Origin of the sequence: Siccibacter colletis (genome assembly GCF_000696575.1) — a bacterium.
Lineage (GTDB): Bacteria > Pseudomonadota > Gammaproteobacteria > Enterobacterales > Enterobacteriaceae > Siccibacter > Siccibacter colletis.
The window spans coordinates 1-111,833 of sequence record NZ_JMSQ01000026.1; the positions used below are offsets into that span (position 1 = coordinate 1).

Consider the following 111,833-nt stretch of genomic DNA (forward strand, 5'->3'; position numbering starts at 1 on the left):
GAAGGTGTTTTGGTGTTGGATTTGAGAGATTTTCAGCTTGAGACGGATTAAAGCTTATGGCCGCGAGGCGGTAAGCGAACAGAATTTGCCTGGCGGCTGTAGCGCGGTGGTCCCACCTGACCCCATGCCGAACTCAGAAGTGAAACGCCGTAGCGCCGATGGTAGTGTGGGGTCTCCCCATGCGAGAGTAGGGAACTGCCAGGCATTAAATTAACATACCTGACCAGAACTTCAGGGCAGTTCACTACTCGACAGAGAGTAGGACAAAAGCGAAGCTTTTGAACGTTGCGCAGCAACGGCCCGAAGGGTGAATCGCACAGCGATTCATAAACTGCCAGGCATCAAATTAGCAGTAAACCGGAGTGACATCCGGTGCAGTGACGAAATTCGGTGGAGCGGTAGTTCAGTTGGTTAGAATACCTGCCTGTCACGCAGGGGGTCGCGGGTTCGAGCCCCGTCCGTTCCGCCACTTTTTGATAAGCCCTGAGCGTATGCTCAGGGCTTTTTCTTTTTTCTATGCTTCAACTCACCCCCTTATATCCTCATATTCCCTTCTTTTATTGCGCTTAGCGCAAAACTCTTCTCAAATTATGCCTCTTTATCACCATAACCAGACGGGTGACAATCGTTTCAAGAACAGCGTAAACGAAAAGAAGAGGTAGTAATGACAGTTCCTGAATTTGGTCTTGGGACCTTCCGCCTGCAAGAGGATGTGGTTATCGCATCTGTAAAAAATGCACTCGAAATGGGCTATCGCGCAATCGACACCGCACAGATTTATGGCAATGAAGCAGAGATAGGGCAGGCCATCAAAGAGAGTGGCGTGGCGCGTAACGATCTCTTTATCACCACCAAAATCTGGACCGAAAATCTCAGCAAAGAGAAATTAATTCCAAGCCTTAAAGAGAGCCTGGAAAAATTGCGTACCGATTATGTCGATCTGACGCTGATCCACTGGCCATCGCCGGGCGATGTCGTACCGGTTGAAGAGTATATGCAGGCGCTACTGGAAGCAAAACAGCAGGGCTTAACTCGCGAAATTGGCATTTCTAATTTCACGATCGATCTGATGACGCACGCAATCAATGCCGTAGGCGTAGAGAATATCGCAACCAACCAGATTGAGTTATCTCCCTACCTGCAAAACCGTAAAGTTACAGAGTGGGCGAGGGCGCACGGCATTCATATCACATCCTATATGACACTGGCGTATGGGAAGGCACTTAAAGATGACGTGATTATCCGCATTGCGGAAAAACACAATGCTACTCCCGCGCAGGTTATCCTGGCATGGGCGCTGGCGATGGGGTATGCCGTCATTCCTTCCTCAACCAAACGTGAGAACCTGGCAAGCAATCTTAACGCGACGACTCTCAAGCTGGACGCTAGAGATATGGCATCGATTGACGTGCTGGATTGTAACGATCGCCTGGTCAGCCCGGAGGGACTGGCTCCCGCCTGGGATTAACCCTCCTCTTTATGCCCATCCTCTGTTACAGCCCCGTCCGGGGCTGTTTCACATGTTCACTCATAAAATCGATTAATGCCCGGATCCGCGTACTCACTGCTCGATCGCTGTAGTAGACCGCGCTGAAAGGCATCTCCACCGGCAAACGTTGCTCGGCCAGAAGTTCAACCAGCGCGCCGCTGGCAATCTCCCGATCGATCATATAATCCGACAAACAGGCAATGCCATTTCCCGTTATGCAGAGTTGTTTCAGCGTTTCGCCGCTGTTAGACGATAACCCGACGTCCACTTCCAGCAACTGCCCATCCGCCTGAGCGACAGGCCAGCGGTTAAGCGATACCGGCTCGGTAAAACCGAGGCACAGATGATCGTTAAGCTCTTCCACGCTGGCAGGCGTTCCGTGGCGCGCAAGATAATCCGGAGAGGCGATGATCTTTCGATAACTGGTGAACAGCGGCCGCGCACGCAGGCTGGAGTCAGTCAACGTTCCCGCCCGGATTGCGACATCAACTTTACGCTCGATCAGATTAATAAAGGTTTCGGAGGACACCAGCGACAGCGTCATCTCCGGGTAGCGCTCGCGAAACGGCCTGATAAGCGGCATGAGAAAATGCAGCACCACGGGCGTTGCGGCATCAATGCGCAGCAAACCTCGCGGTGTCTGACGCGACTCCATCAGTTCATTCTCAGCGGCCGCCATCTCCTGCAGAACGTGCTGTACCCGTCGGAAATAGCGATGTCCTTCTTCGGTAAGGCTGAGCTGCCGCGTGGTGCGGTTTAGCAGGCTGACGCCAAGCTTCATCTCCAGCTTTTTTACCGTCCTGCTCACTGCCGAGTTGGCCTGACCGAGTTGTTCGGCGGCCCGGCTGAAACTACCGCTCTCTACCACAGCGACAAACACGGTCAGCTCTTCGGAACTCGCTTTCATTGTTGCTCCTCAGGCAAAATTCTATTGAGACTTTGAATATTTTTGTTATTTAAGCACGGTAGCATACTGAGCGCCATCAAATGCAACCTGTATGGAGTACATTATGCCGCTGGCATTACTGGCGCTGACGATCAGCGCTTTCGCAATTGGCACCACCGAATTTGTTATTGTTGGGCTGGTGCCGACTATCGCAGAGCAGATGGGAATATCGTTACCCTCTGCCGGCTTACTGGTATCGATTTATGCGCTGGGTGTCGCCATTGGCGCACCGGTTCTGACGGCGCTGACTGCGAGGCTTCCCCGTAAGCAACTGCTGATCCTGCTGATGGCGCTGTTCACCGCCGGGAATCTGCTGGCCTGGCTGGCGCCGGGCTATAACACCCTGGTGGTGGCGCGTCTGCTGACCGGCCTGGCACATGGCGTATTCTTCTCGATTGGTTCGACGATTGCCACCGGTCTGGTCGCCCGCGAGAAAGCCGCGTCGGCCATCGCGATCATGTTCGGTGGGCTGACTGTCGCACTGGTCACCGGCGTGCCGCTGGGAACCTTTATCGGCCAGCATTTTGGCTGGCGGGAAACCTTCCTCGCGGTCGCGGGACTCGGCGTCATTGCGCTTATCGCCAGTATGCTTCTCATCCCGAAAGCGATTCCGATGCAGCCAGTGGCGGGCCTGAAAGCGCAATTAAGCGTACTGACGCATCCGCGCCTGCTGATGATCTATGCTATTACCGCGCTGGGCTATGGCGGCGTATTCACCGCCTTTACCTTCCTGGCACCCATGATGCAAAGCCTGGCTGGCTTCTCGCCATCAGCCGTAAGCTTTATTCTTCTTGGCTATGGTGTGGCCGTCGCGATCGGCAATATCTGGGGCGGCAAGCTGGCAGACAAACAGGGTGCGATTCCTGCCCTGACGCTGATTTTCGCCGCACTTGCCGTATTGCTGCTGATCTTCCAGTTCACGGTCAGTATTCACTACGCCGCACTGGTCACGGTGCTGGTAATGGGCATTTTCGCGTTTGGCAATGTGCCGGGTCTTCAGGTGTATGTGGTGCAGAAGGCGGGAGAGTACGCGCCGGGTGCGGTTGACGTCGCCTCTGGTCTGAATATCGCAGCCTTTAACGTCGGCATTGCGCTCGGCTCAATCGTTGGCGGTCAGACGGTCGAACATTATGGCCTCGCCAGCACGCCCTGGATCGGCGCAGTTATCGTCGCGGTCGCACTGATTCTGACGATTATTAGCGGCCGTCTCGATAAGAAAAACGCGTCTGTAGCGCAGTGGAAGCAGGCGTAGCTGCCTGGCTGCTTGCTAAAACAAACCATAACGTCGTTGAAAGTGTGAGCTAAAATCCCTATAACTGAGGAACCGCCTGATTTCCCGGGCGGTTCATGTTACAGAGGTTTGAAGCCAAACGTGCGAAAAACGACTTATGCCATGCGCTACATTGCCGGACTGCCAGCGGAGAGGATTCTGCCGCCGGGCTCATTCGCGAGTATTGGCAAGGCGTTACCCGCCGGTGCGCCACTCCCGGGCCCTGATGTGCTTCGGGTACTGGTGTGGAATATCTTTAAGCAGCAGCGAGCTGAATGGCTGTCGGTGCTGCAAAACTTCGGCAAAGATGCGCATCTGGTGCTGCTCCAGGAAGCGCAAACCACGCCCGAGCTGGTGCAGTTTGCTACCTCAAACTACCTTGCCGCCGATCAGGTTCCCGCGTTTGTTCTGCCGCAGCACCCTTCCGGGGTGATGACCCTTGCTGCTGCGCACCCGGTGTACTGCTGCCCGCTGCGCGAGCGCGAACCTATTCTTCGCCTGTCCAAATCAGCACTGGTTACGGTTTATCCGCTGCCCGATGGCCGCATGCTGATGGTTGTGAATATTCACGCCGTCAATTTCAGCCTCGGCGTGGACGTCTACAGCAAGCAGCTACTGCCGATTGGCGATCAGATTGCGCATCACAATGGTCCGGTGATCATGGCGGGAGATTTTAATGCCTGGAGCCGACCGCGCATGAACGCGCTGTTCCGCTTTACGCGCGATATGTCACTGCGCCAGGTGCGGTTTACCGATGACAATCGCCGACGGGCCTTTGGCCGTCCGCTAGATTTTGTCTTCTATCGCGGTCTTAACGTCAGCGAAGCCTCGGTGCTGGTCACCCGCGCCTCCGATCACAATCCACTACTCGTCGAATTCAGTCCCGGCAAACCTGAGAAATAAAGGTAAGTCAGGTCTGCCGTAGGGCAGATCTGACGCTGCCCTATTTTTCTCAGCTGCAAGGACACCATCATGACAACGCACTCCCATCAGCATCACGTCGACAACCAGTTCGGAGAGCAGGCGCAGGCTTATCTCACCAGTCAGGTCCACGCCAACGGTAACGATCTTGAGCGTCTGAAGGAAAAACTCGCGGCATGGCCAACCGCACAGCTGCTGGATATTGGCTGTGGGGCAGGGCATGCCAGTTTTGCCGCGGCCGGGCTGGTGGCGCACGTCACGGCTTACGATCTTTCAGCGCGGATGCTTGATGTGGTTAGCAATACAGCGCGCGAGCGTAATATTGCTAATCTCGATACCCGCCAGGGCGTGGCCGAACAGTTGCCGTTCGACGATAACAGTATGGACGTGGTAATAAGCCGCTATTCAGCGCACCACTGGCAGGATCCCGGTATGGCGCTGCGGGAAGTGCGTCGCATCCTGAAGCCAGGCGGTCATGTGATATTTATGGATATCCTGTCGCCGGGGCAGGCGGTGCTGGATATCTGGCTGCAGACCGTGGAAGCGCTGCGGGATACCTCGCACGTGCGGAATTATGCCAGCGGTGAGTGGCTGTCGATGTTTACCAGCGCGGGACTGGCGGTACAGGGCATTACTACCGACCGTCTGCGGCTGGAATTCGCCTCGTGGATTGCACGTATGCGCACGCCTGCTGTGATGGCAGAGGCGATTAGGGCCTATCAGGAAAGTGCGGCGGATGAGGTGAAGCGCTATTTCGCGCTGGAAGATGACGGTTCGTTTTGCAGCGATATCATTATGATTGAAGCCATAAAGTACGCATAAAAAGAAAAAGGCACCGGGGGAAGTCGGTGCCTTTTTTGTTCTGTCAGGAATCAGGTCGGCTGTCGTTTTTCACAAACAGCGTGATCTGATCGCCCGGTTGCAGTTTGTCTGTTCCCGTGTTCCAGCGCATCACGTCTTTGATATTGACGCCGTGTCGTTTTGCGATGCTCGAAAGCGAATCGCCTTTACGGACGCGGTACGTGATGCTGTCGTCGTTCTTCGCCAGGCGCCCTGCGCTGCTGGTATTGCTACCAACGTTTAACGTCTGGCCGATTTTCAGGCTTGCGCCTTTCAAACCATTCCAGCGTCGCAGTTCGGCCGTGGTCACGTTTAAACGTGACGCAATGCCTGAAAGCGTATCGCCGGAGCGAACGGTGTAGGCACGGCTGCCGGTATCATCGTTATTCGCGAGAATAGCCGGTTGAACAGCTTCAATTTCGTTAGCGGCCAGCGAGCTTCGCAGCTGCGCGGCGTGCTTACGAGGAACCATAACGTACTGCGGACCGCTTGCGCCCAACGTAGCGCCTTTAACGCCTGCGTTGAAGGTTTTCAGTTTTTTCACTGAAATCCCGGCCATCTCTGCCAGCTGCTCCATCTCTACCGGATTACTGACCGGAACGCGCGCCAGTGCACGGCTCTCATCAGTGGTCGGCAAGCTTACGCCGTAACGCTCGCTGTTTTTGAGAATGTCGCTTAATGCCAGCATTTTCGGTACGTATATTTTGGTTTCCAGCGGCAGTGAGAGCGACCAAAAGTCTGTGGGTTTACCACGCGCTTTATTCGCTTTCATTGCCTTCATAACCCGACCTTCACCACTGTTATAGGCGGCAACGGTGAGTAACCAGTCGCCGTCAAACATGCGGTTAAGACGCTGCATCATATCCAGTGCCGCGGTGGTGGAAGCCACTACGTCACGACGCGCATCATAGCTGCGGGTCTGCTTCAAACCATAATTGCGCCCTGTGCTCGGTATGATCTGCCAGATGCCTGCGGCATTGGCGCCAGACGTCGCGTGCGGGTCAAAAGCGCTCTCCACTATGGGTAGTAGTACCAGTTCCATGGGCATGTTACGTTTCTTAACTTGCCCTGCTATCCAGTACATATACGGCTCTGCCCGTAATGTTACATCGTGGAGATAGCTCTTATTTTTTAAATACTTCTGCTTCTGTTCGCGAATCCGGGCATTTTCCGGAATTCCCATCTTTAGCTCGTCGCCAATGAAAGCCCACAAGTTTTGATCGTCTGCCAGAGTGGACGCGTTGTCCATCCAGAAGCCGTTTCGGCTTGCCAGCTTTCCTGCTTCCCCTTGACCAGCCGCAGAAAGGCTCTGTGCGTGCTGTTGGACATTACCATCGCGCTGTTGCGCCTGGCACCCAACAAGCAAGACAGAGGCGAGTAAAATCGCTTTTGCCTTCATGTGTGTGTCAATAGTTGCTTAAAAGACGAGCGATGATAACTGCGATGTTTCGCGAACACAAGTATGAATTCAGAAGTTATCTTTCTTTGCCCGTAACCAGCCGAAAACATGCTCAGGTTGTTGCAAAGATGTTTCTGCGTTAATTTTGTTAATTAATACATAATCTTGCGTTCTGAGGAACAGATTAATTTTGCGCTCGGTTTTTAATAAAGTGGGCAGCGTAATTTGATTTTTTGCCCGTAACTCCTTCACTTCTCGGTAATATTGGGAAATTGCTTCATCCTCAGGAAGAATATGCGCCGCAAACTTAAGATTACTTAATGTATATTCGTGCGCGCAGCAGACTAACGTCTCTTCCGGTAACGCATTTAATTTCTCGAATGACTGGTACATCTGCTCTGGCGTGCCTTCAAACAGTCGGCCACAGCCACCGGAAAACATCGTATCGCCACAGAAAAGATAAGGCGCGCTAAAAAAACAGATATGTCCTAAAGTGTGGCCCGGGGTGGCGATAACGCGAAAGTTGTGATCTAAAACTGAAACGTTATCTCCTTCCGCAACGATTATCTTCGCCCCTTTCTCCCGGGTCTCTTCCGGCCCATACACCGCCAGGCCTGGGTAACGAGCCAGCAGCTCCGGTACGCCGCCGGTGTGATCGTTATGATGGTGCGTCAGCAGAATCGCTTCCGGCTGCCAGCCGTTTTGCGCAATAGCAGCCAGTACCGGTGCCGCTTCGCCGGGATCGACGATCAGGCAGCGGCCAGCGTCGTCGTTCAGTACCCAGATGTAGTTGTCCTGTAAAGCGGGAATGCTGGTAAGATTCATAAAACACCTCTCAAGCGTTAGGGAAGGTAGTAATGAAAACGGCAAGGATACCTCAAAAACTGACGTCTCCATCCCGCTGGGATGAGCTGCCGGCTGGCGAGCACTATCGCCTGGCGCTGGAAAACCAGCTTCAGCCCTGGCTGGCGAAAATGTATGGTTTTCATCTGCTTAAAATCGGCAATATGAGCGCGGAAATCAATACCGAGGCCTGCGCCATTTCGCACCAGGTGAATGTGTCCCTCGGCGGCGATCCGCATCAGGTGATTGCCGATCCGCTCCAGTTGCCTTTCGCCGCGAAGTCGGTGGATGCCTGCCTGCTGGCCCATACGCTACCGTGGTGCCACGACCCGCACGCGCTGTTGCGTGAAGCTGACCGGGTGTTGATTGATGACGGCTGGATCGTCCTGAGCGGTTTTAACCCACTGAGCCTGGTCGGGATGACGAAGCTGGTGCCGTTCAAACGTAAGCGACCACCCTATAATAGCCGCATGTTTACCATGATGCGCCAGCTGGACTGGCTGGCGCTGCTGAACTTTGAAGTGTTATATCACGGGCGTTTCCAGGTGTTGCCCTGGACCCGGCAGGGCGGGCGTCTGTTGAGTACGCATCTGCCCGCGCTGGGGTGTATGCAGCTTATTGTGGCGCGCAAGCGCACCATTCCGCTGACGCTTAACCCGATGAAAGCCCGCAAAGCCAAAGCCTCGCTGCGCCAGACGGTGGGTGCGACGCGGCAGTATCGAAAACCTTAACTCTCCTGCGGGAGGTAGCCTGTGTCTTCCTGCGTGGGATTTTCCGCCGCGCTGCGTGCCAGCACATCGCAGCGTTCGTTCTCCGGGTGACCGGCATGGCCTTTTACCCACTCCCACTGGATTTTATGCTGGCTCAGGGCGGCATCAAGACGCTGCCAGAGATCGACATTTTTTACCGGCTTTTTATCGGCCGTTTTCCAGCCGCGTTTTTTCCAGTTATGGATCCACTGGGTGATCCCCTGGCGCACGTACTGGCTGTCGGTGCTCAGCACCACGTCGCAGTGCTCGCGTAGCCCCTCCAGCGCCACGATGGCCGCCATCAGCTCCATGCGGTTGTTGGTGGTCAACCGGTAACCGGCGCTGAACTCTTTTTCATGTTGTTTGTAGCGAAGAATTGCACCGTAGCCGCCCGGTCCTGGGTTGCCGAGGCAGGAGCCATCGGTGAAAATTTCTACCTGTTTGCGCATCTCTGGTAGACTTCCTGTGATTAAAACGCCAAGTCTGACATAAACGAAGCCCATGAGCACAGCAATTACACGACAGATCGTCCTCGATACCGAAACCACCGGTATGAACCAGATCGGTGTCCACTATGAAGGGCACCGGATTATTGAAATTGGCGCGGTAGAGGTGATCAACCGCCGCCTGACCGGGAATAACTTCCACGTCTACCTGAAGCCCGACCGGCTGGTGGACCCGGAAGCGTTCAACGTGCACGGTATTGCCGACGAATTTCTGATGCACCAGCCGCTGTTCGGCGACGTGGTGGATGATTTTATCGACTACATCCGCGGGGCCGAGCTGGTCATCCATAACGCGTCGTTCGATATCGGCTTTATGGATTACGAGTTCAGCAAGCTCAACCGCGGCATCCCGAAAACCGAGACCTTCTGTAAGGTCACGGACAGCCTGGCGATGGCGCGCAAAATGTTCCCCGGCAAGCGCAACAGCCTGGATGCGCTCTGCTCGCGCTACGAAATAGACAACACCAAGCGTACGCTGCACGGGGCGTTACTCGACTCCCAAATTCTGGCCGATGTCTATCTGGCGATGACCGGCGGGCAGACGATCATGTCGTTTGCTATGGAAGGGGAGTCGCCGCAGCAGCAGGGTGAAGCCGGGATCCAGCGCGTGGTGCGTCAGGCCTCCCGCCTGCGCGTGATCGCCGCCAGCGACGATGAGCTGATGGCTCACGAATCGCGTCTCGATCTGGTGGAAAAGAAGGGCGGTAGCTGCCTCTGGCGCGCATAAAAAAATCGCCGGTCGCGCGGAAAATAACCGTGCGGGCGATTTTTAGAGCAAACGATTAAATTCGTGAGAAAAAGCGTTGACGCGGATCGGGGCAAACCGTAATATTCGCCTCGTTCCAGCAATGGAACAATGCGGAGCGGTAGTTCAGTTGGTTAGAATACCTGCCTGTCACGCAGGGGGTCGCGGGTTCGAGCCCCGTCCGTTCCGCCACTATTCAGAAGGCCTGAATCAGCAATGATTCAGGCCTTCGTCATTTCTGCGTGCCGCTCGCCTCTTTCTGCAACGAGGCGAGGGGAGACTAGCGCAGCGTAAACGGGTCGGCGTCCTGCCAGGCCGGGAATTTCTCACGATACGCGTTCAGCGCCTCCAGCGACAGTTCGGCATCAATACGCATCGCTTCATGCGGCGTGGCTGTCGCCAGCATCTCACCCTGCGGGCTGATAATGGCGCTGTCGCCGCTGTAGCCATGCCCGTTGCCGTCGGTGCCGACGCGGTTGCAGCCCGCCACGTAAGCCTGATTTTCGATGGCCCGCGCCAGTAACAGCGCCTGCCAGTGCAGCGCACGCGGAGCCGGCCAGTTTGCTACGTAGAGCGCCAGATCGTAATCGTTCTGATTGCGTGACCACACCGGGAAGCGCAGGTCGTAGCACACCAGCGGCAGTATGCGGAACCCGCGCCATTCGATAATGACGCGCGCCTCTCCGGCCTGATAATGATGATGTTCATCGGCCATGCGGAACAGATGGCGCTTATCATAGTGATGCAGCGTGCCGTCCGGCTGCACCAGCAGGAAACGGTTCACCGGGCCGCGCTCGGTCTGCAGCGCCGCGCTGCCGGCAATCATCGCATTGGTGTGGCGCGCTTTCTCCTGCATCCAGGCCACCACCTCCTGCTGCGGCATCGACTGCTGCGCCGCCTCCATTGCAAAACCAGTAGTAAACATTTCCGGTAGCAGGATCAGATCCCGCCCGTGCAGGTCTGCCAGCAGGGTATCAAAGTGGCGAAGGTTGGCCGGACCGTCCATCCAGACCAGCGGTTGTTGCAGCACAGAGAGTGATAAGCCTGACACGTGAGTAGCTCCGTAGTGAACCGTGATTCCCCACTATATGAGAAAAGCGCCGGAAGGTGCCAATAAAAAACCCCGCACCAGGCGGGGTTTGAGGCTAGTCGGGTGAGGAATTACGCGGCTTCGATAGCGCGAACCTCAGCCTGCGGCTTTACCGGCTGGGTCGCCAGCGCATCAAAGTCAAACTCGTCGACGTTAATGCTGCGCAGACGGCTCTCCTCGGCTTTGATCAACACGTTGGCCTCCTCCTGGGTAATGAACCCTTTCGCCATCGCGTCGTTCGCCAGCGCATCCAGGCGGGTGAACGGCAGATTTTTACCCAGCTCTTTGCAGATACGCACGTGGATGGGTTCGGCGGCCATCACATCTGCCAGCGCGGCTTCCAGCAGCCCCATCGCATTATGTTCGCTCGGCGTCAGATACTGACCGCGACCAATGCGTGAGCGGGTAGCGCACGGCGTCTGAATAATTTTCGCCAGCTGGTGGTCGAGCTTATCCGACGGCGCGGTAAAGCGACGACCGAGCGGGAAGATCACCAGACGCATCAGCCCTGCCACACCTCCATTCGGGAAGTTACGCAGCAGGTCGTCCAGCGCCTGCTCGGCCTGATGCAGCGCATCCTGCACGCCCCAGTGCACCAGCGGCAGATCCGCTTCGTGACGGCCTTCGTCCTCGTAACGCTTCAGCGCGGCCGACGCCAGATAGAGCTGGCTCAGCACATCACCGAGGCGCGCCGAGATGCGCTCGCGGCGTTTCAGGCTGCCGCCGAGCACCGCCATCGAAATGTCCGACATCAGTGCAAGGTTGGCGCTGACGCGGTTGATGTGCTGGTAGTAGCGGCGCGTCGCATCCCGGGTCGGGGAGCGGCTGGTCAGGCCGTTGGTCAACCCGAGCCAGAAGCTGCGCATCATGTTGCTGCCTACGTGGCCGATATGGCTGAACAGCAACTGGTCGAAGGCATTGAGATCGTTGCTTTGCGCCGCGGCCATCTCTTCCAGCACATAGGGATGGCAGCGAATAGCGCCCTGACCGAAGATCATCATGGTGCGGGTCAGGATATTCGCCCCTTCCACGGTAATGGCGATCGGTGCGCCCTGATAGGCCCGCGCGAGGAAGTTGGACTCGCCGAGCATGATGCCTTTCCCGCCGGCGATATCCATTGCATCAATAATTGACTGCTGGCCGCGGTGGGTACAGTGATACTTCACGATAGCCGACAGCACCGCCGGTTTTTCGCCGAGCATAATGCCGTAGGTGATCAGCGAGGCCGCCGCGTCCATCACGTAAGCGTTGCCCGCAATGCGTGCCAGCGGCTCTTCGATACCCTCCATCTTACCGATGGAAACTTTAAACTGGCGGCGGATATGGGCATAGGCCCCGGTTGCCAGCGCAATGGATTTCAGGCTGCCGGTAGAGTTGGACGGCAGGGTGATACCGCGGCCAACAGAGAGGCATTCCACCAGCATACGCCAGCCCTGGCCGGCCATTTTCGGGCCGCCGATGATGTAATCAATCGGGACGAAGATGTCATTGCCGCGGGTTGGACCGTTCTGGAACGGCACGTTAAGCGGGAAGTGGCGTTTACCGATCTCCACGCCCGGGGTGTTGGTCGGGATCAGCGCGCAGGTAATGCCCGGCTCGGCATCATCGCCTAACAGATGGTCAGGATCGGAGAGCTTGAACGCCAGCCCCAGCACGGTGGCGATGGGTGCCAGGGTGATGTAGCGTTTGTTCCAGGTCAGGCGCATGCCCAGCACCTGCTGGCCCTGCCACTCGCCCATGCACACCACACCGGTATCAGGAATCGCGCCCGCATCGGAGCCGGCTTCCGGGCTGGTGAGTGCGAAGCAGGGGATCTCCTGGCCACGCGCCAGACGCGGCAGGTAATGATCCTTTTGCTCCTGGGTGCCGTAGTGTTGCAACAGTTCACCCGGCCCTAACGAGTTCGGTACGCCGACGGTAATCGCCAGAATGCCCGATACCCCGGCCAGCTTCTGCAGCACGCGCGCCTGGGCGTAAGCGGAAAACTCCAGCCCGCCGTACTCTTTCTTGATAATCATCGCAAAGAAGCGGTGCTCTTTCAGATACGCCCACAGCTCCGGCGGCAGGTCCGCCATCTCATGGGTGATCTGGAAATCATTCGCCATGCGGCAGGCTTCTTCTACCGGGCCATCGATAAAGGCCTGCTCTTCCGCGGTCAGCGTTGGCTGCGGGTAATTGTGCAGTTTCTGCCAGTCAGGGTTGCCGCGGAACAGATCGCCTTCCCACCAGGTGGTCCCGGCGTCAATGGCCTCTTTCTCGGTACGCGACATCGGCGGCATCACTTTACGGAAGCTGCGGAATGCCGGGGCAGAGAACAGTGATTTGCGCAGCGGGGCGACGTTGAACGGCACCAGCAGGATCGCCACCGGGATCAATACCCACAGCGACCAGAGTCCGGCGAAGCCCAGCGCCGCGGTCCACGTCAGCAGAATGGCGCTGCTGAGCAGCAGGCCGACGCGATGGTAAAAGAGCACACCGATCAGCGCGATGGTGGCAACGATACTCAACATCATCATAACGAAAAGCTCCCTTGCTTGTAGGAGGTCTGACCACTTGTGATGATATGGTTGTAGTGGATGTTATGTTCTTTAGCAATGTGTTCACAAAATAATTACAACCTGGTTCACATTGTTGCCGCACGGAAAGGCAAAACTGCGGTGCGGCGGCAGGCGTAGCGCTTCTCGCTCAGGACGCTATCCGGTACACTTGCCCGGACTCTATTTTTAATGCTGAAGGATATCCTCATGTACCAGGATCTTATTCGTAACGAGCTGAATGAAGCCGCAGAAACGCTGGCTAACTTCCTGAAAGATGAAGCCAACATCCACGCCATCCAGCGTGCGGCCGTACTGCTGGCAGACAGCTTCAAAGCGGGCGGGAAAGTGCTCTCCTGCGGGAACGGCGGTTCACACTGCGATGCGATGCACTTCGCGGAAGAACTGACCGGGCGCTACCGCGAAAACCGTCCGGGCTACCCGGCGATTGCGATCTCCGACGTCAGCCATATCTCCTGCGTCAGCAATGACTTTGGCTACGACTACGTGTTCTCGCGCTATGTGGAAGCGGTGGGCCGTGAAGGCGACGTGCTGCTGGGTATCTCCACCTCCGGCAACTCCGGCAATGTGATCAAAGCCATTGAAGCCGCGCGTGCCAAAGGCATGAAGGTCATCACCCTGACCGGGAAAGACGGTGGCAAAATGGCGGGCAGCGCCGACATCGAAATTCGTGTGCCACACTTTGGTTATGCAGACCGTATTCAGGAGATCCACATCAAAGTGATCCACATCCTGATCCAGCTGATTGAAAAAGAGATGGTCAAAGCCTGATAAGGCTCATCTGTTGGTCATGCTGACGCCGGGCGGTGTATTGACGCTGCCCTGTGCGGATGCCTTATGAGGTGAACTATGTGCGAATTGCTCGGGATGAGCGCCAACGTGCCAACCGATATCTGCTTTAGCTTTACCGGCCTCGTTCAGCGTGGCGGCGGCACCGGGCCGCACAAAGATGGCTGGGGCATCACCTTCTATGAAGGCAAAGGCTGCCGCACCTTCAAAGATCCGCAGCCGAGTTTCAATTCCCCCATCGCCAGGCTGGTGCAGGAGTACCCGATCAAATCCTGCTCGGTGATTGCCCACATTCGCCAGGCGAATCGCGGCATGGTGGCACTGGAGAATACCCACCCCTTCACCCGCGAGCTGTGGGGCCGTAACTGGACCTACGCCCACAACGGGCAGCTCAGCGGCTACCGCAGCCTGCAAACCGGTCAGTTCCGCCCGGTGGGCGAGACCGACAGCGAAAAAGCATTCTGCTGGCTGCTGCATCAGCTGACCCAGCGCTATCCGCGCACTCCAGCCAAAATGGACAGTGTGTTTCGCTTTATCGCCACGCTTGCCGCGCAGCTGCGCGAAAAAGGCGTGTTCAACATGCTGCTGTCCGACGGGCGCTACGTGATGGCGTTCTGTTCAACGAATCTGTTCTGGATCACCCGCCGCGCGCCGTTTGGCAAAGCCACGCTGCTGGATCAGGATGTGGAGATTGATTTTGTGCAGGAGACCACACCGAACGATGTGGTCACTGTGATTGCCACTCAGCCCCTGACGGGCAACGAAACCTGGCAAAAGATTATGCCTGGCGAGTGGGCGTTATTCTGTCTTGGGGAGCGCGTAGTTTGACACCAGCTGCGGGTGCACCGGCGTGCTGGCAAGCGGCTTGCTGACCACGTAGCGGCCTTCCGGCGACACCGATACCACCGGCGGCTGGCGGGTCTGCACGAAGTAGTCGTAGCCCGGCTTCAGCTGTTTCCAGAAGTCGCTGTAGTAGGAGTACTTGTGACGCGCCATATTGGCATCGGTCATGCGGAATGGATAGATGCTCACCTGAACCTGCGGCTGACCGAAGATCAGCGCGGCGGTGACATACTGGAAAATCTCATCAATCCCGGAATCAGTCATGGCGTAGCAGCCTACTGACACACAGGCTCCGTGGATCATCAGGTAGTTACCCTGGTAGCCGTGGGCGCGGTCATAGGCGTTCGGGAAGCCGATATTAATCGCTTTATAGAAACGGCTGTCCGGCTTGAGCTGGTTGCGCTGGACGCTGTAGAACCCTTCCGGGCTTTTAAAATCGCCCTGGCGCTGTTTCGGGCCAAGCCCACCGGAATAATTGCAGATGCGGAAACTGTCCAGCAGTTGATACTGCTCGCCCATCTTCACGTAAAGCTCAAGGGTGCGCTCTTCTTTAAAGATCTGAACATAAACCGGCGAGCCCATAAGCTGCTGTTTATATTCTTTGCTAAGCGATGAAGCTGAACTGTTGCTTCCGGTCAGCGCGGCAAATGATACGCACGGGATGAGAAGCATCGCAATGAATAATGCGATTTTACGCATACTGCTTATTTCCTTGATAAAGCTGAAACCACTGCCGGGACGGCAAGAGAGACCCAGAATCAGACAATTCTGTAATGGAGCGCTCACATTAGCAGCAATAAAGATTTTCGCAACAGCCGGAACAGATGTTTTCATTGCCGCGCATAGTTATACCCTGGGCAGATGACATTTTCAGCGTCGGGCTGGCGTTTTGAGTCATAAAAAAAGCAACAAATAATGAATGAGTTAGTTCTTAACGCGCGCTATTTCCGGGGAATAAAAGACGCGGCGGTCATATTCTATTTCTGGACAACCTTTGCAACCCAGAGGCGGGCATAATCCGGCACTTCTTATTTAAACGCGTTTGCCTGTATACTTATCCAGTAAAGGTGAGGGTAGGGTATGCGTAAAATCATTCACGTTGATATGGACTGCTTTTTCGCGGCGGTAGAGATGCGCGATAATCCAGCCCTGCGCGATATTCCGTTGGCTATTGGCGGTAGCCGCGAGCGGCGCGGGGTGATCAGCACCGCCAATTACCCGGCGCGTAAATTCGGCGTGCGCAGCGCCATGCCCACTGCCACCGCGCTAAAGCTCTGCCCGCACCTGACGCTGCTGCCGGGCCGTTTCGATGCTTATAAAGAAGCCTCGGCGCAAATCCGCGATATCTTTTCCCGCTATACCTCCCTGATTGAACCGCTCTCGCTCGATGAAGCCTATCTTGACGTCACCGACAGCGTGCACTGCCACGGCTCGGCAACGCTTATGGCTCAGCAGATCCGCGCCACTATCTATAATGAAACCGGACTGACCGCCTCGGCGGGCATCGCGCCGGTGAAGTTTCTCGCCAAAATCGCCTCGGATCTCAACAAGCCCAACGGCCAGTACGTGATTACCCCCGATGCCGTGCCCGACTTTTTAAAAACGCTGCCGCTGAGCAAAATCCCCGGCGTCGGTAAAGTCTCCGCCGGTAAGCTTGAGGCGATGGGGCTGCGCACCTGCGAGGACGTTCAGAACAGCGACCTGGCCCAGCTGCTCAAGCGCTTTGGTAAGTTTGGCCGGGTGCTGTGGGAGCGCAGCCAGGGCATCGACGAGCGCGAAATCAGCAGCGACCGACAGCGTAAATCGGTGGGTGTCGAACGTACCCTGGCGGAAGATATTCATGAATGGGCGCAGTGCGAAGCGATTATCGAGCAGCAGCTTTACCCCGAGCTGGAGCGTCGTCTGCGCAACGTTAAGCCCGACCTGCTGATTGCCCGTCAGGGGGTGAAGCTCAAGTTCAATGATTTCCAGCAAACCACCCAGGAGCACGTCTGGCCGAAGCTGAATAAGGACGATCTCATCGCGACAGCGCGTAAGACCTGGGACGAACGGCGCGGCGGGCGCGGGGTGCGGCTGGTGGGGTTACACGTTACGCTGCTCGACCCGCAAATCGAACGTCAGCTGCTGCTGGGGCTTTAAAATGTGCTTACCAGGCAGGTAAGCGCCCGCACACCCGGAAGTAAAAATAAACAAGGGCGGGGATCGCCCCGCCCTTCGTCGTAGCCAACGCGCTTATTTCGCCGGAATAGCTTTCAGCAGCGCGGTCAGCAGGGTCCAGTAGTGGCCCACGCTTTCGATGTGCACCTGCTCGTCCGGGGAGTGGGGACCGGTGATGGTCGGCCCGATGGAAACCATGTCCATCTCCGGGTACGGCTTTTTGAACAGCCCGCATTCCAGGCCCGCGTGGATCACCTGAATGTTCGGCGTTTTGTCGAACAGACGCTGGTAAGTTTCGCGCACCAGCGCCATCACCGGTGAACTGGCGTCCGGCTGCCAGCCAGGGTAGCTGCCTTTGGCGTCGGTCTGTGCACCGGCCAGCGCGCCGAGGGACTCCAGCATGCTCACCACGTACTCTTTACCGCTGTCGATCAGCGAGCGGATCAGGCAGATAATTTGCGCATTCTGCTCGTCCATGGTCACCACACCGACGTTCAGGGAGGTTTCCACCACGCCTTTCGCTACGTCTGAGTTGCGGATCACGCCGTTCGGCGTGGCGTTCAGCAGCTGAACAAACGCATCGCGTGACGCGGCGGTCAGTGCAGCGCGATCGCTCTGCGCCGCTTCCAGCACCACGGTCAGGTTCTTCTCTTTTTCCGCCAGTTCGTTTTTCAGGATCGCCAGATAGTCCTCTGCCAGGGTTTTCAGGCTCTGGGCTTTATCAGCAGCCACGGCCACGGTAGCAAAGGCTTCACGCGGAATGGCATTGCGCAGGGTGCCGCCGTTGAAATCCACCAGCCGCAGATCCAGCTCCGCGGCGTGGCCTGCCAGGAAGCGCGCCAGCAGCTTGTTGGCGTTACCCAGACCGAGGTGAATATCGCCGCCGGAGTGGCCGCCTTTCAGTCCTTTCAGGGTCAGTTTGAAAGTCTGGAAACCGGCCGGAACCGCTTCGCGCTGCAGCGCCAGGGTAGAGATGAAATCAATCCCGCCCGCGCAGCCCATGTAGATCTCACCCTCTTCTTCAGAGTCGGTGTTGATCAGGATGTCTGCCTGCAGCCAGCCAGCCTGCAGACCAAACGCGCCGTCCATGCCAGCTTCTTCGGTCATGGTCAGCAGCACTTCCAGCGGACCGTGCTCGACGCTGTCGTCAGCCAGCACCGCGAGCGCGGACGCCATACCAATGCCGTTATCCGCACCCAGCGTGGTGCCGCGCGCTTTCACCCACTCGCCGTCAATCCACGGCTGAATTGGATCTTTGGTGAAGTCGTGCACGGTGTCGTTGTTTTTCTGCGGCACCATATCAAGGTGCGCCTGCAGCACGACCGCTTTGCGGTTTTCCATGCCTGCGGTCGCAGGTTTGCGGATCAGGATGTTGCCAACCTGGTCGCGCTCGGCGTGCAGCCCTTTTTCCTGCGCCCAGCCCATGATGTGGTTTGCGAGTTCTTCTTCATGGTAAGACGGGTGCGGAATGGAGCAGATTTTGGCAAAAATATCCCACAGCGGCTGCGGCGAGAGCTGAGACAGTTCAGACACGTTAAGTCTCCTTGAGGTAGACCGGGCAAATTAGCGACGGGTCACAGGTTTAGCAGATAAACACGGGCGTTATTCGGCCCAGGATGGTGAAGTCGAGAATACCATTTTTCGCTGCGAGGGATAGTCCCGCAGGCGTAAAATCCATAGCCGCCGCCGCTCAACACTGGTTTTTAGCGCGTCAGATCTCTATAATCTCGCGCAACCAATTCCCCCTTGAACACTTTTTACGCCGTTTTTTAACAGGCCGGGACACTTCACATGAGCGAAAAATACGTCGTCACCTGGGATATGTTGCAGATCCATGCACGCAAACTGGCAAGCCGCCTGATGCCCTCCGAGCAGTGGAAAGGCATTATCGCCGTCAGCCGCGGTGGACTGGTGCCGGGCGCGCTGCTGGCGCGTGAACTGGGTATTCGCCATGTCGATACCGTATGCATCTCCAGCTACGACCACGATAACCAGCGCGAGCTGACCGTGCTTAAGCGTGCGGAAGGCGACGGCGAAGGCTTTATCGTGATTGACGATCTGGTCGATACCGGCGGCACCGCGGTCGCTATCCGCGAAATGTACCCGAAAGCGCACTTCGTCACTATCTTCGCCAAGCCAGCTGGCCGCCCGCTGGTGGACGACTACGTGATCGACATTCCGCAGGACACCTGGATTGAGCAGCCGTGGGACATGGGCGTGGTCTTCGTGCCGCCGCTGTCAGGCCGCTAATCGTATAGAGTTGTAAATAACGCCCGGCTTTGTCCGGGCGTTTGTTTTATTTAGCGCGGGTGAAGTTACAATAACGATTCGTGAGCTTGTAATGGAGTGAAAGCACGATGACCCAGGCTAACCTCAGCGAGACCCTGTTTAAACCGCGTTTCAAACACCCTGAAACTTCCACCCTCGTCCGCCGCGTTCAGCACCATCAGGGGCTGGCCGTACAGTCGGCGCTCGACGGCAAAAACGTGCCGCACTGGTATCGCATGATCAACCGCCTGATGTGGGTATGGCGCGGCGTCGATCCGCGTGAAATCCTCGAAGTGCAGGCGCGCATCGCCGCCAGCCAGACGGACCGCACCGACGATGAGCTGTTTGATACCGTCATCGGCTACCGCAGCGGCAACTGGATCTACGAGTGGTCGAAACAGGCGATGCTCTGGCAGCAGCGCGCCAGCAGTGCTCAGGACGAGCTGCAAAAAGGGCGTGACTGGCTGATGGCTGCCAACCTCTACAGCATTGCCGCCTATCCGCATCTCAAAGGCGATGACCTGGCCGAACAGGCTCAGGTGCTGGCCAATAAAGCCTATGAAGAAGCCGCCCCGCGCCTGGCGGGTGAGCTGCGCGAGCTGGAGTTCCCGGTTCCCGGCGGCAGCCCCATCACCGGCTTCCTGCATCTGCCGAAGGGCAGCGATGGCCCGCATCCCACGGTGCTGGTGTGCGGCGGCCTGGACGCGCTGCAGAGCGACTACCATACCCTGTTTGAGCGCTACCTCGCACCGGCAGGCATCGCCATGCTTACCATCGACATGCCCTCGGTGGGTTTCTCTTCAAAATGGAAGCTGACCCAGGACTCCAGCCAGCTGCACCAGCACGTGCTGCAGGCCTTGCCGAACATTCCCTGGGTGGATCACACCCGCGTCGCGGCGTTCGGTTTTCGCTTCGGGGCCAACGTCGCGGTACGGCTGGCTTACCTCGAATCCCCGCGCCTGAAAGCCGTCGCCTGCCTTGGGCCGGTCGTGCATCATCTGCTGAGCGATACTGCCCGGCAGGATAAGGTGCCGGAGATGTATATGGACGTGCTCGCCAGTCGTCTTGGGATGTATGACGCTTCGGATAATGCGCTGCGCGTCGAACTCAACCGCTATTCGCTGAAAACCCAGGGGCTGCTGGGTCGCCGCTGCCCGACGCCGATGCTTTCCGGCTACTGGAAAAACGATCCCTTCAGCCCGCCGGAGGAGTCGCGTTTAATCACCTCGTCATCTGCCGACGGCAAACTGCTGGAGATACCGTTTAATCCGGTGTACCGCAATTTTGACCGCGCGCTACAGGAAATTACCGACTGGATCGGCCATAGATTGCGTTAATGGATTGCTAAATTTCATTGGTCTGGTAAAACAGTGGCTTCATAAAAGGAGATCGCAATGACGTTACCGAGTGGACACCCAAAAAGCAGATTGATTAAGAAGTTCACTGCGCTTGGCCCGTATATTCGGGAAGAGCAGTGTGAAGATAACCGATTCTTTTTCGATTGCCTGGCGGTTTGCGTAAACGTAAAGCCAGCGCCGGAGAAGCGTGAGTTCTGGGGCTGGTGGATGGAGCTGGAAGCGCAGGAGAAGCGTTTTACCTATACCTATCATTTTGGTCTGTTCGACAAAGAGGGTATCTGGCAGCCCACCGCGATCAAGGATAAAGAGGTTAACGACAAGCTGGAGCAGACGCTGCGCGGTTTCCACGAACGGCTGCGTGCCCTGCTGGCGACCCTTGAGCTGGACCTGGAGCCTGCCGATGATTTTGCCGAGAAGCCGGTAAAACTCTCCGCCTGACAGGCTATCCCCCGGCGTGTTTAGCGCGCCGCGTGGCGTTCAGAGATAAAAAAGCCCTGCATTGCAGGGCTTTTTTGTTGGGTACCGATTAGAACTGATAGGTCACGCCCACAGCCACGACGTCGTCGTCGTTGATGCCCAGCTGGTTGTCGCTGTCGATCTGGTTGATTTTGTAATCCACCATCGCAGACATGTTTTTGTTGAAGTAGTAAGTCACGCCAACATCGATGTAGTTAACCAGATCTTCGTTGCCCACGCCGCCTTCGATATCTTTGCCTTTAGACAGCACGTAACCCAGGGACGGGCGCAGACCGAAGTCGAACTGGTACTGAATAACAGCTTCGAAGTTCTCTGCTTTATTAGCAAAGCCCAGAGAAGATGAAATTGGGGTCATATTGTTCGATACGCCGTACATAGCAGCCATGTACAGGTCATTCGCATCGTATTTCACGCCGGTTACCCAGGCTTCAGCGTTGTCGCCGCGGCCCAGTGCCATCGTGTTTTGCTCTTCAGTACGATCGGATTTCGCGTAAGCACCGCTGATGGCGAAATCGCTGCCGCCAAAGTCATAAGAGAGTGAAGCACCGAAGCCGTCACCGTTCTGTTTCACGGTTGAACGATCGTCGTTCTTGCCCTGGTATTGCAGGGTCATATCCAGGCCGTCAACCGCGCCGAAGAAATCAGTATTGCGGTAAGTCGCCAGGCCAGTAGAGCGCTTGGTCATAAAGTTATCGGTACGGGTCAGAGAGTCACCGCCGAATTCCGGGAACATATCGGTCCATGCAGCCGTGTCATAAAGCACGCCGAGGTTACGACCGTAGTCGATAGAACCGAACTGCGCCCATTTCAGACCGGCAAAGGCCAGACGGGTTTTCTGCGTGGAATCGCTTTCTGCCTGGTTACCAGAGAACTCTGCTTCCCAGCGACCGAAACCGGTCAGTTCGCTGTTAATCTGGGTTTCGCCTTTGAAACCGAAACGGACGTAGGTGTTATCGCCATCGGAGCCGTCATTGTCGCTGAAATAATGCTGAGCTTTCACTTTGCCGTAAACGTCCAGCTTATTGCCGTTTTTATTATAAACTTCTGCTGCGTGAACCGAAGCGGAAGCGACGACGCTCATTACCACTAATGCCAGAGTGCTCTTTTTCATTTTCAATCCCAGTTGATAGATCGCGCTTAATATTCTCAGGACGTTTGGTCCCGTGAAAAAACATGGAGGGTTTTATCGTTCCGGGATGAAGGTTTTATTACACGATAAGAAAAATTTTAAATAATCGTGTTTATTTGATTCTGTCATTTAAATGTCAACATACACCGCTACGCTTGCTGATCCTGCACAACCTCATTTGCCCTTTTTACAGCGCCTGTTGGCAAGGGCCGCGACTCCTGTTACAACGTTCACTGGTATAACTTTTTCTTTTCGTTGAACGGCAAAAAATCATGAGTGACAGCCAGACGCTGGTCGTAAAACTGGGTACCAGCGTGTTAACCGGGGGTTCCCGCAAACTTAACCGCGCCCATATCGTGGAGCTGGTGCGTCAGTGCGCGCAGCTGCACGCCGCCGGGCACCGCATCGTTATCGTCACCTCCGGGGCGATTGCCGCCGGGCGTGAGCACCTGGGCTACCCGGAACTGCCGGCAACCATCGCCTCCAAGCAGCTGCTGGCCGCAGTAGGGCAGAGCCGCCTGATCCAGCTCTGGGAGCAGCTGTTCTCCATCTATGGCATTCACGTCGGGCAGATGCTGTTGACCCGCGCCGATATGGAAGATCGCGAGCGCTTCCTTAACGCCCGCGATACGCTGCGCGCGCTGCTCGATAACCATATCGTACCGGTCATCAACGAAAACGACGCCGTGGCAACCGCCGAGATTAAAGTCGGCGACAACGATAACCTGTCGGCGCTGGCCGCAATTCTTGCCGGAGCCGACAAACTGCTGCTGCTCACCGACCAGCAGGGGCTGTTCACCGCCGACCCGCGCACCAATCCCCAGGCGGAACTGATCGCCGACGTGCGCGGCATCGACGACGCGCTGCGCGCCATCGCCGGCGACAGCGTGTCCGGATTAGGCACCGGCGGCATGGGCACCAAACTGCAGGCCGCCGACGTCGCCTGCCGCGCCGGGATCGACACCATCATCGCTGCCGGCAGCAAGCCCGGCGTTATCGGCGACGTGATGAACGGTGTGCCGGTCGGCACCCGCTTCCACGCCCAGCAAACGCCGCTGGAGAACCGCAAACGCTGGATCTTCGGCGCACCGCCCGCAGGGGAAATTACCGTTGATGAAGGTGCCAGCGCAGCGATTCTGGAGAAGGGCAGCTCGCTGCTGCCAAAAGGCATTAAAGAGGTCAGCGGTAACTTCTCGCGTGGGGAAGTGATCCGTATTCGCCGCCTCGACGGGCGCGACATCGCCCACGGCGTCAGCCGCTACAACAGCGACGCCCTGCGCCGTATCGCCGGCCAACACTCGCAGGATATCGGCACCGTGCTGGGCTATGAGTATGGTCCGGTCGCCGTTCACCGCGACGACATGATTACCCGCTAAGGAGCTGGCCATGCTTGAACAAATGGGCAACGCGGCAAAAGCCGCCTCGTATCAGCTCGCGCTGCTCTCCAGCCGCGAGAAAAACCGCGTGCTGGAAAAGATCGCTGATTATCTGGAAGCGCAGTCGCAAAGCATTCTGAGCGCTAACCAGCAGGACGTCAGCGAAGCGCGCGATAACGGTCTGAGCGACGCCTTGCTAGACCGGCTGCTGCTCACCCCGGCGCGTCTGAGCGCCATCGCCGCCGACGTGCGTCAGGTCTGCAATCTCGCCGACCCGGTAGGGCAGGTGATCGACGGTGGGCTGCTCGACAGCGGCCTGCGCATCGAACGCCGCCGCGTACCGCTCGGGGTTATCGGCGTGATTTACGAAGCGCGCCCGAACGTCACCGTTGACGTCGCCTCTCTGTGCCTGAAAACCGGCAACGCCGCCATTCTGCGCGGCGGGAAAGAGACCTGGCGCACTAACGCCGCCACGGTGAAGGTCATCCAGCAGGCGTTGGTGGAGTGCGGGCTGCCCGCCGCCGCCGTGCAGGCGATTGAAAGCCCGGACCGCGCGCTGGTGAATGAGATGCTGCGCATGGATAAATACATCGACATGCTGATCCCGCGCGGCGGGGCAGGGCTGCACAAGCTGTGCCGCGAGCAGTCCACCATTCCGGTGATCACCGGCGGGATCGGCGTCTGCCATATTTTCGTCGATGACAGCGCCGAGTTCGCGCCGGCTATCGATATCATCGTCAACGCGAAAACCCAGCGCCCCAGCACCTGCAACACGGTGGAGACGCTGCTGGTGCATCAGGCGGTGGCGGAACGCTTCCTGCCAGCGCTGAGCAACAGGATGGCCGAGCGGGGCGTAACGCTGCATGCCGATGATCAGGCGCTGGCGCTGTTACAGGCAGGCCCGGCGACGGTGGTGGCGGTGAAACCGGAAGAGTATGACGACGAGTTTTTATCGCTGGATCTGAACGTGAAGATCGTCGCCGATCTCGATGGGGCAATCGATCACATTCGCGCCCACGGCACCCAGCATTCGGACGCCATTCTGACCCGCACGCTGCGCAATGCGAATCGCTTTATCAATGAAGTGGATTCGTCAGCGGTGTACGTCAACGCGTCCACTCGCTTTACCGACGGCGCCCAGTTTGGTCTTGGCGCGGAAGTGGCGGTGAGCACTCAGAAGCTGCACGCCCGTGGCCCGATGGGCCTCGAAGCGTTAACGACCTACAAGTGGATCGGTTTCGGCGACGATACAATTCGTGCGTAACTGACCAGTGGGTGATGCAAAAACGGCCGCTTAAACCGAAAGGGCATTGACGCATCACCCACTTTTTCCTACCCTTTTACACCGTTGTTCACGCTCGTGAACACCGTCACAACGCCGATATAGCTCAGTTGGTAGAGCAGCGCATTCGTAATGCGAAGGTCGTAGGTTCGACTCCTATTATCGGCACCATCCCTTAGTTTTCTCAAGTCAACCCACATCAACAAAACCCTTTAAAAACATAGATTTCATGCCCTTAATGGTCGTTTGAGGTCAACCTTTATCTCTTGAAATCAACATGCACTCGGGGGCACAATTAGGGGCATGTTCTGTTCGGTCTAGGAAATATGCCCCCAATGATGCTGAATGCCCGCAAGGTTGAAGCTGCGAAAGGAAAAGAGAAGAGCTATAAGCTGTCTGATGGAGGTGGCCTATACCTTCAGGTTGAACCCAATGGCTCGCGTTACTGGCGTATGAAGTACCGTTTTGCTGGCAAAGAGAAGCGCTTGTCCTTTGGTGTTTATCCAACAGTGTCTCTCGCCGATGCCAGGCAAAAACGTGAAGACGCGAAGAAATTACTGGCGGCTGGTGATGATCCGGGTGAAGTAAAGAAAGCAAAAAAGCAGGCCTTAACCGCTGCGATCGAGATTCTCAATCCATTCAGAGATGTGGCGTTAGAGTGGCATAAGATTAAGTCTCCCAAATGGTCTGAGGGCTACGCTTCGGACATCATCGAGGCATTTGAGAAAGACATCTTCCCGCATATTGGCCATCGTCCTATTGCCGATATCAAGCCTCTTGAGCTGCTTGAAGTTCTTAGACTAATAGAGGCTAGAGGAGCAATGGAAAAAGCGAAGAAAGTTCGTCAGCGATGCGGTGAAGTATTCCGCTATGCCATCGTAACGGGTCGAGCGATCTACAATCCGGCACCAGATCTTGCTAGTGCGATGCAAGGCCATGAAGCAGTTCACTATCCATTCCTCAAGGCCAACGAGCTGCCCGAGTTCTTTACTACCCTTAACGCTTATTCAGGAAGCCCAATTGTATTATTGGGGGCAAAATTACTCATCCTGACAGGTCTCAGAACTGGAGAACTACGAGCAGCAGAATGGCGAGAGGTGGATTTTGATAACGCAGTGTGGGAAATCCCTAAAGAACGCATGAAAATGCGTAGAACTCATATTGTACCGCTTTCAAAACAAGCATTAGTTCATCTCCAACGGTTAAAAGAGCTGACAGGCAACTATCCGCTCATGTTCCCTGGACGCAACGATCCCAGTAAGTTCATGAGTGAAGCCAGTATCAACCAAGTGTTTAAACGTATTGGGTATGCTGGCCGTGTAACAGGGCATGGTTTTAGGCATACGATGAGTACGATTCTGCACGAGAAAGGTTTTAATAGCGCCTGGATTGAAACCCAGCTTGCTCATTTGGACAAAAATTCAATTCGAGGAATTTATAACCATGCTCAATATATTGAAGGGCGTAGGGAAATGATGCAGTGGTATGCGGACTTTATTGGGGAAATGAATCTTAATGACAAATAAAACTTCTCCTTTGAAACTATTTCGCACACATTATCAAGTAGCAGAGGTTGCTAAGATATTGAGTTGTGAAGAGGAAGATATTTTTCATCTGTCTGGGGAGAATGATATTTTATTCTCAGCTTATGTTGGTAGGGAGGGTAACTTTTCAAAGCATCGAGTTAGAAATGTAAGTGAATTTTTAAATCACATTGGTTCCTTAGATAAGGGTGATGAAGGTTATAGTTATATTAGCCAATATAGTCTTATAAAAATATATGAAATTAAAAATGACAAGAATTTAGTCATAGTACGTATCAAAGGTTATTTTAAATACCCACCAAAAATCCAGAAGGACTTTATCTTTTATAGTGGGCAATTTCCTGTATACCCCTCTCTCCTTATACCGGCTGGACAAATATTATCAAATGATGTGAAATTCTTCCAGATGGACTGGAAAAATTCGGATGGCTTCTTTTTAGAGCATGATGGATATCTAGAAAGCGAAGATGTTCGAAAACTTTATAACATAATTAACAATGATTCATCTTCTTCCGATGTATACAAATCGCTTTCAATTGCTCAACAAGAGCGACATGCAGCAAAAAGAAATCAAGTTTTGAGCGTGGCCATTTATCTCTATAAAGAAAACTCTAATGTCAAAAAGGACAACGCTACAGCACTTACAGAGCTTATTTTCACCCGAGCTGAAGAATTTTGGCCTGATAAGAAAGAACCTCCCTTGTCTTTCACAGTAATTAGTAAGTTGATTTCAGGAATTTTCAAAAAACCAATTTTCACAATCTGTTAACATTTTTGTCGAGTAAGTTTTTTTTGCTTACTCGACTTTTTTACACCCAAGCCAGGTGCTTTAATCCTCTCCGTTAACCCGAATCGATGAACTGAGAGGAACTAATCATGGCGCTAACTGATACTCGCCCTAATTCAGACTCACTAATTGATATGAAATATATCACTTCTGATTGTCTGCTCACTGATAAGTGGATTTATAAGCTAATTTCACTTGGTAAATTCCCTAAGCCGATTAAGTTAGGTCGTATGTCTCGTTGGCGAGCGGGTGACTACTACGCATGGCGTGATAGTCATTCAACTGTCAATGATTAAACATTGTTTCTTTTTTCTTAAATAACAAGAAATCTTGAGGTGAATAATGAATGACCTTCATTTAGAGGGTGGGGCTTCACTCGCCCTGAAGTTTACAAAAAGTAGTGCTCTTGCTTATGTTCAAAACTATAAAGTAATTCCGTTTAAAAATTTAAATAGTGACGCCGCATGTATTGCCCGCATTATTGAAATCTTTTCGCTAAACAAATTACGGAATGAGGGAGACAAACTTTTTGCGTTAACTGGTTTGGTCGTTCCTGATACTGGCGCGGAAGCTTCTGAAATTAATATGTTATTAAAGCGCTGCATTCAACTTTGCCACCATGAAGAAGAGGAGCTTGGCTACAGAGAACGTGCAGCAGCTGAAGCAGAAGCGGCAACAAAGCAGGTTTATACAGCTCGCAGTGTTGCCGAGATGAAGAACCGGGGTTCACATCCCGTGAGTCGAGCTGATGCTGAATATCTTTATCAGGCCGCGCAAAGCAGGGTTGAAGAACAACGAGAGCGGGTAAAACTTTTCCGGTCTTTTCCTGGCTTACTTGTCGAGGAAGCAAAGCGAATCGGAAAGGGCGTAGATAGATCGGTGTTGCATTCTTTTCCTGTATCCCAGTACATCCCGGCACAAATTACGGCATCTGACCAGAATCCGGTAATTTCCAGTGCTGCCCGGTTCGTAAGGGATGCCCTTAATGAATTGGTGGAGGCTGTACGTGAAATCATTAAACACTGTACTCCACCTTCTGACATGTACGCTTTAAATAATGGTGGCTTACAAAGGGTAGCCGCTTACAAAGAGTATTACAGGGTGGATAATTCACTGTTACGTGCAGTGGTTACCGCTGAGGATTATGTTGAATATTGCCTCCAAGGCCAAAAACTAACAGAGCGAAAAGAAAAGCTTTTTTCCATCTAATATATTCAGGGTGTATTTATGTTTGCTTTTAAAAATAAAAAGCCAGATGCGGCACGTCTTTATCATGAGAAATTAACAGATAGTCTCAATGCGGGTTTTAATGAAGGACGTCGTTTTTCACTTGGCGGTAATAAGGAAAACATTCTCCGTGCATCTATTCTGGAATCAGGCTGGATGATGGGAAACATCACGCTGCGTGATGTTAATGCTGTTTCGGGTAATGCAATCAATATTGGAGCCAGCGAGCTACATACGGGCCGGGTTGCGGATGGGCGCTTTCGGAAAAAGGTATCAATTAATGGAACAGAGTTTTGGCTTTCAGAAACGGATACCTGTGCCACTATCAGCTATGGCGAATTGTCGGATATTTATAATCTTGGTAACGCAGGTGGTTTTGACGAAGCGCTGGATAACTTTTTTAGTTAGGCATATTCACTGGATATGCTACGTGTTGGCTTTAATGGTTCATCAATTTCTGAAACGACCATTCCGGAATTAAATAAGAAAGGTGAAGACGTCAATATTGGCTGGCATGCGCTCGCAAAAGATTTCATGAAAGGAAGGCAGGTTATTTCTGAACCACTTACCTTAGGTGAAACGGGGAAATGGAAGAATATCGATTTGCTGGCTAATCATCTCATCAATAGTGTTATTGCGGAGCCGTTCCGGGAAGATCCGCGGCTGGTGATAATGGTCGGGGCTGAATTGGCTGCACAACAGCGCCTTCGCCTGTTTAATGCTGCTGACCGCCCGGCAGATATCAGCGCCGCACAAATGGCCGCCAGTTCAGTTGCCGGGCGTTTCGCTTTCATTCCACCTTTCATGCCGGGTAAGCGTCTTGCTGTGACTACACTGAGCAATTTGCATATTTATACGCAGGAGAACACGCGATATTTTCGCGCCGAATTTGACGACGATAATTGTGAATATGTGCATTCCTATTTGCGTAATGAAGGTTATGCGCTGGGCAATCCGGAACTCTACGCCGCTGTTGATGAGAGCGCAATTTCACTCGTTGACTAACTTTACGGCAAATAAAAAGCCCGCTGATTATTTAGCGGGCTTTGAGAACTTACACAGGAAAAAATGAAACCTACAGAGTGGCAGACCCTGTAAGGGCTTTTAAAATGTCAGGATTTTCAGAAATGAACAATACAATGAATTCGGTTATAAATTTCTTGCGTAGCCTTAATCTGGCGGGCTATAGTTCCGTTGTTGCCGCAAAATCGGCAGCCGGGCGTGGAAACCCGTGTAATCTGAAGGCGACACCAGGCGCGCCATGCGTCTTTTTTTGTGTCTTTGTCTTTGCACATCTGTTACTTGCGCAGCGGTTTCTATGCCGTTGTAGCTATCACGTAATGGTGGCTCAGGCGGGGCTGACTTCGGTCAGGCCGGTATCCTTCAGAGCCGGTATTTCCACCCCCGTCTGGGCTACCACCAGTGAGCGTGGAAACTCCGGTGGTGGCGTTAACCGCTATCTGAAGGAGATTGCCATTATGGCTACAGTCCCCGCGTTGTTACACCCCGAATATACCTTTCTGTTTCTTGCCGTGCGTCGTATCGATGGTAAAGCCCTGCCTATGCCGGTTCGTATTACTGCACACACCGAACGTGATGCCCGACTGCAACTAATTACCGATTTTGTCCTCTGCTTTGCTGGTCGTATTCCTTTCAGGACTACCGGGGAGGTAATGGCATGAAAGATAGCTCTGCTGTGCAGTCTGGCTGCACCTTGACTGAAATCGGGGTAAAACGTCTTTTGCGCGTTGCGCTTGCCAGTGAATTCCTTGCCGATGTGCTTTCCTTAAGCAATGTCTCCTGCATGCGTACGGTCTCTTCTGATGGCGCTGCGGCAATATTTGCCTGTCTTGCTGAGCAGCTCGATGGCGTTGTAAAGGAAACCAGCACCATGAAGGAGATCCACAATGATAAGTAACGAACTCATTGTTTCTCCAGGCTTTCGCACTGCATTACTGCGCCGCTATATCGCTGAGGCTTTCATTTCTCTGATGGAGCGCGTTAATGGCGAAGCCGCTTATATCGAAGATGGCGAACGAGTGGCGCTTACGCATGACAAAGTGGCCATGAACATTTTTTATCACATTGAAATGCCGTGGATGGATGAGTTTGGTATCGACGAGGGAAGTTGTCTGGCCACAGAGATACTGGAAAAAATGCTCTCGCCGGGTTTTATAGGCGAAAGACTCCGGCTGTCCGTTGAAGGTGTCACGGAAATGCGTAAAGTTTATCGGGACATTATTTTTGGCGCACCTGACGGGGAATTGCCCCCGGGCTATGAATTCATGCCCTGTGATCAGCGGGAGGTGAGCCAGTGAAGCAAACGTCCGTAACATCGGTAACTTCCGCCGCACGTGGTCACTGGCCTCATATTCTTTCGTCTCTTGGAATCGACATACCGGCAGGTAAACGTCATGGCGCATGTCCAAAATGTGGCGGCAAGGATCGTTTTCGCCTGGATGATAAAGAAGGGCGCGGTACATGGTTTTGTAACCAGTGTGGTAATGGCGATGGGCTGGATCTAGTCAGACTGGTGACCGGCAAAGGCGTGAAAGAGGCATCGGGCATGGTGGCCGGAACACTGTCTCTGGCAGAAGTGAGCCAGCAACCCGTTAAGCCAGCCAGGAATGAAGCTGCACGGCAGGCAAATGGCAGGGCACGTTTTCATCAGCTGATGAAGAAAAGCAGGCAGGGGGAAAGCCGCTACCTGAGCGATCACGGTCTTTATGGCCACGCTTACAGCCTGCTTGAGCAGCCCACGACTGTTGCGGGGACTGTTTTTTCTGACGGTTCACTGCTGCTGCCACTGACTGACAGCGACGGAGGTATCACCGGCGGTCAGCTTATCAGCCCCGAAGGGGATAAAAGTTTGTTACCGGGCAGCCAGCTGAGCGGCAGTTTCATCGCGCTGGCTGACATTCCCGCGACACCGCCTGAGCAGGTCATCATCACAGAGGGTTTCGCCACTGCGCTCACGGTTTCCCTGATTGCATCCGGCTGGATTATTGCCGCCGTGGCGGCGACAAATCTCGTTAAAACCGCTGAAAAAATACGGAAGAAATGGCCGGATACTCGCATTGTGCTGGCCGCTGATAACGATCTGCTGGACGGGAAAGAAAACACTGGGCGTCTGTGGGCGGAAAAGGCCGCAAAAGCGGTTAACGGCTGGGTAACCCTGCCGCCGACCCGTCATAAAGCTGACTGGGATGATTTCCGTCAGGAAAATGGTCTGGAGCGCGCCCGCGAGGCATTCCGGGATGAAATGACCCTGCATGGCCGGGGGCAGACACGGCTGCCGGAGGGATTCCGCCTTACCAAAGAATATCTTTGGTATGACAAGCTGGTTAATAAGTCAGACGGCGACACTGAGATCCGCAATATCAAGATTTCCAGCCCTATTCGTGTCACGGCAATCACCAGTGATGCCGATGGCAGCAATTACGGGCGGTTGCTGGAATGGGAGGACACCAACGGTATTCCACGAAAATGGGCGATGCCGATGGAAATGCTCGGCGGTAGCGGAGAAGAATTGCGCCGCATACTGCTGGTTAACGGGCTTTCCTATATCAATGTTAACGGTGCAGCAAGGGCGCACCTGATGGAATACATCTCACTGTGTAAGCCGGAAAATAAAGTTACCTGTGTGAACAAAACCGGCTGGCATGGCAGCGTGTACGTTTTACAGGATGAGGTTATTGGTCGTGACGCGCGTTCGGTCATCCTTCAGACTTCCAGCGTTCAAGGACGTGATTTCCGGGTGAGTGGCACATCCGAAGAGTGGCGTGAGCAAATTGGGCGCTACTGCACTGGGAACGCCAGGCTGGCTTTCAGCGTCAGCCTAGCGTTTGCCGCGCCACTGTTGCAACTGGTCGGAATGAGTGGGGGCGGTTATCACCTGAAAGGTGAATCGACGGATGGCAAAACCACCACCATGAAAGTGGCGGCTTCTGTCTGTGGCGGTACAGATTTCTGGCATACATGGCGTGCGACGGGTAACGCGCTTGAGGGCACGGCAAGTCGCCGCAATGACGCCACGCTGATGCTCGATGAAATCCGTGAGGTCGACGGACGCGAAGCGGGGAATATTGCTTACATGCTCGCTAATGGCCAGGGCAAGGCCAGAGCCAGAACGGACGGTTCCGTGAGGGAAACGAATCGCTGGAACCTGCTGTTTCTCTCCACCGGCGAATTATCCCTGGTGGAACATGCGGCAAACGCAGGTGAACGGACTTATGCCGGTGTTGAGGTGAGGATGATCCAGATCCCCAGCGATTCCGGTAAATACGGGGTATTTGAAGAACTTCATGGTTTCAACGGTGGCAAGGCGCTGTCAGAGCATCTGGAGCAGGGGGTAGCACAGTACCACGGTGCGCCGTTTCGTGACTGGCTGCGCCATATCACGGCCTCACTTCCGGAGGTCACCAGCCAGGCTAAGGCGATGTTGAAAGAGTTCACGCGCAGGCTGACACCACAGGATGCGGGGAATCAGGTCGGGCGGGCAGTGACCCGCTTTGCCCTGGTGGCGATGGCCGGGGAGCTGGCCACCCGCGCCGGTATCACCGGCTGGGCGGAAGGTGAGGCTTATGCAGCGGCAGAGCGTTGTCTGGCATCGTGGATGGTGGATCGTGGCCATTCAGCCAATCAGGAAGATCGCGCTGCGCTGGAACAGGTGCGCGACTTTATCACGCGTAACCAGTACAGCCGTTTTGCTGACTGGCACGACGACAGGAACCGTCCAGTGGCCATGATGGGCTTTCGCAAAGTGGATACGGGCAGTCAGACCACGGAAACGGTCACGACATTTTATGTCCTGCCGTCAGGCTGGAAGGAAATCTGTAAAGGTTTCAATGCCAGTAAGGTGGCAAAACTCTGCGTCAGTGCAGGCTGGCTTGAGCCGGGAAGGGATGGGCGAACCCAGACAAGCCTTCGCCTGCCAGAAATAGGCCTCAAACGGGTGTACCAGTTTAATACGAATGTACTGGGCGACCCGGAAGAATAGCTTCGCACGAGTCTTATTTTTATAAGGTAACACAGGTAACAGAGGTAACAGTCAGGCACCACAGGGGCTGTGGCTGTTACCAGTTAAAAAACAGGAGTGGTAACAGTGGTAACAAAAACCGGGTGTTACCACACGTTACCTCGACAAAAAATGCAAAGGTAACGGCATTTATCCTTATAAATCAATGTTGTTTCCAGTGTTACCGCTGTTACACGCTCTCAGGTAAAAAGACTTATCCTGTCAGCCCTTTTCTGGCAGGCAATTAATAAAGGAATCTGCATGCGCATAATGAAAATGACCTGCCCTGAATGTCTTGCCGACGCGACGATCCGTAAGACCAATCGTAAACATCCACAGCTGGCGGATGTTTACTGTAGTTGTACCAACGTTGAATGCGGCCATACCTTTGTGATGTGCGTATCCTTTTCCCATACCATCAGCCCCAGTGCTCTAAAAGGGCAGGGAAGGGTAAAAGAACTGATTGATGCCCTGCCGGAACAGGATCGTGATAAGGCGCTGGAACTTCTGCTTCAGGCAAAAAAACGGGCTTAACGGCACCAGACCGGGAGGCGAAACGCATGCCCGGCACTGCTGATATGTGATGAAATTTTTTCAGTGTACTATGTTGATAACTAACTGATTTTAATCACATTATTATTTTTGTGTTCAACGTTATCTTTAACGAATAGGGACATAAAATTAAAAATCCCTTCTGAAACAATAATCTAAATAAAATTACGCCACTCCTGGAAGTGCAGAAACTGAAAAAAAGTGAAATTCGTTTCAATCTTTTCAGTCCGGTTTTGATGCCAGAGAGCCAGCACTGCCGCGGGCTGGCTTCCTTGTATGTAGAAAAACAAAACTGAAAAAATTTACTGCCATGAAAGTGGCAGGCGGGTGCGGTGTAGTGCGATTTTCGTCATTAATGTTTTAAGTGATGATGTATTTTTAGCTTTCTGGATAGTAAGAGAACTTTTAGATAGGTGAGGTAATGGTTGCTTAACCGTCTTGCCACGCACATGCTTGCCATATTTATCTTTACTTGAGATGATAAGTTCTATCATCCAACATAAACCTCTCTGCTTTTGCTGTGCTCCATTTCATGTATTTGTTATGGATTCTATGTAGCGCCATGATTTTTTTTGGAAAACCATTTTAATTTTAGGAGTCTTTATGCGCTTTTCGGAATATTTCAAACTTAATCGTTCTCAAGCTTATCTGGATTTCGTCGATATACCACTGGATACCGATATACCAGTTTTTCTAGATCCTGGTGCTATTAAATCCCTAGACTCGAATTGGGGACAAGAACTAACATCTCACTTGCAGAGTTTCTTTGAGAGGGTTTTAAAACTAATCAAGGTTGGCAAAAATGCAGAAGCGCAAAATTTGTTAGCCTCGTTGAATGAGAGAAATGAATTTCATTTAGGTTACTCCTCTGAAAAATCTCGTGGACATGGTTTTGGTGCTGGTTCAGCTCATTCAGTTTGGAATGCTCTAACTCAAAGTAAGGCTGTCACTACTGGTTTGCTAAAAGATCTTGAAGATACAGCGCTATTAATACCAGGAATCGGTACTGACATGATTTCTGATGCAGTAAGCAATATTTTAAGAGGGCCATTAATAAAATACACACAAGAAATATGTGAATATTATGGTATAGAGTTAACTCCTAATATAGACTCTGGGCCAATATGGGATCCACATAAAGGTGCGTGGTACAGTGAATTTGTATCATTACCAATGACTACTTATGGGAAAGTAATATTAGTTCCTAAGCTATTAGTTAGACATAGGTTATGTTTGCAATATGACGAATTTTATAATCATTATTTATTGCCAGAAATGCAAGATGAACATTTAAGAAATAACTCTTCTTTGGTAGAGGTTTTAAAAAATGGCACAAGGCGAGTAACTAAAAAAAGTTTAAAAAATAAATATGGACGTGATAAGCCTTCTGTAATTAATCAAACTTTACAAAGGCCTGATGTATTTGAAGATTATAAACAACATAAAGAAAAAAACCCATCCGCACCATTATCGCACGAAGTTTTCAATGAGTTAGAAGAAATCAAAGACAAAGTTGATATTTATCCGATTCTTAAAAAATTAAAATCAATAAAAACAGGTGCAAAACAAGCTGGGGAGTACGAAGATCTTATTGAAGAGATATTTTCTCTAATATTCTATCCCTCATTATGTTATCCGACGAAGCAGCATAAAATTCATGAAGGAAGAAAGAGGATAGATATTACTTATAATAATGAGGCGAAATATGGTTTCTTTAACTGGCTTTCGCAACATTACACATGCCCTAGAATTTATGTTGAGTGTAAAAATTATACTTCAGAAATTGCTAATCCTGAGTTAGATCAGTTATCTGGTCGATTCTCAAGGAATAGGGGAAATATAGGTATTCTCGTATGTAGGAAGATTGAGGATAAAAAATTATTTAGACAGCGTTGTCTTGATACTGCAAATGATGGCAGAGGTTTCATACTGTCAATAGACGATGAAGATCTTGAAAAAATGTGTGATGAGTATATGAACGGTGGAAATCAAAACTTCCATACCTTAAGAGATTTGTGGGATTTTTTGATTGACTAACACGTAAAAGAACAGAGTTGCATATACAGTTATGGAGGGGGCATTTTTGGGGGCACCCCTTCCTTTATTTTTTTGTTAACCTAGTAAATTCAATACATTGTGGTTTTGTTTTGTTCCTATTATCGGCACCATCACAATAAAAATTTATAAATAATAGATTTAATACCTCATTTCTTCTCACAGTTGCGCATCTTATAGAAGAACCCTGTATTTGCATCTTCCACAATGAATCTATCGCCGAAGGTTGGACGGCGAATGAAAGTCACGTCACCTTTTTCAGCTTTTTGTTTCAATCCATCATCAATGCTTTCCAGATCTGGAGAATACAACTGATCACCATTGGGCATTTGGACGATGAAGTTGCTTTCATTATCAAGAACTGTTGCGGCTTTCGATAGAATTTTGGTAGCGGTGTCTATGCTAGAAATACGAATGTCACAAATGTATTTTCCAGGACCCTGATCTTCTTCTGCGATTACAGGTAAGGAGAATAACGAAAGCGCGATGATGAGTGTTTTTTTCATTAGGAATACTCAGGAATGTTAACAACAGTAAGATTTTACCGGGAGAGTGCATTATAGCAAAGAGCAAATCAGCAATGAGTGGCAGTTGTTGGAATAATTTGTCTTTGGCTTACTTTTCATTATACGAGGTGTCAAACGTGCGAGAGAATGGGCAGGATTGTGAGCGTGTCACCAATGTAAAAAGATAGATGCTGTTTTCAGCTACTTCACGCCTTTTAACTCTTGTTTATCGGGGGCTCATTGTGATTTTTCCTGTATGAGCCGTCAATGGCAGCAGCGTCAGTACACATGGAAAGGTTGTCTTCATTCTCAAACAGCCTTATAAACTGAAGTTGAAAGGATTGAAGTGAACAAGCTTGCTCACAGTTAAGGTTTTGATACTTTTTTGAGTATTGGCCAGGACATCACCACTGATAAATGAATCCAGGGAAAGACTGAAGATTTCCTTTTTAATATCGCTAAAAACATTGTAAATACATAGTGCTCCTTGCCCATCTGCTTTTTTGAATTTTTAACTTCTTTTCTCCTTCATCATCCTTTAGTGACTCATAATATTGGCACATTAGATAATAGTTCCTGCATTCATAGTATTCCTGCTCGTAATGGCCTCAGCCCATTTTATTGGGATTTGCTCCCACAATGCACGACTGCGCGCTTTCACTAATGGGGATGGGTGTGCTGATTTATGTATGTTTAAACTTGCTGATTTAAGAAATTTTTCAGCTTTTTGTGCCTGGTTTCCTACCAGAATTAGTGTCTTTGCTTTTGGCAATAAAGGCAGTAATTCCTCGAACAAATGAATTCCTTCTTTTACATCCAGGCCCTTAAAGACTCTTGAACCATTCCATGCAGGGATAGTATTCCAGATTAGTGACCGAGATCGCGTTAAACCGATATTGTCCATGAATTCGAAAGTAGCCTTGGCTGTTTCGTCGTTATTATCGCGTGAGATAAATCCGGAACCACCATTTCTTGAATCAGTTTTAGGACCGGGTTTCTCAAAAAGAAAAATGAACTCAGCATTGATCCCTCCATCAAGAGGATCGAAATCAGGAACAAAGACGCTGTCTCCAAGCCTGTCCCGCAAACGTTCAGCATATGCAGTTAATGGTAAAATATGAGGGGCCGTTAGTAATCCCCTCCTGATATGTATGTTTGATGCATATTTCAATGATTTTGGTTCTGTTGGTACTACCGATTCATCAAGCATAATTTTACCCGTGAATGTCCCGTTCCGTTTATGATTGAGTTTAGAACCTGTATCAGAAAATAGCCTCTTTCTTCCTTATAAATGTGTCTGATTTTCTGCATTGAATAACTGACCTCACCCGGTTGAGTGGATGAATAAGTGACATTCTCAAAGCCATCCAGTCACAGACTAAAGTTGGTATCAGGATAAACTACGGTGATAGGTAATTTTACCCCTCCCGAGTACCAGACCCATTCCATTAATCTATCCTAGCCTCCTCCATTGACCCACAACAAAACCCGTCCCTCATCCCCTCCCTATAATCAGCGCCTCTTACCTCTCACTGGTGGCAATCCATGGCATATCAACTCACGCTCGACTGGCCTGAATTTCTGGAAAAATACTGGCAAAAACAGCCGGTGGTACTGAAAAACGCGTTTCCTGATTTCGTCGACCCCATTACCCCTGATGAGCTGGCCGGGCTGGCGATGGAGCCGGAAGTGGACAGCCGCCTCGTCAGCCATCACAACGGCGAGTGGCAGGCCAGCAACGGCCCGTTCGAACATTTTGATGGCCTGGGTGATACCGGCTGGTCGCTGCTGGCGCAGGCGGTAAACCACTGGCACGCGCCGTCGGCGGAGCTGGTGCGTCCGTTCCGCGCCTTGCCGGACTGGCGGCTCGACGACCTGATGATCTCCTTCTCGGTGCCGGGCGGTGGCGTGGGGCCGCACATTGACCAGTACGACGTGTTCATTATTCAGGGCATGGGCAGTCGCCGCTGGCGTGTCGGAGATAAGCTGCCGATGCGTCAGTTCTGCCCGCATCCGGCGCTGCTGCACGTCGATCCGTTTACGCCCATCATTGATGAAGATCTGGAACCGGGCGACATCCTTTATATACCGCCAGGGTTCCCGCACGACGGCTTTACCCACGAAACCGCACTCAACTACTCGGTGGGGTTCCGCGGCCCCAACGGACGCGATCTGATCAGCAGCTTCGCGGACTACGCGCTGGAAAACGATCTGGGCGGCGAGCACTACAGCGATCCGGATCTCACTCTGCGCGATCATCCGGGACGGGTCGAAGCGTATGAAATGGATCGCCTGCGCGAGATGATGACGACGATGCTGAAGCAGCCGGAGGATTTCCGCGCGTGGTTTGGTCGCTTCATTACCACGCCGCGTCACGAGCTGGATATCGCCCCGGCAGAGCCGCCGTATCAGCCGCAGGAGATTCAGGAGGCGCTGCAGGACGGCGAGCGGCTGATGCGTCTGAACGGTCTGCGGGTGTTGAACATTAACGGCAGCGTATTCATCAACAGCGAACCTTTTGACGCTGCCGACAGCAGTGGCGCAGATGCGCTGAGCCGTTATACCGCTATCGGCAAAAACGAGCTGGGTGACGCGCTCAACAACCCGTCGTTTATGAGCCAGTTAACCGGGCTGGTGAATCAGGGATACTGGTTCTTCGACGAGTAAACTCCCGTCCTTTACGCGGCTTGCGTTACGCGAGCCGCGGTCATCGCGTTCCGTTCGTTTCAGCCACCAAATCCATATCCCTTTCATATTATTCCGTCACAATTTCTCATATTTACTAATCTTTTACAGGCATGCTCATGACTGGCGCACGCCTGGCTGGTCGCCGCTAATTTTGGATGACTTCAGGAGACGGAAATGCACATCCACTACCCCGCTGGACGCTCGGCGCTTGCCGTGACGCTGTATGAGCTCTTCAATCCAATTCCCCTCGGCTTCTTTGTCGCCGCCTGGATCTTCGACATTCTCTATATCAAAACCTACGAGCTGATGTGGACCCACGCCGCGAGCTGGCTTATCGCCATCGGCCTGATTATCGCCATCATCCCGCGCCTCATTAACCTGGTGCAGGTGTGGGTCGGGCAGCGCTACCCGCAGACCTCGGCGATTAAAGTGCATTTCTGGCTCAACCTTGTGGCGATCCTGCTGGCCATCATTAATGCTTTTGTTCACAGCCGCGACGCCTGGGCCGTAGTACCGACCGGGGCAATCCTCTCCACGCTGGTAGTGATCCTGCTGCTGCTTGGCAATGTCCAGTTCGCGTTACGTCAACGCATCGCTTAAGGAGAAGCCCGATGAAAACTTATCAACGTGCATTGCTTGCTGCCGCACTGGCGGCCGTGCTGAGTGGCTGCGACGATGGCGCGACCCTCGATCCGCAAAAGCAGATGGGGCCGAACCCGGAGCTGCCGGACTCGCAAAACTTCCTGCTGCCGCCGATGCAGGTGCCTGAAGGCGTCGCCTGGAAAGAGGGCGAGATGCCGACGGTGGCCGAGGGGCTGAAGATTGAGAAAATCGCCGATGGCCTGATGCACCCGCGCCAGGTGTACGTCCTGCCTAATAACGATGTGCTGGTGGCCGAGTCTAACGGCGGGCCGAAACCGGTTACGCGACCCAAACAGTTGATCATGGGCGTGGTGCAGAAGGCCTCTGGCAAAGGCGGGCCGGGCGGTAACCGCATCACGCTGCTGCGCAACGTCAACGGCACGTGGGAAAAGCACACCTTTATCGAAAATCTCAATGCTCCGTTTGGTATCCAGCTCACCGGCAATACGCTGTGGGTAGCGAATGCCGACAGCCTGATGAAATTCCCTTATGAAGAGGGGCAAACGACAATCAGCGCGCCGGGGGAAGTGGTCACTGAATTGCCGGGCGGGCCGATCAATCACCACTGGACCAAAGCGCTGCTGGCCAGTCCGGACGGCAGCAAGCTCTACGTCGGCGTGGGGTCCAACAGTAACGTTGGTGAAAACGGCATCGGTGCGGAGTACCGCCGCGCCGCCGTGCTGGAAGTGGACGCTGCCAGCGGTGCCAGCCGCATCTTTGCCAGCGGGCTGCGCAACCCCACCGGGCTGCAGTGGGAACCGCAGAGTGGCAAACTCTGGGCTATTGTTAACGAACGCGACGAGATTGGTTCAGACCTGGTGCCGGACTACATGACCTCGGTGCAGGAGAACGGTTTTTACGGCTGGCCCTACAGCTATTTTGGTCAGCACGTGGATGAGCGCGCGAAGCCGCCACGCCCGGATCTGGTCGAGAAGGCCATCAAACCGGATTACGCCATCAGCTCGCACGTTGCACCGCTGGGGCTGCTGTTCTATACCGCGACCAACATGCCGCAGTATCAGGGCGGGGCGTTCGTCAGCGAACACGGCAGCTGGAACCGCTCGCCGCTCAATGGCTACCAGGTGATGTGGGTGAAGTTTGAAAACGGCCAGCCGGTTGGACTGCCGCAGCCGGTAGTGACGGGCTTTTTGACTGACGATCAGAAGCAGGTACGCGGTCTGCCGGTAGGGCTGGCGATGGACCAGCAGGGCGGGGTACTGATTGCTGATGATGCCGGGAATACTATCTGGCGGATTAGCGCGGCGCAGTAAGTGTTATCGCTCAGCGCCCGACGGTGCCAGTTGGCCGTCGGGCGCTGACGTTTTTATCGCGCCAGCAAGGCGCGAGCCTGGCGTTACGACTTTGCGTGTCCGCATGGCGGACCGATGACTGCATACAATTCTGATATACACGGGGCATAACGGCAGGAAAAGCCGGGCGCCGTCGGGCTGGCAATAAAAAGGGTGACGATGGGATCGCGCAGCGTTTTTTTCGATCTGCTTTCCAGTTTTTCTGCAACGTTCATTCTTCAGCCACTTTTCTCCCGAGTCGCTTCGTATTTATTTCCTTGCTGGCTGGTCTCTGTCCCCGTTTCTCTATACTGTGTTTTTATCCAGTAAACATCCCCTGGATAAGCGAAACCCGGCGATGCAGATACACGGCCGGGCCTCTGACCATCACGTGGGAGCAACGCTATGGCTATAGAAGATGTTAACACAGGGCAAAACCCGGCCATCACCCGCGCCCCGCCGGAATTGCGTAGCGCTTCGAAATATCTGAACGCCGTTGGTGGAAAATACGACCCGGGTTCTGGTTTTTCAAAACAGGCTATTCTGGGGATCGCCGTGACGAAAGAAATGGACTTTATTGAACTGGCTGCGCTGTCTGAAATGCTGGTGTGCGAACTTATCGAATGCAGTAACCCGGTGGCGCGTCTGGCGCTGCTCGGCAAACTTAGCGCCACCCTTGAGCGGCTGCACGCCGTGCTGCTGGCACCGGTTCCTGCGCATCGTCTTGAGCAACTGAGCACCACGTCGCTGCCGAAGGAAGAACCCTTCTGCATCGGTAGCGATGCCCTGATGCTGACCAATTACTGCCAGCATCTGGTACGGGTGCTGTTAACCGGCATACTACCGCCGGTGGATCAGCAGGGGCTGACGGGGCTGACGTTCGATCTGCTGCATCATCTGGGGGAGGTGTTGCGCACGCCATCCTTCACGCGCACCGCAGAAGGCTATCGCGATCGCGGGGGCGGAATTGTGGAACCAGGGATCTGAACGGTAGCCAGGCGGACGCACCGCTGCTGCGGCACGTCATCAGGCACATTAGCGGTTTTTCGCCGGGTCCAGCCAGGGGTAATAGATATGGTCGGCATGATCTTCTGCCGGGAAGCTGTCACCCAGCAGGCGACTGGCGACGGTAAAGGCGAAGTCAAACACCCGTCCCAGACCCTTGCCGCTGATCAGGTTGCCGTCCTCAACCACGCTCTGGTCGACGTATTGCCCGTCGGTAACGTTCTGCCACAGGTCACCTGAGCAGACGTAGCGTCGTCCTTTCAGCAGCCCGTTGCCGCCCAGCACCCGTGCGGCGGCGGAGCAGATTGGGCAGATCAGCTTACCCAGCTCGTCGTGGCGGCGCACAAAAGCAATTACCTCCGGGCTTTGCGCCAGGTACACGCTGCCGTCCGGGCCACCGGGCAGCACCACGGCGTCATAGGTATTATCGAACGCTTCCTTCAGCGTGGTATCGGCTACCAGCGGAATGGCGTGATAGCTCTCAACCGCGCGGGTCGCTACGCAGGAGAGCGTCTCAACATTGATGTTAAGCCGACGCAAAATATCGATGGTGACGATGGCTTCACCCTCTTCGAAGCCCGGTGCCAGCAGTACTGCAACGCGTTTCATCATGTGCTCCTCAGGAAATGGTAAACAAACGGAAACAAACCTGAGGCAAGAGTAACGGCAACCTGCTGGCGCGTGTCGTTAAGAGGGTCACATAAAATGAAATGCTGGTTCATTTTAAGGTAAGGCATGGTTCAGGGCCCGCCCCACACAGTAGAGGGCTACGCTTTCATCCCGAGCCGTTTTGCGAGGCGGTGTAAATTGGCGACGTCCATGCCCAGCGCCCGGGCGCTTGCGGCCCAGTTGTGCTGATGCGCGGCCAGCGCAGCGGCAATCTGACTGCGCTGGAAATCCTCCGTGGCTTCGCGCAGCGGTTTTACCGCTGCCGTGCCGGGCGGTGCAGTAACGGCGGCGGCAGATGCTGGCGGCTGGTCAGCAAAGCTGAAATGCTCCGGTGTGAGCACCACGTCATCCCCGGCCACGGCCGCGCGGGCCAGTACTACGGCGCGGTAGATGGCATGTTCCAGCTCGCGCACGTTGCCCGGCCACGGGTAAGCAAGCAGCGCGGCTCGCGCGGGAGGGCTGAGCACCACGCGCGACAGCCCGAGACGCAGCCGGCTCTGTTCACAGAAGTAGCCGGCCAGCAGGATCACGTCGTCGCCGCGTTCGCGCAGCGGCGGCACCGAGAGCGGGAAAACGCTGAGGCGGTGGAACAGATCGGCGCGAAAACGCCCGGCGAGCACCTCCTCTCGCAGGTCGCGGTTGGTGGCGGCCAGCACCCGCACGTCAACGCGGATGCTGCGGTCGTCGCCAACGCGCTGAATATCGCCGTACTGCAATACGCGCAGCAGCTTGGCCTGCAACGCCAGCGACAGCTCGCCGATCTCATCGAGGAACAGCGTCCCGTTGTCGGCCATCTCGAATTTGCCGCTGCGGTTGCTGATGGCACCGGTAAAGGCGCCCTTAACGTGGCCGAACAGTTCGCTCTCCGCCACGCTCTCCGGCAGGGCCGCACAGTTGAGATACACCAGCGGATTCACCGCGCGCGGGGAGCCTTCATGAAGTGCTTTTGCCACCAGCTCTTTACCGGTGCCGGTTTCGCCGTCGATCAGCACGTTGAGGTCGGAGGCGGCAACAATGTCGATCTCCTTTTTCAGCTGCGTCATGCCGGGCGACAGGCCAATCATCTGTGAACCGGGCTGAGGTTCAAATGCACCGGGCGCACGCGGCAGCAGATTCTGGCTCTCCAGCTTTTCGATCAGCAGCGCGTTATTCAGTGCGCCGGCAGTCAGGGCGGCAATCAGCCGCAGCGCCTCGTCGCTGAAGGCGTCAAACTGATCGGGTGACATGCCGTCCAACGTCAGGGCACCAATCAGGTTTTGCCCGGCGAACAGCGGCAGGCCGACGCAGGCATGAACGTGAAGACTTTCATGGCCGGGGATCAGCCCATCGTAGGGATCGGGCAGATCGCTGTCCGCCGGGAAGCGCACCACGTCCCCGGCGCGGGCGATGGCCTCCAGCCGCGGATGGCCCTCCAGCTTAAAGCGGCGGCCCAGCACGTCCTGCGCCAGGCCATCGATCGCCAGCGGAATAAATTGCCGCGCCTCGTAACGCAGCAGGGCGGAGGCGTCGCAACCCAGCACCTGGCGCAGCGTGGCGATCAGCCGCTGGAAGCGATCCTGATGGCCAATACCGCTTTGCAGTTCGAGCGCGATCGTAGCCAGGGCATTCACTGAGAAACGCATAGTCACCTCATAGTCAATTTGACAATTTATGATGTCATATTGACACTGTTATTCATAGTCATTTAGACAATGTGGAAAAAGCATTTGCAATAAATTCATAAATAAATCAATTAATTAAAAACTGGCACGGATCCTGATAATAGCTCTGTATCTTTCGACAATAATTTCGTTACAGAGGTACAGCATGGCCATTCATGTAAAAAACAACATTCACTGGGTCGGGCAGCGCGACTGGGAAGTACGTGACTTTCACGGCACCGAATACAAAACCCTTAAGGGCAGCAGCTACAACAGCTATCTGATCCGCGAAGGGAAAAACGTACTGATCGACACGGTCGATCATAAGTTCAGCCGCGAATTCGTGCAGAACCTGCGCGGCGAGATCGACCTCGCGGCGATCGATTACATCGTGATCAACCACGCCGAAGAGGATCACGCCGGGGCGTTAACCGAGCTGATGGCCTGCATCCCGGATACGCCGATCTACTGCACCGCGAACGCGATCGACTCCATCACCGGGCACCACCACCATCCGGAGTGGAACTTCAATGTGGTGAAAACCGGTGACACGCTGGATATCGGTAACGGCAAGCAGCTGATCTTCGTGGAAACCCCGATGCTGCACTGGCCGGACAGCATGATGACTTATCTCACCGGCGATGCGGTGCTGTTCAGCAACGATGCCTTTGGCCAGCACTACTGCGATGAACGCCTGTTTAATGATGAAGTGGATCAGGCTGAACTGTTCGAGCAGTGCCAGCGCTACTACGCCAATATCCTGACGCCGTTCAGCCGCCTCGTAACGCCGAAAATTACCGAGATCCTCGGCTTCAATCTGCCGGTGGACATGATCGCCACTTCGCACGGCGTGGTATGGCGCGACAACCCGACGCAGATCGTCGAGCTGTATCTGAAATGGGCGGCGGACTATCAGGAAGATCGCATCACTATCTTCTACGACACCATGTCCAACAATACGCGCATGATGGCCGACGCCATCGCTCAGGGGATCAATGAAGTGGACCCGCACGTAGCGGTGAAAATCTTCAACGTCGCACGCAGCGACAAGAACGAGATCCTGACTAACGTCTTCCGCTCCAAAGGCGTGCTGGTGGGCACCTCCACCATGAATAACGTTATGATGCCGAAAATTGCCGGCCTGGTTGAGGAGATGACGGGTCTGCGTTTTCGTAATAAACGCGCCAGCGCCTTCGGCTCCCACGGCTGGAGCGGCGGGGCGGTGGACAGACTCTCCACCCGTTTGCAGGACGCCGGTTTTGAAATGTCCCTGAGCCTGAAAGCCAAATGGCGCCCGGACAGCGACGCGCTGGAAGTCTGCCGCCAGCACGGGCGCGAGATTGCTCGTCAGTGGGCGCTTGCTCCGCTGCCGGTCAGCAACATCAGCCCGGTCGCTCCCCCGGCTGACGCGCCCGCTGACCAGCCGGACGCCGCCGATCTCGGCCCCTGCATGCAGTGCAGCGTCTGCCAGTGGATCTACGACCCGGCGAAAGGCGAGCCGCTGCAGGATGTCGCACCGGGTACGCCGTGGAGCGACGTTCCGGATAATTTCCTCTGCCCCGAATGTTCACTCGGGAAAGACGTGTTCGACGAACTGGCGACGGAGGCAAAATGAACCACGGCATTGTGATCATCGGCTCGGGCTTCGCTGCCCGCCAGCTGGTGAAAAATATCCGTAAACAGGACGCGCACGTTCCGCTGACGCTTATCGCCGCCGACAGTATCGACGAGTACAACAAACCGGATCTCAGCCACGTTATCAGCCTCGGGCAAAGCGCTGACGACCTTACCCGCCAGACGGCGGGGGAGTTTGCCGAACAGTACAACCTGCAGCTGTTTCCCCATACCTGGGTGACGGACATCGACGCCGAGGCCCACGTCGTGAAATGCCGCGATCGCGAGTGGCGCTACGACAAACTGGTGCTGGCGACCGGGGCCAGCGCGCTGGTGCCGCCGGTAGCGGGGCATGAGCTGATGCTGACGCTCAACAGCCAGCTGGAGTACCGCGCCAGTCAGACGACGCTGCGTGATGCACAGCGCGTGCTGATTGTCGGTGGTGGGTTGATTGGTACTGAACTGGCGATGGACTTTTGCCGTGCCGGGAAAGCCGTCACGCTGCTGGATAACCGTGCCAGCATTCTGGCCGCGCTGATGCCGCCGGAAGTCAGCAGCCGCTTACAGCATCGGCTTACCGACATGGGGGTGCATCTGCTGCTCAAGGCGCAGCTGGCCGGACTGACCCGGAACGCCGATGGCATCACGGTGACGCTGGCGGATGGCCGCACGATCGCCGCTGATGTCGTTATTGCCGCCACCGGGCTGCGGCCCGAGACGGCGCTGGCGCGTCGTGCTGGAATCAGTGTCGATCGCGGCGTGCAGGTCGATAATTTCCTGCAAACCAGTCATCCGGATATTTTTGCCATTGGAGACTGTGCGGAGATCGAGGGGAGGCTACTGCCGTTCCTGCAGCCGATCCAGCTTAGCGCGATGGTGCTGGCGAAGAACCTGCTGCACGTCCAGACTCCGCTGCGGCTGCCGGCGATGCTGATCAAGGTGAAAACCCCGGATTTGCCGCTGCATCTGGCGGGGGAAACCCAGCGCAGCGATCTGAACTGGGAGATCGCCCTTAATGCCGACGGCATGCTGGCGAAAGGCGTGGATGAAAGCGGCACCCTGCGCGGTTTCGTGGTCAGCGAAGCGCGCATGAAGGATGCCTTTACCTTATTAAAAACCCTGGCCGTGTAGCCACGGCATGCCCTTGCGCACAGGGAGGTGCGCTTTTTTCTTCAGCACCCGCAGCTCACCGGCGTGCCGTCGCGGCCCTGATGGCCCTCGGTGGCGTAGCCGTCGCGTTTCCACCAGTCCAGCCCACCGATAAGCTCTTTTACCTGGAAACCCAGCGTCAGCAGCTTGAGCGCAGTTTGGGTGGAGGCGTTACAGCCGATGCCGTCGCAATAGCAGATATACACCTTTGACGGGTCGAGTTGCTGCGTGGTATCGATGCACAGCGCCCGGTGCGGCAGGCTGAGCGCGCCGGGAATATGCTCGCGCTCAAACGCCGCAAGGTTGCGCCCGTCCACCACCACGATGTTTTCCTCCGCCTTCAGCGCCAGCCATAGATCCGCCGGGTCCATCTCAAATGCCAGTTTTTGCTGATAATACGCCAGTTGTTCACCTCGGGACATATGCTCTACCTCATGGTTGGTAAATGGGAAGGGTGATGTGCTACAGGCACCACGTTAACAGGCCGGAAAAAAAGCGAAATGCACTCTTTTTTGAGGTGCCTGAAGCGTTGTTTCAGGCTGCGCAACGGAATTGATAAGCATCAGAGCGGCTGCTATAAGTGTGGGTCGGCAAGGGGAGATCGGTATGGACAGTAAGATACTGAAGAATTTTTTAAAAACCGCGCAGCTTGGCTCTTTGAGCGCCGCAGCGCAGCAAGCCTGTGTTACCGTGCAGGCGCTGGCCGCCCAGCTTAATAAACTGGAACAGCTGCTGGGCTTTCGGCTGTTCGATCGCACCAATAAAGGCGTCACCCTTACCGATGAGGGCCGGGATATTCTTCCCTGGGTCACCGACGTCGTGAAGTCGTCGGCGGAATTACAGCATCGGGCTGCGCATCTGCGTCAGCGCGGCGCGCCCGCGCTGCATATTGCGCTGAATAATACCTTTCCCGACGCGGTGAATCAGGCGCTGATGGCCTTTCTGCGCGACAGGCTAAGCGCCTGGCCTTTGATATTCAGCACCTCAGAATCACCCGAGAACCTGGCGAAACTGGCACGCGACGAAGCGGATATCGGCGTTATTATTGGCGATCGTCTGCCCGCCGGGTTATATGCGGTCAACCTGCCTGGACTGAATATCGAGGTGGTCGCCGCCTCGGCGGGTATGCCGGTTACTAACGACACCGTATTAATTAAACCGATGCCGGAGTGTGCGTATTCCGACTGCTTCGAACGTTTCGTCAGCCGTTATAAAAATGGTTACGCTAAACTCCCGGTCCACTATTCCGGCAGCGAACATATCAGCGTCGCCATGATTAAAAGCAGCAACAGCATCGGTATTATTTCCCGTCGTGTGGCGCTGATGAATAACCTGACGATTTTGCCCGAATTCACCGATGCACTGAGCGTGACGTTACTGATGAAAACCCCGCTGCTGTCAGATCGCGACCTCGCAGCCTTTACGCCAGATCCCCTGTTGCCCCTGAGCGCATAGCAAACTTATACCCGCCTTAATAATAAAAACGAGGCGGGAATAACCTGTTAACTTTCCTGCCCGGCAACTATCTATTCGCGCTTTTTATCTAAGCACTAATCTGCATTAAAAATAATTTTTAATTCCTTTATCAAATTCCGCGCGCCGGAAATACTGCCGCCATCACCTGTTGCGGAGAACAATAATATGACGGCAATACAGTCAGGCTTAGTGGCAATACTGACGGCGCTGGCTTTTCAGGCGCAGGCAGTGGATGTGACCGTGGCATACCAGACATCCGCCGAGCCGGCAAAAGTAGCCCAGGCCGACAGCACCTTTGAAAAGGAGAGCGGGGCAAAGGTCGCCTGGCGTAAGTTCGACAGCGGGGCCAGCGTGGTGCGCGCCCTGGCGTCCGGCGATGTGCAGATCGGCAATATCGGCTCCAGCCCGCTGGCGGTTGCTGCCAGTCAGCAGGTGCCGATTGAAGTCTTTCTGCTGGCTTCTCAGCTCGGCAACTCCGAAGCGCTGGTGGTGAAAAAAGCCATCACGAAGCCGCAAGATCTGATCGGCAAGCGCATCGCCGTGCCCTTTACCTCCACCACCCATTACAGCCTGCTGGCCGCGCTCAAGCACTGGGGCATTACGCCCGGCCAGGTGCAGATCCTTAATCTTCAGCCTCCGGCCATCATTGCCGCCTGGCAGCGCGGCGATATCGACGGTGCCTACGTCTGGGCACCGGCGGTAAACGCGCTGGTGAAAACCGGCACGGTGCTGACGGACTCGGCGCAAGTGGGGGAGTGGGGCTCGCCAACGCTCGACGTCTGGGTGGTACGCAAGGATTTCGCTGAGCAGCATCCTGAGGTGGTGACCGCCTTTGCCCGCAGTGCGTTGCAGGCGCAGCAGGGTTATCTTGCTGACCCGGATACGTGGCTGAAGCAGCCGCAGAATCTGGAAAAACTGTCGCGGCTGAGCGGCGTACCGCAGAGCGATGTTCCGGCGCTGGTGAAAGGCAATACCTACCTCACGCCAGGGCAGCAGGTTGAGCAGCTTTCCGGCCCGGTGAATACCGCCATTGTCGATACCGCGAAATTCCTCAAGGAGCAGGGCAGGGTGCCCGCGGTTCAGGACGATTACCGCGCCTTCGTGACGGACCGGTTTATCAAACCCCTCGCGCACTAACCGGAGGCCAGATGCTGACTATCACTCATCTCAGCGCGGACTACGCGGGTAAGCCTGCCCTGTCCGACATCAATCTGACCCTCGACAGCGGCGAGCTACTGGTGGTGCTTGGCCCGTCGGGCTGCGGCAAAACCACGCTGCTGAACCTGGTGGCCGGATTTCTGCCTGCCCACAGCGGATCGATCGTGCTTAACGGCAGGCCGGTGACCGGGCCTGGCGCTGAGCGCGGGGTGGTATTTCAGAATGAAGGCCTGCTGCCGTGGCGTACCGTGGAGGATAACGTGGCGCTGGGGCTACAGCTTGCCGGCATGGATAAACCCGCGCGCCGGGAGATCGCTCGGCAGATGCTGCGCAACGTCGGGCTGGAAGGCGCTGAAAAGCGCTTTATCTGGCAGCTCTCCGGCGGCCAGCGCCAGCGCGTCGGCATAGCCCGCGCGCTGGCAGCGGACCCGCAGCTGCTGTTGCTGGACGAGCCCTTCGGCGCGCTCGATGCCTTCACCCGGGAGCAGATGCAAACCCTGCTGCTGACGCTCTGGAAGGCGAGCGGCAAACAGGTGCTGCTGATCACCCACGATATCGAAGAAGCGGTATTTCTCGCCACCGAGCTGGTGCTGCTCTCGCCGGGGCCGGGACGGATCACCGAGCGTCTGCGGCTGGATTTCGGTCGGCGTTTCGCCAGCGGTGAGCCGTGCCGCAGCATCAAATCCGATCCTGCGTTTATTGCCCGGCGCGAGTATGTCCTGAGCCGGGTATTCGAGGAGCGGGAGGCGTTTTCATGAGCGTACTGACAACGGATAAACCCCAGCGCCGCCCCGCGCTGCGCTGGCCGCTGTCGCGCCAGCTGACGCTAAGCATCGCCACGCTGCTGGTACTGCTGTTGGTGTGGTGGATGGTTGCAGCGCAACAGTGGGTCAGCCCGCTGTTTCTGCCGCCGCCGGGCCAGGTGCTGGCGAAGCTGGTAACCATTGCCGGTCCGGAAGGCTTTATGGATGCCACGCTGTGGCAGCATCTGGCGGCGAGCCTCGGCCGTATTGGGCTGGCGCTGGTTGCTGCGGTGCTGACTGGCGTGCCGGTTGGCATCGCCATGGGGCTTAGCCCGACGGTGCGCGGCATGCTCGACCCGCTGATTGAGCTGTACCGTCCGGTGCCGCCGCTGGCTTATCTGCCGCTGATGGTGATCTGGTTTGGCATCGGTGAAACCTCCAAAGTGCTGCTTATCTGGCTGGCGATTTTCGCGCCGGTAGCGATGTCCGCCCTGGCTGGCGTAAGGAGTGCGCAGCAGGTGCGAATCCGCGCTGCCCAGGCGCTGGGGGCGTCGAAGCGACAGCTGCTGTGGTATGTCATTTTGCCCGGCGCGCTGCCGGAGATCCTTACCGGGCTGCGTATCGGACTGGGCGTGGGCTGGTCCACGCTGGTGGCCGCCGAACTTATCGCCGCTACGCGCGGGCTGGGGTTTATGGTGCAGTCGGCCGGTGAATTTCTGGCAACGGACGTGGTGCTGGCCGGTATCGGCGTCATCGCGGTTATCGCCTTTATTTTAGAACTGGGCCTGCGCGCGCTGACGCGTCGCCTGACGCCCTGGCATGGAGAAGTGCAATGAGTGAACGTATCTCAATTACCGCGCTGGGGCCGTATATTGGCGCGCAGGTCTCCGGTCTCGATCTGACGAAGCCGCTGAGCGATAACCAGTTTGAGCAGCTCTATCACGCGCTGCTGCGCCATCAGGTGCTGTTTCTGCGTGAGCAGGCGCTGACCCCGCAGCAGCAGCGCGGGCTGGCGCTGCGCTTCGGCGATCTGCATATCCATCCGGTGTATCCGCATGCTGAGGGCGTGGAGGAGATTATCGTGCTGGATACCCACAATGATAATCCGCCGGATAACGATAACTGGCACACCGACGTGACGTTTATCAGGACCCCGCCCGCCGGGGCGATTCTGGCGGCGAAGCAGCTCCCGGAGACCGGTGGCGATACGCTCTGGACCAGCGGCATTGCCGCCTTCGAGGCGCTCTCTGCGCCGTTTCAGCGGCTACTGAGCGGGTTACAGGCCGAGCACGACTTCCGGAAGTCCTTCCCGGAGTGGAAGCACCAGGCCTGTGAGGATGAGCACCAGCGCTGGCTGCTGGCGGTAGAGAAAAACCCGCCGCTGCTGCACCCGGTGGTGCGTACCCATCCGGTCAGCGGACGCCAGGCGCTGTTCGTGAACGAGGGCTTCACGACGCGCATTGTTGATGTCACGCAGAAGGAGAGCGATGCGCTGTTGGGGTTCCTGTTCGCGCACATTACCAAACCGGAGTTTCAGGTGCGCTGGCGCTGGCAGGAGAATGACGTGGCGATCTGGGATAATCGCGTCACGCAGCACTATGCCAACGCCGACTATCTGCCGCAGCGGCGGATTATGCATCGTGCCACCATCCTCGGCGATACGCCCTTTTACCGCGGGTGATCATCAGGCGGCGGGTGCGCTACGCGTCCCCGCCCTGGGGCGAGGCTCCTGCGTAGGGTAGGTAAGCGCAGCGCACCCACCCTTCAGACGTTGCCCTCCGGGGCATGCGCTCCGATATAGCGCTGGTAGCGGGCGGGTTTAATGCGGGTGAGATCCACCAGCACCAGGCCATCCACGCAGTTGTTGAAGTTCGGATCGCTGCCGAAGTCGATAAACTGCACGCCACCCGGCTCGCACAGCTCGGAATACTGCTTATAGAGCGGCGGAATGCCGCACCCCAGGTTGCCGAGCAGCGATTTCAGGCGCGTCAGATCCTCGGTGTAATCGGTGCCGCTGAACTGCGCCAGCACGTCCGGCAGCGTTGCCGGGTACGGCCTGCGCGAAGCGGCCAGCGGATGCCCGGCGGGGAACCAGAGACGGTAAAACGCCACCAGCAGATCCCGGGCCGGTGCGGGCAGGCCGCCGGAAATCGACACCGGTCCGAACAGGTAACGATACTGCGGATAGCGCGCCAGATACGCGCCGATCCCGCTCCAGAGGTAGTCCAGCCCGCGACGTCCCCAGTAGCGCGGCTGAATAAAGCTGCGTCCCAGCTCGATGCCCTGCTCCAGAATATCCGCCATCTTCTCATCGTAGTGGAACAGGCTGTGGCTGTATAAGCCCTCAACCCCGCGCCGCTTCAGCTGCTCGGCGGTGGGAATGAAGCGGTAGGCACCGACGATCTCCAGCGCTTCTTCATCCCACAGGATCAGATGCCAGTAATCGTCGTCGTAGCTGTCGGTATCCCGGCGCTTGCCGCTGCCTTCGCCGACGGCGCGAAACGCAATCTCGCGCAGCCGTCCAAGTTCGCGCAGCAGCGGGGCTTCTTCCTGGCCGTCGCGCCGCCACAGGTAAATCAGCTTGCCGTCCGGTGCGCGGCCCAGGCACTCCGCCTGCGCCAGTTCGCGTTTCAGGGTGGCGCGATCTTCCGCCCTGGCAATGCCGCACTCGGTTTTGAAGTAGCCGGGCAGCCCTTTGCCGATGCGGATCACGTGTTTACGAAACGTCTGCGCCAGCTCCCGGGAGGGGATATTTGGGCTGTGCCAGTGGGCAAAGCTGATGCGCTCACCCACTTTCACCGGCAGCACGCTGCCGCGCAGGCGGAACATCTGCTTGATCAGCAGCAGCATCGCCAGCATCGGCGACACCATGCTGCTGAGGTAAAACAGCGGGCTGTTGCGCCCGCGGATCGCCATCGGCAGGATAGTGGCCTGATATTTACTCGCCAGCTTGATAAAACCGTGGTTCCACGGCTTATCGCGCAGCCCCTTGCGTGTGATGCGCGACACTTCCCCCGCCGGGAAGAAAATCAGCACGCCGCCCTGCTGAAGCTGATTTTCCATCTGCATCAGTGAGGTTTTGCGGGTTTTACTGCCGAGATTGTCGACGGGGATAAACAGAGAGGAGAGGGGCTGAAGGTGGGTGAGCATGCGGTTGGCGACGACTTTAACGTCACGCCTGACGCGCGAGACGGCGTAGAGCAACGCCAGGCCGTCGGCGGTGCCGGTCGGGTGGTTGGCAACAATCACCAGCGGCCCCTGTTCCGGGATCTGCTCCAGATCGCGCGACGTGATATCGCAGCGCAGCTGTAGATGGTCAAGCACCTGTTCCACCATATCGAGTCCTTTCAGGTGGCGGTGACGGGCGGCGAACTGCTGAAACTCTTCCTCGCACAGCAGACGTTTAAGCAAACCCTTTTGCCAGGGCGCGGGTTGCGCCTGCGGCCAGAGGTCATCCAGAACGGTATCGATGCTAAACACAGTCATTCCTCCTGCTACCTGAGCGAGACAGTAGCGCCGCAAGATGACGGTGACATGTCAGAGAAATGACGAACAGGTCACATTATGACCGGGAGAAAATACGCGGGAAAAGGTGCTGACACAGAAGTGAAACGGAGGCGGGCAGCGCCGCCTCCGGGGGCATCGCCGTCGGTTATGACAGGATTTTTTTCTCCGCCAGATCGAGGGCGAAGTAGGTGAAGATCAGATCCGCACCGGCGCGCTTGATGGCGCCGAGGCTTTCCAGCGTCACGTTGTGCTCATCGATAGCACCCGCCTGGGCGGCGAATTTGATCATCGCGTACTCGCCGCTCACCTGATACGCGCCCAGCGGCAGCTCGGTGCGCTCGCGAATATCGCGCAGGATATCGAGATAGGCACCGGCCGGTTTTACCATCAGGCAGTCCGCACCCTGCGCCGCGTCGAGCAGCGATTCACGGATCGCTTCCCGGCGGTTCATCGGGTTCATCTGGTATGTTTTGCGATCGCCTTTCAGCGCGGTGCCCGCTGCTTCACGGAACGGGCCGTAGAAAGACGACGCGAACTTGGTGGAGTAGGACATGATAGCGGTGTCGGTGAAGCCCGCCGCGTCCAGCGCGCTACGGATCGCCTGCACCTGACCATCCATCGCCGCTGACGGAGCGATAAAATCAGCACCGGCCTGCGCGGCAACCACCGCCTGCTTGCCGAGGTTAGCCAGGGTCGCATCGTTATCGACGCCGTGGTCGCACAGCACGCCGCAGTGGCCGTGGGAGGTGTATTCGCAGAAGCAGGTGTCGGACATCACCACCATCTCCGGCACCGTCTCTTTACAGATGCGGGACATGCGTGCCACCAGGCCGTTCGGGTTCCAGGCATCGCTGCCGGTGTCGTCGGTGTGGTGCGAGATACCGAAGGTCATCACCGAGCGGATACCGGCGTTGGCGATACGCTCGATCTCACGCGCCAGGTGCTTCTCGGGAATACGCATCACGCCCGGCATGGCGTTGATGGGCTTGTAATCGTCGATCTCTTCTTCAACAAAGATGGGCAACACCAGATCGTTTAAGGTCAGGGTTGTCTCTTCGAACATCGCACGCAGCGCGGGCGAGCGGCGCAGACGGCGTGGGCGGGTAATCAAATCGGTCATGGTAGCTATCTTTTTTGTCGCAGAGAAAGCACTATGTTAACGCGAATTGCCGGTGTTGTTTTATCAATATCGGTCACTTACCCGCCGCGACTCGCTAGCGGTGCGTCTCCAGCAGGCGAGTCAGCTCGGTCATCGCCCAGATAGCGGCCTGCTCAATCACCTGGGTATTTTCCCCGGAAAACTGTTTTTTCTGGCTGACGACTTCGCCATCCGGCAGCGCCCAGCCAAACCATACGGTGCCCGCCGGCGTGCCGTCTTCACCGCCGTCCGGCCCGGCATAGCCGCTTATCGACAACCCGACGTCCTGGGCGGCTCGCTCCTGCGCGCCACGCGCCATCTCTTCAACGGTTTCGGCGCTGACTGCGGTAAAGCGCGCCAGCGTCTCGGGGCTGACACCCAGCAATTGGGTTTTAGCGTAGTTGCTGTAGGTGACGAAGCCACAGGAGTGATACTCGGCGGTGCTCCCGGTTGCGCAGAGCGTTTTGGTTACCAGGCCGCCGGTGCAGGATTCGGCGGTGGTCACGGTAAGGTCACGCGCGGTTAACGCGTCAGCAAGATTTTTTGCCGCACGCTGTAAGGCATTATCCATTCTTCACGATCTCCACAGTGAGCATAGTGTTACTCAGTATAGAAGACCTGCGGCAGGTGAGAGAAAAGCCGACGGGCGCAGCGGCCCGCCGGTGAGGGGTTACGAGGCAGGCACGATCCGCGGTTTGTTGCCGGACAGCTCGGCGACCAGGTCGTTGACGCCGTCGCTCATGTTCACAAAACGCGTCAGCGGGCTGCGCGTGACGACGATAAAGACGCCCACGTTGTGCTGGGGGATCATCGCCATATAGGTAATGAAGCCGCCGCCGCCGCCGGTTTTCTGAATGATGCCGGGGCGTCCATCCTTCGGCTGCATATAGACCCAGCCGAGACCGAGCGCGTCGGCTTTACCCGGTACGTCCATGCCGATAACCCGCGTCAGCTGGCTGCGCTGGTAGATCAGCGTCTGCATGCGGTCGGCCTGGCTGCTGCGCTCGTGGAAGTCGGAGGCGAGGAACTGCTGCATCCAGCGCATCATGTCCGCCGGGGTGGAGTAGACGCCGCCGCTGCCGATGGCGGCGAGGGTATTGTTGCACGGGCTGGCTCCCTTTTCGGCGACCATCAGGCGCTTGCACTGGTCCGGTGATGGGGTAAAGGTGGTGTCCTTCATCCCCAGCGGGCGGGTGATTTTTTCTTCAAACAGCTGCGGATACGGTTTGCCCGCCGCGCGCGCCAGGGCATCAGCCAGCAGATCGAACGCCAGGTTAGAGTAGGAGGCAATCGAGCCGGGCGCGCTTTTCAGCGTGGCGGTGGAGAGCCAGTTCCAGCGCTGTTCGCGGGTAGGCCAGATGAACACCGGACGATGCGGCGCACCGCCGGGCTGCTCGCGCGGCAGGGCGCTGGTGTGGGTGGCGAGATTCACCAGCGTAATGGGTTCACCGTTATAGGTCGGCACGCGCGCACCGGGCGGCGCGTATTTGCTCAGCGGATCGTTAAGCTGCACCACGCCTTCATCCAGCAGCTTCACCAGCATTTCGCTGGTCATTAGTTTGCTGATAGAGGCGATACGCACCACGGAATCAAGCTGCGGACGCACATTGCTGCCGGGGCGCGTCTCCCCGAAGCTGCGGAAGATACGCTGATTGCCGTCAATCGCCACCATCGCCATGCCGGTCGCGTTGCTGCCGTAATAGATAAGGTTGGCGTAGCGATCGACAATATCAGAAGCGAAAAGCGGGTCCGGGGACGTCTGGCTGTATCCGGCTACCGGCAACAGGGAGGTAACCAGCAGGGATAGGGAGAGCAAACAACGTTTCAAGGCGCGGATCCATACAGTAAACAAGAGGAATAGTGCGTATTTATACCACTCCATCACCCGGTGCAAAGAGGGATAACGAAGATTTACGCGGCGAAAAAGCGTAACTGACCATAACTGCACCCATTTTTTCTTCTATAGTGATGCGCCAGGCGGGCCTGGTCAGAATGGAGAAGCCGAATGCGCCCGCACAGCGGATGAAACTCCTTGCGGCTGCGCTTGTCACAGTAGCCACGCGTTTACAGGCGTCCGGTTTTATATTTTGATACAGGATGGCCCTTTTTATGCATCCCCTCATTGATGCGATACGCGTACTATTGGCAGCCGCTATACGCACAGCAGTGCAACAATAAAAAAAACGGAGAGATGTGATGTTTAAATCCTTTTTCCCCAACCCCAGACCGTTCTTCATTTCGGCGCTGGTATGGGCGATCCTGGCCGTGCTGTTCTGGGAGGCCGGCGGTGGCGACTGGCTTACCCGACTGGCTGGCAGCAATGGCGATGTCCCGATCAGCGCCGCGCGCTTCTGGTCCCGGGCCTACCTGGTGTTCTACGCCTACTATGCCTTCTGCATCGGCGCGTTTGCGCTGTGCTGGTTTATCTGGCGTCCGCATCGCTGGCAGTACTGGTCGGTACTCGGCAGCGCGCTGATTATCTTTGGTACCTGGTTCCAGGTGGAAGTGGGGGTCGCCATCAACGCCTGGTACGCCCCGTTCTACGATCTGATCCAGACTGCGCTCGGCTCGCCGCACAAGGTGCGCATTGAGCAGTTCTACCATCAGCTGGTGATCTTCCTCGGTATCGCGCTGATCGCCGTGGTGATCGGCGTGCTGAACTACTTCTTTATCAGCCACTACGTGTTCCGCTGGCGTACCGCGATGAACGAGTACTATATGGCGCGCTGGCAGCGCCTGCGCCACATTGAAGGCGCAGCGCAGCGCGTGCAGGAAGATACCATGCGCTTCTCATCCACCCTTGAGAGCGTGGGCGTCGGCGTGCTCAATGCGGTACTGACGCTGCTGGCGTTTCTGCCGGTGTTGATGGCGCTCTCGCCGCACGTAAAGGATCTTCCTGTCGTCGGCAGCGTGCCGTACGGGCTGGTGTGGGCTGCGATTATCTGGTCGGTGGTCGGCACCGGGCTGCTGGCGGTGGTGGGGATCAGACTCCCCGGGCTGGAGTTCAATAATCAGCGTGTCGAAGCGGCATACCGTAAAGAACTGGTCTATGGTGAGGATGACCCTGAGCGCGCCGACCCGGTGAGCGTGCGCGAGCTGTTCGCCAACGTGCGTAAAAACTACTTCCGCCTCTACTTCCACTACATGTACTTCAACGTGGCGCGCATTCTTTATCTGCAGGTGGATGCGGTGATTGGACTGTTCTTACTCGGGCCCTCTATTGTCGCCGGGGCGCTGACGCTGGGGCTGATGCAGCAGATCAACAACGTGTTCGGGGAGGTACGCGGGGCTTTCCAGTACCTGATCAGTTCCTGGACTACGCTGGTGGAACTGCTGTCGATCTATAAACGTCTGCGCAGTTTCGAACAGACGCTGAATGACGAGCCGGTAACGGACACGCCCGAGGCACTCGCCTGAGGCCTTTTTTGTAAATAAGGATAATGCCGTGACGATCTCCTCTTTACCGCGCAGCGGTTTCCTGTCGCTGAGTCTGCTGGCCTCGCTGGTGCTGGCAGGGTGTAGCAGTGAAAAGCAGCACTCCGCCCCCGGTCAGCCCACCGTCGATGTGCGCAAGGTGGTAAAGCAGAAGATGCCGGCGCGTATCAACGATCGCGACGGCTGGGCGCGGGATATCGCTACGGCATTTGAGAGCCAGAAGCTACCCGCTACGCTTGATAACGTCTGTTCGGTACTGGCGGTGGCGGAGCAGGAGTCGGGCTACGTTGCCGATCCGGTGGTGCCGGGGCTGAGTAAGATTGCCTGGCAGGAGATCGACCGGCGCGCGGAAAAACTGCATATTCCGGCGTTCCTGGTGCGTACCGCGCTGAAAATCCCCTCTTCAAATGGCAAAAGCTACAGCGAACGGCTGGATAAGGTGACCACCGAGAAGCAGCTCAGCGCGATTTTTGACGACGTGCTGAACCGCGTACCGCTCGGCCAGAGGCTGTTCGGCTCGCTCAACCCGGTGCATACCGGCGGGCCCATGCAGGTAGCCATCGCCTTTGCCGAAGCACACACCGACGGCTACCCGTGGCAGCGTGAAGGCAGCGTGCGGGAAGAGGTGTTCACCCGCCGCGGTGGCATGTGGTTCGGCATCTACCATCTGTTGAACTATCCGGCCAACTATTCGCGCTCCCTGTACCGCTTCGCCGATTTCAACGCCGGATGGTACGCCAGCCGCAATGCCGCGTTTCAGAATGCCGTCAGTAAAGCCAGCGGCGTGAAGCTGGCGCTGGATGGCGATTTGATTCGTTACGACAGCGACGAGCCGGGCAAAACCGAACTGGCGGTGCGTAAGCTGGCGTCACAGCTGGATCTGGATAACGACGATATTCATCGCGCGCTGCGCAAGGGCGACACCCTGGATTTCGAAGACACGACGCTTTACGCCCGCACCTTTGCGCTGGCGGAGAAGAAGACGGGAAGAACCTTACCGAAGGAAGTGTTGCCGGGGATCACGCTGGAGAGTCCGAAGATCACCCGTCAGCTTACCACTGCGTGGTTTGCTAAACGGGTGGATGAGCGTCGGGCCAGATGTACTGGCCAGAACTAGTAGTGACGCTGGCGGACCTTTAGCCAGACAGCGACGGCGGCAAACAGCACACAGCCGAGAATAAACGGAATCAGTCCAAAAACGGTACCGACCGCGAGTTCCATCTCAATGCGGGGACGATTGTTGTCCTGCATCTGCATCAGATGCTCAAACACACCCGGCGCATGCATCAGCACGTTCAGCAACTGGGAACCGACCCAGAAGCAGAACAGTACAAACACGGCATAGGCAACGTTGCCAAGGGTAGTTGATTTGTCACGCTTTTTCCCGGCGATGATGGGTTTAGACATTGTAAAATCAGCCATTATGACCTCCCGGGGAACTCACTTTTGCCGGCGCTGCGCCAGCAATACATGACTGAGTCTGACAGGTCATAGGAATTGTCAATATCAGATTGATGGTAATTTCTGCTGCAGATTACTCCTGGATGTCAGTTTTATGTAATCACTCACATTTTTGTTACTTAATTAATCAAACGATAACATTTAAGACTTTCCGTAGCGCTGACGTCGCGACCCGGCACGCAGACAGGCGACGGGGAACTGTGCGAAGATGCGCGTTTTCAACTCTGGAGCGATCATGAAGCTGTCTGCCAAAATGCGCCGTGACTGGCATTACTATGCCTTTGCCATCGGCCTGACCTTTATTCTGTACGGTATTGTCGGTTTGCTGGGTTTCGAAGCCAAAGGCTGGCAAACCTATGCGGTGGGGCTGGTAGCCTGGGCGATCAGCATGTGGCTGGCGAGCCTGATTATTCGCCGTCGCCCGGAGGATGAACCGGACGAGGCGAACAAGTAACCCTTAGCGGGTGATGGCGCTTTTCAGCGCGCTGTCTGCGGCGTAGCGCTCCAGCGCCAGCTCAATCAGGCGGGTGATCAGGGTCTGGTAGTCCAGCCCGCTGGCCTGCCACAGCTTGGGATACATGCTGATATTGGTAAAGCCAGGCAGGGTGTTGATCTCGTTGATAATCACCTCGTTTTCCGGCGTCAGGAACACGTCCACGCGCGCCATGCCGGCGCACTCCAGCGTCTGATACGCGGCAACAGCAATCTCACGGATACGGTCGTTAATCTGCGGATCGATGGCGGCCGGCACCACCACCTGCGCGCCTTTGTCATCGATGTATTTGGTGTCGTACGAGTAGAAGGCATCGTTCACCACCACTTCACCACAGGTGCTGGCCTGCGGGTGATCGTTACCCAGCACCGCACACTCAATCTCTCGTCCGGTGATGCCCTGTTCAATCAACACCTTATGATCGAATTCAAACGCCAGCGCAACGGCGGCCTCAAACTCTTCTGCGCGGGTCACTTTGCTGACCCCGACCGACGACCCCTGGTTGGCCGGCTTCACGAACAGCGGCAGGCCGAGACGGGCGGTGACGGCCTCAAAGGTAAAGCGCGCGCGACTGGTGCGCGTCAGGGTCACAAAGGGGGCGACGTTCAGCCCCGCATCGCGCAGCAGACGCTTGGCAATGTCTTTATCCATGCTCACTGCGGAACCCAATACGCCGGAGCCGACAAACGGCAGATTTGCCATGCGCAGCATCCCCTGCAGCGAGCCGTCTTCGCCGAGCGTGCCGTGGACGATGGGGAAAATCACATCCACCTGGGAGAGCGCCTCGCCCTGACGGGATTCGATCAGCTGCGCCTGGGCCACGCCCGGCACCAGCGCGACGGTGTTTTCCGACCGGTTCAGGGCAATACGCGCCGGGTCCTGGGCGTTCAGCAGGTAGTTGCTGGCATCATTGATATGCCACTCCCCCTGCTTATCAATGCCGAGCAGCACCACATCAAACTTCGTTTTATCGATGGCATCGACGATATTTTTCGCTGACTGCAGCGATACTTCGTGCTCCGCCGATTTCCCACCAAAAACAATGCCTACCCGCAGTTTTGCCATGACCCACACGTCCCCAACAGTAAGAAAGCCCCTACCATAGCACGCTGATTTTCCGCTTTCATGCGCTTCATTGCCCGGGCTACGCATCGGGCGGGCTGAGCCGTCTATACTGTGTGTTCTGCATACAAATCAGGGAGGGGGGATGAAAAAAGGGGGAGGTCTGGTGACCGGAATCGTAATCGCCGCCGTGATGGGCTACTGGCTCTATGACTATCTGCCGTCGCACTATAATCCCTTCGCGCCGCTTTCACCCACCGATCCGCCGACGATGATCACGCGCTACAAGCTGCGCGAGCTGGCAAAACAGCCGGAAGCCTGTATGGCGGTCCTGAATCAGGCGCAGCAGCTGAAGATGATCGCGTTTCGCCCGGCACCTGACGTGCGCGGCGACTGTACCGTGGAAAACCCGGTGCGCGTCACCCGCTTTGGCGATGTAGCGCTCAGCAGCTCGTTTCTCGCCAGCTGCCCGCTGGCGGTGAGCAGCGCCATGTTCGTCCAGCAGCGCGCCGTCCCGGCTGCGCAGACGGTGGCAGGCAGCAAGCTCACGCGTATCGACCACCTGGGCAGCTTCGCCTGCCGCAATATCTATAACCGTCCCGGCGCGCGCCTGAGCGAACACGCCACTGCCGATGCGCTGGACATCAGCGGTTTTCGCCTTGCCAACGGCGAGCGGCTGAGCGTCGTCCGCGACTGGAACAATCAGGCGCAGAAGGGCGCGCTGCTGCGCCAGCTGTTCAGCGACAGCTGCGCGTTTTACGGCAACGCGCTGGGGCCGGAGTATAACGCTGCCCATGCCGACCATTTCCATCTCGGGATGCGCGGCTTCGGGATCTGCCGGTAGGGCGCTGGAGTGTGATACAGTCGTCACTATCACCGTTTAGCCGTCTGGCCCCGTGGGCCGGACCCACAGTCTGAAATAACGCCCTATGGAATCCTGGAAGGTCAATCTCATCTCTGTCTGGTTCGGCTGCTTCTTTACCGGGCTTGCTATCAGCCAGATCCTGCCGTTCCTTCCCCTGTACGTGGCGCAGCTCGGTGTCAGCTCGCATGAAGCGCTGTCGATGTGGTCGGGGCTGACCTTTAGCGTCACCTTTTTGATTTCGGCAATTGTGTCGCCGATGTGGGGCAGCCTTGCTGACCGCAAGGGACGCAAGCTGATGCTGCTGCGCGCCTCGCTGGGGATGGCGATCGCTATTCTGCTGCAGGCCTTTGCCACCAACGTCTGGCAGCTGTTTTTCCTGCGGGCAGTGATGGGGCTGACGTCCGGCTATATTCCTAACGCGATGGCGCTGGTGGCCTCGCAGGTGCCGCGAGAACGCAGCGGCTGGGCGCTCAGCACGCTCTCCACCGCCCAGATAAGCGGCGTGATCGTCGGGCCGCTGATGGGCGGCTTTCTGGCGGACTATCTGGGGCTGCGCACGGTGTTTATCTTTACCGCCGTGCTGCTGATGGTGAGCTTTACCGTTACGCTGTTTCTCATTAAAGAGGGGCCGCGCCCGGCGGTAAATAAAGCACAGCGGCTGAGTGGCGAGGCGGTATTTGCTTCCCTGCCGCAGCCGTGGCTGGTGGTCAGCCTGTTTGTCACCACGCTGGTGATCCAGCTCTCCAACGGCTCGATAAGCCCGATTCTTGCGTTGTTCATCCAGTCGCTGGCCCCGCACAGTACCAATATCGCGTTTCTCAGCGGGTTTATTGCGGCGGTGCCGGGCGTTTCCGCGCTGCTGGCGGCCCCGCGGCTGGGTAAGCTCGGCGACCGGATCGGCACCGGGCGCATTCTGCTCGCCACCCTGAGCGTGGCCGTGGTGCTGTTTTTTGCCATGTCGTTTGTGACCTCGCCCACCCAGCTGGCGGTGCTGCGTTTCCTGCTCGGCTTTGCGGATGGCGCAATGCTGCCGGCGGTACAAACCCTGCTGCTGAAATATTCCAGCGATCAGGTTACCGGGCGCATTTTCGGTTACAACCAGTCGTTTATGTATCTCGGAAACGTCGCCGGGCCGCTGATGGGCGCGGCGGTGTCGGCAATGGCAGGATTTCGTTGGGTATTTATCGCGACTGCGATAGTGGTGCTGATCAATGTCTGGCAACTGTGGCGCGCGTTAAAGAAGGCGGAGCGGGCAAAAATAAGCGGATAGCGTAAACTGTTAGCGGTCGGGAGAATATATCCATAAGGCTGGTGAATGTTTCAGGGTTATTCTTGGGTCTGAATTCAGCCTGTCACTTTATTCAGGTTATAAGAGAAACGTTTCGCTGGCGCTTATTTCGGTGGTCGCGCACAAATCAGTTATTAATTCGTTAAATGTTTTTTGCGATATATTTGCTTTTCTATAAATGAGTGCTAACGTCGCTGCGTCTCTATTAAGGAATTTCCTAAGATGAAGAATCTCATTGCTGAACTGCTGGTTAAGCTTGCTGAAAAAGAAGACGAATCGAAAGAGCTGGTGGCACAGGTTGAGGCGCTGGAAATCGTCGTGACCGCGCTGCTGCGTCGTATGGAACAGAGCGAGCAGAGCGCGCTTATCAACGGTATCGAAGAGGCAATGGCCCAGGCGCGGCCCACGCAAACTGTTGCTGAGCGGGATGCCGAGTTACTGCAGCAATATTTAAAGAAGCTGTTAAAGCACCCACGCAGTTAACGGTGGGGTAAGGCTTGCTGCACGCATATATCACTAAGGTTATGTCACCCCCTTTGCCCGGCGACGGGAGTACGGCCCGTCAGCGTCATTATTTGTCGTTGCCGTGCCGCTATAGTTCATTTGCAATACTTATTATTTAAGCATTGCTAAAAAATAACAAAATTGCTGGCGGTCTGGCAAAGCGAGCGCGGCCCGGTGGTGTTTTTGGCATTACGCATCAGACTTACTGTGTCAGATGACAACAAAAAGGATGATGCTATGAAAATAACGCTGTTACCCGCCGCGCTGCTTGGAATGACGCTCGCTTTTGGCGCCCAGGCTGAAGAAAAACAACCCACGCCGCAGCAGCAGCGAATGACCAGCTGCAACGAGCGCGCCAGCGCGGATGCATTAAAAGGGGATGAACGAAAGGCATTTATGAGTAGCTGCCTGAAGAACGATCGCGATAAGGAAAAAGGGCTGACGCCGCAGCAGCAAAAAATGCGTGAATGCAGCAACCAGGCCACGCAGCAGTCCCTCAAAGGGCAGGACCGTACTAAATTCATGAGCGGCTGCCTGAAAAAATCCGCGTAGGCACTTCCCCGGCGAGCGTGTGTCGTCGCGCTCTGCCGGGAGTTTACACACCCGTTATGACTTGCTCAGCTGCTCGGATTTCGCCATGCATTTTTCCATCGCTTCGATCACCGCCGCGCGGAAACCACGCTCTTCCAGCACTTTTACCGCTTCAATCGTGGTGCCGCCCGGGGAACAGACCATGTCTTTCAGCTCGCCGGGATGCTTACCGGTTTCCAGCACCATTTTGGCGGAGCCCATCACCGCCTGGGCGGCAAACTTATAGGCCTGCGCGCGCGGCATGCCGCCGAGCACGGCGGCATCGGCCATCGCTTCGATAAACATAAATACGTAGGCCGGTGCGGAACCGCTGACGCCCACCACCGGGTGGATCATCTGCTCGGCAATTACTTCTGCTTCGCCAAAGTAGCGGAAGATATTGACGATCTCCGCCGTCTCTTCCGGCGTTACCAGCGCGTTCGGGGTGATGGAGGTCATGCCGGCATTCACCAGCGCCGGGGTATTCGGCATGGTGCGGATGATTTTGCGGTCGTGCCCGAGCACGGTGGCGAGCTGATCGAGCGTCACCCCGGCGGCAATCGACACCAGCAGCGTCTCTTTATTCAGGCTGGAAGCGACGTCGCTGAGCACTTTCAGCGTGATGTTGGGTTTGACCGCGCTAAAGACGATGTCGGCGATCTGCGCGACCTCCTGGGCGCTCTGCGCGGCATTGATGCCGTACTCATCGTGCAGAGCGGCAACGCTGCTGGCAGAAGGGGTATACACCCAGACGCTGCCCGGTTTCACCTCTCCGCTGGCAATCAGCCCGCCGAGAATCGCTTTGCCCATGTTGCCGCACCCAATAAAACCAATTTTCTTATCCACAGCGTCACTCCATCGTCAGTGCATCATCGGAATCGGCGCTTAGCTTAACGCGGTTTCCGGCATCGGGGTAAGGCATCGGCTACGCTTAATGAAAAAAAGTGAGGCGGCGATGGATAAACCAAAACAAAACGAGTTTGCCAGTCGTGACTATCCGGTACAGGAAAATATGACCGCCCAGCGTAAGGAGTGGCGATTCCAGGCGGCGGGCAATTATGTGCTGTTTACTATCGTGATCCTGGCGCTACTGGGGCTGTTTTCCGACGGCATCATCAGCGAAACCGCGCAGACCAGTGCCAACGGCAAGCTGACGGTGGAGTACCAGCGGCTGATCCGCGCCCAGAGCGATGAGCGTTACATACTGCGCGTGCAGGGCGAGCCAGACCGGCCGGTGCGTATCACGCTGGGTGGTGATTTTATGGAGCGCTTTCAGATACAGACGCTGTTCCCTGAGCCCTTAATTACCCATACCAGCGCGCGCGAGATGACGCTAACCTTTGCGGCCACCCCCGATGGCAGGCACGCGGTATGGATTGGGGCGCAGCCTGAGTCAGCTGGCTATTTCACCTCGATAATTACTGTGGATGGCCAGCCGGGCATGACGCTGCGCCAGTGGTCCTGGCCTTAGGAGAATCTTATGGATAGCGTAATGCGCGCGGCAGGTATGTATCTGCTGTTGCTGGTGGTGCTGAAAATTGCCGGGCGACGCACCCTGCTGGAAATGAACGCCTTTGATTTCATTCTGCTGCTGATCATCAGTGAAGCGACACAGCAGGCGTTGCTGGGGAATGATTTCTCGTTTACCGGTGCGGCACTGACCATTATCACCCTGATTGTGATGGACATCCTGTTCAGCTTCCTGAAAAACCGCTTCCCCCGTCTTGATTTACTGCTGGACGGTTCACCGCTGATTCTGGTCGAGCACGGGCGGCCGCTGCACAAGCGCATGCGCAAAGCGGGGATCTCCAGCGACGATATTCTCTCGTCGGCACGAACCGGGCAGGGAATTGAGCGCATAGACCAGATTAAATTTGCCATTCTGGAGAAGAACGGGAAAATTGCCGTCATCCCGCGAGATAATCAGGAGTCGTAATGGCCATTTGGGTGGATGCGGATGCGTGTCCGAACGTAATTAAAGAGATTTTATTCCGCGCCGCGGAACGAGCGCAGATCATGGTGACGCTGGTCGCGAACCAGAATTTGCGCGTTCCGCCGTCGCGCTTCGTGCGAGCGGTACGGGTGCCCGCCGGGTTTGACGTAGCCGATAACGAAATTGTGCAGAAGTGCCAGCCGGGCGATCTGGTGGTGACTGCCGATATTCCGCTGGCGGCGGAAGTGCTGGAGAAAGGGGCGGTCGCGCTCAACCCACGCGGCGAGCGCTACAGCGAAGCTACCATCCGGGAGCGGCTGACGATGCGCGACTTTATGGAAACCCTGCGTGCCAGCGGGGTGCAGACCGGCGGCCCGGACAGTCTCGGGCCGCGCGATCGCCAGCTTTTCGCCGCCGAGCTGGATAAGTGGCTGCTGGCGGTGAAGCGACAGACGCCTTAAACCCAGCTGTCGTCGTCGCTGCCGACGTCATCGTTGACGTTATCCCAGGAGGTATCCACCACGTCGTTGGCATTATCCTGGGGCAGGCCAGCATCCTGGTTGAGGAACTGACTGTCGTCCGCCTGGTTGTAGTCCTCCACGGCATTCACTGCCGTGTTTTCTACCGGCTGGGCGGGTTCGTTGATGATGTTCACCAGCTCCTCGGGTTGGGTGTGGCTGAACATACTGGTCAGCATATTCCCCAGCACCACGCCCCCGGCCACGCCAGCTGCGGTTTGTAGCGCCCCGGCCATAAACCCACCGCCGCTGCGCTGTCCGTAGCCTGCCATCGCATTGCCCGCCGGCGGTGGGCTATAGCTGCCCGGCGCGGCACCCTGCATCGGCTGAGTACCGGGTATAGCGTTGCTGGCCGGGCGTGCGCCCCCGCCAAACAGGCCGGACAGGAAGCCGCCGCTGCTCTGCTGCTGACGCCCGGCATGTTGTAGCTGGGCGACCTCCCCCTGCAGCGCCTGTACCTGAGCATTGAGCTGCTTAATGGCCGCTTCCTGAATCAGGATGGTTTGCGCCATGTAGTAGGGCGCGCCCGGCTGGCTTTGCAGGTGGCGGCTGATGTGCTGCTCTGCCGCTGCGTCGCGCGGCGCGCTCTGTTTTTCCGCCTCCTGCAGGCGGCTAAAGAGTCCATCAATAAGCTGCTGCTCTTCCGATTGCATGATTCACACCTCTTTCATCACCTGTAATGATAATAAGTGTGGTGCATTCTCGCGGGTTGTAAACGTTTCGTCCGTAACGGTGCGGGGAAATAATGTTACGGTTTGCACAACGAGGCTTGTGTTTAACCCGAGCTTTACAGTATGGTGAGCTGCGTTGCAGCGGTGACAGGTTTCCTTTACATCTTGAGCGCTGCAATATTCTTGTTAACAGGGCATTAACACCGAACGTGGCTATTAATGTAAATTATTTTTTACACATCTCCCTGTAATCATTGACTGGCATTATCACCCTGAAAAAACAGTTCCCCCGCGAGGGTGGCAGAGGATTTCTCGTTCATGACGCAACCCATTTTCCTGATCGGCCCGCGCGCCTGCGGTAAAACTACGGTCGGAGAAGGACTGGCTCAGGCCACCGGCTTTGAGTTTGTCGATACCGATCGCTGGCTGCGCCAGCACAGCGGCATGACCGTGGCGGAGATTGTGGAAAAAGAGGGGTGGGAGGGCTTTCGCCAGCGCGAGAGTGACGCGCTGCAGGCGGTAACGGCCCCGGGAACGGTGATCGCCACCGGCGGCGGCATGGTGCTGTCCGAGGCCAATCGCCAGTTTATGCACGAACGCGGCGTGGTGATCTATCTCTGCGCCCCGGCGCAGGTGCTTGCTGCCCGTCTGGCGGCGGTACCGGAGCAGGGCCAGCGCCCGACGCTGACCGGCAAAACCATCGTCGATGAAGTCGAGGACGTGCTGGCCGCGCGTGAAACGCTCTATCGCGCGGCAGCGCATCACGTTGTTGATGCTACCGGCAGCCGGGATGAGATTGTCGCCCAGCTGTTAACCGCGCTGCATCTCGCTCAGGCAAGCTAAGCGGTAAAATTGTCTATACTTATAGCCCGACCTTTAACAACAACAAAGGAAGCGCTATGCCAACAAGACCCCCGTACCCACGTGAAGCGCGTATTGTCTCCGTCGAAAAAGGCGGTGCCGATCAGACGGTAACCTGGTATCAGCTGCGCGCCGATCACCCGAAACCGGACTCGCTTATCAGTGAGCATAACACCGAGCAGGAAGCGCTGGACGCCAAACGCCGTTATGAAGATCCCGAAAAGTCCTGATCGTCGTCACTCTACCGCGCGGCGTTAGCCTCCTGACGCCGCCGCTAACCCTGACTTTTTAGCCACGATCGCTTATCTGACCCGTAATGCATTTTTTCACGCGCTTTCTGGTAATAATGCTATTCTTTTTGGCTATTACGTAAACCAAAATGAACGCGCTGTTATGTGTTGATGCCAGAGCCGGGCGGGTGTAGCGATGAAGGGCGGTAAGCAAAAATGAATGCAACATTGGCGGTGGTTACGATTGGCGTCGTGCCCGTAAGTGAAGTTTTACCGTTATTAACCGAGCATATTTCCGAAGAACATATTACCCATCTCAGCCTGCTGGCCTCGCTTTCGCGTGAAGAGGTGCTGTCAGAATACCGCCTGGAGCCAGGCGAAGAGCCGCTCTACGTTCTGCTCAGCGACGGCAAAAGCGCCGAAATTTCTTTCCCAAAAGTTGAAATCGCCCTGCAGGGGGTGATCGAAGTGCTGGATAATCAGGGCTTCGACGTCATTTTGCTGATGAGCACGCTGCGCTTCAGCAACCTTAACGCCCGCAACGCCATGCTGCTGGAGCCGGCGCGCATTATTCCTCCGCTGATTGCGACCATCGTTGACGATCACCAGGTCGGGATCATCGTGCCGATGCCGGAACTGATGCGCCTGCAGGAGAAGAAATGGGCAGTGCTGGAGCAGCCGCCGGTCTACGCGCTGGCGAATCCGTTTTACGATACCGAAGCCGAGTGGCTGCGCGCCGCTGAGAAGCTGGTGGAGCAGGGAGCGCAAGTGCTGCTGCTTGACTGTCTGGGCTTCCACCAGCGCCATCGCGATCTGCTGCAAAAATCACTCGACGTGCCGGTGCTGTTAACCAACGTGCTGGTAGCGCGTCTGGCTTCTGAGTTACTGATGTGACAGAAAAAAACAATTTACGTGACAGCGGCGGACGCTGCCCCCTATAGTGGTTTTTCGACCACTTTTAAAAGGGACCGTCCATGCTTCAGAGTAATGACTATTTTTCCGGCAAAGTGAAATCTATCGGCTTTTCCAGCAGCAGCACCGGGAAAGCGAGCGTTGGCGTGATGGAAGAAGGGGAGTACAACTTCTCAACGGCGCAGCCCGAAGAGATGACGGTGGTCAGCGGCGCACTGAAGGTGCTGTTGCCGGGCGACACGGAGTGGAAAGTTTACGGACCGGGCGAGCGCTTCAACGTGCCGGGGCACAGCGAATTCCACCTGCAGGTGGCTGAACCCACTTCTTATCTTTGTCGTTACCTTAAAGATTAATGCGTTGCAGGCGGTGCGCGAAGGTGCGGCACCGCCAGTCTGCCAGCGCTGATTAGCGCTGCGCTTCGCCGCCCAGGCCTTCCACGATATTCTGAATCAGCGCCGCAAGTTCGCCGGTCATCAGGATAAAGTCAGCGTCGAAGCGCCCTGCCACATCTTCCCGTTCAATATCTTCATTCTGGTCGCGCAGCTCGTCAGCGAACTTCAGGCGCTTGATGGAGCCATCTTCGCAGATCATAAACTGAATGCGCTGCTGCCAGTCGAGCGCCAGTTTGGTCACCACTTTGCCGGCTTCGATATGTACCGCGATCTCGTCGCTCACCAGATCCTGCTGCTTGCAGCGCACCACACCGCCGCCTTCAAGCATTGCCTTAAGCTCGGCTTCGTCCAGCAGCTGGAAGCCCTGCGCCACGTTACCGGAGCGCACCCATTCGGTGAGCGTCAGTTCGATGGGCGTTTCCAGCGCCAGCGGCACCACCGGCAGCGAGCCAAGGCTCTTACGCAGCAGCGCCAGGGTATCTTCTGCCTTTTTGGCGCTGGCGCAGTCCACCATAATCAGCCCGTTGACGGTATCGATCCACATCATGGTCTGGCTGAAGCGGCTGAACGCGCGTGGCAGCAGCGAGTGCAGCACTTCGTCCTTCAGGGAATCTTTTTCGGTTTTTTTCAGCTTGCGCGCCTGCTCGGCTTCAAGCTTCGCGATTTTCGCTTCCAGCGCCTGCTTGATAACCGGTGCCGGCAGCATTTTTTCTTCTTTGCGGGCGCAGATAACGATCTGACCGTTGGCGTCATGGGTCAGCGCGTCGCTGTGCGAGCCCATTGGCGACACCCAGCCGGTTTTCGCCATGTCCTGACTACCGCAGGGCGTGAAGGTAAACGCCGCCAGTTGTTTCTCCATCTCATCCGCGCGCAGCGTGATGTCGCGGCTCAGACGGTAAACCATTAAATTTTTAAACCACAGCATGTTCGTTTCCAGCCTGCTAGTTAAACGCAGCGGGCATGATAGCGAATTGTCGGACGGGTTTCATTGCGATTAACGCAGCCTCGCTCTACTCTCTGAGCTAACGGTTTGATTATGAGGAGAGTTCTGTGCGCATCGGCATTGATTTAGGCGGTACGAAAACAGAGGTCATCGCGCTGAGCGATGACGGACAGCAGCGTTTTCGCCATCGTATCCCCACCGCCCGGGATGACTACGCGAAAACCGTCGAGGATATCGCCGGGCTGGTCGAGCTGGCGGAACGCGAAACCGGCGAGCAGGGCAGCGTCGGCGTCGGCATCCCCGGGTCACTCTCTCCCTTCAGCGGCGTGGTGAAAAACGCTAACTCCACCTGGCTCAACGGTAACCCGCTGGACAAGGATTTGAGTGCGCGCTTACAGCGTGAAGTTCGGCTGGCGAACGATGCCAACTGCTTTGCAGTCTCGGAAGCGACGGACGGTGCCGCCAGCGGTGCGCAGACGGTGTTTGGGGTGATCATCGGCACCGGCTGCGGCGCGGGGATGGCGATCAACGGACGGGTGCATACCGGCGGCAACGGCAACGCCGGGGAGTGGGGCCACAATCCGCTCCCCTGGATGGATGAAGACGAACTGCGCTACCGCGAGGAAGTGCCGTGCTACTGCGGCAAGCAGGGCTGCATCGAAACCTTTATCTCCGGCACCGGTTTCGCCACCGATTACCAGCGGCTGAGCGGTCAGGCGCTGAAAGGCAACGATATTATGCGCCTTGCCGATGAGCAGGATGCGGTCGCGGAGCTGGCGCTGTCGCGCTACGAGCTGCGGCTGGCCAAATCCCTGGCGCACATCATCAACGTGCTCGACCCGGACGTGATCGTACTGGGCGGCGGCATGAGCAACGTCGATCGGCTGTATAAAACGGTGCCGCAGCTGCTGCCGCACTGGGTGTTTGGCGGCGAGTGCCGCACGCCGGTGCGTAAAGCGGTACACGGCGACTCCAGCGGGGTACGCGGTGCGGCCTGGCTGTGGCCGCTTAACGTCTGACGTCACGGGCCGGCGTGAGGGCCGGCCCGCCAGCAATCAGGCGTTCAGCCGCCCGGAAAGTGCGAGGTGCTGGAGCAGCATAATAGTTTTGGCATCCACGATGCGGCCATCGCCGATAGTGGCAAGGGCATCCGCAAAGGGCATCTCCACCACATCAATGTCTTCACCTTCCTCTTTCATCCCGCCGCCGTCGCTCACGCGCTGGCTGGCGTCATAGCGGGCGATGAAAAAGTGCAGCTTTTCGGTAACCGAGCCGGGGCTCATAAAGGCCTCAAATACGCGCTCAACGCGTTCGATGCGGTAGCCGGTCTCCTCTTCCGCTTCGGCCTTGATACGCGCTTCGGCATCAAGATTATCCAGCAGGCCAGCTGCGGCCTCCAGCAGCCAGCCATCATGCCCGTTGACGAATACCGGATAGCGAAACTGCCGGGTCAGCACCACGCTCTGCTGCGTCGGGTTATAGAGTAAAATTGTCGCCCCGTTGCCCCGGTCATACACCTCCCGGCTCTGGCGTTGCCACTCCCCATCCCGACGCTGCTGTTCAAAAGTATATTTTTTCAGCAGATACCAGTCATCGGACAGCACCTGGCTATCCAGCGTGCGTATTTTTGCATGTTCAGATTGCATGTTACCCCCTGCGTCAGTACGATAATCACAATAACGTGCATATTTGTGCATCATCGTGAATAATCGTGCAAGGATTTTTTATGCTGACCTCTCAACGTAAGCAGCTCATCCTGCAAAAACTGGCCGCAGACGGACAGGTGCAGTCGAAAGCGCTGAGCGAGGCGTTTGACGTCTCGGAAGATACTATCCGGCGCGATCTGCGCGAGCTGTCGGCGGAAGGGCTGCTGCAGCGCGTGCACGGCGGTGCGCTGCCCGCATCCGCTGCTGTCGCCACGTTTTCAGAGCGTAAAACCCTGGCGCTGGATTCAAAACGCACCATCGCCAGACGCGGCGCGGCGCTGATCGAACCGGGGCAGGTGGTGATCATCGACGGCGGTACCACCACTGCAGAACTGATCACCTTTCTGCCGCGGGATCTGGAGCTGACGGTGGTAACACACAGTCCGGGCATTGCGCTGGGGCTGGCGGATCACCCCAGGATTGAGGTCGTCGTCATTGGCGGGCGGCTGTACAGGCATTCGCTGGTCGCGGTCGGTGCGGCCGCAATCGAGGGGATCGCAAAGGTGCGCGCCGATCTGTTTTTTATGGGCGTCACCGGCATCCACTGCGAGGCCGGACTGAGCACCGGCGACTATGAAGAGGCGAGCATCAAGCGTGCTTTCTCGACCCGCGCGGCGGAAACCGTGGTGCTGGCTTCGGCGGAAAAAATCAATACCGCGTCGCGCTGGGTGATTGGCGACGTCAGCATGGTGAATACGCTGGTGGTGGAAAGCGCGACCGAAGAGAGTCTGCTGACGCCGTTCACCGCCCGGGGAATCGACGTCATCAGAGCCTGACCGGGAGATCGGTCAGGCCATTTATTTCACCGCAAACTCACGCGCCAGACGGCTGACGCCCAGCCCGTTCATTTTGTGGACCTTGATTTGCACCGGGATGCGCTCTTTCATCGCCTCGACGTGACTGATAACGCCGATGGTCTTGCCGCTGGCGTTGAGGGCATCCAGCGCGTCGAGGGCGATATCAAGCGTTTCCGCATCCAGGGTGCCGAATCCCTCATCAAGGAACAGCGAGTCGATGCGGGTTTTATGGCTCACCAGATCCGAGAGCGCCAGCGCCAGCGCCAGGCTCACCAGGAAGCTCTCTCCGCCGGACAGCGTGCGGGTATCGCGCTCCGCGTCGCCCTGCCAGGTGTCCACCACTTCCAGCTCCAGCGCGTCGCTCGCTTTACGTTTCAGCAGGTAGCGCCCGTGCAGGCGGGTCAGCTGGTTGTTAGCCAGCCACACCAGATTATCCAGCGTCAGCCCCTGGGCAAATTTGCGGAATTTATCCCCTTTCTGCGAGCCAATCAGATGGTTGAGCTGGCCCCAGCGCTCCAGTTCCTCACGCGCATAGGCCATCTCCTGCTGCATTCCGGCGAGGCGGGTGCGGTTTTCGGCGTCGTGGCGCAGCTGCTGGGCGATCTCGCCCTGACGCGTGGTGTTGTCGCGCAGCTGCTGAGTCAGCGCTGCCAGCCGGGCCGATACAACGGACACATCGGTATCGGCATCCAGCCCGGTCGGGCGCGCCGCCTGATGCTGCGCCAGCGCGTTTTCCGCCTGCTGCAACAGCACGCTGCATTGTTGTACCTGGCGCTCCAGCTGCTGCTTACGCTGTTCCAGCGCCACACGCTGCGCCTCATCAAGCAACGCGCTGCGGAATTGAGCCTCATCGGCAAAGGGACTGGCAGCCAGTTCTTCTGCGAAGCGCCGCTCAGCCTCACGCTGTTCAGCTTCCGCCTGCTTAAGCTGTCCCTCCAGCAGGGTAAGCTGGCCGCCGAGGGTACTGCACTCGCTGTGCAGCGTCTGCCAGCCTTCCAGCGCGTGCGCGCGTTCATGTTCAGCCAGCGGCGGCGGGGTGGAGCCGTCATCTTCCAGGGTAGCGAGCAGATTCTCCAGCGTCGCGGCCTGCTGACGCCGATGCGGCAAGGTTTCCTGCTGGTGCAGCCACTGCTGTGACTCCTGCTGACGCGCCGCAAGCCAGACGTCCTCCTCTCCGGCTGCCGGATGGGTGAGCCCGACCTGTTCCAGCGCCGTGCAGAGCGCATCACGCTGGCGGGCGATCTCCGCGGTCTGGTCGTTGAGGTGCTGCTGGTCTTTCTGCAGCTGGGCTTCCAGCGTCAGGCGCTCATCCAGCTGGCGCAGCCGGGCTTCATACTGCTCCTGCTCATCCAGCCAGCCGGTAACATCGTCCTGTGGCGTCAGGGCGATACGCAGCGCGGTGCAGCACTGCTGCCAGCGGGCATTCAGCGCGGCCTCATCTTCATTCAGGGTATGGAGCGACACCGCCAGCTTCTCACGCTGCTGGCGGCGCGTATCCAGCTGGCCTTTGAGCGCGAAGCCCTGTTCAGCGAGGGCAGCAACCTCTTTTTTGATGGCATTCAGCCGCTGCTGGTTCTCGCCGGGCTGCAGCGCCTGATAGCGGGCAACGGCGGGGTGGATAGTGGAGCCGCACAGCGGGCAGGGGGTATCCGGCTGGAGGCGGGCGCGCTCGGCTTCCAGGCTTTGAATGATGCGTTCCTGTTCCACCAGGGTTTCCAGATCGCTTTCGTGCTGGCGCTTCTCTTTGTAACGCTGGCGGCGTGCTGCCAGCTCCACCTCCTCGCCGGCAATCTGCTTATCCAGCGCGGCGAGTTCACCCTCCAGCTCTGTACGGCGTTTGTGCAGCGCGGCGAACTGCGGTTGCAGGGCAGCAAGCTGCTGACGCTCGCGACGCGTGGCGTTCAGCTGATGTAAATGAGTACTTACTTCTTCCCGGTTCATGGGGAGCGCTGCCGGCAGCAACGCCAGCTTCTGCTGACTGGCCGCGATAGCCTGCTCGCGTTCCCGGCGCTGTTTTTCATCGCGCTGCTGCTGAGCAAAGGCCATGCGCCAGCCGGTCAGCTCTGCGCTCCACAGGCGGTAGCGGTCGTGCTGGCTCAACCAGCTCTCGGTCTGGCTGATTTCAGCGTGCAGCGACCTGAGCTGGCCGTCAGCCAGTTGGCGCACCTGCTGGCGGCGTACTCTCGCCTGCTGTAAGCGAGTATTCACATTCTCTCGCTGCCGGGCTATCTGCTGCTGCGCCTGCTGACGCTCCTGGCGCTGCTGCCACCAGGGCCGCAGCTTCTCGGCGGGCAGGGCGCGGCTGAGCTGTTCCAGCGCCGGTGCGGCCTCTTTCAGCGCCTGTTCCGCCCCGGCATGCGCCTGGCGGGTGCGCTGCTGTTCCGCCGTCAGCCCGGCCAGCTGGTTCAGCCACTGCTGCTGCGCCTGAAGCGTCTGCTGTTCGGCGACACGCTGTTTTTCTTCGTCAGTAAGCGCCTGCAAACTTTGCGTCAGCTGCTGGTGCTGTTCGGCGTCGAGCAACATCACGCCCTGCGCCTGGGCTTCGAGCTTCTCCAGCGCGCTGCGCGCTTCCTTATGCTTTTCAAACACTTTTGCCGAAATCAGGCCGTAAATTTCGGTGCCGGTCAGCTCCTCCAGCAGTTCGGCGCGCTCTTTGGCGTCGGCATTGAGGAAGGCGGCAAACTGCCCCTGGGAGAGCATCATCGACCGGGTGAAGCGGTCGTAGTCCAGCCCGGTGAGGGCGGCGACCATATCCAGCTTGTCTTTAATTTTATCGGCGAGGATTTTGCCGTCGCTGACCTGGGCCAGCTCGACGCGCGGCGCCTGCAGGTTGCCTTCGATCTGATTACGCGCCCGGTACTGGCTCCAGAACGCGCGATACGCCACGCCTTTTACTTCAAACTCCACCTCCGCCAGGCACTCGGCGGTATCGCGGGTCATGAGATCGTTCTGCGCCTGGGAAATATTACTCAGGCGCGGCGTCTTGTGATAAAGCGCCAGGCAGATGGCGTCCAGCAGGGTGGTTTTCCCCGCCCCGGTGGGGCCGGTGATGGCAAACAGACCGTTGCTGGCGAACGGCTCGGCGGTAAAGTCGATTTTCCACTCGCCTTTCAGGGAGTTCAGGTTTTTTAACCGCAGGCTCAGGATTTTCATGCGTCATCCTCCTGCTGCATCTCTTCCAGCGTCCGGGCAAACAGGGTGCGCAGCGGCGGTTTTTCTTCCTCGCTCAGCGCTTCCAGCGCCAGCCGACGGTCAAACACCTCTTCAACCTGTAGCTCGCTCAGGGTTTCGTAGTGCTCTCCGGCAGCCATCTGCTCGCGCTGTTCGCGGCTGCGGCGCAGCAGCACTACCTCTACCGGCAGATCTTCCGTCATCGCCAGCACCTGGCGCTGCATGTCATACATAAAGGCCTCGCCGCTGACTTCAATATCCAGCCACACTTTGGGGCTGGCGGGGGCATCGCGCCAGCGTTCCAGCTGGCTTTCAATCGCGGTTAAATCGCCTTTCAGCACCGCCAGCGGCTGGGTGACCGGCACCGGCAGCGGTGTAATGTCCTGGAGTTTGCCGTGGCTGAACTCCACCAGCAGCACGCTTTTCTCGCTGCCGGTTTCATCGAAGCTCAGGGCGATGGGCGACCCGCAGTAGCGGATGTGCCCGGTGGAAACCACCTTCTGCGGGCGGTGAATATGCCCCAGCGCGATGTAATCCGCGGCGGGGAAGCGCTCCGCCGGGAACGCCTCCAGGGTGCCGATATAGATGTCGCGCACCGCATCGCTTTTGCTGGCCCCGACGGTAGTAAGGTGCCCGGTGACGATGATCGGCAGGTCGCGATCCCCGCGCAGGGCGCAGGCCGCGTCATAGCACTGCTGGTAGTGATCGGTAATGGCGTGCAGCAGTTGGGTCTGTTTTTCGCTGCCGGACAGACCCGCCTGGCTTTTTACGATGTCGCGCGGGCGCAGAAACGGCACCGGGCAGAGGATCGCCCCGGGCGTGCCGTCGCGGCGCTGCAGTACCCGGGCCTGGTTCTCGGCCACCAGCCCGGCGCTGGCGAACACCCAGGTGTTGAGGCAGGCCAGCAGCTCGCGGGATTCATTCAGCGTGGCGACCGAGTCGTGGTTCCCGCCCAGCACGATGAGCTGGCAGCCGGTGGCCTGCAGATTCACCACAAACCGGTTGTACAGCTCGCGGGCGTAACTTGGCGGCGTGCCGGTATCAAAGATATCCCCCGCCACGATGATGGCGTCCACCTGCTGCTCTGCCGCGGTCGCTACCAGCCAGTCGAGGAACGCCTGATGCTCGGCGGCGCGGCTTTTGGTATAAAAATTCTGCCCAAGGTGCCAGTCAGAGGTGTGAATCAGGCGCATGCGGGGATCCTTCATGGAAAAAATGCGTGGGGGCGATTATAAACAAGCTGGACGGGAGATGTCGCGACGCCGTGACATACTCATTTTTTGCGGTCATATACCGGTCATGTTTTTCATAAATCTGTCATAAATGTGAAGCATAATGGCGCCGCGTTTAATATTGATGACTTATATAACAGGGCAAATTATGGCGAGACGCATTCTGGTCGTAGAAGATGAAGCTCCTATCCGTGAAATGGTGTGCTTCGTGCTCGAGCAAAACGGCTTTCAGCCTGTTGAAGCTGAGGATTATGACAGCGCAGTAAACAATCTCAATGAACCCTGGCCCGATCTTATTTTGCTCGACTGGATGCTGCCTGGCGGTTCCGGCCTGCAGTTCATCAAGCATCTCAAACGCGAAGCCCTCACCCGTGATATCCCGGTGATGATGCTGACCGCGCGCGGTGAAGAGGAAGACAGGGTACGCGGGCTGGAAACCGGTGCCGACGACTACATCACCAAACCCTTCTCGCCGAAAGAGCTGGTGGCGCGCATCAAAGCCGTTATGCGCCGCATTTCGCCGATGGCGGTGGAAGAGGTGATCGAGATGCAGGGCTTAAGTCTCGACCCGTCATCACACCGCGTCATGACCGGCGACAATCCGCTGGACATGGGACCGACTGAATTTAAGCTGTTACACTTCTTCATGACTCACCCGGAGCGCGTATACAGCCGCGAACAGCTGCTGAACAACGTCTGGGGCACCAACGTGTACGTCGAGGATCGCACGGTGGATGTGCATATTCGTCGTCTGCGCAAGGCGCTGGAACACAGCGGCCACGATCGTATGGTGCAAACGGTACGCGGGACGGGATATCGTTTCTCTGCGCGTTTCTGACAATCTGACTGGAGTGTGACCCGTGCTGGAACGGCTGTCATGGAAAAGGCTGGTGCTGGAGCTGGTGTTATGTTGCCTTCCCGCATTCATCCTTGGCGCGATATTTGGTTATCTGCCGTGGTTTTTGCTGGCGGCGGTAACCGGACTGCTCATCTGGCATTTCTGGAATCTTCTTCGCCTCTCCTGGTGGCTGTGGGTTGACCGCAGCATGACGCCGCCGCCGGGTAGCGGCAGCTGGGAACCGCTGCTCTACGGGCTGTACCAGATGCAGATGCGCAATAAAAAGCGCCGTCGCGAGCTGGGTAGCCTGATCAAACGCTTTCGCAGCGGGGCCGAGTCGCTGCCGGACGCGGTGATCCTCACCACCGAAGAGGGCACCATGTTCTGGTGTAACGGCCTGGCACAACAGCTGCTGGGGCTGCGCTGGCCGGATGATAACGGGCAAAACATTCTCAACCTGCTGCGCTATCCGGAATTTACCGAATACCTTCACAAGCAGGACTTCTCCCGTCCGCTCAACCTGGTGCTCAACAACGGCCGCCATCTGGAGTTCCGCATTATGCCTTACAGCGAGCAACAGCTGCTGATGGCGGCGCGGGACATCACCCAGATGCACCAGCTCGAAGGGGCGCGGCGCAACTTCTTCGCCAACGTCAGCCATGAGCTGCGCACGCCGCTGACGGTGCTGCAGGGCTATCTGGAGATGATGCAGGAGCAGAAGCTTGATGAGCCGTTACGCTCCCGGGCGCTGCACACCATGCGCGAGCAGACCTCCCGCATGGAAGGGCTGGTGAAACAGCTACTGACGCTGTCAAAAATTGAGGCGTCGCCGACGCTGGTGCTGAATGAAAAGATAGATGTGCCGATGATGCTGCGCGTGGTGGAGCGCGAAGCGCAAACCCTCAGTCACGGCAATCACGTGCTGCACTTTGAGATCGAGCCGGATCTGGTGGTGCTCGGTAATGAGGAGCAGCTGCGCAGCGCGATGTCGAACCTGGTGTATAACGCGGTTAACCATACGCCGGTGGGCACCGAGATCACCGTATGCTGGAAGCGCGTGCCGCACGGTGCCTGGTTCAGCGTTTCTGATAACGGGCCGGGGATCGCCTCAGAGCACATTCCGCGCCTTACCGAGCGCTTCTACCGGGTCGATAAAGCGCGCTCACGTCAGACCGGCGGCAGCGGGCTGGGGCTGGCGATTGTTAAACACGCCGTGAACCATCACGACGCCCGACTGGATATCGAAAGCGCGCCCGGAAAAGGAGCCTGCTTCTCCTTTACCCTGCCTGAACGTCTGATCGTGCAGCCGTCGCGCGAAGCGGTCACCTCTTAAGCTGTCAGCGTTACTTTCCATCAGGCCAGATTTCTGGCCTTTTTCCTTTTCGCATAAGTAAAACCTATGATTGCTTTCCGCCAGTTGATGCTTTTTTGGTCGCATGAATGGCGGTGGCTAAAGTGAATAAACAGTGTTTTAAACTGGTCCGTTTTGCATATCTGGAATAATGGTCTGGTTTTACGATCCCGCCTTGCCTTTAAACGTTATAAGCGTTTAAATTGCGCCCCTGTTGTTACCTGTCAGACTGTGATTGCGCGGTAATTCGAAAAACTATTCTTCGCCTGCGCAACCGGGAAGCATATCCCGCTGTTTTTCAAGGTAATCACCACTTTTTCGCCACGTTACGGTGAAAAGCCTTTTTAACGACAACACCATATCCACGAGCCGTAAGAGTTTTATGACCCATCACTTAAAATCACGCGACATTATTGCCCTGGGCTTTATGACCTTCGCGCTGTTCGTTGGCGCAGGCAATATCATCTTCCCTCCAATGGTTGGCTTACAGGCAGGCGAAAACGTCTGGACTGCCGCGTTGGGTTTTCTGCTTACTGCGGTTGGTCTGCCGGTACTGACAGTGATTGCACTGGCTCGCGTGGGCGGCGGTGTTGATAACCTGAGCACGCCGATTGGCAAAAAAGCGGGCGTGCTGCTGGCTACGGTGTGCTATCTCGCTGTCGGGCCGCTGTTCGCCACGCCGCGTACCGCCACCGTCTCCTTTGAAGTGGGCATCGCGCCGCTGACCGGCACCGGCGTTGCGCCGCTGCTGATCTACAGCATCGTCTACTTCCTGCTGGTGATTGGTGTGTCGCTCTATCCGGGCAAACTGCTGGATACCGTGGGCAATTTCCTTGCGCCGCTGAAAATTCTGGCGCTGGTGGTGCTGAGCGTGGCCGCTATCGTCTGGCCGGCGGGGGATATCAGCGTGGCGACCGACGCCTATCAGAATGCGGCATTCTCTAACGGCTTTGTGAACGGCTATCTGACGATGGACACCCTCGGCGCGCTGGTGTTCGGCATCGTTATCGTCAACGCCGCACGTTCCCGTGGTGTGAGCGATGCCCGCCTGCTGACCCGCTACACCGTGTGGGCTGGCCTGATTGCCGGTGTCGGCCTGACGCTGCTTTACCTGGCGCTGTTCCGTCTGGGTTCCGACAGCGCAAGCCTTGTGGATCAGTCGGCTAACGGCGCGGCTATCCTGCATGCTTACGTCCAGCACACCTTCGGCAACGGCGGCAGCTTCCTGCTGGCGGCGCTGATCTTCATCGCCTGCATGGTGACCGCGGTTGGCCTGACCTGTGCCTGCGCCGAGTTCTTCGCCCAGTACCTGCCGCTCTCCTATCGCACGCTGGTATTTATCCTTGGCGGCTTCTCCATGCTGGTTTCTAACCTCGGCCTGAGCCATCTGATCCAGATCTCCGTGCCGGTGCTGACTGCCATTTACCCGCCGTGCATCGTGCTGATTGTGTTAAGCTTCACCCGCCCGTGGTGGAACAACGCGACCCGCGTGATTGCCCCGGCGATGTTTGTGAGCCTGGTGCTGGGTCTGATCGACGGCGTTAAAGCCTCGGCGCTGGCGGATACCCTGCCGGGCTGGATGCAGCATCTGCCGCTGGCCGATCAAAACCTGGCGTGGCTCATCCCGTCGCTGGTGGTGCTGGTGGCCTCCATCATCTGGGACCGCGCAGCGGGACGGCAAGCGACGTCAAACGCGCACTAAGTCTTTGCAGTATTATGTCTAACCACGGGGCCGTCGCTCCGTGGTTTTTTTATTGTGTTGGGTGGTAAAGAAAAGATGGAAAAGGTGAACTCGCTTAAACGCGGTTTGAGCACAAGGCACATCCGCTTTATGGCGTTAGGCTCGGCGATCGGCACCGGGCTTTTTTATGGTTCGGCGGACGCCATCAAAATGGCCGGGCCGAGCGTGCTGCTGGCCTACATCATTGGCGGCGTGGCGGCGTACATTATTATGCGCGCGCTGGGCGAGATGTCGGTCCATAACCCGGCGGCCAGCTCGTTTTCACGCTATGCCCAGGAGAACCTCGGGCCGCTGGCGGGGTACATCACCGGCTGGACCTACTGCTTCGAAATACTGATTGTCGCCATTGCCGACGTCACGGCGTTTGGCATCTATATGAGCGTCTGGTTCCCGACGGTGCCGCACTGGATCTGGGTGCTGAGCGTGGTGATGATCATCTGCGCGGTTAACCTGATGAGCGTGAAGGTGTTCGGCGAGCTGGAGTTCTGGTTCTCGTTCTTCAAGGTCGCCACCATCATCATCATGATCGCCGCCGGTATCGGCATCATTATCTGGGGCATCGGTAACGGCGGTCAGCCCACCGGCATCAGTAATCTGTGGAGCAACGGCGGATTCTTCAGCAACGGCTGGCTCGGCATGGTGATGTCGCTGCAGATGGTGATGTTCGCCTATGGCGGGATTGAAATTATCGGCATCACCGCCGGGGAAGCGAAAGATCCGCAGAAATCGATTCCGCGCGCGATTAACTCCGTGCCGATGCGCATTCTGGTGTTCTATGTCGGGACGCTGTTCGTCATCATGTCCATCTATCCGTGGAACCAGGTTGGCACCAACGGCAGCCCGTTCGTGCTCACCTTCCAGCATCTGGGCATTACCTTTGCGGCCAGCATTCTCAACTTTGTGGTGCTCACCGCGTCGCTGTCGGCAATCAACAGCGACGTGTTCGGCGTTGGACGTATGCTGCACGGTATGGCAGAGCAGGGCAGCGCGCCGAAGATGTTTGCGAAAACCTCCAGTAAGGGCATTCCGTGGGTGACGGTGCTGGTGATGACCGTGGCGCTGCTGTTCGCAGCCTGGCTCAACTACATCATGCCGGAGAACGTCTTCCTGGTGATCGCCTCGTTGGCGACCTTCGCCACGGTATGGGTGTGGATCATGATCCTGCTGTCGCAGATTGCCTTCCGTAAGCGCCTGCCGCCGGAAGAGGTAAAAGCGTTGACCTTCAAAGTGCCGGGCGGCGTAGCCACTACCGTAGTCGGGCTGCTGTTCCTGGTGTTTATTATTGGTCTGATTGGCTACCACCCGGAAACCCGCATCTCGCTGTACGTGGGCTTTGCCTGGATTGCGCTGCTGCTGGTGGGCTGGGTGTTCAAACGCCGCCACGACAGGAAAAAAGCGCTCGTCCGCTGACCACTTCAACCCCGCCGCGCTGGCGGGGTTTTTGTTTTCCCTCTACGCTCACAGACGACCTCCGCCCCGCGTCTCCTCCCCGTAATCCGCACGCAGTGAGGAGGGCGACACACGCGCGTTATGGCAAGGTGGCGGCGATAAATATGAGGGAGAAACGCTATGTTGAATGCCTGGCATCTGCCGGTTGCGCCGTTTGTAAAGCAGCAGCAGGAGAGCTTACTGATCACCCTCTGGCTGGCGGGAGACGCGCTGCCGGAGCGGGTAATGCTGCGCTACGAGCTTGATAACGAAGAGACCGCGCTGCGCATGACCCGCGTGCGCGGTGCTACGCCGCCGGGCATTACGGCCTGGCGCGGAAACGTCGATCTCAGCAGCGGCCAGCCGCGCCGCCGCTACAGCTTTAAGCTGCTGTGGCCTGACCGGCAGATGTGGTTTACCCCACAGGGGCTGGCAAAATTTCCGCCCGCCAGCCTTGAGCAGTTTGCCATCGACCTGCCGGACAGCGGGCCGGAGTGGGTGGCAGATCAGGTGTTCTACCAGATCTTCCCGGACCGCTTCGCGCGCGGCAGCCAGCGCCGCCCCGAGCAGGACGCGGTCTACTATCACCACTCCGTCGGGAACGACATTGTGCGCCGTGAATGGGACGACCCTCTGACCGCCGAGGCGGGCGGGTCCACCTTCTACGGCGGCGACCTGGACGGCATCAGCGAAAAGCTCCCCTGGCTGGCAAAACTTGGCGTCACCGCCCTCTATCTCAATCCGGTTTTCGTAGCCCCGAGCGTGCATAAGTACGACACCGCCGATTACCGCCACGTCGATCCGCAACTTGGCGGCGATGCGGCGCTGCTGCGCCTGCGCGAAAACACCCGTCAGCGCGGGATGCGGCTGATCCTCGACGGCGTGTTCAACCACACCGGGGATTCCCACCCGTGGTTTGACCGTCATCAGCAGACCGGGCAGGGCGCCTGTCATCACCCTGACTCGCCGTGGCGCGACTGGTATCAGTTCTCGGAGGAGGGCAAGGCGCTGGACTGGCTCGGCTATGCCAGCCTGCCGAAGCTCGACTTTCGCTCCGCCGGGCTTAAAGCGGAAATCTACGGCGGCGAGAACAGCATCGTGCGCCACTGGCTGAAAGCGCCCTGGTCAATGGATGGCTGGCGGCTGGACGTGGTGCATATGCTGGGGGAAGAGGGCGGCGCGAAAAACAATCGCGAACACGTTGCCGCTATTCGTCAGGCAGCGAAGGCGGAAAACCCGCAGGCGTTTGTGTTCGGGGAGCATTTCGGTGATGCCCGCGCCTGGCTGCAGGCCGATGCCGAAGACGCGGCGATGAACTACCGCGGCTTTACCCTTCCGCTGTGGGGATTCCTGGCGAATACCGACATCGCTTACGACCCGCAGCAGCTCGATGCCCAAACCTGTATCGCCTGGATGGAGCAGTACCGCGCCGGGCTGTCGCACCAGCAGCAGCTGCGCATGTTCAACCAGCTCGACAGTCACGATACCGCGCGCTTTAAAACGCTGCTCGGCAAAGACGTGGCGCGTCTGCCGCTGGCGGTGGTGTGGCTGTTCAGCTGGCCCGGCGTGCCGTGCATCTACTATGGCGATGAGGTGGGACTGGACGGCAATAACGATCCGTTCTGCCGTAAACCCTATCCCTGGCGGGCGGAGCAGCAGGACCAGACCCTGCTGGCGCTGTATCAGCGCATGGCGGCCCTGCGCAAGCGCAGCCCGGCGCTGCGGCGCGGCGGCTGTTGCGTGCAGTATGCTGAAGGCGATGTGGTTATCTTTGTTCGCGTGCTGGAGGGTGAGCGGGTGCTGGTGGCTATCAACCGGGGCGAGGCTCAGCACGTGACGCTGCCGCCGTCGCCGCTGACGGACGGACGCGAATGGCAGCGGCTGGAGGGTGAAGGCGAGCTGCAGGAAGCGAACCTCGCGCTGCCCGCGATATCGGCCACGGTGTGGCGCAGCCGCTAGAGCGCTTTCTGGCGGGCCTGCTCCATCATGGTGGGGTAGAACTGCCAGAACTGTTTTTCCAGCGCGTCGTAGTGGCGGTCAAGATCGTGCCAGGAGTCGCGCAGGGCATCGAGACGTGGACGCCGGTTCGCCATGCCGTTGAGCACGTTCTGAATAAAAGCCATGTCGGCGTAGCGCTCCATCCAGCGCTCTGACCAGAGGTGATCGTTTAGATTGATGAAGCGCGGCGGCGTGTCCGGCAGATGCGGCACAATGCTGCCCTGCGCGTGGGCAATAAACGCCGCCAGCGGCTGGGACGGCGACAGCTGCGCCCAGTGGCGCGACAGGAAATGGTCCCACATCACGTCAAGGGTAATCGGGGCGACGCGGCGGGTTTCCGGGCGGAACCACTCGCGTGCCTCCTTAACCTGCGGCAGATTGTCGGTCAGGACATCAATGCGGCGGTGCATGTGGATGCCCGCGACGATATCCGCGGTAAACAGCGTGTCAGGATTGCCGCGCACGAAGTCGGCGAGCAAATTGCCGAGCAGCGAGCTTTGCGCCAGATGCGCCAGATGCAGGTGTGCGAGAAAGTTCATGCGTTAATCATATCCGTAAACAGCCTTAGGGTTGCAGCAAAAGCGCACCAGCACTAGACTAGGCCGCCTGTTTTGTCCTCACGAGTTCCAGCCATGCGCGTTTCAGATTTTGCTTTTGAGTTACCCGATTCACTTATCGCCCATTACCCGCAAGCGCAGCGTAGCGCCTGCCGATTATTGTCGCTCGATGGGCCGACAGGGCAGCTTGAACATGGCACTTTCACGGATCTGCTCGACAAACTCAACCCCGGCGATCTGCTGGTGTTCAATAATACCCGCGTGATCCCGGCGCGCCTGTTTGGCCGCAAGGTCAGCGGCGGCAAGATTGAAGTGCTGGTAGAGCGCATGCTGGACGATAAGCGTATTCTGGCACACGTTCGCGCGTCAAAAGCGCCGAAGCCGGGTGCGGAACTGCTGCTGGGCGACGACGAAAGCATCCAGGCCACCATGGTGGCGCGCCACGATGCGCTGTTCGAAATTGCCTTTAACGATGCGCGTCCGGTGCTGGATATTCTTAACGACATCGGCCATATGCCGCTGCCGCCGTACATTGAGCGCCCGGATGAAGATGCCGACCGCGAACTGTACCAGACCGTCTACAGCCAGAAACCGGGGGCCGTTGCTGCGCCTACCGCCGGGCTGCACTTTGACGAGCCGCTGCTGGAAAAGCTGCGCGAAAAAGGCATTGAGATGGCGTTCGTCACGCTGCACGTCGGGGCCGGCACCTTCCAGCCGGTGCGCGTCGACAGCATTGAAGACCACATCATGCACGCCGAATACGCCGAAGTGCCGCAGGAGGTTGTGGATGCGGTGCTGGGGGCCAAAGCGCGCGGTAACCGGGTGATCGCCGTAGGCACCACCTCAGTGCGTTCGCTGGAGAGCGCGGCCCAGGCGGCGCAGGACGCGATGATCGCGCCGTTCTTCGGCGATACCAAAATCTTTATCTATCCGGGTTATCAGTACCGCGTGATCGATGCGCTGGTCACCAATTTCCATCTGCCGGAATCAACGCTCATCATGCTGGTGTCTGCCTTTGCTGGCTATCAGCACACCATGAATGCCTACCGCGAGGCCGTCGAGGCCCAATATCGCTTTTTTAGTTACGGTGATGCGATGTTTATCACGTACAATCCGGCAGCGATAAACGAGCGCCCGGGCGCTTAATCCATTCTGCACCGCCGGAGCCATTCCGACGGCGCCTGTGCCTTAATCATCAGACTGTTTCTCTGATGTGGAGAAAATTGTGAAATTTGAATTAGATACTACCGACGGCCGCGCGCGCCGCGGTCGCCTCGTGTTTGAGCGCGGCGTGGTTGAAACCCCGGCCTTTATGCCTGTAGGGACTTACGGCACCGTGAAAGGCATGACGCCGGAAGAAGTTGAAGCCACCGGCGCGCAGATTATCCTCGGCAACACCTTCCACCTCTGGCTGCGTCCTGGTCAGGAGATCATGAAGCTGCACGGCGACCTGCACGATTTCATGCAGTGGAAAGGGCCAATCCTCACTGACTCCGGCGGCTTCCAGGTGTTCAGCCTCGGCGACATCCGCAAGATCACCGAAGCGGGCGTGCACTTCCGCAACCCGATTAACGGCGATCCGATCTTCCTCGATCCGGAAAAATCCATGGAGATTCAGTACGATCTCGGCTCCGACATCGTGATGATCTTCGATGAGTGCACGCCGTACCCGGCAGACTGGGATTACGCGAAGCGCTCGATGGAAATGTCGCTGCGCTGGGCGCAACGCAGCCGCGATCGCTTTGATTCGCTTGGCAATAAAAATGCGCTGTTCGGTATTATCCAGGGCAGTGTTTACGAAGATTTACGCGATATCTCCGTGAAAGGTCTGGTAGAGATAGGCTTTGATGGCTACGCTGTCGGCGGTCTGGCGGTTGGGGAACCGAAAGAAGACATGCACCGCATTCTCGAGCACGTCTGCCCGCAAATCCCGGCTGACAAACCGCGATACCTGATGGGTGTGGGGAAACCGGAAGATCTGGTGGAAGGGGTGCGCCGCGGTATCGATATGTTCGACTGCGTCATGCCGACCCGCAACGCGCGTAACGGCCACCTGTTTGTGACCACTGGCGTCGTAAAAATCCGCAATGCGAAATACAAAAGCGATACCGGTCCGCTCGATCCCGAGTGTGATTGCTATACGTGTCGCAATTATTCGCTCGCTTACTTGCATCATCTTGACCGTTGCAACGAAATACTGGGCGCGCGGCTCAATACCATTCACAACCTGCGTCACTATCAGCGCTTAATGGCTGGTTTACGCAAGGCTATTGAAGAAGGTAAATTAGAGCACTTCGTCACGGAGTTTTACCAACGCCAGGGTAGACCGGTTCCACCTTTGAACGTTGATTAATTTAATAATGAGGGAATTTTAATGAGCTTTTTCATTTCTGATGCGGTAGCAGCAGCTGGCGCGCCATCACAGGGCAGCCCGATGTCTCTGATCCTGATGCTGGTTGTTTTCGGTCTGATTTTCTATTTCATGATCCTGCGCCCGCAGCAAAAACGCACCAAAGAGCATAAAAAGCTGATGGACTCCATCGCGAAAGGCGATGAAGTGCTGACCAACGGCGGTCTGGTTGGACGCGTGACCAAAGTAACCGACAACGGCTACATTGCTATCGCGCTGAACGACACCACTGAAGTGGTTATCAAACGTGATTTCGTTGCTGCCGTTCTGCCGAAAGGTACGATGAAGGCGCTGTAATTCCCATTATCAAAGGCAACTGCCGTGTTAAACCGTTATCCTTTGTGGAAGTACATCATGCTGGTCGTCGTGCTAATCGTCGGCCTGCTTTACGCGCTTCCCAACCTGTATGGTGAGGATCCGGCTGTTCAAATCACTGGCGCGCGCGGTGGCGCCGCCAGTGAGCAAACGCTGAATCAGGTCCAGAACACCTTAAAAGAACAAAAAATCACCGCTAAGTCTCTGGCGCTGGAAGAAGGCGCTATTCTTGCGCGTTTCGACTCGACCGACACTCAGCTACGCGCCCGTGAAGCGCTGCTTAGCACGCTTGGCGAAGACTACGTGGTGGCACTTAACCTTGCACCGGCTACGCCGCGCTGGTTAAGCGCACTCGCTGCCGAACCGATGAAGCTGGGTCTTGACCTGCGCGGCGGCGTTCACTTCCTGATGGAAGTGGATATGGATACCGCGCTTGGCAAGCTTCAGGAACAGAACATCGACACCCTGCGCAGCGACCTGCGCGAAAAGTCCATTCCTTACACCACGGTTCGTAAAATCGACAACTACGGTGTGAACATCGTGTTCCGCGACGGCGATGCCCGTGACGCGGGTGCCTCCTGGCTGCGCAGCCGCCATCAGGATCTGGTCATCAGCAACGACGGCAGCAACGGTATTCGCGTTGTCATGTCCGATGCCCGCCTGTCCGAAGCGCGTGAATACGCGGTACAGCAGAACATCACTATTCTGCGTAACCGTGTAAACCAGCTGGGCGTTGCCGAGCCGCTGGTCCAGCGTCAGGGTGCAGACCGCATCGTGGTTGAACTGCCGGGTATTCAGGACACCGCGCGCGCCAAAGAGATTCTGGGCGCTACCGCGACGCTGGAGTTCCGTCTGGTTAACACCAATGTTGATGCCAGCGCTGCCTCTGCCGGCCGCGTACCGGGCGACTCCGAAGTGAAGAAAACCCGCGAAGGCCAGCCGGTTGTGCTGTACAAGCGCGTGATCCTCACCGGTGACCACATCACGGATTCCACGTCCAGCATGGATGAGTACAACCAGCCGCAGGTGAACATTTCACTGGACGGCGCGGGCGGTAACATCATGTCTAACTTCACCAAAGACAACATCAATAAACCGATGGCGACGCTCTTTGTGGAGTACAAGGACAGCGGGAAGAAAGATGCCAATGGCCGTTCCGTGCTGGTGAAGCAGGAAGAGGTAATCAACATCGCGAACATTCAGTCGCGTCTTGGCAACAGCTTCCGTATCACCGGTATCGATAACCCGAACGAAGCGCGTCAGCTGTCGCTGCTGCTGCGTGCGGGTGCGCTGATTGCACCGATTCAGATCGTGGAAGAGCGTACTATCGGGCCAACCCTGGGTTCTCAGAACATCCAGCAGGGTCTGGAAGCCTGCCTCGCCGGTCTGGCTGTATCCATCATCTTCATGCTCTTCTTCTACAAGAAGTTCGGCATGATCGCGACCACCGCGCTTATCGCGAACCTGGTGCTGATTGTCGGCATCATGTCGCTGCTGCCGGGGGCCACGCTCACCATGCCGGGTATTGCGGGTATCGTGTTAACCCTTGCGGTTGCGGTGGATGCGAACGTACTGATCAACGAACGTATTAAGGAAGAGCTTAAGAACGGGCGTTCAGTACAGCAGGCGATTGATGAAGGGTATAAGGGCGCGTTCAGCTCGATCTTCGATGCGAACATCACCACCCTGATTAAAGTCATCATCCTGTACGCCGTTGGTACCGGTGCGATTAAAGGGTTTGCAATCACCACCGGTATTGGCGTCGCGACGTCAATGTTCACAGCAATCGTCGGTACCCGTGCCATCGTAAACCTGCTGTACGGCGGCAAACGCGTCAAAAAGCTGTCTATCTGAGGAGTGCGTTGTGGCACAGGAATATACTGTTGAACAATTGAACCACGGCCGTAAAGTCTATGACTTTATGCGCTGGGACTACTGGGCCTTTGGCATCTCCGGTCTGCTGTTGATCGCGGCGATTGTCATCATCGGCGTGCGCGGCTTCAACTGGGGCCTCGACTTTACCGGCGGTACAGTCATTGAAATTTCGCTGGAGAAACCAGCGGATATGGATCTGATGCGTCAGTCGCTGGAGAAAGCGGGCTTTGAAGAGCCGCTGCTGCAGAACTTCGGTAGCAGCCGCGACATCATGGTGCGCATGCCGCCTGCTGAGGGCGCCACTGGCGGTCAGGCGCTGGGCAGCAAGGTGGTTAGCGTCATTAATGAAGCAACCAACCAAAATGCTGCGGTGAAACGTATTGAGTTTGTCGGCCCGAGCGTGGGTGCCGATCTGGCTACTAACGGTGCGATGGCACTGCTGGTGGCGCTGATCTCCATTCTGGTATACGTCGGTTTCCGCTTTGAGTGGCGTCTGGCGGCCGGGGTGGTTATCGCCCTGGCGCACGACGTGGTGATCACCATGGGCGTGCTGTCGCTGTTCCAGATCGAAGTCGATCTTACTATTGTCGCCTCCCTGATGTCGGTCATCGGTTACTCGCTGAACGACAGCATCGTGGTATCCGACCGTATTCGTGAAAACTTCCGCAAGATCCGCCGCGGAACGCCTTACGAAATCTTTAACGTGTCGCTGACCCAGACGCTGCAGAGGACGTTGATCACATCCGGTACCACCCTCGTGGTGATCCTGATGCTCTACCTCTTCGGTGGCGCGATGCTGCAGGGCTTCTCGCTGACCATGCTGATCGGGGTTTCCATCGGTACGGCGTCGTCTATCTACGTGGCTTCCGCACTGGCGCTGAAGCTGGGTATGAAGCGTGAGCATCTGCTGCAGCAGAAGGTTGAGAAGGAAGGGGCGGATCAGCCGTCGATTCTGCCTTAATCGCTGTTGAGCCAGTAAAAACCGTAGCCCTCCGGCTGCGGTTTTTTTTTCGCCTGGCCTCTGACTCCTGCGGCACTATTCAGTATCCAAAGGTGGGTGCTGCGGCAAGTTTCAGGCAATAAAAAAGCCGGTCAACCGACCGGCTTTTCTCTGTATGGCAACGCTATCAGAAGTTGTAACCCACAACCAGGTAGTAACCGAAACCGTTAGATTTCACGTTGAAGTTACCGTTACCAAAGTTCAGCTCGGCATCGTCATTCCACTGGCCGCCGTTATGGAAGTAACGCGCCACGGCAGAGTAGTGCCAGTGGTCGTAGTTCAGCGACAGGATGTGGCTGGAAGCGATGGAGTTGCTGGTGCGCGCGTGACGGCCATTAACATCAAGATGGTTGTCATCACCCAGATCGGAGCCCCAGTCGAAGTTGGTGAAACCGATATAGCTCAGGTTGCCGCCCCACAGCTGGGTCAGCGGCACAAAGTATTTCACCTTGAAGCGATAGCCGTCCCACTCGTTCTCATTGGACGCGCCGTAGTTCTGCCACTGGTATTTGGCGTATACGTTCATCGACAGGCTCATCGGCAGACCGGTTTCAATATCGGTACCCAGACCCATATACCAGGTGCTCTGGCGGTTAGCCTGGTTGCGACCCATGTCGTAGATGTAGTTGTTGGCGAAGTACCACTCTTTGAACGGCCCAAACGCCAGGCTGGTGCCGGTCAGCTTGTCGATAGAGAAACGTGGTTCGATCTCCATAAACAGCGGGGAGCCATGATCCCAGATACCACGTGAGGTGGAGTCGCCACCGAAGAATTTCGGCGCATCAATGTAGCCGTAGAAATCGAACCAGTCCTTTTTGGCAAACGCTTCATATTCCAGATAGGTATCGTTGCGCAGCTGCGGTCCAAAACGGGTGTCGGCACTGGCCACCACGTTGACGCTCTGGTGCCACCAGTCAGAAACGTAGTCGTTGTTTTTAGTATCCGCTGCGCTGGCAGAGAACGATCCGGAGAGAGCCAGCGCTGCGCCGGCGGCTAAGACGATTTTTTTCATATTTATGCCACTGATTAGAAATCCCAAAAGGGAATAAGGAACCTGAGTGCAACCACAACCGCTACAGTTGTTTGACGCGCGACTATTATAGAAATCCTTGCTCACAAAAATATGTGTTGTTTCACATTCTTCTTACGCACGTAATCGATTGCGTTCACGTTTGCGTACATTGAACGGCACGGATTGTACGGAGATTGACGCGTAACGCAAGTCTCAGTCGAGATCGTCCGCTTATGACGCGTTCGGAAAGGGATGTGTCGAAGGGTCAGAAAAGATGAAAAAGCGTGTCCAGACGGGCGGCGCGGGAACGCCCCCCGGTATTATTACTGCGCCAGCGGCTGGATGTCGTGAATACGCACGAAGCCCAGCTGATCGGGCGTGATATTTGGCATAGAGAGTGGCAACAGGACGTCGCTCGGTGCCAGGGTGCTGGCCGGGGCGCTGACCAGGGTGTTCTGCACGTTCACTTCCTGGAAATTTTCCGTGGTGCCCTGGATCTGGCCCCACTCCACCGTGGCGGTGAACGCCGGTAACGGCTCGTTAGACTCACCGCTGATCTTCAGATTAGCCCGGGTACCGTTGCCGTCGGCTGCGATATCCTGCAGCGACATGCGCAGCATGCCGATCTGGCTGTTGAGGCGCGCCGGAGTTTTCGCGCCGGGCAGCAGGTAAACGCCAGACGTAGAGCGCTTGTTCAGGGCGTTCTGCTGCGTCAGCTTCACGGTCTGCTCGGTAAGTTTCGTCATCTCGTGATTGAGGGTTTTCACCTCATTATGCATCTGGCGGACTTCGCTTTGCTGTGCGCAGGCGGTGAGCGACAGCAGGCTGCCGACCATCAAGAGTTTCACGTAACGTTTTGCCATTATCGGTTTCCTTCATTTATCAGGCTATTAACAGAGTAGACCGCGGTTAAACGAGGTGGATAGATCCTTTGTCTCAAAACGCTTCGTCTTTGTCGTCCCGCCACTTCGGGTTACACTAGACATCAGTTTATCTCTTCTTCAGGACGCGCTATGCATTGCCCATTCTGTTTCGCTGTAGACACGAAAGTGATTGATTCCCGTCTGGTTGGTGAAGGTTCGTCGGTCAGACGCCGTCGCCAGTGCCTGGTCTGCAACGAGCGCTTTACCACATTCGAAGTGGCGGAGCTGGTAATGCCGCGCGTCGTAAAAAGCAACGATGTGCGCGAGCCGTTTAATGAAGACAAGCTGCGCAGCGGGATGCTGAAAGCGCTGGAGAAACGCCCCGTGAGCGCCGACGATGTCGAAATGGCGCTCAACCACATCAAATCCCACCTGCGCGCCACCGGCGAGCGGGAGATCCCCAGCAAAATGATTGGCAACCTGGTGATGGAGCAGCTTAAAAAGCTCGATAAGGTCGCCTATATCCGTTTCGCTTCCGTTTATCGCAGCTTCGAAGATATTCGCGAATTTGGCGAGGAGATCGCGAGGTTGCAGGACTGATGGCGATGCACGACGAAGTCTATATGGCGCGGGCGCTGCGCCTGGCCGGGCAGGGCATATTCACCACTCATCCTAATCCGCGCGTTGGCTGCGTCATTGTGCGCGACGGCGAGATAGTCGGGGAGGGCTTCCACTATCGCGCCGGTGAACCCCATGCCGAAGTACATGCCCTGCGCATGGCGGGCGAAAAAGCCCGTGGTGCCACGGCTTACGTCACGCTGGAACCCTGCAGCCATCATGGCCGCACGCCGCCCTGCTGCGACGCGTTGATTGACGCGGGGGTCGCGCGCGTGGTTGCTGCGATGCAGGACCCAAATCCGCAGGTCGCCGGGCGCGGGCTTTACCGTCTGCAGCAGGCGGGCATTGAGGTCAGCCACGGCGTGATGATGAATGACGCCGAAGCGCTGAACCGCGGCTTCCTCAAGCGCATGCGCACCGGTTTTCCGTGGATCCAGTTGAAAATGGGGGCTTCGCTTGACGGGCGCACCGCGATGGCGAGCGGCGAGAGCCAGTGGATCACCTCTCCGGCGTCACGTCGTGATGTTCAGCGTCTACGCGCGCAAAGTCACGCTATCCTTACCAGCAGTACCACCGTACTGGCAGACGATCCGGCGCTTACCGTGCGCTGGAACGAGCTGGGCGAAGAGACGCAGCAGCGTTATCCCGAGCGCGAACTGCGCCAGCCGCTGCGCATCGTTATTGACAGCAAGCATCGCGTTACGCCGGCTCACCGCATCGTTAACCAGCCGGGTGAAACCTGGCTTGCACGCCCCCACGCTGACCAGCAGGTCTGGCCGGACGGGGTAGAGCAGTTTGTCGTGCCCGAGCATAACGGCCAGCTGGATCTGGTGCTGATGATGATGCAGCTTGGCAAACGTCAGATAAACAGCCTGTGGGTTGAGGCGGGTGCAACGCTTGCGGGTGCACTGCTGCAGGCTGGGCTGGTGGATGAGCTTATTGTCTACGTCGCGCCGAAACTGCTCGGCGATGACGCCCGCGGCCTGTTCCGCCTGCCGGGCCTTGAGCGCCTGGCGGACGCGCCGGCATTGAAATTCAGCGAGATACGCCAGGTTGGTCCTGACCTCTGTCTCCATTTGACGCACGCCTGATACCAGGCAGTAAAACGTAAGCAGCGTCATTAAGTTTGTGGTAAAATCCGCCCCCCTGTATGTGGGGGCCAGAACCCCATTAAGGAAAAGTATGAACATTATTGAAGCCAACGTTGCCGCTCCGGACGCTCGCGTCGCCATCACCATCGCGCGTTTTAACAACTTCATCAACGACAGCCTGCTGGAAGGTGCTATCGATGCGCTCAAGCGTATCGGCCAGGTTAAAGATGAAAATATCACCGTGGTGTGGGTGCCAGGCGCTTACGAGCTGCCGCTGGCTGCGGAAGCGCTGGCGAAAACCGACAAGTACGACGCGGTCATCGCGCTCGGCACGGTGATCCGTGGCGGTACTGCGCACTTTGAATATGTCGCCGGTGGGGCCAGCAATGGTCTGGCAGGCGTTGCCCAGACAACCGGTATTCCGGTTGCGTTTGGCGTCCTGACCACCGAAAGCATCGAACAAGCCATCGAACGCGCTGGCACCAAAGCCGGTAACAAAGGTGCAGAAGCTGCACTGACCGCGCTTGAAATGATCAATGTATTGAAAGCCATCAAGGCCTGATTTTTGTAAGGGGAAATCCGTGAAACCTGCTGCTCGTCGCCGTGCCCGCGAGTGTGCCGTCCAGGCACTCTACTCCTGGCAGTTATCCAAAAACGACATCGCTGATGTTGAATATCAGTTCCTGGCGGAACAGGACGTCAGCGATGTTGACGTTAACTACTTCCGTGAACTGCTGACCGGAGTGGCGACTAACAGCGCATATCTCGACGGCCTGATGGCGCCGTACCTGTCGCGCCAGCTGGAAGAGCTGGGCCAGGTCGAGAGAGCGGTGCTGCGCATTTCGCTGTTCGAACTCTCCCGCCGTGACGATGTGCCGTACAAAGTGGCCATCAACGAAGGCATTGAGCTGGCGAAAACGTTCGGCGCAGAAGACAGCCATAAGTTCGTCAACGGCGTGCTCGACAAAGCCGCTCCGCAGATCCGCCCCCACAAAAAATAATCTCCAGGCCGGTTACGCCGGCCTTCTTCTTTACTCCTGCTGAGGCATTACGCGTATGGCATGCGGTGAGTTTTCTCTGATAGGCCGTTACTTTGACCGTGTCAGAACCTCGCGGCGCGATGTGGAAACCGGAATCGGTGATGACTGTGCATTACTGACCGTGCCGGACAAGCAGGTGCTCGCCATCAGCACCGATACCCTGGTGAGCGGCACCCATTTCTTACCGGATATCTCTCCCCGCGATCTTGGCTACAAAGCACTCGCAGTTAACGTCAGCGATCTGGCGGCGATGGGCGCCGATCCGGCGTGGCTGACGCTGGCATTAACGCTGCCCGAGGTGGATGAAGCCTGGCTGGAAGCGTTCAGCGACAGCCTGTTTGAGCAACTTAACTATTACGATATGCAGCTGATTGGCGGCGACACCACCCGTGGTCCGCTGTCGATGACGCTGGGTATTCACGGCTTCGTTCCGGCCGGACGGGCGCTGAAGCGCTCTGGCGCGAAGCCGGGCGACTGGATTTACGTCACCGGTACGCCCGGGGACAGTGCCGCCGGGCTGGCGATCCTGCAGCAGCGGTTGACAGTGGCCGACAGCAAGCAGTCGGCGTACCTGGTGCAGCGTCATCTGCGCCCGACGCCGCGCGTATTGCAGGGCCAGGCGCTGCGCGATCTCGCCAGTAGCGCCATCGATCTTTCCGACGGTCTGATCTCCGATCTCGGCCATATCCTCAAGGCCAGCGGTTGCGGGGCGCGTATTGACCTGGATGCGCTGCCGTATTCCGGGGCGTTCAGCGCTAACGTCGAGCCGGAGCAGGCGCTGCGCTGGGCGCTCAGCGGCGGGGAAGATTATGAACTTTGCTTCACCGTGCCGGAGATCAACCGCGGCGCGCTGGACGTGGCGCTGGGCTATCTCGGCGTCCCCTTTACCTGCATCGGTCAGGTGATGGTGGCATCGGAAGGGCTGCGTTACACCCGTAATGGGGAACAGGTGACACTTGACTGGAAAGGCTATGACCACTTCAACGCCCCGGCGTAACAAAGACGTGGCGAAAGGCCGCCTGAACCTACGCAATCCCTGGCACCTGCTGGCGACTGGCTTCGGCAGCGGGTTAAGCCCCTGGGTGCCAGGCACTATGGGGTCGCTTGCCGCTATCCCGTTCTGGTATCTGCTGACCCTGCTGCCGTGGCAGCTCTATTCCCTGGCGATTATGCTCGGCATCAGCATTGGCGTTTACCTCTGTCATCAGACCGCCCGTGATATGGGCGTGCACGATCATGGCAGTATCGTCTGGGACGAGTTTATCGGTATGTGGATCACCCTGATGGCGGTGCCGACCAGCGACTGGCAGTGGGTCGCCGCCGGATTCGTGATTTTCCGTATTCTTGATATGTGGAAACCCTGGCCGATTCGCTGGTTCGACCGCAACGTGCATGGCGGGATGGGGATCATGGTGGACGATATTGTCGCTGGGGTGATTTCGGCGGGGATACTCTACTTCATCGGGCATCACTGGCCGATTGGCCTTATCTGAATAAAAGCGCCTCACATCGTGAGGCGTTTTTTTTGGCGCTTACGCCAGCCAGGCGAGGATTTTCGCTTCCATTCCGGCGGCATCGAGACCGATTGCGGTTCGGGCTTCATCCTGCGTACCCTGCGGAATGAAGAAGTCCGGCAGGCCGAGGTTGAGTACCGGCACCGGGCGACGATGCGCCATCAGCACTTCGTTCACGCCGCTGCCAGCACCGCCCTGAATGGCGTTCTCTTCCACGGTGACCAGCACCTCGTGACGCGCGGCCATCTCCAGGATCAGCGCTTCATCCAGCGGTTTTACAAAGCGCATATCCACCAGAGTGGCGTTCATCGACTCCGCGACCTGCTGTGCTTCCGGCATCAGCGTACCGAAGTTGAGGATCGCGATCTTTTCGCCTTCGCGCTTCACCACGCCCTTACCCAGCGGCAGCTTCTGCATCGGCGACAGCGGTACGCCCAGCGCGTTACCGCGCGGATAGCGCACTGCGCTTGGGCCGTCGTTGTAGTGATAGCCGGTGTAGAGCATCAGGCGGCACTCGTCTTCGTTGCTCGGCGTCATCACCACCATGTTCGGGATGCAGCGCAGGAAGGAGAGATCGAATGCGCCCTGATGCGTCTGACCGTCGGCACCGACGATCCCGGCGCGGTCAATGGCGAACAGCACCGGCAGGTTCTGGATCGCCACATCGTGGATCACCTGATCGTAGGCGCGCTGCAGGAACGTCGAGTAAATGGCGACCACCGGCTTATAGCCGCCGATGGCCAGACCCGCTGCAAAAGTCACCGCGTGCTGCTCGGCGATAGCGACGTCAAAATACTGCGCCGGATATTTGCGTGAAAACTCTACCATGCCGGAGCCTTCGCGCATCGCCGGGGTCACCGCCATCAGCTTATCGTCAACGGCGGCGGTTTCGCACAGCCAGTCGCCGAAGATTTTTGAGTAGCTCGGCTGACCGCCGCTGCTTTTCGGCAGCTCACCGCTCAGCGGGTCAAATTTCGGCACCGCGTGGAAGGTGATAGGATCTTTTTCTGCCGGGGCGTAGCCGCGCCCTTTTTTGGTCATGATGTGCAGGAACTGCGGGCCTTTCAGGCCGCGCATGTTTTTGAGCGTATGCACCAGACCCAGCACGTCGTGACCGTCAACCGGGCCGATATAGTTAAAGCCCAGCTCTTCAAACAGCGTGCCCGGCACCACCATGCCTTTAATGTGTTCTTCGGTACGCTTCAGCAGCTCTTTGATCGGCGGCACCCCGGAGAAGACCTTTTTGCCGCCTTCGCGCAGGGTGGAGTAGAGCTTGCCGGAGAGCAGCTGGGCGAGGTGATTGTTCAGCGCGCCGACGTTTTCAGAGATCGACATTTCGTTGTCGTTGAGTACCACCAGCATGTCGGGTTTTATATCCCCGGCGTGGTTCATGGCTTCAAACGCCATGCCCGCGGTGATAGCGCCGTCGCCGATCACGCACACGGTGCGACGATCTTTCCCCTCTTTCTCTGCCGCCACCGCAATACCGATGCCGGCGCTGATGGAAGTTGATGAGTGGCCCACGCTCAGCACGTCATATTCGCTCTCACCGCGCCACGGGAACGGGTGCAGGCCATCTTTCTGACGAATGGTGCCGATGCGATCCCGGCGTCCGGTCAGAATTTTATGCGGATAGGCCTGGTGACCAACGTCCCAGATCAGCTGATCGAACGGGGTGTTATAGACGTAGTGCAGCGCTACGGTCAGCTCGACCGTACCCAGCCCGGAGGCGAAGTGACCGCTGGAACGGCTTACGCTATCCAGCAGGTAGCGACGCAGTTCGTCGCACAGCTTTGGCAGGCTCTCTTTCGGCAGCACGCGGAGCTCCTGTGCGGAGTCAACCAGTGCCAGGGTCGGGTATTTGGTTATATCAAAACTCATCAAGAGACTCATCGTGGTGTTGTACCCGCGCCGCCCGGTAGCGCAGGCGCAACCGGGGATCGCAAATACAAACGTTATTTATCTCGCTGGATAATGTAATTCGCTAATGCTTCCAGAACCGTAGTATCTAACGACTGTGCAGCCAGCGTTTCTAGCGCCCTCAGGGCGTCTTCGTAGAGATCGCGAGCCTTAAGCTGGGCTTGCTCAAGACCCAGCAACGCCGGATAGGTGCTTTTGCCCAGCTCCTGGTCAGCACCCTGGCGTTTACCAAGGGTGGCAGTATCGCCCACCACATCCAGAATGTCATCCTGAACCTGGAACGCCAGGCCGATGCTCTCAGCATAGCGATCCAGCGCCGGCAGGGCTTCGCGACCGCGAATACCGGCGCTTAACGCGCCCAGTCGCACCGCCGCACGGATCAGCGCCCCGGTTTTATGACGGTGAATGCGCTCCAGCGCATCAAGCGCGACCTGCTGGCCTTCGGCACTGAGATCCAGCGCCTGACCGCCGCACATCCCCGCTACGCCGCTGGCCTGTGCCAGCTCGGAAACCATCGCCAGACGATCCTGCATGGCAACGCCTTCCATCGGTGCATCACTGAGTATAGAGAACGCCAGCGTTTGCAGCGCGTCACCTGCAAGAATTGCGCTCGCTTCGCCAAATTTAATGTGGCAGGTCGGCTGACCGCGGCGCAGATCGTCATCGTCCATCGCTGGCAGGTCGTCGTGGATCAGTGAATAGGCGTGAATACACTCAATGGCAGCCGCAGGCGCATCGAGCGTCTCCTGCTTTACACCAAACATTTCGCCGGTGGCGTACACCAGGAAGGGGCGCAGGCGTTTACCGCCCAATAGTGCGCCATAGCGCATGGCCTCAACCAGCGGAGTGTTCTGAAACGGCAGCGGGGCGATAAACCCCTGCAGCGCATCGTTGGCCCGCTCCACGCGGGCCTGCAACAGTTGGGAGAAATCCATTTATTCAGCATCCGGCGTGAAGGGCGTCAGCGGGGCGTCTTCATTTTCAGAGAGCAGGATCTGCACGCGCTGCTCGGCCTGCTGAAGCTTAACCTGCCCCTGACGAGCCAGCTGCACACCGCGTTCAAATTCATTCAGCGCATCTTCAAGCGGCAGGTCGCCGCTTTCGAGGCGGGTGACAATCTGCTCAAGCTCCTGAAGGGCGGATTCAAAACTGGCAGGGAGGGCATTTTTTTTCGGCATAGTAACGTCTGGCTCTGTGGTTAATTTCATCGTCGCTTCAACATGGTAGCGAAGTCAGGATGATTAGCAAATGACAGCAACGGCGGGCGGCGGCGGCGGGAAAAAGGCACGAGTATGCGTAACATGCTGCGAAACGCGCGGGATTGTCTCTCTTCTCTGCCACTTTGCTGCAATTGGGTATATACTGGCGCGCTTACGATGCAGGGCTACTCTGCTCTGCGGTACCTCTTTTCACGCGCCCTCGGGCCTGCCAACGAACCATTGCCGCCATGAAGTTTATCATTAAATTGTTCCCGGAAATCACAATCAAGAGTCAATCTGTGCGATTGCGCTTCATTAAAATCCTGACCGGGAATATTCGTAACGTCCTGAAGTCTTATGAAGAAAATCTCGCCGTGGTGCGCCACTGGGACCATATCGTGGTGCGTGCCAAAAATGAGGCAGACGGCCCGGCGATCCGCGATGCGCTGACCCGCATTCCCGGCATCCATCACGTACTGGAAGTGGACGACGTCGAGTACAGCTCGCTGCATGACATCTACGAAAAAGCCTATGCCATGTACCACGAGCAGCTGGAAAACAAAACCTTCTGCGTGCGCGTGAAGCGACGCGGTAAGCATGAGTTTAGCTCGATTGAAGTAGAACGCTACGTCGGCGGCGGACTTAATCAGCACATTGATTCGGCGCGCGTGAAGCTGAAAGATCCTGACGTGACCGTGCATCTGGAGATCGAAGACGATCGCCTGCTGCTTATCAAGGCGCGCTACGAAGGTATCGGCGGTTTCCCGATCGGCACCCAGGAAGACGTGCTGTCGCTGATCTCCGGCGGCTTCGACTCCGGCGTCTCCAGCTACATGCTGATGCGCCGCGGCTGCCGCGTGCACTACTGCTTCTTTAACCTCGGCGGCGCAGCCCATGAAATCGGGGTACGCCAGGTGGCACACTACCTGTGGAACCGCTTTGGCAGCTCGCACCGCGTGCGTTTCGTGGCCATCAACTTCGAGCCGGTGGTGGGCGAAATTCTTGAGAAAGTGGACGACGGCCAGATGGGCGTGGTGCTCAAACGTATGATGGTGCGTGCCGCGTCTCAGGTTGCCGAGCGCTACGGCGTGCAGGCGCTGGTCACCGGTGAAGCGCTGGGCCAGGTGTCCAGCCAGACGCTGACCAACCTGCGCCTGATCGACGGCGTGTCCGATACGCTGGTCCTGCGTCCGCTGATCTCGCACGACAAAGAGCACATCATCAATATCGCGCGTGAAATCGGCACCGAAGATTTCGCTCGCACCATGCCGGAATACTGCGGCGTGATTTCGAAAAGCCCGACCGTGAAAGCGGTGAAGGCGAAGATCGAAGCCGAAGAGCAAAACTTCGATTTCTCCATCCTTGATCAGGTGGTGCAGAGCGCAACAAATGTCGATATTCGCGAAATCGCGCAGCAGACCCAGCAGGAAGTGGTGGAAGTCGAGACTGTGACCGGCTTTGGCCCGAATGAGGTGATCCTCGACATTCGCTCCATCGACGAGCAGGATGATAAGCCGCTGCAGGTTGAAGGCGTGGAAATCGCCTCGCTGCCGTTCTACAAGCTGAGCACCAAATTCGGCGATCTCGACCAGAGCAAAACCTATTTGCTGTGGTGCGAACGTGGGGTGATGAGCCGCCTGCAGGCGCTTTACCTTAATGAGCAGGGCTTCAAAAACGTCAAGGTTTACCGCCCCTAGTTCGTCATTTGCCCTCTCGTGCCGAGAGGGCCACCCGCCTCAATAATCCCGATAGCTGTAAATTCCCGCCGCCATCACCAGCTGCGAAGCGACCTCGTGCGCTTTCTCACGGCTGACCAGCAAATCAATGATCTTTAGTGCAAAATCCATTGCCGTGCCCGGCCCCTGGCTGGTGAGCAGGTTGACGCGCGGGTCCCACACGACGCGCTTATCCTGCCAGTGCGCATCGGGAATGGTGTCGCGCAGGCCGGGAAAGCCGGTCATGTTGGCGATGGGGAACAGGTTATGCGGCACCAGTACGGTACCCGCCGCGGCGCAGATGGCCGCCACGATGCGTCCTGACAGATGAAATTGCCGCACGGTCTCTACCAGCAGCGGGCTGTCGCGGAAGCACTCAGCGCCCTTCAGGCCGCCCGGCAGCACGATAACATCGAAGTCGCCGTCAGCAACCTCAACCAGCGGCGCATCGGCTACCAGCTTCACCCCGCGCGAGCAGGTAATGATCAGCTCACCGTCGCTGGCCACGCTGGCGGTGGTAACGGCGATACCGCCACGCACCAGCAGATCGATGGTAGTGACCGCTTCGGTCTCTTCAGTTCCAGGGGCCAGACAGACCAGTGCCGAGGCGCTCATAGGCATTTTCCTTATGTTTGATCAGCTCATAGAGTCGGGCGTTTTCCGGGGTCGCGACGCCGTGGGCACGGGCACGTCGCACCAGATACCCGGTGATATAGTCGATTTCGGTGCGCCGCTGCGCCCGGACATCCTGCAGCATAGAGGAGATGTTTTCCCCGGTGCTGTCGATGACCTGCCACACCCAGGCCAACAGGTCTTCCGGCGTCGTGTGATGATTTTCTCGCGCCATCACCTCTGCCACCTCATGGCATACCCGCGCCACCTCATCCGGGTAAGCGCGCAGCTCACCATTCGGGCAGTTATACAGCGCGGTGAGCGGGTTGATAACGCAGTTGGCTGCCAGCTTGCGCCACGCCGGGGCGCGAATGTTATCGTGCCAGGCGACGTCCGGCAGGGCATCCTGCAGGATCCCGGCCAGAGCCGTATAATCCCGCGCCGCATCGCTAACCGGGCCGATATGGGTGGTGCCGTTAGCAACATGCATTACGGTATTGCCGTCGCGTCGTGCCGCGTGGGTGGTCACCCCCAGCAGCAGCGGCTGCGCGATGCCGCGCAGCTCCTCCATCGTGCCCATGCCGTTATGCATCAGCAGGATGGGGGTAGCCGCCGGGAGATGCGGCGCAAGGTTTTTCACCGCATCCGACACCTGCCAGGCTTTCAGCGTCACCAGCAGCAGCTCGCTGCGCTGGAGGTGAGCAGGATCGTTGGCGGGAACAGGCTGGTCGGTCAGCTCACCGTCTGTACCCGTAACCCGCAGATGAAAGTGTGACTGTGGCACCCGCAGCCAGCCCTGCACCTCATGGCCCTGCCTGAGCAGGGCGGCAAGCCAGACCTGACCCAGCGCACCGCAGCCCAGTACGGTAATGTTCATGCTTCCTCCCGCCGGCAACGGTGCCTGGCAGATGTTCTACAGTCAATAGTAGCCATTTCGGCCAGGTCGCCGGGAACAAGTTGTTTTATGTAGTGTTGTGGGTATTATGCAACGCACAACCAGAGAGGGAGAAATAAACATGCCATCTTTTGACATCGTATCTGAGATCGATCTGCAGGAAGTGAGCAACGCCGTTGATAACGCAACGCGCGAACTCGATACCCGTTTCGATTTTCGCGGCGTAACCGCGACGTTTGAACTGAACGATAAAAACAAGACCATCAAAGTGCTGAGTGAATCAGATTTCCAGGTAAACCAGCTGCTGGATATTCTGCGCGCCAAGCTGCTGAAACGCGGCATTGAAGGGGCATCGCTTGATGTGCCGGAAGAGTTTGAGCACAGCGGCAAAAACTGGAGCGTGGAAGCCAAACTGAAGCAGGGGATTGAAGCCTCGGTGGCGAAGAAAATCGTCAAGCTGATCAAAGACAGCAAGCTGAAAGTGCAGACCCAGATTCAGGGCGAAGAGATCCGCGTAACCGGAAAATCCCGCGACGACCTGCAGTCGGTAATGGCGCTGGTGCGCGGCGGCAATCTGGGGCAGCCGTTCCAGTTCAAAAACTTCCGCGATTAATAAGAAACAGGGCCGAAGCGGCCCTGTTTTTTTATGCGCGCAGCGCCTGTTCCACGTTATAGCGGTTCGTGACTTTGGTATCGATCTTCACGTACACGCTGTGTTCATCCGGCGCGACCAGCACCTCGCGCACGCCATCCTGCTTCATCAGCTGCGCTTCCAGCGCCGCGTCCGCTGCAACGTCTTCCGGTAACGCGACGCGCAGGCTGCTGACATAGGGCGGCTCCTGCATCGTCATGCTGACCAGCAGCCACACCGTAGCCAGCAGCGCACCCACCAGGAATACGGTTTGCGGGTCGAAGAAGCCGTCAATCCAGCCCGCCAGGGAACCACCCACCGCCACGCCCAGGAACTGGCTGGTGGAGTAGATGCCCATTGCCGTACCTTTGTAGCCTGCCGGCGACTCTTTACTGATAAGCGACGGCAGCAGGGCTTCCATCAGGTTAAACGCGATAAAGAACAGCTGTACGCCGATCACCAGCTCCCAGAAGTGCGGACCCGCGCCCCAGAGCACGATCTCGGCAATCAACAGCAGCGCCACGCAGAAGATGAACACGCGCTTCATGCGGCGTCTGGCTTCGGCATAAATGATAAACGGCACCACCGACACAAACGAGATCAGCATGGTGAACAGGTAGATCTTCCAGTGCTGTTCGGTAGGGAAGCCCGCCTGGGCCAGCTGGCCGGGAAGGGCGACGAAGGTCGACATCAGCAGAATATGCAGACAGAAGATGCCGAAGTTGAGCTTCAGCAGTTTCGGGTTCGCCATTACCTGGCTAAAGCAGCCCTTTACCATCCCGGACTCACGGTTCAGGACGTGCGTTTTGCTGCTCGGTACCACCCACAGCGTCAGGACGATGCCAGTACAGGCGAGGCCAGCCATCATCCAGAACAGGGCGTGCAGGCCCAGCGCGTGGGTAATAATTGGCCCCAGCACCATAGCGATGGCGAACGTAATACCGAAGCTGACGCCGATAAACGCCATCGCTTTAGTGCGGTTCTGTTCGCGCGTGAGGTCAGAAAGCAGCGCCATCACCGCGGCGGAGATCGCCCCGGAGCCTTGCAGCGCGCGGCCCAGCACGATGCCCCAGATAGAGTCGCTGAGGGCGGCCACCAGGCTACCGATAACGAAGATGGCCAGCCCGCCGACAATCAGTGGTTTACGCCCGACCCGATCGGAAATCAGGCCGAAGGGGATCTGGAACAGCGCCTGCGCCAGACCATAAATACCAATCGCCAGGCCAATCAGCGCTTCACTGGCACCCTGCAGGGCCATGCCGTAAGTTGTGAGCACCGGCAGCACCATAAACATGCCCAGCATGCGCAGGGAGAAAACGGTCCCTAAGCCCCATGTCGCGCGCAGTTCCAGCGGCGTCATTTTGTTATCGTTCATTACCACCTCAGAAAAAAAGCCGGACATAGTGTAGTGCGGGGGGAGGGGAGGGTAAATCATTGCCTGGTGTTAAAATGTTACCAGTGAGCAATAAGCGCACAAAATAAAAAAGGGTGCCGAAGCACCCTTTTGACGTCGTCTGTATTACCAGACGTAGGTCAGCAGATTTTGCGAATCCGGTACCATAAAGTCCACGGACATCATCACGCTCAGCGAGGTGATGGCGACAATCGAGAAGACGAACAGCTTGCGCGCCCACACTTTGTCGTTTTCGGTTTTATAGCCACGCAGGGCCATACCGAGCCACCACACGCTGACCGCCGCTGCCACGATCAGATATTTATATCCGGCGTAGCCCCCAAGCGTCAGCATCAGGGTTGCGACAGCAAACGCAACGATGTAGAGCGTAATGTGGTTCTTGGCAACTGAGATCCCCTTCACCACCGGCAGCACCGGGATGTTTGCAGCCTGATAATCCTTGAAGCGGAAAATCGCGATTGCGTAGGAGTGCGGCATCTGCCAGAGGCTGAAAATCGCCAGCAGGATCAGCGCGCCGCTATCAAACTCATTGGTTACCGCGCAGTAGCCAATAACCGGCGGCGCAGCGCCGGAAAGGCTACCAATCAGGGTGCCGTAGACCGACTTGCGCTTCATATAGAGGCTGTAAACCCCAACATAAACCACGAAGCCCATCACCCCCAGCCAGCAGGCCAGCGGATTAGCACCGAACCACAGCAGCATAAAGCCAGCAATACCCAACAAGGTTGCATACACCAGCGATACTTTCGCAGAGATCAGTCCCATAACCAGGACGCGATTCCTTGTCCTCTCCATCTTGCAGTCGATGTCACGGTCGATGTAGTTGTTAAACACACAACCGGACGCGACGACCAGCGACACGCCAACCAGCGTGCTGAGGAAGAGGGGATAATCAATGCTGCCTTTAGAGGCCAGCAAAAATCCCCCGATGACAGAAATTAAATTCCCGAAAATAATTCCTGGTTTTGTTACTTGCAGGTATTGCTTAATCATACTCGCCGCTCTTAGTGAACCATCATGTTGTAATTCAGGTTCCACATAATCCAGATAGAGCCTGCTACGACGATAGCGATAATCAGCAAGGTAAAGACAAAGGCTACCAGGTTCCAGCGCTCCTCAGAGGAGGCGTTCATGTGCAGGAAGCACACCAGGTGAACCAGAATCTGAACAACGGCTGTAATCACTACCACAGCTACAAGGGTGCCGTGAGAGGCGGAGCCGTTCATCACCATCAGGAACGGGATCGCCGTCAGGATGACCGACAGAACAAACCCGACCAGATAGGTCTTAACGCCACCGTGATGAGCGCCGTTGTGATCGGTTGAATGACTCATTACATCGCCCCCATCAGATAGACTACAGAGAACACGCAGATCCATACCACATCGAGGAAGTGCCAGAACATGCTCAGGCACATCAGACGCGCACGGTTAGTGCTGGTCAGACCGCGACGGGACACGTGGAACATCATCAGCGCCATCCAGATCAGACCGGAAGTCACGTGCAGACCGTGGGTACCAACCAGCGCGAAGAACGCTGACAGGAAGCCGCTACGATCCGGGCCGTAACCCAGAGAGATCAAATGATGGAACTCATAGATTTCCATCGCGATGAAGCCCGCACCGAACAGGAACGTCAGTGCCAGCCAGGCTTGAACCTGGCCGGTATTGTTCTTGTTCATGGCAATCATTGCCATGCCGTAGGTGATGGAGCTGAACAGCAGCAGGGCAGTTTCAACCGCAACGAACGGCAGTTCAAAGATATCCTTGCCGCTCGGGCCACCTGCTGTGCCGTTCACCAGAACGGCATAGGTTGCGAACAGACATGCAAACAGAATGCAGTCGCTCATCAGGTAGATCCAGAAGCCGAACACTTTGTTCGCCCCTGCATCGTGGTGCCCATGTTCATGGCTGCCATGGGCCAGCGCGTGGTTAATGCTATCAGTTGACATTTTTCAGCCCTGCTTTGGTAATTTCTTCGAAGTGCTGGTTTTCCAGTTTTTCGACAGTGGCTACTGGTACGTAGTAATCCACGTCCTCGTCGAAGCTTTTCGCAATCCAGGTGATAACGATACCGGCAAAGCCCAGAATCGCCAGCCACCAGATATGCCAGATCATGGCGAAACCAAAGATGGTGCTGAATGCGCCAATGAAGATACCCGCAGCGCTGTTTTTCGGCATATGAATCTCTTCATAGTGCGCAGGCTGCTTATACGCTTCACCTTTTTCTTTCATTTCCCAGAAGGCATCACGCTCGTGAATTTCAGGAACCACAGCGAAGTTGTAGAACGCCGGCGGAGAAGAGGTTGCCCACTCCAGCGTACGGCCACCCCACGGGTCTCCGGTCAGGTCACGGTTCTGATCGCGGTCACGGATACTTACGTAGATCTGAATGATGATGCTCAGGATACCGCAGGCAATCAGCAGGGCACCGATCTCAGCCACAATCATCAGCGTGTGGAACTGCGGGTCGATGTTCTGGCTGATACGACGGGTCATACCCATGAAGCCCAGCGCGTACAGCGGCATAAAGGTCACGAAGAAGCCGATGATCCAGAACCAGAAGGCGCGTTTACCCCATTTCTCGTTCATGGTGTAACCAAACGCTTTCGGCCACCAGTAGGTCATACCAGCGAAGCAACCAAATACCACACCACCGATAATCACGTTATGGAAGTGCGCAATCAGGAACAGACTGTTGTGCAGTACGAAGTCCGCGCCCGGTACCGCCAGCAGTACGCCGGTCATACCACCGATAGAGAAGGTGACGATGAAGCCGATAGTCCACAGCATCGCTGAGTGGAACTGAATACGGCCCTGGTACATGGTAAACAGCCAGTTGAAGATCTTCACCCCGGTCGGGATAGCGATAATCATCGTGGTGATACCGAAGAAGGCGTTTACGTTCGCGCCGCTGCCCATGGTGAAGAAGTGGTGCAGCCATACGATGAACGACAGCACGGTAATCGCGATGGTCGCCCACACCAGGGAGGTGTAACCGAACAGACGTTTTCTTGAGAAGGTCGCGGCAATCTCAGAGAACACACCGAATACCGGCAGAACCAGAATGTAAACTTCCGGATGACCCCAGGCCCAGATCAGGTTGACATACATCATCATGTTGCCACCCATATCGTTGGTAAAGAAATGGGTACCCAGATAACGGTCAAGCGTCAGCAGCGCAATGGTAACGGTCAGAATCGGGAAGGAGACGATAATCAGGACGTTAGTACAGAGTGACGCCCAGGTGAATACCGGCATTTTAAACATCGTCATGCCCGGCGCACGCATGCGCAGGATGGTGACGAAGAAGTTAATACCGGTCAGCGTCGTACCAATACCTGACAGCTGTAGACTCCAGATCCAGTAGTCAACCCCAACTCCCGGACTGTACTCCAGCCCCGAAAGCGGCGGATAGGCCACCCAACCGGTCTGTGCGAACTCGCCCACGCCCAGAGAGACGTTGACCAGAACCACACCTACCACGGTGAACCAGAAGCTCAGGTTGTTCAGGAACGGATAGGCTACGTCGCGCGCGCCAATCTGCAGCGGAACCACAATGTTCATCAGACCAATGACGAACGGCATCGCCACGAAGAAGATCATGATAACGCCGTGGGCGGTAAAGATCTGATCGTAGTGATGAGGTGGTAAGAAGCCCGCTTCACCCGCCGAGGCGAGCAGCTGCTGGGTACGCATCATGATGGCATCCGCGAAACCACGGACCAGCATCACGATAGCGACGAGGATATACATAATCCCCAGACGTTTGTGGTCTACCGAAGTAAGCCACTCATTCCATAGATAGGACCACTTACCGAAGTAAGTGATCGCTGCGACTAACGCCAGGCCTCCGACGAGAATCGCTGCAATCGTAACCATGATAATCGGCTCATGGTACGGAACTGCATCCAGTGTAAGTTTTCCGAACATCGTATTATTCCTCGGCCCCTTAGTGAGAGGTTTCCGCGTGATTCATGTCCATGCCTTCCATACCTTCATGAGAAGCATGCTTCCCTTCAGGCTGGGTCACGTCCATGCTCTTCCCGTGGCCCATGAATTTGTTAATAACATCTTTGAACAAATCAGGTTTCACACTGGAGAAGTATTCGACTTTGTTGTATTCGCTCGGAGCTGCCAGCTTCTCATACGCGGTCATGTCGTTCATGACATTAGGCGACTGTTTCGCTTTCGCTACCCACTGGTTGAAGGTTTCGTTATCCGGTGTGGCAATTGCCTTGAATTTCATACCGGAGAAGCCTGCACCACTGTAGTTCGCAGAAATACCGTCGAAGGTGCCGGGTTCATTCGCAATCAGGTGCAGTTTGGTCTGCATACCTGCCATTGCGTAGATCTGGCTACCCAGGCGCGGAATAAAGAAGGAGTTCATTACCGAGTTTGAGGTAATTTTGAATTCCACTGGCGTGTTAGCCGGGAACGCAATCTCGTTTACCGTCGCGATGCCCTGCTCCGGATAGATAAAGAACCATTTCCAGTCCATAGCGATAACTTCGATGGTAACCGGCTTCGCGTCATGAACCAGCGGTTTGCCAGGTTCAAGTTCGTGAGTGGTTTTCCAGGTCAGTACCGCCAGGAAGATAATGATGAGGATCGGAATGGTCCAAACCACAGCTTCAACTTTGTTCGAGTGCGACCAGTTGGGGCTGTATTTGGCATCCTTGTTCGATGCCCGATATTTCCAGGCAAAGCCGATAGCCATCACGATAGCGGGAATCACGACAATCAACATCAGCCCAAGAGCCGTCAGTATCAACGAACGTTGTTCCAGTCCAATCTGTCCTTTGGGATTAAGAAGTGCAGCATCGCAGCCACTGAGTAAAACAGTGCCCGCGAGTAAGGACATCCATCCCAAACATTTATTGTATTTCCTGAGTCTCATTTAACGACCTCAATTCCACAGGGATCTGGTGGCGTTTAAAGTGTGCGGGCATTTTACGGGAAGGTTACATTACTGTAAACATGATTGGCTCAGTGTCAGTAAGGTGTTGCCGGGTTCTGCCAGATTTGTCACAGCAATGACCGCCTGTAACCAAAGGTAAGCTGCAAGCCGCGCCAGATGGGCTTTATAACAAAACAGATATTAAATGCAAGGATATGGGTTGGATTGCTCTAAAGGTCAAAAATAATGCACAAATAATTAACAACCCGGCAGCAAATAAAAACATTCATTAAACCAAATATTAATCGAGCGTGAGCTGAATCGTGTAAGGAAAAAATATCCTTGACCGACTTTGATTATTTCAATCGCGTAATTAAGCGCACAAATGAACAACTGATATTTTATTTAACTGGTC

The 111,833-nt window shown here is 56.7% G+C and carries 109 protein-coding genes, 3 tRNA genes, 1 rRNA gene and 2 pseudogenes; 74 read left to right on the forward strand and 41 right to left on the reverse strand.

Annotation, left to right across the window (positions count from 1 at the left end):
* The first annotated feature begins 88 nt into the window (after positions 1 to 88).
* The 3 genes from rrf to dkgB all read left to right on the forward strand — a co-directional run bounded on the left by rrf (position 89) and on the right by dkgB (position 1,468).
* Positions 89 to 204, forward strand: a 5S ribosomal RNA gene (gene rrf, locus ET34_RS0117115).
* A gap of 188 nt (positions 205 to 392) precedes the next feature.
* Positions 393 to 469, forward strand: a tRNA-Asp gene (locus ET34_RS0117120).
* Positions 470 to 664: 195 nt separating this feature from the next.
* Entirely contained in the window at positions 665 to 1,468 is an 804-nt protein-coding gene (gene dkgB / locus ET34_RS0117125; RefSeq protein ID WP_031524099.1) for a 2,5-didehydrogluconate reductase DkgB, read from the forward strand.
* Here dkgB and yafC read toward each other — a convergent pair.
* A pseudogene (gene yafC, locus ET34_RS0117130) lies at positions 1,465 to 2,396 on the reverse strand (DNA-binding transcriptional regulator YafC). The gene dkgB and the pseudogene yafC overlap by 4 nt on opposite strands.
* A gap of 103 nt (positions 2,397 to 2,499) precedes the next feature.
* Between yafC and ET34_RS0117135 the strand changes: the two are divergent.
* The 3 genes from ET34_RS0117135 (at position 2,500) to ET34_RS0117145 (ending at position 5,448) form a co-directional block, all read left to right on the forward strand.
* Complete coding sequence (locus tag ET34_RS0117135; protein ID WP_031524102.1) at positions 2,500 to 3,687, forward strand: MFS transporter; 1,188 nt, start codon at positions 2,500 to 2,502, stop codon at positions 3,685 to 3,687.
* 120 nt (positions 3,688 to 3,807) lie between these two features.
* The gene (locus ET34_RS0117140; protein ID WP_072002057.1) at positions 3,808 to 4,608 is read left to right on the forward strand and encodes an endonuclease/exonuclease/phosphatase family protein; all 801 of its coding nucleotides are present in this window, start codon (positions 3,808 to 3,810) and stop codon (positions 4,606 to 4,608) included.
* A gap of 69 nt (positions 4,609 to 4,677) precedes the next feature.
* The gene (locus ET34_RS0117145) at positions 4,678 to 5,448 is read left to right on the forward strand and encodes a class I SAM-dependent methyltransferase (RefSeq protein ID WP_031524106.1); all 771 of its coding nucleotides are present in this window, start codon (positions 4,678 to 4,680) and stop codon (positions 5,446 to 5,448) included.
* Positions 5,449 to 5,491: 43 nt separating this feature from the next.
* Here the strand turns inward: ET34_RS0117145 and mltD are convergent, their stop codons facing one another.
* The gene (gene mltD / locus ET34_RS0117150) at positions 5,492 to 6,865 is read right to left on the reverse strand and encodes a murein transglycosylase D (protein ID WP_031524108.1); all 1,374 of its coding nucleotides are present in this window, start codon (positions 6,863 to 6,865) and stop codon (positions 5,492 to 5,494) included.
* 69 nt (positions 6,866 to 6,934) lie between these two features.
* On the reverse strand, positions 6,935 to 7,690 hold the full coding sequence (gene gloB / locus ET34_RS0117155; RefSeq protein WP_031524110.1) for a hydroxyacylglutathione hydrolase: 756 nt from the start codon (positions 7,688 to 7,690) through the stop codon (positions 6,935 to 6,937).
* A 32-nt stretch (positions 7,691 to 7,722) separates the two neighbouring features.
* Here gloB and ET34_RS0117160 point away from each other — a divergent pair, with 32 nt between their 5' ends.
* Positions 7,723 to 8,439 (forward strand): class I SAM-dependent methyltransferase, encoded by a 717-nt coding sequence (locus ET34_RS0117160; RefSeq protein ID WP_031524112.1) that lies wholly within the window; start codon positions 7,723 to 7,725, stop codon positions 8,437 to 8,439.
* Here the strand turns inward: ET34_RS0117160 and rnhA are convergent.
* Positions 8,436 to 8,906, reverse strand: a complete 471-nt coding sequence (gene rnhA / locus ET34_RS0117165; RefSeq protein WP_031524114.1) for a ribonuclease HI — start codon at positions 8,904 to 8,906, stop codon at positions 8,436 to 8,438. The genes ET34_RS0117160 and rnhA overlap by 4 nt on opposite strands.
* Before the next feature lie 52 nt (positions 8,907 to 8,958).
* Between rnhA and dnaQ the strand changes: the two genes are divergently transcribed.
* Positions 8,959 to 9,690: a DNA polymerase III subunit epsilon gene (gene dnaQ / locus ET34_RS0117170; RefSeq protein ID WP_031524115.1), complete on the forward strand. Its 732-nt coding sequence runs from the start codon at positions 8,959 to 8,961 to the stop codon at positions 9,688 to 9,690.
* Between the two features lie 133 nt (positions 9,691 to 9,823).
* Positions 9,824 to 9,900, forward strand: a tRNA-Asp gene (locus ET34_RS0117175).
* A gap of 88 nt (positions 9,901 to 9,988) precedes the next feature.
* Here the strand turns inward: ET34_RS0117175 and ET34_RS0117180 are convergent.
* The gene (locus tag ET34_RS0117180; RefSeq protein WP_031524117.1) at positions 9,989 to 10,759 is read right to left on the reverse strand and encodes an amidohydrolase; all 771 of its coding nucleotides are present in this window, start codon (positions 10,757 to 10,759) and stop codon (positions 9,989 to 9,991) included.
* Positions 10,760 to 10,869: 110 nt separating this feature from the next.
* Positions 10,870 to 13,314 carry an acyl-CoA dehydrogenase FadE gene (gene fadE / locus ET34_RS0117185; protein ID WP_035891687.1) on the reverse strand — a complete coding sequence of 815 codons (2,445 nt, stop codon included), beginning with the start codon at positions 13,312 to 13,314 and terminating at the stop codon, positions 10,870 to 10,872.
* Between the two features lie 228 nt (positions 13,315 to 13,542).
* Between fadE and lpcA the strand changes: the two genes are divergently transcribed.
* The gene (lpcA, locus tag ET34_RS0117190) at positions 13,543 to 14,124 is read left to right on the forward strand and encodes a D-sedoheptulose 7-phosphate isomerase (RefSeq protein WP_031524120.1); all 582 of its coding nucleotides are present in this window, start codon (positions 13,543 to 13,545) and stop codon (positions 14,122 to 14,124) included.
* 78 nt (positions 14,125 to 14,202) lie between these two features.
* The gene (locus ET34_RS0117195; protein ID WP_031524122.1) at positions 14,203 to 14,970 is read left to right on the forward strand and encodes a class II glutamine amidotransferase; all 768 of its coding nucleotides are present in this window, start codon (positions 14,203 to 14,205) and stop codon (positions 14,968 to 14,970) included.
* Here the strand turns inward: ET34_RS0117195 and dpaA are convergent.
* Complete coding sequence (dpaA, locus tag ET34_RS0117200) at positions 14,941 to 15,684, reverse strand: peptidoglycan meso-diaminopimelic acid protein amidase (RefSeq protein ID WP_031524124.1); 744 nt, start codon at positions 15,682 to 15,684, stop codon at positions 14,941 to 14,943. The genes ET34_RS0117195 and dpaA overlap by 30 nt on opposite strands.
* 381 nt (positions 15,685 to 16,065) lie before the next feature.
* On the opposite strand from dpaA, the gene dinB reads away from it, so the two are divergent.
* Positions 16,066 to 17,124, forward strand: coding sequence for a DNA polymerase IV (gene dinB / locus ET34_RS0117205; RefSeq protein WP_031524125.1), 1,059 nt, complete (start codon positions 16,066 to 16,068; stop codon positions 17,122 to 17,124).
* Positions 17,125 to 17,217: 93 nt separating this feature from the next.
* On the opposite strand, the gene pepD is transcribed toward dinB, so the two are convergent.
* Positions 17,218 to 18,675, reverse strand: coding sequence for a cytosol nonspecific dipeptidase (gene pepD, locus ET34_RS0117210; RefSeq protein WP_031524127.1), 1,458 nt, complete (start codon positions 18,673 to 18,675; stop codon positions 17,218 to 17,220).
* A gap of 258 nt (positions 18,676 to 18,933) precedes the next feature.
* On the opposite strand from pepD, the gene gpt reads away from it, so the two are divergent.
* The 3 genes from gpt to crl all read left to right on the forward strand — a co-directional run bounded on the left by gpt (position 18,934) and on the right by crl (position 21,206).
* Positions 18,934 to 19,392 (forward strand): xanthine phosphoribosyltransferase, encoded by a 459-nt coding sequence (gene gpt, locus ET34_RS0117215; protein ID WP_031524129.1) that lies wholly within the window; start codon positions 18,934 to 18,936, stop codon positions 19,390 to 19,392.
* A 107-nt stretch (positions 19,393 to 19,499) separates the two neighbouring features.
* Entirely contained in the window at positions 19,500 to 20,747 is a 1,248-nt protein-coding gene (gene frsA / locus ET34_RS0117220; protein WP_031524130.1) for an esterase FrsA, read from the forward strand.
* Positions 20,748 to 20,804: 57 nt separating this feature from the next.
* Positions 20,805 to 21,206 (forward strand): sigma factor-binding protein Crl, encoded by a 402-nt coding sequence (gene crl, locus ET34_RS0117225; protein WP_031524131.1) that lies wholly within the window; start codon positions 20,805 to 20,807, stop codon positions 21,204 to 21,206.
* Positions 21,207 to 21,294: 88 nt separating this feature from the next.
* On the opposite strand, the gene phoE is transcribed toward crl, so the two are convergent.
* Positions 21,295 to 22,356: a phosphoporin PhoE gene (gene phoE / locus ET34_RS0117230; RefSeq protein ID WP_031524132.1), complete on the reverse strand. Its 1,062-nt coding sequence runs from the start codon at positions 22,354 to 22,356 to the stop codon at positions 21,295 to 21,297.
* 290 nt (positions 22,357 to 22,646) lie between these two features.
* Here phoE and proB point away from each other — a divergent pair, with 290 nt between their 5' ends.
* From proB to ET34_RS21105, 13 genes and pseudogenes are all read left to right on the forward strand, one after another.
* The gene (gene proB, locus ET34_RS0117235) at positions 22,647 to 23,750 is read left to right on the forward strand and encodes a glutamate 5-kinase (protein ID WP_031524133.1); all 1,104 of its coding nucleotides are present in this window, start codon (positions 22,647 to 22,649) and stop codon (positions 23,748 to 23,750) included.
* A 10-nt stretch (positions 23,751 to 23,760) separates the two neighbouring features.
* Positions 23,761 to 25,014: a glutamate-5-semialdehyde dehydrogenase gene (proA, locus tag ET34_RS0117240; RefSeq protein ID WP_031524134.1), complete on the forward strand. Its 1,254-nt coding sequence runs from the start codon at positions 23,761 to 23,763 to the stop codon at positions 25,012 to 25,014.
* Positions 25,015 to 25,127: 113 nt separating this feature from the next.
* Positions 25,128 to 25,203, forward strand: a tRNA-Thr gene (locus ET34_RS0117245).
* Between the two features lie 164 nt (positions 25,204 to 25,367).
* Positions 25,368 to 26,558: a tyrosine-type recombinase/integrase gene (locus ET34_RS0117250; RefSeq protein WP_031524135.1), complete on the forward strand. Its 1,191-nt coding sequence runs from the start codon at positions 25,368 to 25,370 to the stop codon at positions 26,556 to 26,558.
* Positions 26,548 to 27,345, forward strand: a complete 798-nt coding sequence (locus ET34_RS0117255; RefSeq protein WP_031524137.1) for a hypothetical protein — start codon at positions 26,548 to 26,550, stop codon at positions 27,343 to 27,345. The genes ET34_RS0117250 and ET34_RS0117255 overlap by 11 nt, the downstream gene beginning before the upstream one ends.
* Before the next feature lie 107 nt (positions 27,346 to 27,452).
* Positions 27,453 to 27,659 (forward strand): helix-turn-helix transcriptional regulator, encoded by a 207-nt coding sequence (locus ET34_RS22095; RefSeq protein ID WP_072002059.1) that lies wholly within the window; start codon positions 27,453 to 27,455, stop codon positions 27,657 to 27,659.
* A gap of 46 nt (positions 27,660 to 27,705) precedes the next feature.
* Positions 27,706 to 28,572 (forward strand): hypothetical protein, encoded by an 867-nt coding sequence (locus tag ET34_RS0117260; RefSeq protein WP_051640568.1) that lies wholly within the window; start codon positions 27,706 to 27,708, stop codon positions 28,570 to 28,572.
* A gap of 18 nt (positions 28,573 to 28,590) precedes the next feature.
* A pseudogene (locus ET34_RS21100) lies at positions 28,591 to 29,595 on the forward strand (P2 family phage major capsid protein).
* 122 nt (positions 29,596 to 29,717) lie between these two features.
* Positions 29,718 to 30,272 carry a host cell division inhibitor Icd-like protein gene (locus ET34_RS0117270; RefSeq protein WP_031524141.1) on the forward strand — a complete coding sequence of 185 codons (555 nt, stop codon included), beginning with the start codon at positions 29,718 to 29,720 and terminating at the stop codon, positions 30,270 to 30,272.
* On the forward strand, positions 30,269 to 30,508 hold the full coding sequence (locus ET34_RS0117275; protein ID WP_031524143.1) for a hypothetical protein: 240 nt from the start codon (positions 30,269 to 30,271) through the stop codon (positions 30,506 to 30,508). The genes ET34_RS0117270 and ET34_RS0117275 overlap by 4 nt, the downstream gene beginning before the upstream one ends.
* Positions 30,498 to 30,908, forward strand: coding sequence for a hypothetical protein (locus ET34_RS0117280; RefSeq protein ID WP_031524145.1), 411 nt, complete (start codon positions 30,498 to 30,500; stop codon positions 30,906 to 30,908). Before ET34_RS0117275 ends, ET34_RS0117280 begins: the two co-directional genes overlap by 11 nt.
* Positions 30,905 to 33,589: a DUF927 domain-containing protein gene (locus tag ET34_RS0117285; RefSeq protein WP_031524147.1), complete on the forward strand. Its 2,685-nt coding sequence runs from the start codon at positions 30,905 to 30,907 to the stop codon at positions 33,587 to 33,589. The genes ET34_RS0117280 and ET34_RS0117285 overlap by 4 nt, the downstream gene beginning before the upstream one ends.
* 279 nt (positions 33,590 to 33,868) lie before the next feature.
* Complete coding sequence (locus ET34_RS21105) at positions 33,869 to 34,141, forward strand: Ogr/Delta-like zinc finger protein (RefSeq protein ID WP_031524149.1); 273 nt, start codon at positions 33,869 to 33,871, stop codon at positions 34,139 to 34,141.
* Positions 34,142 to 34,461: 320 nt separating this feature from the next.
* Here ET34_RS21105 and ET34_RS23020 read toward each other — a convergent pair whose 3' ends face one another.
* A complete protein-coding gene (locus ET34_RS23020) occupies positions 34,462 to 34,653 on the reverse strand; it encodes a hypothetical protein (protein WP_152548413.1) in 192 nt (63 codons plus the stop codon).
* 109 nt (positions 34,654 to 34,762) lie between these two features.
* On the opposite strand from ET34_RS23020, the gene ET34_RS22105 reads away from it, so the two are divergent.
* Positions 34,763 to 36,196, forward strand: a complete 1,434-nt coding sequence (locus ET34_RS22105) for a hypothetical protein (RefSeq protein WP_072002060.1) — start codon at positions 34,763 to 34,765, stop codon at positions 36,194 to 36,196.
* A 167-nt stretch (positions 36,197 to 36,363) separates the two neighbouring features.
* Here ET34_RS22105 and ET34_RS0117295 read toward each other — a convergent pair whose 3' ends face one another.
* Positions 36,364 to 36,720: a hypothetical protein gene (locus ET34_RS0117295; protein ID WP_031524151.1), complete on the reverse strand. Its 357-nt coding sequence runs from the start codon at positions 36,718 to 36,720 to the stop codon at positions 36,364 to 36,366.
* Between the two features lie 562 nt (positions 36,721 to 37,282).
* A complete protein-coding gene (locus ET34_RS22115; protein ID WP_081826952.1) occupies positions 37,283 to 37,930 on the reverse strand; it encodes a uracil-DNA glycosylase in 648 nt (215 codons plus the stop codon).
* Positions 37,931 to 38,265: 335 nt separating this feature from the next.
* Here ET34_RS22115 and ET34_RS0117300 point away from each other — a divergent pair, with 335 nt between their 5' ends.
* The 4 genes from ET34_RS0117300 to ET34_RS0117315 all read left to right on the forward strand — a co-directional run bounded on the left by ET34_RS0117300 (position 38,266) and on the right by ET34_RS0117315 (position 42,326).
* Positions 38,266 to 39,387 carry a ribosomal protein uL16 3-hydroxylase gene (locus ET34_RS0117300; RefSeq protein ID WP_031524152.1) on the forward strand — a complete coding sequence of 374 codons (1,122 nt, stop codon included), beginning with the start codon at positions 38,266 to 38,268 and terminating at the stop codon, positions 39,385 to 39,387.
* A gap of 195 nt (positions 39,388 to 39,582) precedes the next feature.
* The gene (locus ET34_RS0117305) at positions 39,583 to 40,008 is read left to right on the forward strand and encodes a DUF2231 domain-containing protein (RefSeq protein WP_031524154.1); all 426 of its coding nucleotides are present in this window, start codon (positions 39,583 to 39,585) and stop codon (positions 40,006 to 40,008) included.
* Positions 40,009 to 40,019: 11 nt separating this feature from the next.
* Positions 40,020 to 41,321 (forward strand): PQQ-dependent sugar dehydrogenase, encoded by a 1,302-nt coding sequence (locus ET34_RS0117310; protein WP_031524156.1) that lies wholly within the window; start codon positions 40,020 to 40,022, stop codon positions 41,319 to 41,321.
* A gap of 423 nt (positions 41,322 to 41,744) precedes the next feature.
* Positions 41,745 to 42,326 (forward strand): hypothetical protein, encoded by a 582-nt coding sequence (locus ET34_RS0117315; RefSeq protein ID WP_236633895.1) that lies wholly within the window; start codon positions 41,745 to 41,747, stop codon positions 42,324 to 42,326.
* Between the two features lie 48 nt (positions 42,327 to 42,374).
* Here ET34_RS0117315 and ET34_RS0117320 read toward each other — a convergent pair whose 3' ends face one another.
* Complete coding sequence (locus ET34_RS0117320; protein WP_031524159.1) at positions 42,375 to 42,953, reverse strand: DJ-1/PfpI family protein; 579 nt, start codon at positions 42,951 to 42,953, stop codon at positions 42,375 to 42,377.
* Positions 42,954 to 43,111: 158 nt separating this feature from the next.
* The gene (gene norR / locus ET34_RS0117325) at positions 43,112 to 44,635 is read right to left on the reverse strand and encodes a nitric oxide reductase transcriptional regulator NorR (RefSeq protein ID WP_031524161.1); all 1,524 of its coding nucleotides are present in this window, start codon (positions 44,633 to 44,635) and stop codon (positions 43,112 to 43,114) included.
* A 184-nt stretch (positions 44,636 to 44,819) separates the two neighbouring features.
* On the opposite strand from norR, the gene norV reads away from it, so the two are divergent.
* On the forward strand, positions 44,820 to 46,268 hold the full coding sequence (norV, locus tag ET34_RS0117330; protein WP_031524163.1) for an anaerobic nitric oxide reductase flavorubredoxin: 1,449 nt from the start codon (positions 44,820 to 44,822) through the stop codon (positions 46,266 to 46,268).
* Complete coding sequence (norW, locus tag ET34_RS0117335) at positions 46,265 to 47,398, forward strand: NADH:flavorubredoxin reductase NorW (RefSeq protein ID WP_031524165.1); 1,134 nt, start codon at positions 46,265 to 46,267, stop codon at positions 47,396 to 47,398. Before norV ends, norW begins: the two co-directional genes overlap by 4 nt.
* Before the next feature lie 41 nt (positions 47,399 to 47,439).
* Here the strand turns inward: norW and ET34_RS0117340 are convergent, their stop codons facing one another.
* The gene (locus tag ET34_RS0117340) at positions 47,440 to 47,838 is read right to left on the reverse strand and encodes a rhodanese-like domain-containing protein (protein ID WP_031524171.1); all 399 of its coding nucleotides are present in this window, start codon (positions 47,836 to 47,838) and stop codon (positions 47,440 to 47,442) included.
* Positions 47,839 to 48,022: 184 nt separating this feature from the next.
* On the opposite strand from ET34_RS0117340, the gene ET34_RS0117345 reads away from it, so the two are divergent.
* The 5 genes from ET34_RS0117345 to tauD all read left to right on the forward strand — a co-directional run bounded on the left by ET34_RS0117345 (position 48,023) and on the right by tauD (position 52,474).
* Positions 48,023 to 48,871, forward strand: a complete 849-nt coding sequence (locus ET34_RS0117345; protein WP_031524173.1) for a LysR family transcriptional regulator — start codon at positions 48,023 to 48,025, stop codon at positions 48,869 to 48,871.
* Between the two features lie 186 nt (positions 48,872 to 49,057).
* A complete protein-coding gene (gene tauA, locus ET34_RS0117350) occupies positions 49,058 to 50,029 on the forward strand; it encodes a taurine ABC transporter substrate-binding protein (protein WP_031524175.1) in 972 nt (323 codons plus the stop codon).
* 11 nt (positions 50,030 to 50,040) lie between these two features.
* The gene (tauB, locus tag ET34_RS0117355) at positions 50,041 to 50,808 is read left to right on the forward strand and encodes a taurine ABC transporter ATP-binding subunit (RefSeq protein ID WP_031524177.1); all 768 of its coding nucleotides are present in this window, start codon (positions 50,041 to 50,043) and stop codon (positions 50,806 to 50,808) included.
* Positions 50,805 to 51,629: a taurine ABC transporter permease TauC gene (tauC, locus tag ET34_RS0117360; RefSeq protein ID WP_031524178.1), complete on the forward strand. Its 825-nt coding sequence runs from the start codon at positions 50,805 to 50,807 to the stop codon at positions 51,627 to 51,629. The genes tauB and tauC overlap by 4 nt, the downstream gene beginning before the upstream one ends.
* Entirely contained in the window at positions 51,626 to 52,474 is an 849-nt protein-coding gene (gene tauD, locus ET34_RS0117365) for a taurine dioxygenase (RefSeq protein WP_031524180.1), read from the forward strand. The genes tauC and tauD overlap by 4 nt, the downstream gene beginning before the upstream one ends.
* An 83-nt stretch (positions 52,475 to 52,557) precedes the next feature.
* Here tauD and olsF read toward each other — a convergent pair whose 3' ends face one another.
* The 4 genes from olsF to ampH form a co-directional block, all read right to left on the reverse strand.
* Positions 52,558 to 54,273, reverse strand: coding sequence for a bifunctional ornithine lipid synthase OlsF (gene olsF / locus ET34_RS0117370; protein ID WP_031524182.1), 1,716 nt, complete (start codon positions 54,271 to 54,273; stop codon positions 52,558 to 52,560).
* A 172-nt stretch (positions 54,274 to 54,445) separates the two neighbouring features.
* Positions 54,446 to 55,420, reverse strand: a complete 975-nt coding sequence (hemB, locus tag ET34_RS0117375; protein WP_031524183.1) for a porphobilinogen synthase — start codon at positions 55,418 to 55,420, stop codon at positions 54,446 to 54,448.
* A gap of 94 nt (positions 55,421 to 55,514) precedes the next feature.
* Entirely contained in the window at positions 55,515 to 56,009 is a 495-nt protein-coding gene (locus tag ET34_RS0117380) for a CinA family protein (RefSeq protein WP_031524184.1), read from the reverse strand.
* 99 nt (positions 56,010 to 56,108) lie between these two features.
* Entirely contained in the window at positions 56,109 to 57,266 is a 1,158-nt protein-coding gene (gene ampH, locus ET34_RS0117385) for a D-alanyl-D-alanine-carboxypeptidase/endopeptidase AmpH (protein ID WP_031524185.1), read from the reverse strand.
* A gap of 368 nt (positions 57,267 to 57,634) precedes the next feature.
* Here ampH and sbmA point away from each other — a divergent pair, with 368 nt between their 5' ends.
* Positions 57,635 to 58,855 (forward strand): peptide antibiotic transporter SbmA, encoded by a 1,221-nt coding sequence (sbmA, locus tag ET34_RS0117390; RefSeq protein WP_031524187.1) that lies wholly within the window; start codon positions 57,635 to 57,637, stop codon positions 58,853 to 58,855.
* A gap of 34 nt (positions 58,856 to 58,889) precedes the next feature.
* Positions 58,890 to 59,990: a DUF1615 domain-containing protein gene (locus ET34_RS0117395; protein WP_035891719.1), complete on the forward strand. Its 1,101-nt coding sequence runs from the start codon at positions 58,890 to 58,892 to the stop codon at positions 59,988 to 59,990.
* Here ET34_RS0117395 and ET34_RS0117400 read toward each other — a convergent pair.
* Positions 59,987 to 60,295 (reverse strand): DUF2755 family protein, encoded by a 309-nt coding sequence (locus ET34_RS0117400; protein WP_031524190.1) that lies wholly within the window; start codon positions 60,293 to 60,295, stop codon positions 59,987 to 59,989. The genes ET34_RS0117395 and ET34_RS0117400 overlap by 4 nt on opposite strands.
* A gap of 274 nt (positions 60,296 to 60,569) precedes the next feature.
* On the opposite strand from ET34_RS0117400, the gene ET34_RS0117405 reads away from it, so the two are divergent.
* Positions 60,570 to 60,788, forward strand: a complete 219-nt coding sequence (locus ET34_RS0117405; protein ID WP_031524192.1) for a DUF2754 family protein — start codon at positions 60,570 to 60,572, stop codon at positions 60,786 to 60,788.
* Positions 60,789 to 60,791: 3 nt separating this feature from the next.
* Here the strand turns inward: ET34_RS0117405 and ddlA are convergent, their stop codons facing one another.
* On the reverse strand, positions 60,792 to 61,892 hold the full coding sequence (ddlA, locus tag ET34_RS0117410) for a D-alanine--D-alanine ligase (RefSeq protein WP_031524193.1): 1,101 nt from the start codon (positions 61,890 to 61,892) through the stop codon (positions 60,792 to 60,794).
* Positions 61,893 to 62,034: 142 nt separating this feature from the next.
* On the opposite strand from ddlA, the gene ET34_RS0117415 reads away from it, so the two are divergent.
* The 4 genes from ET34_RS0117415 (at position 62,035) to ET34_RS0117430 (ending at position 65,098) form a co-directional block, all read left to right on the forward strand.
* The gene (locus ET34_RS0117415) at positions 62,035 to 62,733 is read left to right on the forward strand and encodes an extensin-like domain-containing protein (protein ID WP_031524195.1); all 699 of its coding nucleotides are present in this window, start codon (positions 62,035 to 62,037) and stop codon (positions 62,731 to 62,733) included.
* An 85-nt stretch (positions 62,734 to 62,818) separates the two neighbouring features.
* Positions 62,819 to 64,024, forward strand: a complete 1,206-nt coding sequence (locus ET34_RS0117420; RefSeq protein WP_031524197.1) for a multidrug efflux MFS transporter — start codon at positions 62,819 to 62,821, stop codon at positions 64,022 to 64,024.
* A gap of 240 nt (positions 64,025 to 64,264) precedes the next feature.
* Positions 64,265 to 64,525, forward strand: a complete 261-nt coding sequence (iraP, locus tag ET34_RS0117425) for an anti-adapter protein IraP (protein WP_031524199.1) — start codon at positions 64,265 to 64,267, stop codon at positions 64,523 to 64,525.
* Between the two features lie 258 nt (positions 64,526 to 64,783).
* Entirely contained in the window at positions 64,784 to 65,098 is a 315-nt protein-coding gene (locus ET34_RS0117430; protein ID WP_031524201.1) for a PsiF family protein, read from the forward strand.
* Positions 65,099 to 65,152: 54 nt separating this feature from the next.
* Here ET34_RS0117430 and proC read toward each other — a convergent pair whose 3' ends face one another.
* On the reverse strand, positions 65,153 to 65,962 hold the full coding sequence (gene proC, locus ET34_RS0117435) for a pyrroline-5-carboxylate reductase (protein WP_031524203.1): 810 nt from the start codon (positions 65,960 to 65,962) through the stop codon (positions 65,153 to 65,155).
* A gap of 88 nt (positions 65,963 to 66,050) precedes the next feature.
* Here proC and ET34_RS0117440 point away from each other — a divergent pair, with 88 nt between their 5' ends.
* Genes ET34_RS0117440 through ET34_RS0117450 form a run of 3 tightly spaced genes read left to right on the forward strand, consistent with a single transcriptional unit; the run spans position 66,051 to position 67,510 of the window.
* Positions 66,051 to 66,587 (forward strand): hypothetical protein, encoded by a 537-nt coding sequence (locus ET34_RS0117440; RefSeq protein ID WP_236633896.1) that lies wholly within the window; start codon positions 66,051 to 66,053, stop codon positions 66,585 to 66,587.
* Positions 66,588 to 66,596: 9 nt separating this feature from the next.
* Complete coding sequence (locus ET34_RS0117445; protein ID WP_031524207.1) at positions 66,597 to 67,052, forward strand: DUF421 domain-containing protein; 456 nt, start codon at positions 66,597 to 66,599, stop codon at positions 67,050 to 67,052.
* Positions 67,052 to 67,510: a YaiI/YqxD family protein gene (locus ET34_RS0117450; RefSeq protein WP_031524209.1), complete on the forward strand. Its 459-nt coding sequence runs from the start codon at positions 67,052 to 67,054 to the stop codon at positions 67,508 to 67,510. Before ET34_RS0117445 ends, ET34_RS0117450 begins: the two co-directional genes overlap by 1 nt.
* Here ET34_RS0117450 and ET34_RS0117455 read toward each other — a convergent pair.
* Positions 67,507 to 68,220, reverse strand: coding sequence for a DUF2076 domain-containing protein (locus tag ET34_RS0117455; protein WP_031524211.1), 714 nt, complete (start codon positions 68,218 to 68,220; stop codon positions 67,507 to 67,509). The two genes, ET34_RS0117450 and ET34_RS0117455, sit on opposite strands and share 4 nt — an antisense overlap.
* Positions 68,221 to 68,556: 336 nt before the next feature.
* Between ET34_RS0117455 and aroL the strand changes: the two genes are divergently transcribed.
* From aroL to ppnP, 4 genes are all read left to right on the forward strand, one after another.
* Complete coding sequence (gene aroL, locus ET34_RS0117460; protein ID WP_031524213.1) at positions 68,557 to 69,081, forward strand: shikimate kinase AroL; 525 nt, start codon at positions 68,557 to 68,559, stop codon at positions 69,079 to 69,081.
* 56 nt (positions 69,082 to 69,137) lie between these two features.
* Positions 69,138 to 69,329, forward strand: coding sequence for a protein YaiA (gene yaiA, locus ET34_RS0117465; RefSeq protein WP_031524215.1), 192 nt, complete (start codon positions 69,138 to 69,140; stop codon positions 69,327 to 69,329).
* A gap of 216 nt (positions 69,330 to 69,545) precedes the next feature.
* Entirely contained in the window at positions 69,546 to 70,223 is a 678-nt protein-coding gene (locus ET34_RS0117470; protein WP_031524217.1) for an AroM family protein, read from the forward strand.
* A gap of 80 nt (positions 70,224 to 70,303) precedes the next feature.
* A complete protein-coding gene (ppnP, locus tag ET34_RS0117475) occupies positions 70,304 to 70,594 on the forward strand; it encodes a pyrimidine/purine nucleoside phosphorylase (RefSeq protein ID WP_031524219.1) in 291 nt (96 codons plus the stop codon).
* 52 nt (positions 70,595 to 70,646) lie between these two features.
* On the opposite strand, the gene rdgC is transcribed toward ppnP, so the two are convergent.
* Entirely contained in the window at positions 70,647 to 71,558 is a 912-nt protein-coding gene (rdgC, locus tag ET34_RS0117480) for a recombination-associated protein RdgC (protein WP_031524220.1), read from the reverse strand.
* 125 nt (positions 71,559 to 71,683) lie between these two features.
* Here rdgC and mak point away from each other — a divergent pair, with 125 nt between their 5' ends.
* Entirely contained in the window at positions 71,684 to 72,595 is a 912-nt protein-coding gene (gene mak, locus ET34_RS0117485) for a fructokinase (protein WP_031524221.1), read from the forward strand.
* Between the two features lie 36 nt (positions 72,596 to 72,631).
* Here mak and ET34_RS0117490 read toward each other — a convergent pair whose 3' ends face one another.
* Positions 72,632 to 73,222: an NUDIX domain-containing protein gene (locus tag ET34_RS0117490; protein ID WP_031524222.1), complete on the reverse strand. Its 591-nt coding sequence runs from the start codon at positions 73,220 to 73,222 to the stop codon at positions 72,632 to 72,634.
* Positions 73,223 to 73,302: 80 nt separating this feature from the next.
* Here ET34_RS0117490 and ET34_RS0117495 point away from each other — a divergent pair, with 80 nt between their 5' ends.
* Positions 73,303 to 74,058 (forward strand): DeoR/GlpR family DNA-binding transcription regulator, encoded by a 756-nt coding sequence (locus ET34_RS0117495; RefSeq protein ID WP_031524223.1) that lies wholly within the window; start codon positions 73,303 to 73,305, stop codon positions 74,056 to 74,058.
* A gap of 21 nt (positions 74,059 to 74,079) precedes the next feature.
* Here the strand turns inward: ET34_RS0117495 and sbcC are convergent, their stop codons facing one another.
* Together sbcC and sbcD are read right to left on the reverse strand one after the other, a co-directional pair.
* Positions 74,080 to 77,232 (reverse strand): exonuclease subunit SbcC, encoded by a 3,153-nt coding sequence (sbcC, locus tag ET34_RS0117500; protein ID WP_031524225.1) that lies wholly within the window; start codon positions 77,230 to 77,232, stop codon positions 74,080 to 74,082.
* Positions 77,229 to 78,443: an exonuclease subunit SbcD gene (gene sbcD, locus ET34_RS0117505; protein WP_031524227.1), complete on the reverse strand. Its 1,215-nt coding sequence runs from the start codon at positions 78,441 to 78,443 to the stop codon at positions 77,229 to 77,231. Before sbcD ends, sbcC begins: the two co-directional genes overlap by 4 nt.
* Before the next feature lie 187 nt (positions 78,444 to 78,630).
* On the opposite strand from sbcD, the gene phoB reads away from it, so the two are divergent.
* The 5 genes from phoB to malZ all read left to right on the forward strand — a co-directional run bounded on the left by phoB (position 78,631) and on the right by malZ (position 85,799).
* Positions 78,631 to 79,320: a phosphate response regulator transcription factor PhoB gene (phoB, locus tag ET34_RS0117510; RefSeq protein ID WP_031524229.1), complete on the forward strand. Its 690-nt coding sequence runs from the start codon at positions 78,631 to 78,633 to the stop codon at positions 79,318 to 79,320.
* Positions 79,321 to 79,342: 22 nt separating this feature from the next.
* Entirely contained in the window at positions 79,343 to 80,653 is a 1,311-nt protein-coding gene (gene phoR / locus ET34_RS0117515; RefSeq protein WP_031524231.1) for a phosphate regulon sensor histidine kinase PhoR, read from the forward strand.
* 400 nt (positions 80,654 to 81,053) lie between these two features.
* Positions 81,054 to 82,373, forward strand: a complete 1,320-nt coding sequence (gene brnQ, locus ET34_RS0117520; RefSeq protein WP_031524233.1) for a branched-chain amino acid transporter carrier protein BrnQ — start codon at positions 81,054 to 81,056, stop codon at positions 82,371 to 82,373.
* A 75-nt stretch (positions 82,374 to 82,448) separates the two neighbouring features.
* On the forward strand, positions 82,449 to 83,822 hold the full coding sequence (gene proY / locus ET34_RS0117525; RefSeq protein WP_031524235.1) for a proline-specific permease ProY: 1,374 nt from the start codon (positions 82,449 to 82,451) through the stop codon (positions 83,820 to 83,822).
* A gap of 159 nt (positions 83,823 to 83,981) precedes the next feature.
* On the forward strand, positions 83,982 to 85,799 hold the full coding sequence (malZ, locus tag ET34_RS0117530; protein ID WP_031524237.1) for a maltodextrin glucosidase: 1,818 nt from the start codon (positions 83,982 to 83,984) through the stop codon (positions 85,797 to 85,799).
* Here the strand turns inward: malZ and acpH are convergent.
* Positions 85,796 to 86,377, reverse strand: coding sequence for an ACP phosphodiesterase (acpH, locus tag ET34_RS0117535; protein ID WP_031524239.1), 582 nt, complete (start codon positions 86,375 to 86,377; stop codon positions 85,796 to 85,798). The genes malZ and acpH overlap by 4 nt on opposite strands.
* Before the next feature lie 93 nt (positions 86,378 to 86,470).
* On the opposite strand from acpH, the gene queA reads away from it, so the two are divergent.
* The 5 genes from queA to secF all read left to right on the forward strand — a co-directional run bounded on the left by queA (position 86,471) and on the right by secF (position 91,956).
* Positions 86,471 to 87,541, forward strand: a complete 1,071-nt coding sequence (gene queA, locus ET34_RS0117540; protein WP_031524241.1) for a tRNA preQ1(34) S-adenosylmethionine ribosyltransferase-isomerase QueA — start codon at positions 86,471 to 86,473, stop codon at positions 87,539 to 87,541.
* Between the two features lie 79 nt (positions 87,542 to 87,620).
* The gene (tgt, locus tag ET34_RS0117545) at positions 87,621 to 88,748 is read left to right on the forward strand and encodes a tRNA guanosine(34) transglycosylase Tgt (protein ID WP_031524243.1); all 1,128 of its coding nucleotides are present in this window, start codon (positions 87,621 to 87,623) and stop codon (positions 88,746 to 88,748) included.
* Positions 88,749 to 88,769: 21 nt separating this feature from the next.
* Positions 88,770 to 89,102 carry a preprotein translocase subunit YajC gene (yajC, locus tag ET34_RS0117550; RefSeq protein ID WP_024550835.1) on the forward strand — a complete coding sequence of 111 codons (333 nt, stop codon included), beginning with the start codon at positions 88,770 to 88,772 and terminating at the stop codon, positions 89,100 to 89,102.
* 24 nt (positions 89,103 to 89,126) lie between these two features.
* Positions 89,127 to 90,974, forward strand: coding sequence for a protein translocase subunit SecD (gene secD, locus ET34_RS0117555; RefSeq protein ID WP_072002061.1), 1,848 nt, complete (start codon positions 89,127 to 89,129; stop codon positions 90,972 to 90,974).
* A 10-nt stretch (positions 90,975 to 90,984) separates the two neighbouring features.
* Positions 90,985 to 91,956 carry a protein translocase subunit SecF gene (secF, locus tag ET34_RS0117560; RefSeq protein WP_031524247.1) on the forward strand — a complete coding sequence of 324 codons (972 nt, stop codon included), beginning with the start codon at positions 90,985 to 90,987 and terminating at the stop codon, positions 91,954 to 91,956.
* A 166-nt stretch (positions 91,957 to 92,122) separates the two neighbouring features.
* Here secF and ET34_RS0117565 read toward each other — a convergent pair whose 3' ends face one another.
* Together ET34_RS0117565 and ET34_RS0117570 are read right to left on the reverse strand one after the other, a co-directional pair.
* Complete coding sequence (locus tag ET34_RS0117565) at positions 92,123 to 93,007, reverse strand: nucleoside-specific channel-forming protein Tsx (protein WP_031524249.1); 885 nt, start codon at positions 93,005 to 93,007, stop codon at positions 92,123 to 92,125.
* Positions 93,008 to 93,330: 323 nt separating this feature from the next.
* Complete coding sequence (locus ET34_RS0117570) at positions 93,331 to 93,870, reverse strand: SadB/YajI family lipoprotein (protein WP_031524251.1); 540 nt, start codon at positions 93,868 to 93,870, stop codon at positions 93,331 to 93,333.
* A 150-nt stretch (positions 93,871 to 94,020) separates the two neighbouring features.
* On the opposite strand from ET34_RS0117570, the gene nrdR reads away from it, so the two are divergent.
* The 6 genes from nrdR to pgpA all read left to right on the forward strand — a co-directional run bounded on the left by nrdR (position 94,021) and on the right by pgpA (position 98,112).
* A complete protein-coding gene (nrdR, locus tag ET34_RS0117575) occupies positions 94,021 to 94,470 on the forward strand; it encodes a transcriptional regulator NrdR (protein WP_031524253.1) in 450 nt (149 codons plus the stop codon).
* Between the two features lie 5 nt (positions 94,471 to 94,475).
* Complete coding sequence (gene ribD / locus ET34_RS0117580; protein ID WP_031524255.1) at positions 94,476 to 95,579, forward strand: bifunctional diaminohydroxyphosphoribosylaminopyrimidine deaminase/5-amino-6-(5-phosphoribosylamino)uracil reductase RibD; 1,104 nt, start codon at positions 94,476 to 94,478, stop codon at positions 95,577 to 95,579.
* Positions 95,580 to 95,670: 91 nt separating this feature from the next.
* Entirely contained in the window at positions 95,671 to 96,141 is a 471-nt protein-coding gene (gene ribH / locus ET34_RS0117585) for a 6,7-dimethyl-8-ribityllumazine synthase (protein WP_031524257.1), read from the forward strand.
* Between the two features lie 19 nt (positions 96,142 to 96,160).
* The gene (gene nusB, locus ET34_RS0117590; protein WP_031524259.1) at positions 96,161 to 96,580 is read left to right on the forward strand and encodes a transcription antitermination factor NusB; all 420 of its coding nucleotides are present in this window, start codon (positions 96,161 to 96,163) and stop codon (positions 96,578 to 96,580) included.
* Positions 96,581 to 96,635: 55 nt separating this feature from the next.
* Complete coding sequence (thiL, locus tag ET34_RS0117595; RefSeq protein ID WP_031524261.1) at positions 96,636 to 97,616, forward strand: thiamine-phosphate kinase; 981 nt, start codon at positions 96,636 to 96,638, stop codon at positions 97,614 to 97,616.
* Positions 97,591 to 98,112 carry a phosphatidylglycerophosphatase A gene (gene pgpA, locus ET34_RS0117600; protein ID WP_031524263.1) on the forward strand — a complete coding sequence of 174 codons (522 nt, stop codon included), beginning with the start codon at positions 97,591 to 97,593 and terminating at the stop codon, positions 98,110 to 98,112. Before thiL ends, pgpA begins: the two co-directional genes overlap by 26 nt.
* Before the next feature lie 39 nt (positions 98,113 to 98,151).
* Here pgpA and dxs read toward each other — a convergent pair whose 3' ends face one another.
* The 3 genes from dxs to xseB all read right to left on the reverse strand — a co-directional run bounded on the left by dxs (position 98,152) and on the right by xseB (position 101,231).
* On the reverse strand, positions 98,152 to 100,014 hold the full coding sequence (gene dxs / locus ET34_RS0117605) for a 1-deoxy-D-xylulose-5-phosphate synthase (RefSeq protein WP_031524265.1): 1,863 nt from the start codon (positions 100,012 to 100,014) through the stop codon (positions 98,152 to 98,154).
* 74 nt (positions 100,015 to 100,088) lie between these two features.
* Positions 100,089 to 100,988: a (2E,6E)-farnesyl diphosphate synthase gene (gene ispA, locus ET34_RS0117610; RefSeq protein ID WP_031524267.1), complete on the reverse strand. Its 900-nt coding sequence runs from the start codon at positions 100,986 to 100,988 to the stop codon at positions 100,089 to 100,091.
* Complete coding sequence (gene xseB, locus ET34_RS0117615) at positions 100,989 to 101,231, reverse strand: exodeoxyribonuclease VII small subunit (RefSeq protein WP_031524269.1); 243 nt, start codon at positions 101,229 to 101,231, stop codon at positions 100,989 to 100,991.
* A 269-nt stretch (positions 101,232 to 101,500) separates the two neighbouring features.
* Between xseB and thiI the strand changes: the two genes are divergently transcribed.
* On the forward strand, positions 101,501 to 102,949 hold the full coding sequence (thiI, locus tag ET34_RS0117620) for a tRNA uracil 4-sulfurtransferase ThiI (RefSeq protein WP_031524271.1): 1,449 nt from the start codon (positions 101,501 to 101,503) through the stop codon (positions 102,947 to 102,949).
* 39 nt (positions 102,950 to 102,988) lie between these two features.
* Here the strand turns inward: thiI and yajL are convergent, their stop codons facing one another.
* Together yajL and panE are read right to left on the reverse strand one after the other, a co-directional pair.
* On the reverse strand, positions 102,989 to 103,582 hold the full coding sequence (yajL, locus tag ET34_RS0117625) for a protein deglycase YajL (RefSeq protein WP_031524273.1): 594 nt from the start codon (positions 103,580 to 103,582) through the stop codon (positions 102,989 to 102,991).
* Positions 103,542 to 104,456: a 2-dehydropantoate 2-reductase gene (gene panE, locus ET34_RS0117630; protein ID WP_031524274.1), complete on the reverse strand. Its 915-nt coding sequence runs from the start codon at positions 104,454 to 104,456 to the stop codon at positions 103,542 to 103,544. The genes yajL and panE overlap by 41 nt, the downstream gene beginning before the upstream one ends.
* A gap of 139 nt (positions 104,457 to 104,595) precedes the next feature.
* Between panE and ET34_RS0117635 the strand changes: the two genes are divergently transcribed.
* Entirely contained in the window at positions 104,596 to 105,087 is a 492-nt protein-coding gene (locus ET34_RS0117635) for a YajQ family cyclic di-GMP-binding protein (RefSeq protein WP_031524277.1), read from the forward strand.
* Positions 105,088 to 105,118: 31 nt separating this feature from the next.
* On the opposite strand, the gene ET34_RS0117640 is transcribed toward ET34_RS0117635, so the two are convergent.
* The 6 genes from ET34_RS0117640 to cyoA all read right to left on the reverse strand — a co-directional run bounded on the left by ET34_RS0117640 (position 105,119) and on the right by cyoA (position 111,418).
* The gene (locus ET34_RS0117640; RefSeq protein ID WP_031524278.1) at positions 105,119 to 106,480 is read right to left on the reverse strand and encodes an MFS transporter; all 1,362 of its coding nucleotides are present in this window, start codon (positions 106,478 to 106,480) and stop codon (positions 105,119 to 105,121) included.
* 144 nt (positions 106,481 to 106,624) lie between these two features.
* On the reverse strand, positions 106,625 to 107,512 hold the full coding sequence (gene cyoE / locus ET34_RS0117645; protein ID WP_031524281.1) for a heme o synthase: 888 nt from the start codon (positions 107,510 to 107,512) through the stop codon (positions 106,625 to 106,627).
* An 11-nt stretch (positions 107,513 to 107,523) separates the two neighbouring features.
* On the reverse strand, positions 107,524 to 107,853 hold the full coding sequence (locus ET34_RS0117650; RefSeq protein WP_031524283.1) for a cytochrome o ubiquinol oxidase subunit IV: 330 nt from the start codon (positions 107,851 to 107,853) through the stop codon (positions 107,524 to 107,526).
* Positions 107,853 to 108,470 (reverse strand): cytochrome o ubiquinol oxidase subunit III, encoded by a 618-nt coding sequence (locus ET34_RS0117655; protein WP_031524285.1) that lies wholly within the window; start codon positions 108,468 to 108,470, stop codon positions 107,853 to 107,855. The genes ET34_RS0117650 and ET34_RS0117655 overlap by 1 nt, the downstream gene beginning before the upstream one ends.
* Positions 108,460 to 110,451, reverse strand: a complete 1,992-nt coding sequence (gene cyoB, locus ET34_RS0117660) for a cytochrome o ubiquinol oxidase subunit I (RefSeq protein ID WP_031524287.1) — start codon at positions 110,449 to 110,451, stop codon at positions 108,460 to 108,462. Before cyoB ends, ET34_RS0117655 begins: the two co-directional genes overlap by 11 nt.
* Before the next feature lie 19 nt (positions 110,452 to 110,470).
* A complete protein-coding gene (cyoA, locus tag ET34_RS0117665) occupies positions 110,471 to 111,418 on the reverse strand; it encodes a cytochrome o ubiquinol oxidase subunit II (protein WP_031524289.1) in 948 nt (315 codons plus the stop codon).
* Positions 111,419 to 111,833: the final 415 nt, after the last annotated feature.

Excerpts from the sequence above, each read along its gene's own strand:
- ET34_RS0117320 (WP_031524159.1), bottom strand. The coding sequence starts at position 42,953 with ATGAAACGCGTTGCAGTACTGCTGGCACCGGGCTTCGAAGAGGGTGAA.
- proA (WP_031524134.1), top strand. The coding sequence starts at position 23,761 with ATGCTTGAACAAATGGGCAACGCGGCAAAAGCCGCCTCGTATCAGCTC.
- yajL (WP_031524273.1), bottom strand. The coding sequence starts at position 103,582 with ATGAGCGCCTCGGCACTGGTCTGTCTGGCCCCTGGAACTGAAGAGACC.
- iraP (WP_031524199.1), top strand. The coding sequence starts at position 64,265 with ATGAAGAATCTCATTGCTGAACTGCTGGTTAAGCTTGCTGAAAAAGAA.
- cyoE (WP_031524281.1), bottom strand. The coding sequence starts at position 107,512 with ATGATTAAGCAATACCTGCAAGTAACAAAACCAGGAATTATTTTCGGG.
- tauD (WP_031524180.1), top strand. The coding sequence starts at position 51,626 with ATGAGTGAACGTATCTCAATTACCGCGCTGGGGCCGTATATTGGCGCG.
- ribH (WP_031524257.1), top strand. The coding sequence starts at position 95,671 with ATGAACATTATTGAAGCCAACGTTGCCGCTCCGGACGCTCGCGTCGCC.
- ET34_RS0117135 (WP_031524102.1), top strand. The coding sequence starts at position 2,500 with ATGCCGCTGGCATTACTGGCGCTGACGATCAGCGCTTTCGCAATTGGC.
- ET34_RS0117380 (WP_031524184.1), bottom strand. The coding sequence starts at position 56,009 with ATGGATAATGCCTTACAGCGTGCGGCAAAAAATCTTGCTGACGCGTTA.
- mltD (WP_031524108.1), bottom strand. The coding sequence starts at position 6,865 with ATGAAGGCAAAAGCGATTTTACTCGCCTCTGTCTTGCTTGTTGGGTGC.
- ET34_RS22095 (WP_072002059.1), top strand. The coding sequence starts at position 27,453 with ATGGCGCTAACTGATACTCGCCCTAATTCAGACTCACTAATTGATATG.
- lpcA (WP_031524120.1), top strand. The coding sequence starts at position 13,543 with ATGTACCAGGATCTTATTCGTAACGAGCTGAATGAAGCCGCAGAAACG.
- sbcC (WP_031524225.1), bottom strand. The coding sequence starts at position 77,232 with ATGAAAATCCTGAGCCTGCGGTTAAAAAACCTGAACTCCCTGAAAGGC.
- ET34_RS0117565 (WP_031524249.1), bottom strand. The coding sequence starts at position 93,007 with ATGAAAAAAATCGTCTTAGCCGCCGGCGCAGCGCTGGCTCTCTCCGGA.
- yajC (WP_024550835.1), top strand. The coding sequence starts at position 88,770 with ATGAGCTTTTTCATTTCTGATGCGGTAGCAGCAGCTGGCGCGCCATCA.
- ET34_RS0117310 (WP_031524156.1), top strand. The coding sequence starts at position 40,020 with ATGAAAACTTATCAACGTGCATTGCTTGCTGCCGCACTGGCGGCCGTG.
- cyoB (WP_031524287.1), bottom strand. The coding sequence starts at position 110,451 with ATGTTCGGAAAACTTACACTGGATGCAGTTCCGTACCATGAGCCGATT.
- sbcD (WP_031524227.1), bottom strand. The coding sequence starts at position 78,443 with ATGCGCCTGATTCACACCTCTGACTGGCACCTTGGGCAGAATTTTTAT.
- rdgC (WP_031524220.1), bottom strand. The coding sequence starts at position 71,558 with ATGCTGTGGTTTAAAAATTTAATGGTTTACCGTCTGAGCCGCGACATC.
- ET34_RS22115 (WP_081826952.1), bottom strand. The coding sequence starts at position 37,930 with ATGCTTGATGAATCGGTAGTACCAACAGAACCAAAATCATTGAAATAT.
- sbmA (WP_031524187.1), top strand. The coding sequence starts at position 57,635 with ATGTTTAAATCCTTTTTCCCCAACCCCAGACCGTTCTTCATTTCGGCG.
- proB (WP_031524133.1), top strand. The coding sequence starts at position 22,647 with ATGAGTGACAGCCAGACGCTGGTCGTAAAACTGGGTACCAGCGTGTTA.
- hemB (WP_031524183.1), bottom strand. The coding sequence starts at position 55,420 with ATGACCGATTTGATTACCCGCCCACGCCGTCTGCGCCGCTCGCCCGCG.
- pgpA (WP_031524263.1), top strand. The coding sequence starts at position 97,591 with ATGACCACTTCAACGCCCCGGCGTAACAAAGACGTGGCGAAAGGCCGC.
- xseB (WP_031524269.1), bottom strand. The coding sequence starts at position 101,231 with ATGCCGAAAAAAAATGCCCTCCCTGCCAGTTTTGAATCCGCCCTTCAG.
- aroL (WP_031524213.1), top strand. The coding sequence starts at position 68,557 with ATGACGCAACCCATTTTCCTGATCGGCCCGCGCGCCTGCGGTAAAACT.
- phoB (WP_031524229.1), top strand. The coding sequence starts at position 78,631 with ATGGCGAGACGCATTCTGGTCGTAGAAGATGAAGCTCCTATCCGTGAA.
- ET34_RS0117340 (WP_031524171.1), bottom strand. The coding sequence starts at position 47,838 with ATGTCCCGAGGTGAACAACTGGCGTATTATCAGCAAAAACTGGCATTT.
- dinB (WP_031524125.1), top strand. The coding sequence starts at position 16,066 with ATGCGTAAAATCATTCACGTTGATATGGACTGCTTTTTCGCGGCGGTA.
- ET34_RS0117145 (WP_031524106.1), top strand. The coding sequence starts at position 4,678 with ATGACAACGCACTCCCATCAGCATCACGTCGACAACCAGTTCGGAGAG.
- thiL (WP_031524261.1), top strand. The coding sequence starts at position 96,636 with ATGGCATGCGGTGAGTTTTCTCTGATAGGCCGTTACTTTGACCGTGTC.
- ET34_RS0117280 (WP_031524145.1), top strand. The coding sequence starts at position 30,498 with ATGATAAGTAACGAACTCATTGTTTCTCCAGGCTTTCGCACTGCATTA.
- ribD (WP_031524255.1), top strand. The coding sequence starts at position 94,476 with ATGCACGACGAAGTCTATATGGCGCGGGCGCTGCGCCTGGCCGGGCAG.
- ispA (WP_031524267.1), bottom strand. The coding sequence starts at position 100,988 with ATGGATTTCTCCCAACTGTTGCAGGCCCGCGTGGAGCGGGCCAACGAT.
- proY (WP_031524235.1), top strand. The coding sequence starts at position 82,449 with ATGGAAAAGGTGAACTCGCTTAAACGCGGTTTGAGCACAAGGCACATC.
- ET34_RS0117445 (WP_031524207.1), top strand. The coding sequence starts at position 66,597 with ATGGATAGCGTAATGCGCGCGGCAGGTATGTATCTGCTGTTGCTGGTG.
- ET34_RS0117495 (WP_031524223.1), top strand. The coding sequence starts at position 73,303 with ATGCTGACCTCTCAACGTAAGCAGCTCATCCTGCAAAAACTGGCCGCA.
- ET34_RS0117455 (WP_031524211.1), bottom strand. The coding sequence starts at position 68,220 with ATGCAATCGGAAGAGCAGCAGCTTATTGATGGACTCTTTAGCCGCCTG.
- ET34_RS0117635 (WP_031524277.1), top strand. The coding sequence starts at position 104,596 with ATGCCATCTTTTGACATCGTATCTGAGATCGATCTGCAGGAAGTGAGC.
- tauA (WP_031524175.1), top strand. The coding sequence starts at position 49,058 with ATGACGGCAATACAGTCAGGCTTAGTGGCAATACTGACGGCGCTGGCT.
- dkgB (WP_031524099.1), top strand. The coding sequence starts at position 665 with ATGACAGTTCCTGAATTTGGTCTTGGGACCTTCCGCCTGCAAGAGGAT.
- ET34_RS0117315 (WP_236633895.1), top strand. The coding sequence starts at position 41,745 with ATGGCTATAGAAGATGTTAACACAGGGCAAAACCCGGCCATCACCCGC.
- ET34_RS0117490 (WP_031524222.1), bottom strand. The coding sequence starts at position 73,222 with ATGCAATCTGAACATGCAAAAATACGCACGCTGGATAGCCAGGTGCTG.
- cyoA (WP_031524289.1), bottom strand. The coding sequence starts at position 111,418 with ATGAGACTCAGGAAATACAATAAATGTTTGGGATGGATGTCCTTACTC.
- crl (WP_031524131.1), top strand. The coding sequence starts at position 20,805 with ATGACGTTACCGAGTGGACACCCAAAAAGCAGATTGATTAAGAAGTTC.
- nrdR (WP_031524253.1), top strand. The coding sequence starts at position 94,021 with ATGCATTGCCCATTCTGTTTCGCTGTAGACACGAAAGTGATTGATTCC.
- tauB (WP_031524177.1), top strand. The coding sequence starts at position 50,041 with ATGCTGACTATCACTCATCTCAGCGCGGACTACGCGGGTAAGCCTGCC.
- ddlA (WP_031524193.1), bottom strand. The coding sequence starts at position 61,892 with ATGGCAAAACTGCGGGTAGGCATTGTTTTTGGTGGGAAATCGGCGGAG.
- ET34_RS0117275 (WP_031524143.1), top strand. The coding sequence starts at position 30,269 with ATGAAAGATAGCTCTGCTGTGCAGTCTGGCTGCACCTTGACTGAAATC.
- ET34_RS0117300 (WP_031524152.1), top strand. The coding sequence starts at position 38,266 with ATGGCATATCAACTCACGCTCGACTGGCCTGAATTTCTGGAAAAATAC.
- ET34_RS0117570 (WP_031524251.1), bottom strand. The coding sequence starts at position 93,870 with ATGGCAAAACGTTACGTGAAACTCTTGATGGTCGGCAGCCTGCTGTCG.
- malZ (WP_031524237.1), top strand. The coding sequence starts at position 83,982 with ATGTTGAATGCCTGGCATCTGCCGGTTGCGCCGTTTGTAAAGCAGCAG.
- frsA (WP_031524130.1), top strand. The coding sequence starts at position 19,500 with ATGACCCAGGCTAACCTCAGCGAGACCCTGTTTAAACCGCGTTTCAAA.
- dnaQ (WP_031524115.1), top strand. The coding sequence starts at position 8,959 with ATGAGCACAGCAATTACACGACAGATCGTCCTCGATACCGAAACCACC.
- fadE (WP_035891687.1), bottom strand. The coding sequence starts at position 13,314 with ATGATGATGTTGAGTATCGTTGCCACCATCGCGCTGATCGGTGTGCTC.
- queA (WP_031524241.1), top strand. The coding sequence starts at position 86,471 with ATGCGCGTTTCAGATTTTGCTTTTGAGTTACCCGATTCACTTATCGCC.
- gloB (WP_031524110.1), bottom strand. The coding sequence starts at position 7,690 with ATGAATCTTACCAGCATTCCCGCTTTACAGGACAACTACATCTGGGTA.
- ET34_RS0117260 (WP_051640568.1), top strand. The coding sequence starts at position 27,706 with ATGAATGACCTTCATTTAGAGGGTGGGGCTTCACTCGCCCTGAAGTTT.
- ET34_RS0117650 (WP_031524283.1), bottom strand. The coding sequence starts at position 107,853 with ATGAGTCATTCAACCGATCACAACGGCGCTCATCACGGTGGCGTTAAG.
- ET34_RS0117255 (WP_031524137.1), top strand. The coding sequence starts at position 26,548 with ATGACAAATAAAACTTCTCCTTTGAAACTATTTCGCACACATTATCAA.
- tauC (WP_031524178.1), top strand. The coding sequence starts at position 50,805 with ATGAGCGTACTGACAACGGATAAACCCCAGCGCCGCCCCGCGCTGCGC.
- norV (WP_031524163.1), top strand. The coding sequence starts at position 44,820 with ATGGCCATTCATGTAAAAAACAACATTCACTGGGTCGGGCAGCGCGAC.
- ET34_RS0117450 (WP_031524209.1), top strand. The coding sequence starts at position 67,052 with ATGGCCATTTGGGTGGATGCGGATGCGTGTCCGAACGTAATTAAAGAG.
- ET34_RS23020 (WP_152548413.1), bottom strand. The coding sequence starts at position 34,653 with ATGATAGAACTTATCATCTCAAGTAAAGATAAATATGGCAAGCATGTG.
- ET34_RS0117430 (WP_031524201.1), top strand. The coding sequence starts at position 64,784 with ATGAAAATAACGCTGTTACCCGCCGCGCTGCTTGGAATGACGCTCGCT.
- ET34_RS0117345 (WP_031524173.1), top strand. The coding sequence starts at position 48,023 with ATGGACAGTAAGATACTGAAGAATTTTTTAAAAACCGCGCAGCTTGGC.
- thiI (WP_031524271.1), top strand. The coding sequence starts at position 101,501 with ATGAAGTTTATCATTAAATTGTTCCCGGAAATCACAATCAAGAGTCAA.
- ET34_RS0117655 (WP_031524285.1), bottom strand. The coding sequence starts at position 108,470 with ATGTCAACTGATAGCATTAACCACGCGCTGGCCCATGGCAGCCATGAA.
- norR (WP_031524161.1), bottom strand. The coding sequence starts at position 44,635 with ATGCGTTTCTCAGTGAATGCCCTGGCTACGATCGCGCTCGAACTGCAA.
- norW (WP_031524165.1), top strand. The coding sequence starts at position 46,265 with ATGAACCACGGCATTGTGATCATCGGCTCGGGCTTCGCTGCCCGCCAG.
- ppnP (WP_031524219.1), top strand. The coding sequence starts at position 70,304 with ATGCTTCAGAGTAATGACTATTTTTCCGGCAAAGTGAAATCTATCGGC.
- brnQ (WP_031524233.1), top strand. The coding sequence starts at position 81,054 with ATGACCCATCACTTAAAATCACGCGACATTATTGCCCTGGGCTTTATG.
- ET34_RS0117250 (WP_031524135.1), top strand. The coding sequence starts at position 25,368 with ATGATGCTGAATGCCCGCAAGGTTGAAGCTGCGAAAGGAAAAGAGAAG.
- yaiA (WP_031524215.1), top strand. The coding sequence starts at position 69,138 with ATGCCAACAAGACCCCCGTACCCACGTGAAGCGCGTATTGTCTCCGTC.
- ET34_RS0117270 (WP_031524141.1), top strand. The coding sequence starts at position 29,718 with ATGAACAATACAATGAATTCGGTTATAAATTTCTTGCGTAGCCTTAAT.
- ET34_RS0117415 (WP_031524195.1), top strand. The coding sequence starts at position 62,035 with ATGAAAAAAGGGGGAGGTCTGGTGACCGGAATCGTAATCGCCGCCGTG.
- phoE (WP_031524132.1), bottom strand. The coding sequence starts at position 22,356 with ATGAAAAAGAGCACTCTGGCATTAGTGGTAATGAGCGTCGTCGCTTCC.
- ET34_RS21105 (WP_031524149.1), top strand. The coding sequence starts at position 33,869 with ATGCGCATAATGAAAATGACCTGCCCTGAATGTCTTGCCGACGCGACG.
- dxs (WP_031524265.1), bottom strand. The coding sequence starts at position 100,014 with ATGAGTTTTGATATAACCAAATACCCGACCCTGGCACTGGTTGACTCC.
- ET34_RS0117400 (WP_031524190.1), bottom strand. The coding sequence starts at position 60,295 with ATGGCTGATTTTACAATGTCTAAACCCATCATCGCCGGGAAAAAGCGT.
- ET34_RS0117305 (WP_031524154.1), top strand. The coding sequence starts at position 39,583 with ATGCACATCCACTACCCCGCTGGACGCTCGGCGCTTGCCGTGACGCTG.
- gpt (WP_031524129.1), top strand. The coding sequence starts at position 18,934 with ATGAGCGAAAAATACGTCGTCACCTGGGATATGTTGCAGATCCATGCA.
- dpaA (WP_031524124.1), bottom strand. The coding sequence starts at position 15,684 with ATGCGTAAAATCGCATTATTCATTGCGATGCTTCTCATCCCGTGCGTA.
- ET34_RS0117195 (WP_031524122.1), top strand. The coding sequence starts at position 14,203 with ATGTGCGAATTGCTCGGGATGAGCGCCAACGTGCCAACCGATATCTGC.
- ET34_RS0117160 (WP_031524112.1), top strand. The coding sequence starts at position 7,723 with ATGAAAACGGCAAGGATACCTCAAAAACTGACGTCTCCATCCCGCTGG.
- ET34_RS0117295 (WP_031524151.1), bottom strand. The coding sequence starts at position 36,720 with ATGAAAAAAACACTCATCATCGCGCTTTCGTTATTCTCCTTACCTGTA.
- ET34_RS0117470 (WP_031524217.1), top strand. The coding sequence starts at position 69,546 with ATGAATGCAACATTGGCGGTGGTTACGATTGGCGTCGTGCCCGTAAGT.
- ET34_RS0117440 (WP_236633896.1), top strand. The coding sequence starts at position 66,051 with ATGAAAAAAAGTGAGGCGGCGATGGATAAACCAAAACAAAACGAGTTT.
- rnhA (WP_031524114.1), bottom strand. The coding sequence starts at position 8,906 with ATGCGCAAACAGGTAGAAATTTTCACCGATGGCTCCTGCCTCGGCAAC.
- ET34_RS22105 (WP_072002060.1), top strand. The coding sequence starts at position 34,763 with ATGCGCTTTTCGGAATATTTCAAACTTAATCGTTCTCAAGCTTATCTG.
- acpH (WP_031524239.1), bottom strand. The coding sequence starts at position 86,377 with ATGAACTTTCTCGCACACCTGCATCTGGCGCATCTGGCGCAAAGCTCG.
- ET34_RS0117405 (WP_031524192.1), top strand. The coding sequence starts at position 60,570 with ATGAAGCTGTCTGCCAAAATGCGCCGTGACTGGCATTACTATGCCTTT.
- panE (WP_031524274.1), bottom strand. The coding sequence starts at position 104,456 with ATGAACATTACCGTACTGGGCTGCGGTGCGCTGGGTCAGGTCTGGCTT.
- ET34_RS0117640 (WP_031524278.1), bottom strand. The coding sequence starts at position 106,480 with ATGAACGATAACAAAATGACGCCGCTGGAACTGCGCGCGACATGGGGC.
- ET34_RS0117420 (WP_031524197.1), top strand. The coding sequence starts at position 62,819 with ATGGAATCCTGGAAGGTCAATCTCATCTCTGTCTGGTTCGGCTGCTTC.